124 protein-coding genes, 4 tRNA genes and 1 riboswitch (2 of these 129 cut by a window edge) are annotated in these 110039 nt (G+C 60.8%); of the genes, 48 read left to right on the top strand and 80 right to left on the bottom strand.

Annotated features, from left to right (window positions below; all coding sequences use genetic code 11):
- The 35 genes from ATY75_RS32460 to ATY75_RS32290 form a co-directional block, all read right to left on the bottom strand.
- A protein-coding gene (locus ATY75_RS32460; protein ID WP_143535383.1) for a hypothetical protein crosses the window boundary here: on the bottom strand, positions 1-1400 show its 5' portion. It extends 79 nt beyond the left edge of the window; only the first 1400 of its 1479 coding nucleotides appear in the window; its start codon is at positions 1398-1400; its stop codon lies beyond the left edge, outside the window.
- Entirely contained in the window at positions 1393-2115 is a 723-nt protein-coding gene (locus ATY75_RS32455; protein WP_088940610.1) for a hypothetical protein, read from the bottom strand. Before ATY75_RS32455 ends, ATY75_RS32460 begins: the two co-directional genes overlap by 8 nt.
- Entirely contained in the window at positions 2115-2342 is a 228-nt protein-coding gene (locus ATY75_RS32450) for a hypothetical protein (protein ID WP_088940609.1), read from the bottom strand. Before ATY75_RS32450 ends, ATY75_RS32455 begins: the two co-directional genes overlap by 1 nt.
- Positions 2339-2536: a hypothetical protein gene (locus tag ATY75_RS32445; RefSeq protein WP_088940608.1), complete on the bottom strand. Its 198-nt coding sequence runs from the start codon at positions 2534-2536 to the stop codon at positions 2339-2341. The genes ATY75_RS32450 and ATY75_RS32445 overlap by 4 nt, the downstream gene beginning before the upstream one ends.
- Positions 2536-3189 (bottom strand): hypothetical protein, encoded by a 654-nt coding sequence (locus ATY75_RS32440; protein ID WP_088940607.1) that lies wholly within the window; start codon positions 3187-3189, stop codon positions 2536-2538. The genes ATY75_RS32445 and ATY75_RS32440 overlap by 1 nt, the downstream gene beginning before the upstream one ends.
- A gap of 60 nt (positions 3190-3249) precedes the next feature.
- Positions 3250-4467, bottom strand: a complete 1218-nt coding sequence (locus ATY75_RS32435; protein WP_088940606.1) for a P22 phage major capsid protein family protein — start codon at positions 4465-4467, stop codon at positions 3250-3252.
- A 185-nt stretch (positions 4468-4652) separates the two neighbouring features.
- Positions 4653-5522, bottom strand: a complete 870-nt coding sequence (locus tag ATY75_RS32430) for a hypothetical protein (RefSeq protein ID WP_088940605.1) — start codon at positions 5520-5522, stop codon at positions 4653-4655.
- A gap of 223 nt (positions 5523-5745) precedes the next feature.
- Positions 5746-6066, bottom strand: coding sequence for a hypothetical protein (locus ATY75_RS32425; protein ID WP_088940604.1), 321 nt, complete (start codon positions 6064-6066; stop codon positions 5746-5748).
- The gene (locus ATY75_RS32420; RefSeq protein WP_088940603.1) at positions 6067-6273 is read right to left on the bottom strand and encodes a hypothetical protein; all 207 of its coding nucleotides are present in this window, start codon (positions 6271-6273) and stop codon (positions 6067-6069) included.
- Positions 6270-6575, bottom strand: a complete 306-nt coding sequence (locus ATY75_RS32415; protein ID WP_088940602.1) for a hypothetical protein — start codon at positions 6573-6575, stop codon at positions 6270-6272. Before ATY75_RS32415 ends, ATY75_RS32420 begins: the two co-directional genes overlap by 4 nt.
- Positions 6575-8683: a portal protein gene (locus ATY75_RS32410; protein ID WP_088940601.1), complete on the bottom strand. Its 2109-nt coding sequence runs from the start codon at positions 8681-8683 to the stop codon at positions 6575-6577. Before ATY75_RS32410 ends, ATY75_RS32415 begins: the two co-directional genes overlap by 1 nt.
- Positions 8683-8880: a hypothetical protein gene (locus tag ATY75_RS32405; RefSeq protein ID WP_088940600.1), complete on the bottom strand. Its 198-nt coding sequence runs from the start codon at positions 8878-8880 to the stop codon at positions 8683-8685. Before ATY75_RS32405 ends, ATY75_RS32410 begins: the two co-directional genes overlap by 1 nt.
- Positions 8880-10448: a phage terminase large subunit gene (gene terL, locus ATY75_RS32400; RefSeq protein ID WP_348627424.1), complete on the bottom strand. Its 1569-nt coding sequence runs from the start codon at positions 10446-10448 to the stop codon at positions 8880-8882. The genes ATY75_RS32405 and terL overlap by 1 nt, the downstream gene beginning before the upstream one ends.
- Positions 10414-10881, bottom strand: coding sequence for a hypothetical protein (locus ATY75_RS32395; protein ID WP_143535382.1), 468 nt, complete (start codon positions 10879-10881; stop codon positions 10414-10416). Before ATY75_RS32395 ends, terL begins: the two co-directional genes overlap by 35 nt.
- Before the next feature lie 12 nt (positions 10882-10893).
- Positions 10894-11469 carry a hypothetical protein gene (locus ATY75_RS32390; RefSeq protein WP_088940597.1) on the bottom strand — a complete coding sequence of 192 codons (576 nt, stop codon included), beginning with the start codon at positions 11467-11469 and terminating at the stop codon, positions 10894-10896.
- A 682-nt stretch (positions 11470-12151) separates the two neighbouring features.
- On the bottom strand, positions 12152-12796 hold the full coding sequence (locus ATY75_RS32385) for a DUF6362 family protein (protein ID WP_088940596.1): 645 nt from the start codon (positions 12794-12796) through the stop codon (positions 12152-12154).
- Positions 12793-13188, bottom strand: a complete 396-nt coding sequence (locus ATY75_RS32380) for a hypothetical protein (protein ID WP_245317676.1) — start codon at positions 13186-13188, stop codon at positions 12793-12795. Before ATY75_RS32380 ends, ATY75_RS32385 begins: the two co-directional genes overlap by 4 nt.
- A gap of 481 nt (positions 13189-13669) precedes the next feature.
- The gene (locus ATY75_RS32370; RefSeq protein WP_088940593.1) at positions 13670-13873 is read right to left on the bottom strand and encodes a helix-turn-helix domain-containing protein; all 204 of its coding nucleotides are present in this window, start codon (positions 13871-13873) and stop codon (positions 13670-13672) included.
- On the bottom strand, positions 13870-14457 hold the full coding sequence (locus ATY75_RS32365; protein WP_088940592.1) for a GcrA family cell cycle regulator: 588 nt from the start codon (positions 14455-14457) through the stop codon (positions 13870-13872). Before ATY75_RS32365 ends, ATY75_RS32370 begins: the two co-directional genes overlap by 4 nt.
- On the bottom strand, positions 14415-15032 hold the full coding sequence (locus ATY75_RS34400) for a hypothetical protein (RefSeq protein ID WP_143535381.1): 618 nt from the start codon (positions 15030-15032) through the stop codon (positions 14415-14417). The genes ATY75_RS32365 and ATY75_RS34400 overlap by 43 nt, the downstream gene beginning before the upstream one ends.
- 88 nt (positions 15033-15120) lie before the next feature.
- Positions 15121-15597 carry a helix-turn-helix domain-containing protein gene (locus ATY75_RS32355; RefSeq protein WP_190241467.1) on the bottom strand — a complete coding sequence of 159 codons (477 nt, stop codon included), beginning with the start codon at positions 15595-15597 and terminating at the stop codon, positions 15121-15123.
- A gap of 76 nt (positions 15598-15673) precedes the next feature.
- On the bottom strand, positions 15674-17293 hold the full coding sequence (locus ATY75_RS32350; protein WP_088940589.1) for a DNA cytosine methyltransferase: 1620 nt from the start codon (positions 17291-17293) through the stop codon (positions 15674-15676).
- 61 nt (positions 17294-17354) lie between these two features.
- Entirely contained in the window at positions 17355-18833 is a 1479-nt protein-coding gene (locus ATY75_RS32345) for a DnaB-like helicase N-terminal domain-containing protein (RefSeq protein WP_088940588.1), read from the bottom strand.
- Positions 18830-19672, bottom strand: a complete 843-nt coding sequence (locus ATY75_RS32340) for a methyltransferase (RefSeq protein WP_088940587.1) — start codon at positions 19670-19672, stop codon at positions 18830-18832. Before ATY75_RS32340 ends, ATY75_RS32345 begins: the two co-directional genes overlap by 4 nt.
- On the bottom strand, positions 19672-20193 hold the full coding sequence (locus tag ATY75_RS32335; RefSeq protein WP_088940586.1) for a hypothetical protein: 522 nt from the start codon (positions 20191-20193) through the stop codon (positions 19672-19674). The genes ATY75_RS32340 and ATY75_RS32335 overlap by 1 nt, the downstream gene beginning before the upstream one ends.
- Entirely contained in the window at positions 20193-20891 is a 699-nt protein-coding gene (locus ATY75_RS32330) for a hypothetical protein (protein WP_088940585.1), read from the bottom strand. The genes ATY75_RS32335 and ATY75_RS32330 overlap by 1 nt, the downstream gene beginning before the upstream one ends.
- A gap of 89 nt (positions 20892-20980) precedes the next feature.
- Positions 20981-21499, bottom strand: coding sequence for a hypothetical protein (locus tag ATY75_RS32325; RefSeq protein WP_143535380.1), 519 nt, complete (start codon positions 21497-21499; stop codon positions 20981-20983).
- Positions 21500-21552: 53 nt separating this feature from the next.
- Complete coding sequence (locus ATY75_RS32320) at positions 21553-21981, bottom strand: hypothetical protein (RefSeq protein ID WP_143535379.1); 429 nt, start codon at positions 21979-21981, stop codon at positions 21553-21555.
- A gap of 56 nt (positions 21982-22037) precedes the next feature.
- Entirely contained in the window at positions 22038-22277 is a 240-nt protein-coding gene (locus ATY75_RS32315) for a hypothetical protein (RefSeq protein ID WP_088940582.1), read from the bottom strand.
- Positions 22274-22444 (bottom strand): hypothetical protein, encoded by a 171-nt coding sequence (locus ATY75_RS34860; protein WP_190241466.1) that lies wholly within the window; start codon positions 22442-22444, stop codon positions 22274-22276. The genes ATY75_RS32315 and ATY75_RS34860 overlap by 4 nt, the downstream gene beginning before the upstream one ends.
- Entirely contained in the window at positions 22441-22749 is a 309-nt protein-coding gene (locus ATY75_RS32310) for a hypothetical protein (RefSeq protein WP_088940581.1), read from the bottom strand. Before ATY75_RS32310 ends, ATY75_RS34860 begins: the two co-directional genes overlap by 4 nt.
- A gap of 100 nt (positions 22750-22849) precedes the next feature.
- Entirely contained in the window at positions 22850-23350 is a 501-nt protein-coding gene (locus ATY75_RS32305; RefSeq protein ID WP_088940580.1) for a hypothetical protein, read from the bottom strand.
- Complete coding sequence (locus tag ATY75_RS32300; protein WP_143535378.1) at positions 23347-23868, bottom strand: hypothetical protein; 522 nt, start codon at positions 23866-23868, stop codon at positions 23347-23349. Before ATY75_RS32300 ends, ATY75_RS32305 begins: the two co-directional genes overlap by 4 nt.
- Complete coding sequence (locus tag ATY75_RS32295; RefSeq protein ID WP_088940579.1) at positions 23865-24806, bottom strand: sigma factor-like helix-turn-helix DNA-binding protein; 942 nt, start codon at positions 24804-24806, stop codon at positions 23865-23867. The genes ATY75_RS32300 and ATY75_RS32295 overlap by 4 nt, the downstream gene beginning before the upstream one ends.
- Positions 24803-25009 (bottom strand): YdaS family helix-turn-helix protein, encoded by a 207-nt coding sequence (locus tag ATY75_RS32290; RefSeq protein WP_143535377.1) that lies wholly within the window; start codon positions 25007-25009, stop codon positions 24803-24805. The genes ATY75_RS32295 and ATY75_RS32290 overlap by 4 nt, the downstream gene beginning before the upstream one ends.
- 24 nt (positions 25010-25033) lie before the next feature.
- On the opposite strand from ATY75_RS32290, the gene ATY75_RS32285 reads away from it, so the two are divergent.
- Entirely contained in the window at positions 25034-25783 is a 750-nt protein-coding gene (locus ATY75_RS32285; RefSeq protein ID WP_088940577.1) for a helix-turn-helix domain-containing protein, read from the top strand.
- 8 nt (positions 25784-25791) lie between these two features.
- Here ATY75_RS32285 and ATY75_RS32280 read toward each other — a convergent pair whose 3' ends face one another.
- A complete protein-coding gene (locus ATY75_RS32280) occupies positions 25792-26130 on the bottom strand; it encodes a hypothetical protein (RefSeq protein WP_088940576.1) in 339 nt (112 codons plus the stop codon).
- A gap of 161 nt (positions 26131-26291) precedes the next feature.
- Between ATY75_RS32280 and ATY75_RS32275 the strand changes: the two genes are divergently transcribed.
- The gene (locus tag ATY75_RS32275; RefSeq protein WP_143535376.1) at positions 26292-26558 is read left to right on the top strand and encodes an Arc family DNA-binding protein; all 267 of its coding nucleotides are present in this window, start codon (positions 26292-26294) and stop codon (positions 26556-26558) included.
- On the opposite strand, the gene ATY75_RS34855 is transcribed toward ATY75_RS32275, so the two are convergent.
- Positions 26548-26706: a hypothetical protein gene (locus ATY75_RS34855; protein ID WP_190241465.1), complete on the bottom strand. Its 159-nt coding sequence runs from the start codon at positions 26704-26706 to the stop codon at positions 26548-26550. The genes ATY75_RS32275 and ATY75_RS34855 overlap by 11 nt on opposite strands.
- A 447-nt stretch (positions 26707-27153) precedes the next feature.
- On the opposite strand from ATY75_RS34855, the gene ATY75_RS32270 reads away from it, so the two are divergent.
- From ATY75_RS32270 to ATY75_RS32155, 23 genes are all read left to right on the top strand, one after another.
- Positions 27154-27399 (top strand): hypothetical protein, encoded by a 246-nt coding sequence (locus ATY75_RS32270; protein ID WP_088940574.1) that lies wholly within the window; start codon positions 27154-27156, stop codon positions 27397-27399.
- A gap of 79 nt (positions 27400-27478) precedes the next feature.
- Entirely contained in the window at positions 27479-27895 is a 417-nt protein-coding gene (locus tag ATY75_RS34395) for a hypothetical protein (protein WP_143535375.1), read from the top strand.
- Positions 27896-27962: 67 nt separating this feature from the next.
- Complete coding sequence (locus ATY75_RS34850) at positions 27963-28760, top strand: hypothetical protein (RefSeq protein WP_190241464.1); 798 nt, start codon at positions 27963-27965, stop codon at positions 28758-28760.
- Positions 28761-28821: 61 nt separating this feature from the next.
- A complete protein-coding gene (locus tag ATY75_RS32255; RefSeq protein WP_088940572.1) occupies positions 28822-29097 on the top strand; it encodes a hypothetical protein in 276 nt (91 codons plus the stop codon).
- Between the two features lie 34 nt (positions 29098-29131).
- The gene (locus tag ATY75_RS34845; RefSeq protein ID WP_190241463.1) at positions 29132-29590 is read left to right on the top strand and encodes a hypothetical protein; all 459 of its coding nucleotides are present in this window, start codon (positions 29132-29134) and stop codon (positions 29588-29590) included.
- Positions 29587-29934, top strand: coding sequence for a hypothetical protein (locus ATY75_RS32245; protein ID WP_088940571.1), 348 nt, complete (start codon positions 29587-29589; stop codon positions 29932-29934). The genes ATY75_RS34845 and ATY75_RS32245 overlap by 4 nt, the downstream gene beginning before the upstream one ends.
- On the top strand, positions 29931-30182 hold the full coding sequence (locus tag ATY75_RS32240; protein WP_088940570.1) for a hypothetical protein: 252 nt from the start codon (positions 29931-29933) through the stop codon (positions 30180-30182). The genes ATY75_RS32245 and ATY75_RS32240 overlap by 4 nt, the downstream gene beginning before the upstream one ends.
- Complete coding sequence (locus tag ATY75_RS32235) at positions 30179-30535, top strand: hypothetical protein (RefSeq protein WP_088940569.1); 357 nt, start codon at positions 30179-30181, stop codon at positions 30533-30535. The genes ATY75_RS32240 and ATY75_RS32235 overlap by 4 nt, the downstream gene beginning before the upstream one ends.
- Positions 30536-30926: 391 nt before the next feature.
- The gene (locus ATY75_RS32225; protein ID WP_088940567.1) at positions 30927-31157 is read left to right on the top strand and encodes a hypothetical protein; all 231 of its coding nucleotides are present in this window, start codon (positions 30927-30929) and stop codon (positions 31155-31157) included.
- Positions 31150-32040: an ERF family protein gene (locus ATY75_RS32220; RefSeq protein ID WP_088940566.1), complete on the top strand. Its 891-nt coding sequence runs from the start codon at positions 31150-31152 to the stop codon at positions 32038-32040. The genes ATY75_RS32225 and ATY75_RS32220 overlap by 8 nt, the downstream gene beginning before the upstream one ends.
- The gene (locus tag ATY75_RS32215) at positions 32037-32651 is read left to right on the top strand and encodes a lambda exonuclease family protein (protein ID WP_088940565.1); all 615 of its coding nucleotides are present in this window, start codon (positions 32037-32039) and stop codon (positions 32649-32651) included. The genes ATY75_RS32220 and ATY75_RS32215 overlap by 4 nt, the downstream gene beginning before the upstream one ends.
- Entirely contained in the window at positions 32648-33553 is a 906-nt protein-coding gene (locus ATY75_RS35395; protein WP_245317675.1) for a hypothetical protein, read from the top strand. The genes ATY75_RS32215 and ATY75_RS35395 overlap by 4 nt, the downstream gene beginning before the upstream one ends.
- A gap of 1 nt (position 33554) precedes the next feature.
- Positions 33555-34382 carry a hypothetical protein gene (locus tag ATY75_RS32205; RefSeq protein ID WP_088940564.1) on the top strand — a complete coding sequence of 276 codons (828 nt, stop codon included), beginning with the start codon at positions 33555-33557 and terminating at the stop codon, positions 34380-34382.
- Between the two features lie 2 nt (positions 34383-34384).
- Positions 34385-34705: a hypothetical protein gene (locus ATY75_RS32200; protein WP_088940563.1), complete on the top strand. Its 321-nt coding sequence runs from the start codon at positions 34385-34387 to the stop codon at positions 34703-34705.
- On the top strand, positions 34698-34931 hold the full coding sequence (locus tag ATY75_RS32195; protein ID WP_088940562.1) for a hypothetical protein: 234 nt from the start codon (positions 34698-34700) through the stop codon (positions 34929-34931). Before ATY75_RS32200 ends, ATY75_RS32195 begins: the two co-directional genes overlap by 8 nt.
- Positions 34918-35400 (top strand): HNH endonuclease signature motif containing protein, encoded by a 483-nt coding sequence (locus ATY75_RS34945; protein ID WP_210199566.1) that lies wholly within the window; start codon positions 34918-34920, stop codon positions 35398-35400. The genes ATY75_RS32195 and ATY75_RS34945 overlap by 14 nt, the downstream gene beginning before the upstream one ends.
- On the top strand, positions 35387-35800 hold the full coding sequence (locus tag ATY75_RS32185; RefSeq protein ID WP_088940560.1) for a hypothetical protein: 414 nt from the start codon (positions 35387-35389) through the stop codon (positions 35798-35800). Before ATY75_RS34945 ends, ATY75_RS32185 begins: the two co-directional genes overlap by 14 nt.
- Positions 35801-36450: 650 nt before the next feature.
- Positions 36451-36888: a hypothetical protein gene (locus ATY75_RS32180; RefSeq protein ID WP_088940559.1), complete on the top strand. Its 438-nt coding sequence runs from the start codon at positions 36451-36453 to the stop codon at positions 36886-36888.
- On the top strand, positions 36885-37274 hold the full coding sequence (locus ATY75_RS32175) for a hypothetical protein (protein WP_088940558.1): 390 nt from the start codon (positions 36885-36887) through the stop codon (positions 37272-37274). The genes ATY75_RS32180 and ATY75_RS32175 overlap by 4 nt, the downstream gene beginning before the upstream one ends.
- Positions 37271-37732 (top strand): hypothetical protein, encoded by a 462-nt coding sequence (locus ATY75_RS34385; protein ID WP_143535374.1) that lies wholly within the window; start codon positions 37271-37273, stop codon positions 37730-37732. Before ATY75_RS32175 ends, ATY75_RS34385 begins: the two co-directional genes overlap by 4 nt.
- A 77-nt stretch (positions 37733-37809) precedes the next feature.
- Positions 37810-38058, top strand: coding sequence for a DfrB family trimethoprim-resistant dihydrofolate reductase (locus ATY75_RS32170; protein ID WP_348627425.1), 249 nt, complete (start codon positions 37810-37812; stop codon positions 38056-38058).
- Positions 38045-38326 carry a hypothetical protein gene (locus ATY75_RS32165; protein WP_143535373.1) on the top strand — a complete coding sequence of 94 codons (282 nt, stop codon included), beginning with the start codon at positions 38045-38047 and terminating at the stop codon, positions 38324-38326. The genes ATY75_RS32170 and ATY75_RS32165 overlap by 14 nt, the downstream gene beginning before the upstream one ends.
- A gap of 174 nt (positions 38327-38500) precedes the next feature.
- Positions 38501-39532 carry an integrase gene (locus ATY75_RS32155; RefSeq protein ID WP_088940555.1) on the top strand — a complete coding sequence of 344 codons (1032 nt, stop codon included), beginning with the start codon at positions 38501-38503 and terminating at the stop codon, positions 39530-39532.
- Positions 39533-39614: 82 nt separating this feature from the next.
- Here ATY75_RS32155 and ATY75_RS32150 read toward each other — a convergent pair.
- A tRNA-Thr gene (locus ATY75_RS32150) sits at positions 39615-39690 on the bottom strand.
- Positions 39691-39846: 156 nt separating this feature from the next.
- Here ATY75_RS32150 and ATY75_RS32145 point away from each other — a divergent pair.
- From ATY75_RS32145 to ATY75_RS32135, 3 genes are read left to right on the top strand one after another with little or no spacing between them, the layout of a single operon-like run.
- Complete coding sequence (locus tag ATY75_RS32145; protein WP_064838102.1) at positions 39847-40620, top strand: NAD kinase; 774 nt, start codon at positions 39847-39849, stop codon at positions 40618-40620.
- A gap of 4 nt (positions 40621-40624) precedes the next feature.
- Entirely contained in the window at positions 40625-41134 is a 510-nt protein-coding gene (locus ATY75_RS32140; RefSeq protein WP_088940554.1) for a hypothetical protein, read from the top strand.
- Positions 41135-41168: 34 nt separating this feature from the next.
- Complete coding sequence (locus ATY75_RS32135) at positions 41169-42188, top strand: dienelactone hydrolase (protein WP_088940553.1); 1020 nt, start codon at positions 41169-41171, stop codon at positions 42186-42188.
- A 55-nt stretch (positions 42189-42243) separates the two neighbouring features.
- Here ATY75_RS32135 and prfB read toward each other — a convergent pair.
- The 3 genes from prfB to ATY75_RS32120 form a co-directional block, all read right to left on the bottom strand.
- Positions 42244-43375, bottom strand: a protein-coding gene (prfB, locus tag ATY75_RS32130; RefSeq protein WP_171899759.1) for a peptide chain release factor 2 whose coding sequence is annotated in 2 segments (ribosomal slippage) — positions 42244-43305 and positions 43307-43375 — 1131 coding nt in all. Because the reading frame shifts where the segments join, the coding sequence is not laid out codon by codon here.
- A 100-nt stretch (positions 43376-43475) separates the two neighbouring features.
- Complete coding sequence (locus ATY75_RS32125; protein ID WP_088940552.1) at positions 43476-45935, bottom strand: penicillin-binding protein 1A; 2460 nt, start codon at positions 45933-45935, stop codon at positions 43476-43478.
- Positions 45936-46301: 366 nt separating this feature from the next.
- Positions 46302-47588, bottom strand: a complete 1287-nt coding sequence (locus tag ATY75_RS32120; protein WP_088940551.1) for an N-acetylmuramoyl-L-alanine amidase — start codon at positions 47586-47588, stop codon at positions 46302-46304.
- A 625-nt stretch (positions 47589-48213) separates the two neighbouring features.
- Between ATY75_RS32120 and ATY75_RS32115 the strand changes: the two genes are divergently transcribed.
- Positions 48214-51096 carry a ribonuclease E/G gene (locus tag ATY75_RS32115; RefSeq protein ID WP_088940550.1) on the top strand — a complete coding sequence of 961 codons (2883 nt, stop codon included), beginning with the start codon at positions 48214-48216 and terminating at the stop codon, positions 51094-51096.
- Positions 51097-51235: 139 nt separating this feature from the next.
- Positions 51236-51445: a type II toxin-antitoxin system VapB family antitoxin gene (locus ATY75_RS32110; protein WP_088940549.1), complete on the top strand. Its 210-nt coding sequence runs from the start codon at positions 51236-51238 to the stop codon at positions 51443-51445.
- A gap of 295 nt (positions 51446-51740) precedes the next feature.
- Here ATY75_RS32110 and ATY75_RS32100 read toward each other — a convergent pair whose 3' ends face one another.
- On the bottom strand, positions 51741-53399 hold the full coding sequence (locus ATY75_RS32100; RefSeq protein WP_088940547.1) for an acyl-CoA dehydrogenase family protein: 1659 nt from the start codon (positions 53397-53399) through the stop codon (positions 51741-51743).
- Between the two features lie 179 nt (positions 53400-53578).
- On the opposite strand from ATY75_RS32100, the gene ATY75_RS32095 reads away from it, so the two are divergent.
- The 9 genes from ATY75_RS32095 (at position 53579) to rpmG (ending at position 65018) form a co-directional block, all read left to right on the top strand.
- Entirely contained in the window at positions 53579-54535 is a 957-nt protein-coding gene (locus ATY75_RS32095; protein WP_003587231.1) for an aspartate carbamoyltransferase catalytic subunit, read from the top strand.
- The gene (locus ATY75_RS32090) at positions 54532-55821 is read left to right on the top strand and encodes a dihydroorotase (RefSeq protein ID WP_088940546.1); all 1290 of its coding nucleotides are present in this window, start codon (positions 54532-54534) and stop codon (positions 55819-55821) included. Before ATY75_RS32095 ends, ATY75_RS32090 begins: the two co-directional genes overlap by 4 nt.
- Before the next feature lie 60 nt (positions 55822-55881).
- Entirely contained in the window at positions 55882-56502 is a 621-nt protein-coding gene (gene plsY, locus ATY75_RS32085; protein ID WP_088940545.1) for a glycerol-3-phosphate 1-O-acyltransferase PlsY, read from the top strand.
- On the top strand, positions 56502-57644 hold the full coding sequence (dprA, locus tag ATY75_RS32080) for a DNA-processing protein DprA (protein ID WP_064838090.1): 1143 nt from the start codon (positions 56502-56504) through the stop codon (positions 57642-57644). The genes plsY and dprA overlap by 1 nt, the downstream gene beginning before the upstream one ends.
- A 171-nt stretch (positions 57645-57815) precedes the next feature.
- Positions 57816-60470 carry a type I DNA topoisomerase gene (gene topA / locus ATY75_RS32075; protein ID WP_064838089.1) on the top strand — a complete coding sequence of 885 codons (2655 nt, stop codon included), beginning with the start codon at positions 57816-57818 and terminating at the stop codon, positions 60468-60470.
- A 1-nt stretch (position 60471) separates the two neighbouring features.
- Positions 60472-62844 carry a ribonuclease R gene (gene rnr / locus ATY75_RS32070; protein WP_088940544.1) on the top strand — a complete coding sequence of 791 codons (2373 nt, stop codon included), beginning with the start codon at positions 60472-60474 and terminating at the stop codon, positions 62842-62844.
- Between the two features lie 25 nt (positions 62845-62869).
- Positions 62870-63319, top strand: coding sequence for a DUF983 domain-containing protein (locus ATY75_RS32065; RefSeq protein ID WP_088940543.1), 450 nt, complete (start codon positions 62870-62872; stop codon positions 63317-63319).
- A 254-nt stretch (positions 63320-63573) separates the two neighbouring features.
- On the top strand, positions 63574-64758 hold the full coding sequence (locus tag ATY75_RS32060) for an MFS transporter (RefSeq protein WP_064838086.1): 1185 nt from the start codon (positions 63574-63576) through the stop codon (positions 64756-64758).
- A gap of 92 nt (positions 64759-64850) precedes the next feature.
- Entirely contained in the window at positions 64851-65018 is a 168-nt protein-coding gene (gene rpmG / locus ATY75_RS32055) for a 50S ribosomal protein L33 (protein ID WP_003587245.1), read from the top strand.
- A gap of 746 nt (positions 65019-65764) precedes the next feature.
- Here the strand turns inward: rpmG and ATY75_RS32050 are convergent.
- Positions 65765-67138, bottom strand: coding sequence for a PleD family two-component system response regulator (locus ATY75_RS32050; protein WP_088940542.1), 1374 nt, complete (start codon positions 67136-67138; stop codon positions 65765-65767).
- Between the two features lie 18 nt (positions 67139-67156).
- On the bottom strand, positions 67157-67528 hold the full coding sequence (locus ATY75_RS32045; RefSeq protein ID WP_003547430.1) for a response regulator: 372 nt from the start codon (positions 67526-67528) through the stop codon (positions 67157-67159).
- 132 nt (positions 67529-67660) lie between these two features.
- On the opposite strand from ATY75_RS32045, the gene ATY75_RS32040 reads away from it, so the two are divergent.
- Both ATY75_RS32040 and ATY75_RS32035 read left to right on the top strand, forming a co-directional pair.
- Positions 67661-67969 (top strand): DUF3572 domain-containing protein, encoded by a 309-nt coding sequence (locus tag ATY75_RS32040; RefSeq protein ID WP_088940541.1) that lies wholly within the window; start codon positions 67661-67663, stop codon positions 67967-67969.
- A 2-nt stretch (positions 67970-67971) separates the two neighbouring features.
- Positions 67972-68649 carry a hypothetical protein gene (locus ATY75_RS32035; protein ID WP_088940540.1) on the top strand — a complete coding sequence of 226 codons (678 nt, stop codon included), beginning with the start codon at positions 67972-67974 and terminating at the stop codon, positions 68647-68649.
- Here the strand turns inward: ATY75_RS32035 and ATY75_RS32030 are convergent.
- A complete protein-coding gene (locus tag ATY75_RS32030) occupies positions 68624-69211 on the bottom strand; it encodes a GNAT family N-acetyltransferase (protein ID WP_088940539.1) in 588 nt (195 codons plus the stop codon). The two genes, ATY75_RS32035 and ATY75_RS32030, sit on opposite strands and share 26 nt — an antisense overlap.
- A 75-nt stretch (positions 69212-69286) precedes the next feature.
- On the opposite strand from ATY75_RS32030, the gene ATY75_RS32025 reads away from it, so the two are divergent.
- Positions 69287-70579: a DNA polymerase IV gene (locus ATY75_RS32025; protein WP_088940630.1), complete on the top strand. Its 1293-nt coding sequence runs from the start codon at positions 69287-69289 to the stop codon at positions 70577-70579.
- A gap of 92 nt (positions 70580-70671) precedes the next feature.
- On the top strand, positions 70672-71928 hold the full coding sequence (locus ATY75_RS32020; protein WP_088940538.1) for a L,D-transpeptidase family protein: 1257 nt from the start codon (positions 70672-70674) through the stop codon (positions 71926-71928).
- An 86-nt stretch (positions 71929-72014) separates the two neighbouring features.
- Here ATY75_RS32020 and dnaE read toward each other — a convergent pair whose 3' ends face one another.
- Together dnaE and ATY75_RS34380 are read right to left on the bottom strand one after the other, a co-directional pair.
- Positions 72015-75512 carry a DNA polymerase III subunit alpha gene (dnaE, locus tag ATY75_RS32015; RefSeq protein ID WP_088940537.1) on the bottom strand — a complete coding sequence of 1166 codons (3498 nt, stop codon included), beginning with the start codon at positions 75510-75512 and terminating at the stop codon, positions 72015-72017.
- A 196-nt stretch (positions 75513-75708) separates the two neighbouring features.
- On the bottom strand, positions 75709-75894 hold the full coding sequence (locus ATY75_RS34380; RefSeq protein WP_143535372.1) for a hypothetical protein: 186 nt from the start codon (positions 75892-75894) through the stop codon (positions 75709-75711).
- 121 nt (positions 75895-76015) lie between these two features.
- Here ATY75_RS34380 and ATY75_RS32010 point away from each other — a divergent pair, with 121 nt between their 5' ends.
- On the top strand, positions 76016-76480 hold the full coding sequence (locus tag ATY75_RS32010; protein ID WP_088940536.1) for a DUF5680 domain-containing protein: 465 nt from the start codon (positions 76016-76018) through the stop codon (positions 76478-76480).
- Between the two features lie 184 nt (positions 76481-76664).
- Here the strand turns inward: ATY75_RS32010 and ATY75_RS32005 are convergent, their stop codons facing one another.
- From ATY75_RS32005 to ATY75_RS31880, 26 genes are all read right to left on the bottom strand, one after another.
- Complete coding sequence (locus tag ATY75_RS32005; protein ID WP_064838078.1) at positions 76665-77348, bottom strand: ABC transporter ATP-binding protein; 684 nt, start codon at positions 77346-77348, stop codon at positions 76665-76667.
- A gap of 14 nt (positions 77349-77362) precedes the next feature.
- Complete coding sequence (locus tag ATY75_RS32000; RefSeq protein ID WP_088940535.1) at positions 77363-78667, bottom strand: lipoprotein-releasing ABC transporter permease subunit; 1305 nt, start codon at positions 78665-78667, stop codon at positions 77363-77365.
- 15 nt (positions 78668-78682) lie between these two features.
- A complete protein-coding gene (gene proS / locus ATY75_RS31995; protein WP_088940534.1) occupies positions 78683-80005 on the bottom strand; it encodes a proline--tRNA ligase in 1323 nt (440 codons plus the stop codon).
- Positions 80006-80597: 592 nt separating this feature from the next.
- Positions 80598-80873, bottom strand: a complete 276-nt coding sequence (locus ATY75_RS31990) for a DUF1467 family protein (RefSeq protein WP_064838075.1) — start codon at positions 80871-80873, stop codon at positions 80598-80600.
- A gap of 143 nt (positions 80874-81016) precedes the next feature.
- Entirely contained in the window at positions 81017-81421 is a 405-nt protein-coding gene (mce, locus tag ATY75_RS31985; RefSeq protein WP_064838074.1) for a methylmalonyl-CoA epimerase, read from the bottom strand.
- A 2-nt stretch (positions 81422-81423) separates the two neighbouring features.
- Positions 81424-83094, bottom strand: a complete 1671-nt coding sequence (locus tag ATY75_RS31980; protein ID WP_088940533.1) for a ribonuclease J — start codon at positions 83092-83094, stop codon at positions 81424-81426.
- Positions 83095-83111: 17 nt separating this feature from the next.
- Entirely contained in the window at positions 83112-83876 is a 765-nt protein-coding gene (locus ATY75_RS31975; protein WP_088940532.1) for a biotin--[acetyl-CoA-carboxylase] ligase, read from the bottom strand.
- Positions 83876-85321, bottom strand: a complete 1446-nt coding sequence (gene nuoN / locus ATY75_RS31970) for an NADH-quinone oxidoreductase subunit NuoN (protein ID WP_088940531.1) — start codon at positions 85319-85321, stop codon at positions 83876-83878. The genes ATY75_RS31975 and nuoN overlap by 1 nt, the downstream gene beginning before the upstream one ends.
- Positions 85322-85339: 18 nt before the next feature.
- On the bottom strand, positions 85340-86851 hold the full coding sequence (locus ATY75_RS31965; RefSeq protein WP_088940530.1) for an NADH-quinone oxidoreductase subunit M: 1512 nt from the start codon (positions 86849-86851) through the stop codon (positions 85340-85342).
- Entirely contained in the window at positions 86851-88851 is a 2001-nt protein-coding gene (nuoL, locus tag ATY75_RS31960; RefSeq protein ID WP_088940529.1) for an NADH-quinone oxidoreductase subunit L, read from the bottom strand. The genes ATY75_RS31965 and nuoL overlap by 1 nt, the downstream gene beginning before the upstream one ends.
- 7 nt (positions 88852-88858) lie before the next feature.
- A complete protein-coding gene (gene nuoK, locus ATY75_RS31955; protein ID WP_049734055.1) occupies positions 88859-89167 on the bottom strand; it encodes an NADH-quinone oxidoreductase subunit NuoK in 309 nt (102 codons plus the stop codon).
- Positions 89168-89189: 22 nt separating this feature from the next.
- Positions 89190-89804, bottom strand: coding sequence for an NADH-quinone oxidoreductase subunit J (locus ATY75_RS31950; protein ID WP_088940528.1), 615 nt, complete (start codon positions 89802-89804; stop codon positions 89190-89192).
- A gap of 140 nt (positions 89805-89944) precedes the next feature.
- Positions 89945-90436, bottom strand: coding sequence for an NADH-quinone oxidoreductase subunit NuoI (gene nuoI, locus ATY75_RS31945; protein WP_003547385.1), 492 nt, complete (start codon positions 90434-90436; stop codon positions 89945-89947).
- A gap of 40 nt (positions 90437-90476) precedes the next feature.
- Positions 90477-91520 carry an NADH-quinone oxidoreductase subunit NuoH gene (gene nuoH / locus ATY75_RS31940; RefSeq protein WP_003587271.1) on the bottom strand — a complete coding sequence of 348 codons (1044 nt, stop codon included), beginning with the start codon at positions 91518-91520 and terminating at the stop codon, positions 90477-90479.
- Between the two features lie 12 nt (positions 91521-91532).
- Positions 91533-93614, bottom strand: a complete 2082-nt coding sequence (gene nuoG, locus ATY75_RS31935) for an NADH-quinone oxidoreductase subunit NuoG (protein WP_088940527.1) — start codon at positions 93612-93614, stop codon at positions 91533-91535.
- A 222-nt stretch (positions 93615-93836) separates the two neighbouring features.
- Positions 93837-94541 (bottom strand): 5' DNA nuclease, encoded by a 705-nt coding sequence (locus tag ATY75_RS31930; RefSeq protein WP_088940526.1) that lies wholly within the window; start codon positions 94539-94541, stop codon positions 93837-93839.
- Positions 94542-94543: 2 nt separating this feature from the next.
- Positions 94544-95848 carry an NADH-quinone oxidoreductase subunit NuoF gene (gene nuoF / locus ATY75_RS31925; RefSeq protein ID WP_003547378.1) on the bottom strand — a complete coding sequence of 435 codons (1305 nt, stop codon included), beginning with the start codon at positions 95846-95848 and terminating at the stop codon, positions 94544-94546.
- A gap of 10 nt (positions 95849-95858) precedes the next feature.
- Positions 95859-97025: an NADH-quinone oxidoreductase subunit E gene (locus tag ATY75_RS31920; protein WP_088940525.1), complete on the bottom strand. Its 1167-nt coding sequence runs from the start codon at positions 97023-97025 to the stop codon at positions 95859-95861.
- 16 nt (positions 97026-97041) lie between these two features.
- Positions 97042-97314, bottom strand: coding sequence for a hypothetical protein (locus ATY75_RS31915; RefSeq protein WP_064838065.1), 273 nt, complete (start codon positions 97312-97314; stop codon positions 97042-97044).
- A complete protein-coding gene (locus tag ATY75_RS31910; RefSeq protein WP_071090444.1) occupies positions 97314-98504 on the bottom strand; it encodes an NADH-quinone oxidoreductase subunit D in 1191 nt (396 codons plus the stop codon). The genes ATY75_RS31915 and ATY75_RS31910 overlap by 1 nt, the downstream gene beginning before the upstream one ends.
- Before the next feature lie 60 nt (positions 98505-98564).
- Positions 98565-98948 (bottom strand): four helix bundle protein, encoded by a 384-nt coding sequence (locus ATY75_RS31905; RefSeq protein WP_088940524.1) that lies wholly within the window; start codon positions 98946-98948, stop codon positions 98565-98567.
- A 40-nt stretch (positions 98949-98988) separates the two neighbouring features.
- Positions 98989-99591 (bottom strand): NADH-quinone oxidoreductase subunit C, encoded by a 603-nt coding sequence (locus ATY75_RS31900; RefSeq protein ID WP_088940523.1) that lies wholly within the window; start codon positions 99589-99591, stop codon positions 98989-98991.
- A gap of 18 nt (positions 99592-99609) precedes the next feature.
- Positions 99610-100194 carry an NADH-quinone oxidoreductase subunit B gene (locus ATY75_RS31895; RefSeq protein WP_003573916.1) on the bottom strand — a complete coding sequence of 195 codons (585 nt, stop codon included), beginning with the start codon at positions 100192-100194 and terminating at the stop codon, positions 99610-99612.
- Positions 100185-100550, bottom strand: coding sequence for an NADH-quinone oxidoreductase subunit A (locus ATY75_RS31890; protein WP_007626195.1), 366 nt, complete (start codon positions 100548-100550; stop codon positions 100185-100187). The genes ATY75_RS31895 and ATY75_RS31890 overlap by 10 nt, the downstream gene beginning before the upstream one ends.
- 247 nt (positions 100551-100797) lie before the next feature.
- Positions 100798-100874 (bottom strand) — tRNA-Asp (locus ATY75_RS31885).
- An 83-nt stretch (positions 100875-100957) separates the two neighbouring features.
- A tRNA-Asp gene (locus ATY75_RS31880) sits at positions 100958-101034 on the bottom strand.
- Positions 101035-101437: 403 nt separating this feature from the next.
- On the opposite strand from ATY75_RS31880, the gene ATY75_RS31875 reads away from it, so the two are divergent.
- Both ATY75_RS31875 and ATY75_RS35670 read left to right on the top strand, forming a co-directional pair.
- Positions 101438-101513: transfer RNA gene (locus ATY75_RS31875), tRNA-Val, on the top strand.
- 272 nt (positions 101514-101785) lie between these two features.
- A complete protein-coding gene (locus ATY75_RS35670; RefSeq protein WP_064841314.1) occupies positions 101786-101998 on the top strand; it encodes a hypothetical protein in 213 nt (70 codons plus the stop codon).
- A gap of 406 nt (positions 101999-102404) precedes the next feature.
- Here ATY75_RS35670 and ATY75_RS31860 read toward each other — a convergent pair whose 3' ends face one another.
- Both ATY75_RS31860 and ATY75_RS31855 read right to left on the bottom strand, forming a co-directional pair.
- A complete protein-coding gene (locus ATY75_RS31860; RefSeq protein WP_088940521.1) occupies positions 102405-102953 on the bottom strand; it encodes a glutathione peroxidase in 549 nt (182 codons plus the stop codon).
- Between the two features lie 133 nt (positions 102954-103086).
- The gene (locus ATY75_RS31855; RefSeq protein WP_088940520.1) at positions 103087-103446 is read right to left on the bottom strand and encodes a hypothetical protein; all 360 of its coding nucleotides are present in this window, start codon (positions 103444-103446) and stop codon (positions 103087-103089) included.
- 163 nt (positions 103447-103609) lie between these two features.
- Here ATY75_RS31855 and ATY75_RS31850 point away from each other — a divergent pair, with 163 nt between their 5' ends.
- A complete protein-coding gene (locus ATY75_RS31850; protein ID WP_088940519.1) occupies positions 103610-104215 on the top strand; it encodes a class I SAM-dependent methyltransferase in 606 nt (201 codons plus the stop codon).
- On the opposite strand, the gene ATY75_RS31845 is transcribed toward ATY75_RS31850, so the two are convergent.
- Entirely contained in the window at positions 104216-104617 is a 402-nt protein-coding gene (locus tag ATY75_RS31845; RefSeq protein WP_088940518.1) for a cupin domain-containing protein, read from the bottom strand. It abuts the gene before it with no gap.
- Positions 104618-104769: 152 nt separating this feature from the next.
- Here ATY75_RS31845 and ATY75_RS31840 point away from each other — a divergent pair, with 152 nt between their 5' ends.
- Positions 104770-105756, top strand: a complete 987-nt coding sequence (locus tag ATY75_RS31840; RefSeq protein WP_088940517.1) for an aldo/keto reductase — start codon at positions 104770-104772, stop codon at positions 105754-105756.
- 204 nt (positions 105757-105960) lie between these two features.
- On the opposite strand, the gene ATY75_RS31835 is transcribed toward ATY75_RS31840, so the two are convergent.
- The 4 genes from ATY75_RS31835 to lon all read right to left on the bottom strand — a co-directional run.
- Complete coding sequence (locus tag ATY75_RS31835) at positions 105961-108159, bottom strand: esterase-like activity of phytase family protein (RefSeq protein ID WP_088940629.1); 2199 nt, start codon at positions 108157-108159, stop codon at positions 105961-105963.
- A gap of 82 nt (positions 108160-108241) precedes the next feature.
- A complete protein-coding gene (locus tag ATY75_RS31830; protein WP_088940516.1) occupies positions 108242-109153 on the bottom strand; it encodes a DMT family transporter in 912 nt (303 codons plus the stop codon).
- Positions 109154-109246: 93 nt separating this feature from the next.
- Positions 109247-109399: riboswitch (FMN riboswitch) on the bottom strand.
- Between the two features lie 120 nt (positions 109400-109519).
- Positions 109520-109795, bottom strand: a complete 276-nt coding sequence (hupB, locus tag ATY75_RS31825) for a DNA-binding protein HupB (RefSeq protein ID WP_003573937.1) — start codon at positions 109793-109795, stop codon at positions 109520-109522.
- 206 nt (positions 109796-110001) lie between these two features.
- A protein-coding gene (gene lon, locus ATY75_RS31820) for an endopeptidase La (RefSeq protein ID WP_012557323.1) crosses the window boundary here: on the bottom strand, positions 110002-110039 show its 3' end. It continues 2380 nt past the right edge of the window; only the last 38 of its 2418 coding nucleotides appear in the window; its start codon lies beyond the right edge, outside the window; its stop codon occupies positions 110002-110004.

The following is a 110039-nucleotide window of genomic DNA, read 5'->3' as shown; positions in this document are numbered from 1 at the left end:
ACCCGATCTCGAGCCGTCCCGAGCCCGCGCCATTGCGGCGATATCAGATGCTGACCACCGGAGCCCATAGACTGTATAACCGGGTTGCCGAATGACGCCCCGCGGTTGTCGCTCCAGCGGAGGGAGAGTTTCCACGGATCATCGGTCATGTTGCCGCCGGTCTGACCTACCTCGATATCGGCAACGAACTGGTTGTATTGCATCCGCTTGCCGTTGTTGACGACATGCGGAAAAGTTCGAATGCGCGGGATAGGAACTGTTCCGTCGAGATAATAGGACTGGTCGTAGACGTAGAGCGTCCCATTCTGATAGTCGCCCACAATCCCCTGGTTATAGGCAAAGGCGAAACAGTTGCCGCGATGGCGGCCCAGGTTGCCATTTCCGTCGATCGACGCCCGCTCATGCCATTGGCCGGTGGCAAGCTCATAGGCCCATGTCCGGTTCGCACTGGGGAAGGTCAGGACATAGAAGGCGTGGCCGTCGATCTGGTGGCAATAGCCGATCCCATCGGAGATGGTGTTATAGCTCTGGATATCGGCTTCAATTGCATGGGTTGAGATGCGTTTGACGCCATAGCCATCGGAGCGGACAACAACCGCCTGACCCTGCCGATCCATCGCCAGCCAGAAGAGATAGATATCCTGCTGAGAGAGGGAGTAGGGGGCGGCACATCCATGGTCGCAGAAAGCGCCTTGAACGCGGCCGAAGGTGAAATCCGCTGCTCCGGTGTTGGCCCAGATCTCCGACGTCAGTTCGCCGATCAGCCAGAGTTCGCCATGGATCGCCGCGACAGCCACGATGTCATCCGCCGACCCGGTCTTGGCCGCGATGTCGAGCGGGTCAAACCCTGTCCCGCCGACCAGCATGGCGTAGGTGACATTCGACCCCGAGATATAGAACTGCGCCGTACCGGGTCGGTTGAAGATGAAATAGGTGTCCAGATAGGTCACCCATGTGCCGCCGTAGAAGTTCGTCGCCGAGATCGTGCCGAAGGTCGAAGACGCCATGTCGATGGCATAGCTGGTCGCCGTGCCGTCCACGATGACGATTGCCAGACCATTGTCGGAGAACACCAGCGGGTTGAGCCCGATCGGAACCGTCCCGAGTGCCGTCCACCCGAAGGTGTCGGAGACGGCATAGATAATCGTGCCAGACGGGCCGTTGACGGCGGTATAGAGATTTCCATCGGTCGCCCGATAGGCTGCCCGCACGCGGCCGACTGTAGGCGACTGCGAGACCTTTCGCAAACCTGGCGTCGGGTAATGCGTCACGGGAACCGGCGGCGTACCCTCTGGCGGGTTCACCTCTGGATAGAGGTTGACGCACCGCTGCGCCGCCGCGATCAGACTGCGGGATTGATATGCGCCCCCAAGCAGCGGCAGCCGGGAGTCCTTACCCATCATATCGGTCCGAGAAGATATTGTAGTTGCTGCCGCCCCTCATCAGATCGCGCGGCATCTCGAGCGTGGGGATCTGCGCATTGGAATTGCGGATGACGTTCAGGGCGACTTTGGCCAGACCGATAAGCTGCGGGTCCATCGGCATCTGGTATTTCACCCGCAGCCGGACAGCGAGATTCACGCGTAGCGCTTCCTCGTATTCCGGGGGCAGGTTGATGGTATCGTTGAGACTGGAAAAGCTCTGGAGCGTGGCCTTGAGCGAGAGGTGGATCTCATATTGGTTCGACGGGACAGGCCAGATGTAGATGTATCCCAGGGGATAGCCTGAATCGTAGAACAGGCAGGCAGGGAACGAGTCCATGCTCTTCAGCGCGATCCGATTGTAATCCTCGCGGGAATTGAGGACATCGAGCGGATAATCCACCTGATTACCGGGAACGCCGACCACCTGGCGAAAGAATGCCGCTTCCACGCGATCAGGACGGGGATAGTTGAGATCGCCGCCGGAGCCTATGGAATAATTCAGCGAGCCGTCGGCTACGAACGCCACGTCGATCAGATGATAGACAAGCCAGCGTTGGCGCGACCATTGCGCCATCATGGCGTTCAAGCGCTTCAGGCCGTCGTTGATGTCCTCGGCAAGCGCCGTCTGGCCCACGCCGATCGCGCCGGCATCCTTCAGCGCGTCGTTGATCAGATCGCGGGCCGTGGTCATCAGTTAGCAGCCTTCGGCTTCGGTGCGCGGGTGGTCTTGGGAGCAGCCTTCGGCTTCGGTGCGCCCCCCCCTTCATTGTCGGCGCCGGAGCGCAGTTCCAGTTTCGGAGGCTCCGAGACGCCCCATGCTTCAAGCTGCTCGCTTTCGCGGTCGGCATCCCGCACGATCACCTGCTCGCCCGTCTTCGGGTGGTAGATCATCTTCGGGAATTCCTGGAATTCTGTCATTGGTCGGTTGCCTTCGGATATCTGACGTCGGGCTGCGCCTCACCCCAGTCGGGGCCAAGCGCTTGCTCTTCCTCGATCGTGTCGACGGATCGGGAAACACCGGTCAGGCGGTTGTAGAGGAGTTTTGGGTATTCACGCGAAGGGCGGCCCGAAGACCGCCCCCCTTTGTTGAGCTTGAGATAGATCGTGGACATTATTCGTCCCTTTCGCGTCTGGTGTAGACGCGGCTGGTCTTTCGAGGCGGTCGAACCATTTTGCGTGGGTCCGTCCACCCGTAGCGAATGCGAGAGCGAAGCGTGGGAATGGGAACCCCATACTTCTTTGAGGCTTCGTCAACCTTCATTGGGCCTGCCGGGGTGTTGATCAACCGGCTATCACGCCGATTGTCAGCCTGTTCCTTCGCCGTGGCCCACGTGCAGTTCCCAGGCTCGTAGTTGCCGTTCACGTTCAAACGCTCGATCGAAAGGCCCTTGCGCCAAGTTGCGCCCATGTCTTCCCAGAAGGCTTCAAACGTTCCCCAGCGTTCGCAGACTGTGATACCGCGACCGCCGTACAGAGAGAATCCATCGTCGTTTTCATTTTCACACCGGGAACGCATATAGACCCAACTGCCATAGGCAGGATGACGGCTCATGCCGTGTTTAGTGCTGGCCTCAGATATGAATTTTTTCGTCATGCAGCCGCAGCTTTTGGACACGCCTCTCTTGAGATCGGCCGCCCAAACACTCTTTTCAGTCCCGCAATCGCAGCGGCAAAGCCAATACGGCAGCTTCCCTCTGCTCTCGTGGAAACGGAGAACGCTCCAATTCGCGAAGCGTTCTCCAGTGATGTCAATCTTGAAACCCATGGCAAATTCCTCTATTGCTAGAGTATTGTTATTGCCATTATTTTCTCCGATTTTAAATCACTATATACGGTCGGCCAAAACTACCGCCCACTCGGGACGGACGAACTTGTATCCGTAGATTACATCCAGACGTGTCGCGAGCTGGTCCGTGCCGACCACGTAGGCGGTGATCATGCGCAGCGAAATGCCATCCTGCTGGCGCCGTGCGGCCTCGTGGACGCCCTTCGGCAGCACAAGGTCAGCGGTGGCAAGCGTGACGGCTTCCGGGGCGTAGGCGATGTTTTTGCGGTAGATTTCGCTCGGCTTGCTGACCAGCGCGACGGCTGCAGCGTTGGCCGGGGAATCCACCACGGTCTGGTACTGCACCGCCTGGCCACCCGAGCTCGGCGTGATGGCCGGATAGATCGGGATGGAGGTCGCACCGTTGGCCACATCGGCCGTGACGACGAACTGGCGGAGTTTACCGGTGGTCTGCTTCGTCACGCGGTTGACGGCATAGACGCCGGCAATGGTGATGATATCGCCCTTGGTGAAGGTGCCGGTGATGGCGTTGACCGTGAGGGTCGTGCCGGTCTGGCCAGCGCCGTTGACAGTGCCGCCGGCCGAGAACGTGCCGGTGGTGTGCTTGACGACGGTCTGGTCCATGTACCAATCGAACGACAGAGCGTTCTTCATGGAACCGGTGCGGTACTGCTGGGAGATTTCCTGCGAGGGGTTGAAGAGACCGGAGAGTGTGGAGACGATACGGGCTTCCGTATATTCGTCGACCACGATCTTGCGACCGGGCATCTGTGGTGCGGAGTTGGATTCCAGCGCCGACTTCGCCTGCAGAGCGGTGTCTGCCGTGGGCGAGATGATGTTACTGGAGCCATCGACGTTGGAGACGAAGTTGCAGACGCCGCCTTCCACGCCGGACATGACGTCATAGGCGACGGCGCCGGCGAGGTTGTTGATCATCGGCATGAGGACGCGCTGGGAATAGTCGTCCAACTTCATCGTGCGCTCTGCGGTGCTGAACGACACGTCGACGCCCTTCTGGGTGGACAGATTGAGCGACGTGTACTGCTCTGCGGTGTCCTGCGCCTGGAGCGCCGTGCCGGTACGGACCGTGTAGTCATTCGGCAGGCGGATGCGCAGGCTGTCACCGATCTTCGCGCCGTCGACGGCAAACTGCGCGTCGTACTGCGTGTCGATGTTCTGGATGAACATGTTGGAGTTCTTGAACAGCGACACCGCGGCGCGCGTGATCATGTCGATCGTGAGGATCGAATTTGCCATGTTTCGGGTTCCTTGAAGCTAAGGCCGTGCGGCCGTGCTGGGAGAGGGATCGCAGTCCTTTCGCTGCGAGGTGCTTGCGGAGCCCGAGTGCCGCGGTAGTCATTGCTGGGCGGAATGCCTGGATATCGGACCAGTGACCGAAAGAGCCCCGGATTGCCTGCCGGGTCAGGTCATGCTTGTGATGGTCAGCGCTTGAGTTTTGCCGCCATCATCTTGTGGTATTCAGCCGACCACGCGTCTTGATCTGCATCTGCGTCTTCAAGAGCGGTTGCCGGTTTCGTCTGGCCTCCGATTGGGGTAACCGGGGCCGGAACCTTGGAGATGGGCTTCGGTGTCGGTACGGCCGGCTTTGCGAGCTTGTCGCCCATGCGCGCGATCTCCAGCGCCATCTTCACCGGAGACAGAGACAGGATTCGCTCCGCCTCTGCCGGGTTGCGGCCAAGCTCGGCGAAGACCTGATGACCGTTTTCGAGTTCGGTGATCGCGTCTAGGAATTCCGGCCGGGTATTGATCTCGTGCCCAAAGGCAGAAACCAGAGAGACACGCGCCTCGTCGAAGTCCGGGATGTCCGCCACGCCCTTTTCGAAGGTGGCGTTACAGGCGGCATTGCGCCGCGCCATTTCGCTGTTGGCCGATTCTTCGCGCCGGATGTTCTCGCGTTCCTGCCGGCGAATTTCTTCAATGGATGGCGGAGTGCCATCGGCCGGCGGGTCGGATTGCGAGGACGTGTTGCCACCACGGAGGCGCTGAAGCTCTGCCTCGGCATCTGCGGCGCGTTTCTCGGCTTCCCGACGCTTGTTCGTCTCCTCGTGGATCCGCTTCATTTCCCATGACAGCGGCTTTTTCTGCTGCGGCTTGGGAGTTTCGGGCTGCTGATGTTCTTCGGTGCCGGCCTCGGTTTGGCCTTCACCTTCGCCGCCTTCGGTGCCTTCACCTTGGCCGGCGTCATGATGCTGTTCGTCATTGTTCAGCTCCGGTGCTGTTTCGTTCCCCGGATTGGCCGCAGTTTCGCCGTCTGGCTGGCCCTGCGTGGCCATCAGTTCGTTCGGGTCCATGTGTCACCATGTCGAGAGCCCTGTGTGCCGCACAGGTACGGGGCCACAGATTACCCGCTGTGTCGGGAACTGGTCTTGACGTCCATGCAGTGCGGCCAGCGCTCAGCATCGTAGGCGAGGTCTTGGCGCTTCTGCATTTCGTCGTCGTGTTCGCGCGGGGCGAGACGGGCCGTTGCCCTCGCCTGCCCCGCAGCGCCGATGTGTTGAGCGAAACCGGAGAACATCAGCTTGCGTCGATCACTGCGCACTTCTGACCAGGCTTTGCAGCCCAATCGCGGGTGGCACCCGCCGGCACGAGATAGTGGGTTCCAGCGACCGCCGTTGGGTTGGTCCCGAAAGCCACCCATACATTGCCGAGCGCCGTGATGATCCAATAGTGTTGGCGCCCGTCGTCCGGGCACGTGATCGAAGCCTGTGCCGATGCCGCGCTTGAAGCAACGGTCGTCGAAAGTGTTGGCTCGGCATCAGCAGACGGCATCACCGCATTGAGCCCAGAGCTTGCTTTATTGCTGACCGATGTCAGCGCCACGGCTACAGTTGCCATTTATTTCGCCTTTCCGCAAAGGCCAGAGAGCTTCTGCGCCTGTTCCTTGGCCATAGCCTCGTTGCGCGTCTTCCACTTCTTGTCCTCTTCGGCATAGGAAGGGGCTGGAGACGCTTTCGATCCCGACGATTTAGCGACCGTCTTCGGCGCCGCCTTGGGAGCACCGCCGGCCTTCGCCACCGGCTTCATCGATGCGGGCTTTTTCATTGCAGCGTCCTCATGGAAAGGGATGGAGTGCCGGCGCTTGCCCGCTCGCGGAAGATCGTCAGCGCGTCGTAAATGGCTTCCTTCTCATGCTCCGACGTGCCAGGCAGAGCGAGAACACCCGTCAGGCATTCGATCGCAACCGGGACATGGTCCGTCCAATGGCGGCGAACGAACTGTCGCTGCGATCCCGCCTGAGCCCGGAACTGGTCCGTGCGGTGCATGTCGTAGAAGGCCCCGGCGATTTCCTTGGCCGTGTGCTTGATGAGCTTCGGCACTTCGCCGGCTCGGATCTGGAGGAGCATTACATCATCCCTTGCGGCTGCTGTGGCTGCATGGCAGCGGGTTGCGGCATATCCATCGGCGATGGCTGCTGTTGCTCGCCAGCGGGCTCCGGTGAGCCGACCTGAAGCATTTCAGCCATCAACTGGAGGAAGATCGGCCGCACCTGATCGGGAGTGATCGCCGGCCCCGAGTTGCCGATGGCCGATAGACGCTTGGTGCCGGCGTCATAGGCGCGGATGTTCAGTTCGTCCGTCTTATCGTTCAGCTTCTCGTTCAGCGCGGCGATGGAGTTCTGCATCGCGCTCAACTGCTGCTGCATCTGCTGAACCTCAGGGGGCGGCCCGTCACCCTTGATCGCTGCCGGGATGGTCTTTGACCACCGCTCTGCAAGCTCGTCCGCCATTGGGAAATCGGCAGCCTTAAACATCAGGTCACCGGCGACATTCATGAACTGCTGGTTCTGCGATGCGATCTGCGTCATCGCGTTGAACGCCTCCTGCCGGCGGGTGGCATAGCCTGGGCCGACATCCGACTGGACTTCGTAGCGACCGACTGTCGGGTTGAAGATCACAGATGCTTTCTGCTCTGCCTGTTCCACCTTCTGGTGGGCGTCCGGCTGGCTCGGATCGATCGTGACATCCGACTCCTCACCATCTTTCGCCATGATCTTGATGACGCGCTTGGTGTCATAGATCTTCGGGATGAGATCGATCAGGATCTTGCCGGTGAAGCGGATGGCAATCGCCAGGTTATCGATGAAATGATAGGTGGCCGTGTCGCCCTGGCGCTGGCGTTCATTGATCGCCTTGCCCGACGTCGCATTCTCGTTTTGCCCGAACTGCGACTGATACTGCCCCGAAGACATCATCATCTGCTCTTGGGAGAGCTGCATGCCCTGAATATAGGCGGAGGCCATCTGTGGCGGCTGCTGGCGCTGCGGCGCGGGAATGGTCTCCCCCGTATCCGTCATCGCATTGTATGGCAGCACAGCGGCGTTATCGACGTTCGCCTTACCCCAATAGGTCTCGAGCCCTTCGATCGCTTGGGCGGGGGCGATATAGGGCGTCTTGGACTGAAGTGCGACCTGGGCCGTGCCTTCCGACGCCCAATAGTTATACATCCGCTGCGGGTCTTTCATCGCCCGCGTATGGCCCTTGCGATCGAGCTTGCCCTCGATCACCGTTTCTTTGCCGATGACGCGGACGATCGGGATATACTTCCCCAGCCACGGCCGGCTGTCGATGATCGTGCTGCCAGCGATCTTGTACCAAGTGATCTCATCGGTGAGGATCGGCCGCCGCTGCGTGTCCTCTGCATTATCCACCAGAGCGAAGATGGCCTTCTGGTTATCGTCCATCTTCGACTTGCGGACGATGATCTGCTGGCCAGCCTCCTGATACGGAGGAGGAACGATGAAGGCGAGCAATTCGTCCCTCTTCTGCTCCTTGCGGTAATATTCGCAGATGCGGATCGTGTCTTCTGTCACCCAGCTGTCGCCAGCGTTCAGCGCGACGTCGGCTGCATCCTTGTGCTTGGGATACTCGGCTTCGAACTGCGAGCGCGGCACGTCCTCAAAGACGAAGCCATAGCGGGCGTCGGAGCCGTCTGCCTCGGAGATATCCTTGTCGAGATAGATCGACAGCGGGTTCTTCACCCGGCGGATGAAGATTTCCTGATCGAAGCTGTCATCTGACACATAGTCGGTGACAATGCGCCAATAGCCGATCCCGGCCTCGACCTGATGCTCGGAAGCCGTGTCATAAGCCTGCTCGGCATTGGACTGGTATTCGATATGCCGGACGACGCCTTCAAAGACCTGGGCAGCCTCATAGGTGGCGCCATCGCCTACCGGACGGATATTCACGCCCGGTTTGTTTTGCTTCGCGTCGTTGACGATCTGGAGATTGTGCTGCTGCGTCTTGTTGATGGTGAGGCAGGGCTTGCCATCGCGGGCGCTGACAATCGCATCATCCCATTGCCAGCGGTTGTCGGAATCCCCATTGGCGAACTTGGTGTCCTCGATGCCTCTCTTGCGGGCGTCGGACTCCCATGTCTGGCACAGGTTCGCGCGGTCCTTTGCCTCCTTGACGATCTTCTCGTCTTCGGAAAGCTTTTCACGAGGAGCCATTATGCAGAGATCCAATCAATCCTGACAGCCTCGAAGCTATCGCCGTTGCTTTCTATGGTGACCGTGGAAACGGTCTCCTCGTAAGGGCCACCGCCCCGACGCTCCCATTCACAAAGCAGCGTGGCGCGGGCGATGCTGTATGTCTCTTCAGTCACAGGAGCGCGGATATCGGCACCTATTTGCTTCGGTTCGGCCATCATCTCATCCACGATTGAGCCGCAGCAGCCGGCGGCAGTTTCAGGTTTGTCTTGGCGGCCAGGCTGACCTTGGGAGCCGACGCGATGTTCAGCAGACGTCCGAAGGCACCGGAACTGGCATCGACCTGATCTTTGAGGTCGGCGCCGGGAAAACTGCACAGCTCGTCGAGATAGTCGGCGTTCCATTCACCGCGGAGCAGAAAGACATTCCCCGCTTCGCACTGGGCAGCGTACGGTTCTGCACGTATGATCTTGTCGCCGCTTTCGGGCTCGGCTTTCACCGTGAACCCGGCCAGCATCTTCACGTAATCCTGAGCCTGCACCTTGCCGGCTTGGCCTGGATCTTGCGGCAGGCTGATGTAGACAGCCTTCCCGTCTATTTCCGCTGTGGTCGAGATCAAGAGGCGGACGGCATGGCCATCAGCCCGTTCCTTGGCCGAGTGGCCCACCACAAACGTCCCGTCTGGCTGGCGACCCATTTTGACACCGGCCGTCCGGGGCGAATTGCTCCGCGTGCTGGCTGCAAGGTCCCAATGGCGCACCCAGACGGTTCCGGGCTGCGCTTTGTCTATGACCTTGTCGGCAAACCATTCACGCTTGAACATGCCGCCATCGCGCGGCGACGGGCGCTGCTGATATTGGCCGGCCCACGCATACGACCCCTTGCTCTTCTTGAGCCGCTCCACCTCTTCGCGAGGGAAACGCTCGGGGAAAAGCAACTCCCCTTCCTGCTCGCGCGGATCCTCAAAGAATAGTTGGTTGTCAACATATGTCCGGCATGGGCCGCCAGTTGTCTTGCCGCTTACCGTGCGTTCGGGCTCAAACTCCATCGGCAAGTTGAGATGGACGAAGCCGATATCCAGGTTGATCGCCACGCCAGCCACGTCCTGCGTGTGCAGCCGCTGCATGATGATGACGATCGCCGACTTGGTGACATCGTTCAGACGGTCGGAAATGCCTTCCCGAAAGATGCGGATCGTTGTCCCGCGTTCCGTGTCGCTTTCGGCCGTCTCTGTCGAATGCGGGTCGTCGACCTTCACCCGATCGCCGCGGCCACCGGTCATGGAACTAAACGGGCGAGCCTCGCTGAAGCCGTTGCCGGTGTTCTCGAACTTCCCCTTGGCGTTCTGGTCGTCGCGAAGCTTGAGCGGCCATATCGCCTGGAACTTGTCACTCTCGATGAGGCGCCGAAGCTTCAGGTTATCGCGAAGGACGTTCAATTGGCTGTATGAGGTAGCCAGAACCTGCATCTCGGGGCTTGCGTATGGCCCCCACTCCCAAGCGGTCCAGAAGACCATCAGGAGTGATTTCATCATGCCAGGCGGCACGGTCATGAGCAGGAACTGGATCTTCCCCGAGGTGACCGCCTCAAGGTGCTTGCACATGGCCTGCAGCGCCCACCCGAATTTAAGTTCTCGCTTTGGCTCAAGGATGGGCCAGAACTCGCGAATGAACCCTTCTAGCGTCTGGCACCGTGCCCGGATCAGTTCGGCGTCCTGGGCGATCCTCTTGCGTTCCGCCTCAGCAGCGCGCCTAGCCCTCTCCTCCCGTATCGCCTTCATCATCATCGCCGGCGGCACCGGCAAGCGGACCAAAGATCGCTTCGAGGCGGGAGAGGTCATCTTCACTCAGGTTTGTGAGGTCGACTGTCTGGATTGGGCCACCATTGGCCCCTGTATGCTGGTGCTTGGCCGGGGCATAACTGCCCTGCATCTTGTTGGCCTCTGCAATGGCCGAGATGGCTGTACGGCGGTCATCCTTGGCTGAGGCATCGAATATGCTCTTGAGAGCGAGAAGCCTGTCAGCAGCTGTCCATTCGGCTTTGTGTGATGCTCTAACCTTTATCTCCTCAACGCGGCGGGCGATTTCGTCATTCTTCGTCAGCCGCGTTGAGTTGCGTGGATCTGAATAGCCGGCGATCTCCATTGCCTCAGTCGCCGACTTCCCCTTTGCCAAGGCTTGGGCGTAGGCTTCGTGTTTGGCATTACGGAGAGCCGGCATTCAGGATTGTCCTTAGTACAGCAGCGCAACCGGCCCGCGGGCAGCGGTATAGGTCGTCGGCGGGGTGATCGCAGCGCCGGTGCCGAACGTGCCGGTTGCCGAGCCGGTGAGCAGCGGCGTGGACGGCGCATTGTATTGGGCAAAGCGAGCCGTGGTGCCGTTGAGCTGCAGGGCGATGAAGTAGGTGCCTGGCTGGGCATTGTATGGCGCCGTGAAGGCAATGCGCTGATAAGTGCCGGCAGTGCCAACGAGAGTGCCCGCTGTGGCACTGGTGGCGACGAGAGCGCCGGTGGAGTCGTGAAGCTCGACGATGGCGTTGTCCGTGCCGCCGGTGGCGCCGATGAGGAACTGGACGCCGGTGATCTGCTGGGCGACACCGATCGACGTCGAGACATAGTAGCGGGAGCCCGCGACAGGCGTGGCGCTGAGGTTGTTGGCCAGCATGTTCATCACGGCTGCGAGATGCACCAGGGACGCGGCTGCAGTGATCGGCAGCGAGCCGGTGGCGTTGGTTGTATCAAGCAGGGTTTTTTCCGAGCCGTAGAGCGGGCCGATCGAAGGCACGCCATTGGTGAGAAGACCGGACATTGAAGTTTTCCTTTCGGTTGCAAAGAAAAAGCGCCATCGCGGCGCTCGTGTCATCCGGTCTTGCCGGAATTGGAATTTGTTCCAGCCTGCCTGCTTCCACCGGTAATGAGCTTTCCCGCTACGGCTCCGGTGTTCCTCTTCGATACGAGCATGGCCTTGTGCCGGTCGCTGGTTGGGCCGGTCGGAGTACCGCCGCGCGGTGTTTCAATCTTTGATTGGTATAATCCCCGCGTTGGGGACCATTTTGGCGGACCCGTTACGACCAGAGCCCTAAGTCTCCTCGCCGCCGCTATAAGCACTTCCCGATCTCGTGCCTTTCGGCGAACCGCCCGACCACCCTGCTTATCGATGGCCGGGACCAGAGCTAAAGCGCTCCGGCTTTTTGCTTCGTTGAGGCGACGAGGAATGGAGAGACATCCATAAGCCGATGTAGTCTCTCTGGTGTTCGCCTCGAATAGATGCCCTGGCATTGTCCATACCACCAAGTGCGGGCCACACCCTTGCGCCGTATGCATCCGACGACTTCCCAGGACGGACTAGCCGCGAGGACTGGGCATCCCGCCAACGAGCATTCCCGTCAGCAACTCAAATAAACTGCAGGGCTACCCTCCTTGCTTGTCCGCCGGCGATCGTGCATGCCGATCGTGTCATAAAGGCGGGGCGCGGCGGCTTCCCCTGGTATTCATGCGGCTTCCATCTGGAGCTTTGCCCGTCGTCGCGCTTCACGTTCGCGCCGGCGGTTTGCTTCATCGAGCCGCTTGGTGAGGGAGGCCAACTCTGGACTTTCGAGATCCAGTATCGGCCTTGCATCCGATGCCATCCAATGCGGAGCGCTTCGCTCGCACTTCTTCGACGTTACATCGGATTGATCGCTTTCTCCGTCATTTTCGGACAGACCACAATCCTCACTGTTCAACCGAATTGACATAATGCGGTTGAGATTGTTCGCAATTATTTGACAATAGTGCTGGATTTGCCGCCGCAGCATTCGGTCGTTCATGTCATTTTCCGCTGCGAAAGCATGTATTTTCATGCCTTTCCTCACCTTAACCCATGACCAGGCATAGACAAGCTTGCGGGCTGCTTCATCGAGATACGTGTTGATCCAGTCGAAACACTCTTCCATTCGCCCGAGGCTGGCCGCTGAAGCGCTTTCTCTGTAGCGGGCTGCATCGAACCCGTATGACTCGTCATAGCGCCTCACGACCTCTGGCATGGCGCTGCCGAACTGCTTCGGGCCGCGGTCAGCCGGCAGGACCCGGAGCGTGTCTGCCATCTCGATGATCCTGACCTCGATCGCCTTCCATGTCCATGCCTCGTAATTCATGCCGCTTCTCCAATCATGTCCAGAAGGTCGCCCTGCAGGGGCTGGAAGAATTTGATTCCGATCAACACGCGGAGAACATGGGTTGTCGGGATTCCGCAGTTCATTGCCTTAGCTTTGCGCCGAAGGCTGCCCAGGTCGATCGAGTTGAAGTCTTCGACGAGAGTGGGGGAGCGAAGCAGCGCCGGGTTGCGGGCCAACAGAGACGAGACAGCCTTCAGCATGTCGGCATAAAGCTCGGCCGCGTTCGCCTTGTTGCCGGTCATCAACATGAAGACGAGCTTCATATGATCTTCCCCGTGGTCGGCGCCGATCTCCCGCACCGTCGGCTTGCAGTAGCATTCGAACGGCTTCCGGCTGGTCGGGCTATGCAAATGGCCGTCGAAGAGCTTCACGCCGCATTGGCGCGCTACGCGATAGATGTCACATCTATGCCGTGTCATTTTGCCCACCAGATTGAGCCATGCCGTTTAGCGTCTTGGGCGTTGTCGAATGCCGTTCCCCATCGGAGATGCTTTCTGGTCACACACCCTAGGTGTCCGTTACCGCAGGAGTGCAGCGCCATAAGGTCTTGCGTCGGAGGCGCACCATTCTCGACCTCGCAAAGAATCCGGTGAACGCGTTGCGGCTTTCCGTCCTTTCTGATCTGGGCATAGCCAGCGTCGCATTTGCCATATGGCCAGAGGAGGCAGTCAACACCGGCATACGGGACAACCACAGAATCGAAATAAGCGCTAGGCTCCCCATGGAGTGATTTCTTCTTGTCAAAATGGAGGGGATCGCCATGCACCTCTCGACGGCGGTGATGCATCTGGCAAAAGCCGCGGCAGAAGTGCGGCTTTCCACAATCGGCTATCTCGCAAAGTCTACCTTTTTTCATTCCACGAGCCCTTGTCTCAGCGCCGACGCCACCATGGCCGTCACATTCGGCACGCCCATCTTGTCCATGATGTTTCGCTTGTGGGTTTCCACGGTGAACTTCTTGCAGGCGAGGATTCCGCAGATATCGTCCGTCGTTTTCCCGTAGCTCAGCCAGGTGATGATTTCCTTTTCGCGGGGAGTGATTTTAGGGGCGCTCATCCTTCCCGAGCCTCCTTCGGCAAAGACCGGAGCATATGATGGGCGCAATAGGAGGAACCTTGAAACTGCTTGTGAGCGCAGAATCGAAAGGGCGATATGTTGCTGACCGGCCACCGGCAATCATGCGCGGCGAGATCCATCAGTTCCTTGCCTGTTTCCAGCCTCAGGGCGTCATCAGGAGCGATTTGCAGGTAGGCCGATGTTCCAGCCTGGAATTCTGCCGCTTCGCGTCTGGCGGCCTCTATTCTGGCTTTGTGGACGTTGAAAAGCTTATGGCCGGCGTGACCGCCGTTGGATCTGGTGGGGAGAGATTTCCCCGGCGCCGCTCCGAAGGCGACCTTAGAGACACCGTTGCCATTGCCGGCGGCGCGGTTCTTGGCCATCTTGCCCTTGGTCTTCTGCGGGAACCGCTCACGATCGCGGCCCATGATCCCGGATATCTTGCCCCGGCTAACCCCGAAATGCGCAGCGATATCCCCTATCGAGGCATCATCAGCCCACATTTCAGCGGCCTTGTTGATATCGACTGTCGGTCTGATGTTCATTCTGCTGCCCTCTTCACCTGTTCGGATAGCCAAGCCCATCTGCGACCGCGGTGAATGTCCGCGATAGCTCTACTCGACACGCCGAACCGATCAGCCATCTTGCATCGCGTTTCGGTGCCATTCAGTGCGATTATTATGCGCACGTCGGCTTCGGTCAGTTTGGCTTGGCCGTTGCGTTCGCCTCGATTGCGCGTTCCGTGGACGAGTGTGTCAGCAACATTCTCCGCACGCGTTTTCCAATCCAAGTGCCCAGGCGCGACGCATCCTTCGTGGCCCTTGCCGCAGGAATGGGCGGCATCATGATCAGGAGTTGGAGGAGAGCCATGAACCAGTTCGCATATGTAGCGATGGGTGTACACCATCTTATCGTCAACCCTGAGCATGCCATAGTCTTTGGTTGCCCCCCTACCAAACGGCCATGTCAGGCAGTCGGTGCCCGTGTGATGCAGGGCAACTTCGTGAATCCACGGCAAGAGTTCGCCGTTAGGTGTACGGGTACGGCCTCCGAGGGGATTGCCATGCCTGCGCAGGCGCTTGTAGTGCGCGTTGCAGTAACATTTTGTTTTGCGGGCATTGCCGCAGTCAGGAATCGAACATAAACGTAGATCAGCCATTCTTCGAACCTCCAATGTTCGGGCTTGGTTAGAACCGGTGGAGGGGTGAGAACCCAAAACCGGTTCGACAAATCTACAACAAAATGAACTACTTGTCATGTTTTTGAGCCTCGATTTGACGAATAGCCCATAGACAAGTCGTGTGATCTCTTCCACCGAACATACGACCCAACTCAGGTAGCGTTATTGACGGCTTAACCTGCGTCTTGATCTCCCAAATGATGAGTTGCCGCTGGCGGACTATCGACCGAGTACGCTTCTTGCTGATAAGATCCTCAAAGGTTATGCCGAGTTCCTCGCAGCGCTGGCGCATGTGAGCTTGGCATGGTGAGATACGGTTGAAGTTGTTCGAGACCCACGCCAAGACGTGAGCATCTTTTGGATTCTTGTCCCTGTCATCGATGGGATTGTCAGGCTGTTCAGGACGCTCAAGGGCGCGGTGGGCAACCGTCAGCACAGGAACAGCCTTCACGGCATTCCTCGGCCTCATGAGCCTCTGCCGGATGATATGCGCCTGCCGGATGTTCTCTGCGGCGGAGGAGTATTGTCTGACGGGGGTGATCATGCGGCTTCTCCTGCGCAGTGGAGGCCGCATTCAATGGGCCGTTGGAGTGCTTGAAAGGCATCCTGAAGAGAAGTGATCATTCTGCTGCTTCCTTCTGCTGCAAAAGCCTCTCCATGATGTCTATACGCTGGCCTATCCAACGCATCGCGTTGACCGCCATTGAGTTGCCGAGCGCCTTGTAGCGCGGGCCATCAGCGGCGGGTTTGCCGCGATACGGGACATTGGTGAAATCATCTGGGAAGCCCTGAAGGCGCTCGCACTCGCGGGGCGTCAGGCGACGGACGGCCCACTCGGTCGCAACAGCATTGGGACGCTTGGCCCTAAGGGCGTTGATATGCCCCTCGGTGATCCCGAGCCCAGAGCGTTCGCCTGCGCTCCCGCCTGCCCCTTCGCCGCTTCTGTCCAAGCAATCGCTGTCGATACCGAATGCTACGGCTTGCACTTCGGCCCGAGCTTCCAGAGTGGAGGAGACACCAGATTGGACACCAACACCATCAGGGCCACTGTTTGGGTTTTCACGAAGCGCGCCAGCTTGGATAGCATGAGCAATCGCCCCAACGCCCATACCAGCGCGCCCGCCATTCGGTGTCAGGATGGCATTTGCCGTTCCGTCCTGCCGCCACTCGATATCAGGCTCACCGTCTCTGCCACGGATCGCCAGCGTCATGGGGATAGGAACAATAGGCGTCCCTCTGCCCGTCCCGTCTTCGCTGGCGTCGTAGCCTTCGGCCCGAAGGCTATGAGCAACGAACGTTTCGCTTTCGAAGTCGATGCGACCAGCGGGGCTACCGTGAGCATTTACCGCGGTAGCGACACTGATGGGGCCTTTGGTATTGTTCCCGCCGTATGCCTGGGCGACGAAGTTCTCCGTCTCCCAATCAAGACGCTGGGCATAGCCCGCTGTGACACAGCGGGCTGCCTCATCGACGATCAATCCTCCATCAAGATCGAAGTCGGTCCCGAGTCCGCCACCGCCTGTAGGGCGGCTTGCAATTGTTGGGGCAACTCTTTGCCCCGCTTTCCGGCTCGGCGCAGAATCCCCGCGCATGCCTTCGGGCTCAAGAAGTACTGCGGCGGCAGGTCGCCAGTCTCCAAGATATCCGACAAGGAACACACGCTCCCGTCGCTGTGGGACGGCACGAGCGTGGCCGTCCACCCGCACATGTTGAGCGTCAAGAACTCGGTAGGCGAACCCATACCCGCACTCCCGAACGAAGGAGAGGAACATGGCGAAGTCACGGTCTTCGATACCGTTTCCCTCTCCTCCAATTGGACCTTCCTGAACTTCACGTGCTGTCTGTTCGCTTCCGGAGTAAGAGGAAAGGACGCCGGGGACATTTTCCCAAACGATCCAGCGGGCGCGCAGGCGGCGAGCCAGAGAGAGATATTCGAGGGCGAGGTTGCCGCGCGGGTCATCCAATCCGAGACGCTTTCCAGCGACCGAGAAGGACTGGCAGGGCGTTCCTCCCACAAGAAGGTCGACTGGTCCTGCTTCAGGGCCGATCTGCGTGAAGTCGCCATAGTTGGGTATCCCGTTCTTTGCCAGCGGCTCGCCAGGCATGTTCGATCCATAGTGATGAGCAAGAACCGCAGACGGGAACTTGTCGATTTCGGAGAAGAATGCGGGCGTCCAGCCGAGCGGATGCCATGCCATGGTCGCAGCTTCTATTCCTGAGCAGACGGAGCCATAGCGCATCAGAACAACTCCCTTTCCCGTTCTGGAGCGTTAGGGACGTATCGGGGGATGAGGGTGGTCATTAGAAAAGCTCCGGTTCACGCTGAGGCTGGATAGGGACGTACCGTGTGTACCGAGCTTCGAATCTCTCCCGCTCACGAATGCCGCGGCCACCGAAGCGGCACTTCAGCGCCCCGAATTCTGCAATCTCCTCGACATCACCGCCGAACTCGGCAAAGACCGCGTTGATCTTCCCGCGCTCCCGGTCATCGGCCGCCGTGGCGAGCATTTCCTCGCGCCAGTGCTGCGGCCGATAGAGGTAGGCGATGGCGTCATAATCCTGCTTTGCCCCTTCACCGCCGTAGATGTCCTTGCCGATCGGGCGAGGATTGAGGCGATAGCCGCCCTGCCCGTTGCGCTGATTGAGGATGAGGAAAGATGACTGCGTCTCGTCTGCGAACGCCTTGGCTTCCATGTTGATCTCGCTCGAGCGGACATCTGGCGATGCGCGATCATCCCGCGGCTTGATCTTCAGGATATGGTCAATGACGATGAGCGGGGTTTTACCGTTCTTGTGGCGCTTGATGAAGCGCTTGGCGTAGGCGAGGAGCCGGGATATCCCTTCGCGCCGGCAGCGGATGATTTCGAACGGCTGCTGGTTGAGCCATGCAACGAACATCATGCACTTGTCGCGCTCGCTCTGCGTCATGCGGCGCTCGGGATCGTTCTGCTGCTTTGTGTCGATGCCGTGCACCTGGGCGATCATCTGCCTGACGCATTGCGGCGCCGACTGGTCATAGGAGAGGAAAAGAACCGGGTGACCGGCAGCAACGGCGCCGTAGATCAGTTGCATCGTGGTGGCGGTTTTTCCTTCGCCACTGGCCCCGAGTAGGCCATAGACATTCCCGGCCGCAAAGACATCTTCGCCGATCGCCGCGCGGATGGCCGGGATAGCAATGACCACGCCGACGGCGCCACCGTTCAGAGATGTTGAGCTGAAGAAATCCAGATAAGCATCGCCAGGTCGGCGGTTCTCGATGCCATCGCCGCCCTGAAGCGCTTTAACGACATCCTCGAATTTTGCCTTCAGGGCCTCGAACTCATCCATGATATCGAGTTCTTTCGAGTAGGCCGTCTTCTCCATCTTCTGGCTGAGTTGAAGACAGGCCCGCCGTGCCGATGCCTCGATGATGGCGCGGGCATAGTCGGGTGCATTGATGACTGTGACCGCATTGCTCACCAGACTGGCGAGATATTGCGAGATCGTCTTTTCCCCGATCTGCACGTCATCGACATAATTGCGGACGGTGACCGGGTTCGCATGGCGGCCGGCCTTGCGGAGATCAAGAATTGCCCCGAAGATATCGCGGTGGATTGCCTCGTAGAAATGGCTTGGCTCAAGCGGAACGCGGAGAACGTCCAGAGCCTCATTGTTCATGAGGACGGCCCCGAGAAGGGCTTGCTCCGCCTCAATGTTGCTGGGGGCGACTTGGACTTCCGCCGGTTGTCCGAAGTGATCCGCCATCTGGGCCGGGGTGAAGTCGTGTCTTGCGGCGTTCATGCTGCCTCTCCAAAAAGATCGAGTTGCGTTTTGGGGGCGTCGACGGCGGGCGCCGGTTCATCGGCGATCTCGAGCACCGGAGCGTCCGGTTCGGCCTGGTCCTCTGCGAAGTCACAGCAGACGATCTCGCAGAGAGGCGAGACGCCGCGCCACGAGTCCCGGTAGCATTCGGTGTCGATGCCGCAGGATGGCCCGAGGAAGATGCCGGTGTTCTGCTGGAAGTCGAACGCTTTGCCGTCCGTATCGCGATCATAGCGTTGCGTGCCGCTGTATTTGAAGCCGCTGGACATCTGGGGGAGAATGAAGACCCCATAGTCAGCGAGATGGGCCGCGATATCGACGACATGGAATTCAAACTCCGCGCCGGTATATCGCGGCGCCCTCTTTCCTTCATGCCGCTTGATCCGACCGAATGGCGGGTTGCTGATTGCAACGTCGAAATGCCCGAGATCCATCGCCAGAACGTCGAAGACGCTGGCCTCAATCCAGGTTGCCTCCGGCAGGATCTTTTTCCCCACTGCCACGTAATCCGGATTGACCTCAATGCATGTCAAATCTAGGGGTGCTTTATCCCACTGGTGCTTGCTCTTGACGGCGAACGACAGCATGCCGATCCCAGCGCATAGGTCGATGATCTTGCCGGGATAGACCTCGATCGCGAAGTCTCGTGCTAGATGGAAGGGAGTGAAGAAGGCGCCGGCAACGGTATTGATGTGAGATGCGGATTCCTGCCAATTCTCCAGCACGAATATCTTGTCGTCCTCGGAAAGGACTTCCTTCTTCAGGAGGTCGCATGCCTGCTGGTGAGCCTTTGCTTGGGCTTTGGTGAGCTTTGCCATTACGCAGCCATTGCCTCTCTGGCGAAGAACCGAGGGCCGCCGGTATGCTGTGCATGGAAGCGGTGCCAGGCCGCGTTATCCTTGCCGGTGAACTTGGAATCCTCGATCCACTTCACCCGGCCGACGCTGACGATGTGGCTGCACTGGTCGATGAACGGGACGGCCTGACGGGTATGAATCCAGTCAGCATCGAAAAGCAGCCACGTCGGCGCGATCTGCTGAAACCGCTCGATCATCGGATGGAGGATTTCGCGCGTCCACGGCGGGTTGGTGATGATGGCGTCAAAGGTCGCCTCATCTTCGAAGCGATAGGTCAGCGCATCGTATCCAGCCTCTATATCGCCCTCGTAGGCGCAGATGAGGCCGTGGCGCTGTAGATGGCCGACAAGGTGCCCCTCGCCCGCGCACGGCTCTGCAAATGTCCGTATGCCACGAAGATGAGGGATGAGCGCCGCGACTGGTGCGGCTGGGGTGTGATAGGCGTCGTTCTTGCGGCGATCAAATGACGAGCGCTTTCCCATTATGCCGCGCTCCTGTCATTCCGCTGCTGAGAGCGAAGTTTGCCGGCGCTGAACAAGTTCGCCTCGCGATCGCCGTTGGCGAGCTTCATGGCCTTGAAAGCGGCGTGGAATTCTTCATTGATCGGCGTGGAGTGAACCCAGCTATGGGCGATCCCGACAGCCTCGGCGGCATTGTGAGCGATCGTCTTTTGGGGAGGCAGCGTGACGCCATCCCGTTCGCATTTCTGGATTGCTGCCGTCTTCCAGTCGTTCTTGAATTTCGGCTTGCCCTTCTCGATGACCTGGCGGCGGATTCTCTGTCCTCGCTCCTCTACAGTCTCCATGACAGGCTCTTGTGGGCATACGAACCCAGCCCCATAGAACGGCTTGCGCCAAGAGTCGTGATGAATGGTGGCAATCGGAAATTCGCAGATGCCGGAAAATGCCATGACGGCACCGATGCAGTTCCATGCCCAAATGACGCCGTTGACGCCTGTGCCTTGGGTGCTATGCGATCCTTGTTCAATGACAAGGAGGTCTGGCATTCCGAAACGCTCCACACGAGCGCGAAGAATCCGGCCCATCTGCGCGGCGAACCAATAATGGTTGCTCTCGCCTTTGACCTCGATCACCTCGCAATGCACCGAAGCCAGATCGCGGTCCGTATCCCAGATGGCCAGCCCGCACTTTGACGAAGCGTCGATTCCCCAAACGATCATGATTGTTCCTCAAAGGTTCGAAAAAATCCTCGGCATTCGCGCCGAGTAAGGTTCCAGCCGCCGCTTGGGAGGAGGATGGCGGCCGGCAGTCAGTGTTGGGTGAATGCGAAGGGGTTTTCGCTTTTGGTCGGGGGCTCGACGCCGGTCTTTGCCGTTTCTTCCGCCACGCGGGCCGCTTCCATCGCGGCAAGAACAATCTCCCAGCGGCCCTCGTATTTCGACCGGCCTCGGTCATATCCGGCGTACCAGACGTCATCCTCGGTGCCGCCTCGGGTATGGCGCGGATTGCGCTCAAGGCCGTTCAAGCCGGCCTCGTAGCCGTCACGATCGATCTGCTGCTCACGCGTCACACGGTCGGAGAAAAGGTCTTTGGCCTGCGGTGGGATGACGCCGAGCTTTTCGCGGTTGCGCCGCATCATGCCGAACTTGTCGACGATCTTTTTTGGGTCGTCGGACAGCATCACGTCGAGGTAGTCTTTGATTTCCTTGACGTCGAAGCCGTCGTTCTTGGCATCCGCCAGGTGCTTCGTTTCAAGCGCAGCGGCGGCCTTCTTGGCCTCGCGATCAGCGCAAAGCTTCCGCGTGTGAATTGCGAGGAGAACGTCCATATCCTCCTCACTGATCTTTCCGGCTTTATGTCCTGCCGCTGTTGCCATTGCCATCACCGTCCTTTCGTTTGTTTCTCCGCAATTTCCAACCTCTTAGCCAAAGCTTCAGCCTCAGCTTTAATATCGATAAGATGATCACTCCCGTACCTTTCCTCGTAGTCCGCCACGACCGTCTGAAGCCGCCCAACTTCAGCCTTCCAGAACTTGATCCAGCCGCCCTGTATTCCGCTGAGCAACCGAAAACTCGGGTCTTTCAGATCTCCGGAAAGGAACCTGCGAAGTTGACGACCAGACAGGCTGCAAAGATCAGCGACCTTGTCGTATGCGTTCATCTGGTCTCCGTAGCCCCGGCTTGTCCGCTCAATCATTTCCCGAGCCGCGATATCTGCTTCCGTGGGATTGAAAACATTTACTGCTGACATTGCTTTCGACTTTCCCTGATTTGCTTTGACCGAAATCCGGTCAGAACTTTCCCTGTTCATTTTTTGGCGCCCTACGTAGGTTGATCCTCGTCAGGGCGCGGCAGAAAGGTATTGCGTCAGCCCACGTCAGAAGACGGAGACTGAGGAGTTGCCGGAGCGATAAGCTTGGAACCTGAAGCGTTCCGGCGGAAATGATGAAGATGAATGACGTTTCCCCTTTCGGGGGCGTCGGAGATAAGAACCCGATCCTCCGGTGCGGCGCGCATGTATCGAAATGCAGCGGCCAGCAAAACGAGGATGCAGGAGGCGATCATGGCCGCGAGAATGGCCTGGAGCATGATGAGGAGAACGGTCACGGCTTATCCTCCTTGAAGTGATTTACCCAGCCGTCCGGATGGGCGTTGTCGTAGTCCAGATCATCGAGGACCGGCGAACGCGGATGGCGACGGGCAAGGAAGATGATGATGGCGAAAGCGATGGCGCCGCCGGCTGCGGAGAGAAAGCCCTTCACGAAATCGCTCATGCCGCATCCCCTTTGCTCTCAACCGCCGGAGCCAGCCTGTAGAAATCGTTGGGCGTTCCACCAGTCCGATCGATCTTCCAACCCACTCGATGCGGAAGCCTGGAATTGATGTGGGCAACGGAAATGCAAAGCTGGGTGAACGCCGCCACGCGATCGGCATGGAACTGAAGGCCAGCGCGGACCATCAGGTTCGATGCAGAGATTTCCTTGGGGTATACGGCGCAGAGGATGCCGACCACCCTCGCATGGCGCGTATCGCTGCCAACACGTGCGGACAGAGCCTCGGGAGACAGGGTGGGTTTCATGACCGGCTCCTTGTCGCGATGACCTCGAACCCGACGCGCTGAGACTGGCGAGCGGCTTCGACCTGGGCGGAGATATCGAACTGGTGCTTGGTTTGGATGGTCACTTCGGTGCCCCCTCATCGTATTCGCCGCAGCCGAGACCAACCGTCGCTCCGTTGTCGGCCGGGTTGGTGAAAATTCGCCAACTGCGCCAGCCTTTCGGGCAATGGAACCCCCATTCGCGGATGCGTGGGCCGGTAATGAAAAGCGTCCAGCAAGGACCAGCATGGAGCTCGATGCGATGAGCCTCGGAAGCGTACCGAAACTTCACATCGCCGGCCGTCCTGATCGTCATGACGTGGACGCCGCCGGCGTTGATCGTTTCCTCGGTGTAGGAGCCGCGAAGAAGAACGCTCAGGTTCCACCAAGGATGATCATGCAAGGCCCTGTCGTCATCAGAGCGCTGGAAATGGTGCAGATAGACGTTGAACCACTTGTTGCGCGGTATCAGCCACCAGCGAGCCAGGTACGTGTCTTCGCGGCCGCCTATGTAGATATCCGCATCGCGCCGATCGGCGATCGAGATCAGCCGGGGAGCCAACTTGGAAACAAGCCACCTCATGCAGCCTCCGCCGCGCGTATCGCGCGCTTCATGACATCCCCGAGAGCCGCCTTCGTGTCTTCGAAATTGGAATGGAGGATCGCCACGCCGCCGGCCTTGGACCATGCGGCGGTGTTCCGCTCGAAATCATCGATCAGGATGTCTCCGGCAGCATGCATAAACAGCGGCTTGCTGGAGCCACCCATGACCGGCAGCACGGGAACATGATGCCCGAGGTGTTCCCTCACCCATTCGCGCTTCTGTCGCGCTGCATGGGCGTAATTGGACTTCGGGCAGGCCGTCAGAATGATCGGGTTCAGCGCCTCGATGCTCTTGAAGAAATTCAAGGCGCCGGGGCATTGCGGCATATCGCGGAAATAGCTCGGATGAGCATTGATCTGCGACCACATGTCGTCATCGAGCATGCTGCGGTGGTCCACGCCGAAGAGCGCCGGGAAATGGGCATCGAAATCGGCCATGACGCCGTCGAGATCGAGGTAGACGCGCGGGGCGGATTGGAGGGCGGTGGCGGCGGTCATTGCATAACCCCAGCCACTGGGCTCGTTTCATGAAGTTTTACCAAATAAGCCTTGTGCGCCTCATCAGGGGTATCGAAAAGACCGATATACTTGGATCTTCCGCCGAGGTTGATCTGCGCCATGAAGCGACCCTTATGGTTGGTCACTCCCTTCGGAAGACCGCTGGCCTTCTTAAAAGCGACCAGTTGCCTCATATGTCTGCTGCACCACGATACCAAAGCGCCGCCGGTAATTTTCCGGCCATCGTGTTTGGAGAGCTTTACGGCGCATTCTTCCCAAGAAAGACCGGCGGACTTCCATTCCGCGATAAGTCTCTTCCTTTCGGAAAAATCATCCCATCTGCTACGGCCTCTGGCATTGATGCCGTTTTTTACAAGATGACGCCTAAGCTTTTCCGCCTTTGCGTGATCGCAATTGGATGCCTGCCTGACGCTTTTCCCGGATACCACTTGCAGAGCGAGAGCGTTGAGTTCGGCCCGCTCCTCGGCCGTCACGCTTGCAGGTGTCACCCCATGCATTCGGCAGTGAGTGTAAACGTTGGCTCTCGACAGCCCGAACATATGGGCCGCCTCGGTGAGGGTGAGATTTTTGCGAGATACCGTCCCGGCGACAACCGCTATGAAATCAGCATGGCGCTTTCTCTCCGAGACGAGACCAGAGCGTTCGATAATCTGCCGAACGCGCTCACGCGTAATGCCAAACTCTCTGGCAAGATCAGTCTGCTTTTCGCCTTTGAGATATCGCTGGCAAATTACGGAGTTACGGCTACCTGTTGGGCCGTCATCTTTCTTCCGCTTGAAAGCGATGCCGTTGCTCAAAGCGTATTTAACTACCGTCTGGTAGCTGAGACCAAGCCTTACAGCAGTTTCGTCGCGGGTGAGGCCCTCACCGGCATAGGATTTGATCCTATCAAGAATGGCTCGCGTCTCGTCCCTCATTGCGAGACATCCGACGCTTCTTCGAAGAGATCCGGACGCAGGCGCTCCAACGGGATGCCGGTAACACGGCTCACTGCGCCGAGACGCTCGGCCGGAACCTTATCCCACTGGGCGACCGCCCCGCGAGTGATGCCGATCTCACGGGCCAGGCGTGCCAGCGGCATCCTGTCTCGAACGGCGTCCATTCCTTCCAGCTTCTGCACTTCCGCACTCCCTATTTCGCGAGAATGACCAAGATGTACAGTTTAACTAACGGCGCGTCAAGTGAGACTATCGGAGATTTTGTACAGCCCGATGGCTATGGTCTCGCCATGGAACTAAACCAACGAATCTTCAAAGCGCGATCAGACGCCAAGATGACGCAAGAGCAGCTGGCGACCGCCGTGGGGAAGACCCGCGGGGCCGTTGCGCAGTGGGAATCTGGGGAGGTTCGGCCGCGCCACTCGACGCTGCAGGCTATAGCCCAGGCGACGGATAAGCCGCTCAATTGGCTGGTCAATGGCGTGGGCGAAGATGAGCCTTCGGCCATGAGGGTTGGCCTGGAAGTCGTGGGCGAGGTCGCCGCCGGCATGTGGAAGGAAGCCACGGTTCGCTTCGAGCGGACCTATGAGCCGGTCGCCACACACCCGGATTATCCAGGCTACGGGCAGCGCCTCTATCGCGTCTCGGGGAACAGCATCAACAAGGTTGCGGCCAACGGTGAATATCTGCACGCGATCGAGCTGCATTCTGGCGGCATCGAGCCGGAACATGGTGACTTGGTCATCGTTCGGCGCCTGCAGCACGGGCTTGCCGAATACACAGCCAAGACCCTAATCTGGGAAAGTGGCCGGTGGCTCTTGCGGCCGGAAAGCACCGATCCCGACTGGCAGTCGGATATTGAACTCACTGGCGATAGCGATACGGAAATTACGGTCACTGATATCGTGATCGCAAAGTGGTCACCAATCGAACGACGGCGGAAGATTTCGCGTTGAGGAGGAGCTCAACGGACGGACTCGAAATATGCCAGCGAGGCTTTCACCATCGCGCTGACGACCTCCGAATCGTCGTTCAAATCGGCGTCTTTTGCCATCTTGAGCGCTGATACCGCGCCGACGAAAGTCACGGCCGGCTTGCTCCATGCCACAAGGATGCGCCGTGCTGGTCGATAGGATTTCTCGGCGAATGCATCAGCCAAAGCCAGGTCGTCAGGCGCGTTTGCGGCGAAATCAGACATCCCCTGTCGATATCGCACGATAGCCTCTAGCAGCGGATCTTCCGCGAGGGCGGCATGATCCATCGAGTGCCGTTCGGCAAAACTGCTTGCCTCCATGCCGAGCATGATTCCTTCTCCCGAAAAGTGTTCTTTCCTCACTCGCCCGACGGTGTTTTGTGATTATTACAATTTTAATTTTTCTTTATTATTCCGCCGGTTACGAACTCAAACACTAACCCACCGCCAGCCCCGTGGCTAGCCACCCGCGCTTGTATCGGAACGCGCAAGTGGTAGATAAGTGGTGCATATCAGGCGGTAAACTTTTGTGTCATCTGTTCACCATGTCGAAGGATGACCCCCAGTTCAACTTACGGATTCCGCTGGAACTTCGGGTGAAGATTTCCAGAGCCGCCAGGGACAACGATCGGTCCGTGACCGCTGAGATAATTTCCCGGCTCCATTCGACATTTCTGAACGAAGAGCCTTCCGAGATCGCCGCGGTTCACGAAATCATCGACCGTGCAAATTTCCTGCTGAAGCACCTCAAGCGCTGAACGGCACACCGGTTTTCAGCAAAGCCTCTTTCCAACCTTTCGGTGGCGGCCATGGCACGCCCCATTGTGCGAGCGTCTGTTTGGTCCAACCACCATTTTCGGTCTGTTGAGACTTAATCTCTTCTTCAGAGATACTCTTCCTATCCATCTGTTTTCCCTTGTCTTGAAGGCTGGTGAGGGAGGGTTCCGGCCATAGCTTCCCCCTACCCCATGGAACTAAATCCATGAAGCAGGGGAAACTATAGCCATGTCTTCCTGAAGGCCGGAGCCGGGATGGGACACGTGCCAGAGGGGCCATTCGCTTCGCCCTCGTCCTGATTTTCTGACAGCGCACTTAAGGACTTTCGCTTCCCGCGCCGCTGGGCTTCGTCAGCTCGGGAATTGCACCCGGTCGCCCAATCACTGGCGACAGAGATACGCTCATCCAAAAATTCTGTCTAGTCTGCCTAAACTTTTTTCTCAGCCCCTCTTGCACGCTGTATAGTTTGCCTGTACAACGAATGCCAACGGAGCACGAAGAAGCCACGGCCGATCTGCTCCATCAACCGCAGAGAACCGCCCCGGCCGATCTTCTGCATCAACCCGAGGCGACCCGATGACGAACGAAGAACTCCTCAACACGCTGTACGCCTATGTCCAGGAGAAGCGGGCCGCTCATGGCAAGCACTCCGGGACAGAGCGCGAGCAGGGCAACTGGGACATGGCGTCCTGCATCGAGGGCAAGATCCTGATCATGCGCGGAGTCCTCCGTAATGAGGCTGAGGCCCGGAAGAACCTGACGTTTTCCTTGTCGTCCGACGACGACCGCTGGGGCGATGTCATGGACATTTCCGCACGATAGCCACCGAGAATTTATCGAAAGCAGATCGAAGCCCCCACGGCCTCACTGCTCCACCAAGCGGAAGATGATGAGGAAGACGATGAGCTTGAAAGAATTTGCCAAGGACGAACTGACCCGCGCCGGCTTCTTCGACGAAGACAGCATGTACGGCGGGATGCTGGGTGAAGCGGTCATGAGGATGATCGACGTCTTCGCTGACGAAGGACATAGCGGCATGTCGGCATCGATCGCCATACAGGCATTCGAACGCGTTGCCCGCTTCGAACCCCTCACGCCTCTCACCGGGGAAGATGACGAGTGGCATGAAGTATGCCCAGGCGAGTTCCAGAACAAGCGCTGCTCGCATGTCTTCAAAACGAATGGCGAGGCTTACGACAGCCAAGGGCGAGTATTTCGTGAGCCTTCAGGCGCTTGCTTCACCAGTTTCGAAAGCCGCGTCCCGGTGACGTTCCCGTACGTCCCCAAGGTCGAGTACGTCGACCGCCCCGCTTCCTGATCCCCTTCGGCATCCTCCCTTCACTGCGGAGGATATCGAAGACGATCTCGAACAGAGGAAGACGGAAATGGAAATCACCAGAGAAATTGCAGCGAAGGTTTTGAAGACGGTAGACGCCGGTCTCGTCTCTGGGATGGGCAATCCGATCCCCGGCCATATGTGTGTCGAGGCAGCCGTGTGCTACGCCCTCGGTCTCCCGCACAGCGATGACCCGAAGTGCGTTGCGCCGATCCTGCGCAGCCTCAAGATCCGGCTGAACGACAGCCAGTGGTCGAGCAATGAAGCCCGAGCCGCCGGCCTTCGTCGCCTTGCGCTCATCCAGCTCGGCAGCCGCGACAATCTGGACGACAAGGAATTCGCGCGCCGCCTCGTCGATCTTGCCATTCGCAAGCAAGTGCCGATCGCGCTCCGTGCCGCGGCATCCATCCACAAGGACAGCAACCACAAAGCCGCGCTCCTGGCGGCGGCCGACCGCTGCGAAAAGGAAGCGAACAAGGAAGCCGCGTTGAACGCGAAAAAAGTGGCGAATGACGCCTCCGCCGACGCCTCCGCCTCCGCCTACGCCTCCGCCTCCGCCTACGCCTCCGCCTACGCCGACGCCTCCGCCGACGCCTCCGCCTCCGCCTACGCCTACGCCTCCGCCTCCGCCTCCGCCTACGCCTCCGCCTCCGCCTACGCCTCCGCCTCCGCCTACGCCTCCGCCTACGCCTCCGCCTCCGCCGACGCCTCCGCCTACGCCTGGTCCAAAGCCAGAGACAAGGTGCTGAGCGCTTTCGCGGAAGATGTTGTGCAGATCCTGATCGAGATGGGCGTTCCCGGCGCGCAGTGGCTTGATCTGGCGCCGATTGAAGCAGTCGCCGCCTGAACCACCCACCCCGCAGATCCGGCCTCCGCCGATGTTCTGGGACAGATGAAGGATAGAGACGATGACGGACTTTTCGAACGAAGCTTACATGATCCAGCTTTCCGTCTGCGAGATGGCAGGCGTCATCCAGCACGCCGTTACCGCGCCGCACGTTCTCTTGCGCCCTCGTGTCTTCGCAGACGGAGACATGTGGTGCGCCCTGCTCGGCGATGATCTTCAAATCGGGGTGAGCGGATTTGGCAAGACGCCTCAGGAAGCTTGCTCTGCCTTTGATGAGGCTTGGCGCAACGGGCAGACGCCTGCTGCGATGATCGCCGCCCGCAAGGCATCCGCTTAATCCCTTCCGCGCCAACTGAACCGAGGATGATGCAATGACGAAGGACCAGATAAAACACATGGTTGACCGCTTCCTCAGTTGGAAGCTTCCTGAGAACTTTCGTCCCGACGCTGGCATCAGCTTCAGGGCGGAATACAACGAAAACACCCCGCACCCGATGAAGCATGAGCCGTCTGGCACCAACCTGCTCGACGCCGTTCAGGCCGAGGCGATGGTCCGCCATATGATCGAAGGGCTCACGACTGCCGCGCCTGAGGTTCTTGAAGCCCTGCTTCAGTGCGAGGACTACTTCGACAACAAGGCAGACGCCGACTGCGACCAAGACGGCTTCATCCCGAACAAGGAAATGGTGCTTCTTAGCAAGGTCCGCGAGGCCATCTCAAGCGTCGAAGGACATACGGCGCCGACCGGCAACAGCCACGTTCATCCGGTGTTCCAATCGGTCTTGGCGACTATCGCGCCGCCAGCCAAACCGGAGTCTGGCAAGCTATGACCTCCATAACAGATCGTGAAGCCTGGGACGAACTCCACGCCGAGCAGTTCGAAAAGATTGCCGCCGATTGCGACAGGATGGCCAAGGAATGGGCGGCGAAGCACTGCATCGAAGGATACCAGATGGCCGCGCAGATCCTCACCCAGAAAGAGGTCTACCGGCGCATGTCCTATTCGATGCGGCAGCCTCGATACGTCCGCGAAGAACGAGAGCGCTTTGAGGCTGAGACTGCGCCTTCGGAACCATCCGCCATTCACGACCCGCTGTTCGGTGAAGTCTCTGAGGAGACGATCCGCATTGTGGACGCTCACTTCAGTCAGGGCAGATCCGAGGGCCGGTCATGATATTCGCCAAGCGCTATCTCATCGAACGTCTGATCGCCGGTTCGCCCGAATATTACGACGGATGCGAGACCCCCAGGTACGACGGCTTTTCTCCTGATCGAGAAGACGCAGAGCTGTTTCGGACCCAAGCTAGGGCGCAGCGCAGAGCAGATCGTGTCGGTGGCGAGGTCTACGCGACTTCGGTCATGGCGAGCCTCGCAGACGGGTTCAAGGCTCCGGTTATTCAGGTTTCAGCGAGGGCGGCATGAGCAAGCTCACAGACGCAGCCGATAAGCTCATCGCGCTGCTTGACCCATACACAGGGCTCCCGAGCGAGATCCGCCTGGCATTGATCGATCTGGTGTCGGCGAACGAGCAGGAGAAGCATGCAGATGCGAAGCTCGAAACGTGGGCCAAGCAGATCACCACGGCAATATCTGACGCTATCGGCGGCGGCTCGGAGATGTTCCTTCGGCACGGCGATATTTACCGGATCGATCCTGTCTTCGTCGCTGAATACATCCGTGAGCGGCGGAAAGACCACCACGAAGCGATGCACCGACACATCCGCCACATTCGAGAACTTGAGGCGCAAATCGCCGTCCTTGGAGCAAATCCATGACCAACCGCCGCACCATAAACGAGGCCATAGGCTACCTGCAGCACTTCAAAGCCGACGCTCTATCCGGCCTCCCCTGCGACCCTGACACGGTACAGATGGCGATCGACCGTCTGCAGGCTGCGATTGCCGAGCCGGCGCCGGCTCGGCCGTTCCAGCATGTCGCTTCGATTTGCGCTGGAGACGTCGCCCTAACAGGGGCTGATTTCCGCGGCGAAACTCCGGTGTTTGCTGTGGGCGTCCGCCAAGACCCGACCAAACACGCCTCAACGTCTCCCGGTCCTGTGAACTGCTCGACTCGGTTGCGTTTCCAAAATCAGCGTTATCCACGCACATGTGCCCGCTGTGGGTTAGGGCCGTGCCCATTTTTCCTAGACGATGGGAGTGCGAAGCCATGACCGACTGCATCATCAAAGCCTTCGGCGGCTGTGCCTGCCCTACCGGTGAATGCGCCGAGAAGCCCCTCACCCCTCCCCCTGTCGTCTTCATCTCTTGGAGAACACAGCTTGCCGTCTGCCTATTTATCGGGGCGATCGGCGGGATACTCGCCTTCACCGTCATGGCGAGGATGGAGACGCATTTCAAAACTCGCGACCTCATTGCACAGGAGACTCGCCGTGGCTGACCTCCTCGATATCCCCGGAACTGAAGAACATATCGGCGGCCTCGCTACTGGCGTTGTCGCGAAGGCAAAGCAAGCCATGGAGGCGAAGAAAATGGGAAATGCAGTCGAAGTCCACACCCCGGCGCAGATCGCAGCCAGCGAGCAATCTCGCGCCGTTATGACGCCGATGGAGATGCTTGACCGTGCAGTGTCGTCCGGCGCCAGCGTGGAGACGCTTACGCAGCTCATGAACCTGCAAGAGCGTTGGGAAGCCAACCAGGCGCGCAAGGCTTTCGACGCGGCGATGGCTGCGGCAAAGGCCAATATGCCGGCGATCGTCAAAAACCGGAAGGTAGATTTCACCACCGGGAAAGGGCGCACGAATTATCAATACGAAGATCTGGCGTCGATCATGAATCAGATCGGTCCCGTTCTGTCCGCCAACGGCCTGTCGGTGCGTTATCGCACGTCGGCCGACCCGAACCTGCCGATCTCTGTCACCTGCATCATTTCCCACCAGATGGGCCACAGCGAGGAAAACACGCTCATGGCCGGCCGTGACGACAGCGGCAACAAGAACAGTATTCAACAGATCGGATCGACGGTCACCTATTTGCAGCGGTACACGCTCAAGGCGGCCCTTGGCCTGGCTGCGGCGGTTGATGACGACGGCAGCAAAGCAGACCAGACGAACGACGACGCCAAGCTTATCACCGAAGCACAAGCGTCTGTCATCCGCGATCTTATCGAGAAGGGCGAAGTTGACACGGCGGTATTCTGTGAACGGTGGAAGGTCGATGCCGTCACCGACATCCCCTTGAAGCAGTTCAACGAGGTCGTCGGCTCGCTTCGCCAGCGCGTGGCCTACCTCGCCACCCAGCGCAGCCAAGGGAGCGCAGCATGACGCTCCAGATTTTCGATTGCGACCAGAACTCGCCGGAATGGCTTGCTGCCCGTATGGGCATCCCGACCGCCAGCAAGTTCGCGACGGTCATGGCGAAGGGGGAAGGCAAGATCCGCAGCAAATACATGCGCGAGCTTGCCGCCGAGATCTATACCGGCGAGCCGAACGTCTCCTTCTCCAACGGCCATATGGAGCGCGGCCATGAGATGGAGGATATCGCCCGGAAGGAATACGCATTCATCACCGACCAAGAGCCTATCCAGGTCGGATTCATCCGCAACGGCTTGAAGGGCTCTAGCCCTGATAGCCTGATCGGTGACAACGGCGGCTTGGAGATCAAGACTGCCCTGCCCGAAATCCAGATCGATAGGCTGGAACGGAATCGTCTGCCACCCGAGCACGTCGCTCAGGTTCAGGGTAATCTCTGGGTTTCCGGGCGGGAATGGTGGGATTTCGTCTCGTACTGGCCGAAGCTTCCCATGCTGACCGTCCGCGTCTACCGAGACGAGGCATACATCAAGACTATGTCCGACGAGATCGACCGCTTCAATGACGAGCTTGCCGAGCTTGTCGAGCGCGTGCGCCGCTATGGGCAGAAGGATGCGGCATGACCACGATCAACCGCACAATCGAAACCGAGCATGACCGAACTATGGCGGCACGCCTCATCGAAAACCGGCCTGTACCGTTCACCCTGTCGCTCACGGATGGCAAGCACCGCACCACGGCGCAGAATAAGCTGCAGCGCCTGTGGATGAATGAAATATCCCAGCAGCGCGGCGACATGACACCAGAGGAAGCTCGCTCCTATTGCAAGCTCACCATCGGCGTTCCGATCTTGCGGGCCGAAAACGAGGCTTTCCGAATCCGCTATGACGAAGTGGTGAAGCCTCTGCCCTATGAGCAGAAGCTTGCCATCATGGCCGAACCGCTCGACTTGCCGGTTACGCGGCTGATGACCACTAAGCAGAAAACCGACTATCTCGACGGCATCGTGCGGCATTTCGCCGAACAGGGAATCGTCCTCACCATGCCGGAAGACATGAAACACGAATCCGGCGGCGCCTCCCTCCCGCTGGACGCAGACGAGCAATCCCCCTCTCCCTCGTCTGCCGGCGCTACAGAGTCCCCCTCCTCTGTAGCGCCCTCCCTTGCCGATGCATCTACCAGTGAGGCACGACATGGTGATGCAGAAGCCGAAGCCGCCGACGCTACCGCCCCCAATGCGTCGGCGGCTTCCAATCTTTCAGCCGATCAACGGGCAAAGCTCATCGAAGCTGCCGCCAAGTTCATGAAGCTTGCCCAGGAGCAGATCTCATTCGAGAGCCGACTGCAGTTCCTCGAATCCAGAGAGATGGACTGGAAAGACGCAATTGAGCCGGCGAACTGGCCCAAGCTCGAATCCCTCGCTGCTGCGGCACGGGCAGTCATCAACTCAAAGCGGACGGCGGCACAGGCTTTTGGCTTCATGGCTGAAGTGCTGTCGTGTGGCGTCTCGGATATCGGAGGCTGACATGGCTATCAATCCAGATTTCGAAATCGGCATGGAATTGTTCACCAAGGACGGCCGGCGTGTTGAGCTTTTGGCCGTCACGGTCGACGGCGTGTATGTCGTCAGCCAAGTCCTTCGGTTCGAAGATTACGATGGCGGCTACGGATATAGCCGAGGCGAAACCACATTCGAGGAGGAGCTTTGGTCAAAGGCCCCTGTTGCCGTCGTAGACGAGGAAATAGCCGTTGCGGAGAAGAAACTGGCCGAAGCGGAGCGGTTGCGCTCGGTGCGTCTCAGTGAGGCGCTTAACGCCGAGCGCGAGGTCAAGGATCGGCTCGCTAAACTGTCCAAATACAAGGGTCTTGAGCATCTCGAAGCCTTCATCGACGGCAAGATCACACATTTCGTGGATCTCTACAGTTACGACATTTTGACGGCTGCGCAGGCGATCGAGCGGCGCGAGTACGGTCCTAAGCTCCTCTCGCTCTTTGGTGATGCCAAAGGCAACCTGGAATGGCGCGTCAACGAATACAAAGATGGTTCTGGTAGTTGGCGAGAAATGCTTCCAGCTACCAGCGAGGAGGATGCTGCCTCTATCCGCTCCGAGCGCCTGTCATCCGATCTGGCGGACGCCTACTTCGAGGAATTCAAGAAGAAAGGCAGGCCATACCATTTCCAGACGAAATTCAAGGCCGCGACCAAACACGGAATACCGGTGACCGACCAGATGCGGTCAGACTATGCCGATCTGGCGAAGATCGACCTCAAGAAGGCTGAGGAGGAAGCGCTGCGTTCGTGCAACCAGGCCAATGAACGGCTTGCTCGCATTCGAAGCGAATTGGGGGTGTGACCATGGGATATTTTTCCAACGGCACCGAAGGCATCGATTACGAAGAGACGTTCTGCGAACGCTGCCTTCATCAGGATGAATGCCCGGTGTGGCTTGCTCACCTGCTCTATAGCTACCGGGATTGCAACGACGAGGACAGCATCCTTCACATGCTTATCCCGAAGCTTGGCGTCACGAATGGTCAATGCCGGATGTTCGTCGACAAGGGGCTGCTGAGCAATCTCGCAATCCAGAAATTCAAATCTGACGCGGCGGACGCCCGCAGGACCGAGGAGGCATATGCAGCCTCTCTCGCAAAAAGGGAGGAACAGGCCAATGGCTGACAATCACGCCCACGCATGCGTTCACCAAGAACTCGTCACCGCCATTGCGGCTGTCTGCGAAGGCCATAAATCCGCTGACGTGCTCATGGCCGTCTCGATGTTCATCGGAGCTTTCGAGGCGCAGGCCCAGCGTCCCGATTTGGACAACCTCATGCGCCTCATCCACAACTCGGCGCGGCATACCTTCGATATGATCATGGAGGAGCGGGCCAATGCTTCACTCTGAGGAAAATGTAGAAAAATGTTGGGATCTCATCTGTGCCGGCGTTAAGCAGCACGAGATCGCGAAGACGCTTCGCCTCAGTCGTTCCACCACGTCCAGGCTATGCAGAGCGGCGGCAAAAAAGAATGGGAATGTAGATCATAGACGGTTTTTAAGAGAGCATGGTGCATATGAAAATCTCATGCAGTTCCTATTCCCTCGTATCGAATTTGGTACGAAAGATGATTGCTGGGGGTGGAAATCAGGAAAGAAACCGAACGGCTACGGGTCCGTGAACTTTAACGGCACTGGATATCAAGCCCACAGAGCAGTGTACGAGTGCCTTGTTGGACCGATACCTGATGGCCTCGTGATCGATCATCTTTGCGGCAATCCAGGCTGTGTCAATCCATATCACCTGAAGCCTTCTCTTCAGGCAGAAAATCTCCTCCGGCGCGCATCAAAGATGGATTATCCACATGGCGCGCCGTGAATTCACCCGAAACCAACGTGAGCAGATCGTCGAGCGCTCCAAGAATGACTTGGGCCAAATCTGCTGTGAGCGCTGCAAGCTCGTCCTCGCCGGCAAGCCCTATGAGATCGACCACATCCTGGCGGAAGCCCTACGCCCCGAAGCCGACAAGCAGCGCAAGATCACCATCGCCGAAGGCCAGTTGCTCGGGAAGGACTGCTGCCACCGCGGCAAAGACGGCAAGACCAACCAGGACGTGAAGGCGATCGCCAAGGCCAAGCGTGTCTATAACGGCGCGAACGGGCTCAAGGCCTCGAAGCAGAAGATCCGCAGCCCCGGCTTCCCGAAAGCTTTGAAGTCGCTCTCACGAGAGCCAAAACCGACTTTGGCGCCAAGACCTCTTTATACGGAGTCTAAGTGAATGGCTGTTTTTTGCTCGATTGAAGGATGCGGAAATAATCTGCACGTCCGCGGGATGTGTCGATCGCACTATAGGCGATGGTATAAATATGGCGACCCAAATTCCGGCAGCACCGGAAGGGGCGTAATCAAAAATTGGATCTTCAACGTCGCTCTCCTACACGAAGGTGACGAATGTTTAACATGGCCATTCGCAACGACTGGAAGTGGGTACACATGCCTACACCATAATGGAAAAAATATAGTTGCTACTAGATACGTTTGTGAACTGGTGAACGGTCCTCCACCGACACCAGAGCATGAAGCCGCGCACTCCTGCGGCAAAGGCCATGAAGCCTGCATTGCGCCAAAACATTTGAGGTGGGCGACTTCATCCGAAAATCAGCTAGAACGCGCCATCCACGGAACCGACAGCCGAGGCACTCGCAGTGCGACTGCAAAACTAACGGAACAAGATGTCCTGGATATCAGATCATTGCGAGGAAAAGTTCAGAATAAGGTTCTAGCAGAAAAGTATGCCGTGTCCGATTCTCACATTGCCTCCATTCAACTCGGTCGTGCATGGGCTTGGCTTAAGGTCGACGCCCCATTGCCACCGCGCCAGCTTTTCGCGCCGGCCGCCATCATTAACCAGCATACTGAGGGGAAGCCATGAGCATAGCCGAAATCATCGAAAGCCTTGAGAAGGCGTCCGGCCCGTCTCGATATCTGGATAAGGACATACACATCATCGTTGGCTTGGCTGAACCGGGCGCTGAAAACTACGGCCCATACCTCTACAGGAAGATGGCCTGCCCGAGATACACGGAATCAGTGGATGCGGCCATAGCACTCTGCGAGGCTGCTCTTCCTGGGGCAAAGATCAGCCTTTTCGTGAACCACCTGACGTCGGCGAAGGACGAGAGCGGAGCCCGCGCGACCGTTCACCGCAAGAAGGGGCCGAAATGTCCATACACGGGCATTCGCTGGCCAGCATGCCAGGGCGAGTGCTTCCACTCAAAAACGGCTCCTCTCGCAATCTGCATAGCCCTCCTCAAAGCGAAGGAAGCTGAAGACGAGCGGATAAAGGAACGGAGGATCGCAGCATGACCATGACCGATCACGAACGCGGCGTAGAGGCTGCGATACGCAAAGCAGGTCAGGTTGCCATTGACCACCTGATCGACACTTGCGTGACCTACGAAGCCACCAATGACGATCTAGCGGACTATCTCACGCGCATAGTTGACGCCTGTGTCCGTGCCGCCCTCTCCGCCCTCGCCCCGCAGGCCGGCGATAATGTGGAGGAGCCGGTGGCGTGGCGGTATCGAGGCAAGAATTGGGGCGAAAACTACTGGCACTACTTCACCAAGGAACCCAGCCACAAAGAGGATGGCGAGATTTGGCAGGGTCTTTACACCCACCCATGCACCTCAACCCCAGTTGTCTCTCAGAATGCACCGGATTTGGAAGATAAGGGAGGGGATGGTGCATGACCCGCTCTGGTATCTCACAAAAGACGGTGATCGGACCTGTATTGCCTTGTTCCGGCGGCACTACTCATGCCGGAACAAAAACCCTAAACAGGATCAGTTCGTTGGTCCCGGAGAGCATATCGTCCTGCGAACCGATGATGGGGACGCTGTCTTTGTTTGGCGAGCTGCCGAGTACAGGGCGGACGGCGAAGAGGGCATTGAATGTTCGCTCTTCCGAAACGAAAGCAGACACCTCTCATCAGAGCTTGTCCGTCAGGCTGACGCGGTCGCTGATCACTGCTGGCCTGGTGAAAGGCATTACACCTTTGTCAGTCCGGACGACGTACGGTCTAGCAATCCGGGATTTTGCTTTCTTGCCGCTGGATGGCGGCGATGCGGGCGCACCGCAAAAGGTCTACTCATCTTTGAGAGATTGCCGTGACGCCGCCCAGCCCAACGCATCGGAGGCAACACCATGACCGACATCACCACCCGCCTCCTCTCCATGTCCGAAGCCATGTGGATGGACCGCAGCCAAGAGGAAATCGATGCGCTGTTGCTGGAAGCAAAGGGGGATATAGAGAAGCTTAGGGCTGACAACACTGATCGCAAATTCAAACTTGGCGACCGAGTCAGCAAGAAGTCTGGATCGTCGTGGAACGGTCGAGTAGTTGGCTTCTACAGCACCGAACTTACGCCTGTCGGCTACTGCGTCGAAAGCGAGCGCGAGACCGGCTCCGTGCAGATATACCCGGAAGCCGCCCTCCTTCCACAGCAGAAGGGGAATGCCGATGCCAAGCAATGAAGCCGATATCCGGAACGCTGCGCTGGAAGCGGCAGCGAAGCTGATCGAGGAAGGCATTGCAGATTCGAGCGTCCGGCTGGACCCACGCAAGCACAAAAATCTTTCGGACTGGATCAGAGATCAGCAGGCGGCCGCGATCCGCGCGCTGAAGTCCGACGCCGCACCCGTCCCCGCGGACAAGCCCTTCACCTTCGCAGATCCCGTCCGCCAGCGAGAGCATGAAAAGCATAAGGCGGCCTGTGGAAACAATGTGGATAGCGCGCCATGAGCCGAGCCCGCACTTACACAAAGTCCGAAATCTCCGATGCTGCGTCTGCCGCAGCCATGCACAACGTCCGGGTGGTCATGCACCCGGGCGGCGAAATCGAATTCGCTCCCAAGAACTTCACTGCGGTCGATCGTGAAGAAGACACCGCTGAGAAGGCTTTGAGGGACTGGCAGAATGGAAGGCAAGCTCGTGGGCGTGCATAAGGTCAAGGTCAAACTGGCCGGCGGCGGCGAGGCGACCTATTACTACGCCTGGCGCGGCAAGGGAGCGCCGCGGATAAAGGCGAAGCCGGGAACGAAAGCCTTTACCCAGGAATATGTGCGCCTCACGCGCGACCGGCCGGTAAACGCGGTTTCGGGCACCATCGGCTCTCTGATCGACGAATTCCGCTCAACGGCGAAATACAAGGCTTTGGCACCAAACACTCGCAAGGATTATGAGCGGATGTTTGGGGCGATCCGGGCCGAATACGAGACATTCCCTATTTCGGCCATAGAAGCCCGAGGAAGCCGAAAGCTCTTCCTGGCATGGCGAGACACCATGAAGGATGCCCCTCGCTCCGCTGACATGCATCTTGGGCTTTTGGGGAGGGTCTTCGCGTGGGCGAAGGACAATGAGACAATCCTTCGGAACCCGCTGGAGCGCGTCGAGCATCTGCATGAAGGGACCAGGCGCGATGAGATCTGGTCGATGGAGCAGATCAACACCCTGCTGACCAAGGGCGCGCCGCACATCAGAAACGTGGCCCAGGTCGCGCTATGGACAATGCAGCGGCAAAAGGATCTGCTGACCATGCCGATGATCGCCTTCGATGGCGAGCGGGTGTCTATCAAGCAGGGGAAAACGGGAGCGAGGGTGCGCGTGCGCGCCGCGCCAGATATCGTGCCGATCCTGCGGGATGCGAAGGAAAACGGCCGGCAGCGCGTGCTGGTGAACTCGTTCGGCCAGAACTGGACCTCGAGCGGGTTCAAGTCTTCATGGCGGAAGGAGATGGCCCGTCTGAAGATAACGGGCGTGACGTTCCACGATCTGCGCGGCACGGCGATCACCTATGCCTATGCGCACCTTGACCGATCGCACGATGAGAAAATCAAGCTGATCGCGGAGATTTCCGGGCATTCTGCGGAGGAAGCGGACGCGATTATCAGGCGTCATTATCTGGCTGGCGAGGAAGTAATCGACGCCATCAGCCGTGGAACGAAATGAGCATGAATCGTAAAATGCTGGAAAGACTGTAAAGTGCGTTTTATGAGTTAGTGCTTGGAAGCCTTGGAATATAAGGCTTTTATGGTGCCCCCGCCAGGGTTCGAACCCGGGACCCCCTGATTACAAATCAGGTGCTCTACCAACTGAGCTACAAGGGCAATAGGTGCCCAACTAGCAGATTCTATGGTTCTGTAAAGGAAAATTCGTGTCTGTGCGGACAGGTCGGCCGCCGCTCAAACGCCTGGTAATAGAAAACGTCCTTGTCGCGCCAGCCTTTTATCCGTTAGCTAGGGCAGCTTCACAAAGGGCATTGCATGGGCCGTTCATTTCAGACGCTTTCCTTTATCGCCTCGCCAACGACGGAGGCGCTCGCCGCGCGCGAGGAGTTGATTCGCATCTATGGCGACGTGCCGGCCGACGATGCCGATGTCATCGTTGCGCTCGGTGGCGACGGTTTCATGCTGCAGACGCTGCACAACACCATGAACTCCGGCAAGCTGGTCTACGGCATGAATCGCGGCTCGGTCGGTTTCCTGATGAACGACTATCGCACCGACCAGCTTCAGCAGCGCATCTGCGACGCCGTTGAAAACGTCTTCCGGCCGTTGCAGATGACGACGGCCAATGCCGACGGCACCAATTCGACGGCGCTCGCCATCAACGAGGTCTATCTTTTCCGCCAGTCCTATCAGGCGGCGAATCTGAGGGTGACGGTGGACGGGCGCGTCCGCCTGGAGGAACTGATCTGCGACGGGCTGATGGTCGCGACCCCCGCCGGCTCGACGGCCTATAATCTCTCCGCCCATGGCCCGATCCTGCCGCTCGAGGCGCCGCTGCTGGCCATGACGCCGGTCAGCGCCTTCAGGCCGCGCCGCTGGCGAGGCGCACTGCTGCCGAACAAGGTGACCGTCGATATCGACGTGCTCGAGCCGGTGAAGCGGCCGGTGAATGCGGTGGCCGACAATACCGAGGTCAAATCGGTGCTGCATGTCCGCATCGCCCAGTCGGAGCATATGACGGCACGCATCCTGTCCGATCCCGACCGCTCCTGGTCCGACCGTATTCTCGCCGAGCAGTTCAAGGATTGAGACGATGGCATTGCGACGGATATTGATGACCACCGTTTTCCTCATCGGATGGTCGGCCGCAGCCTTGCCGGCGCAGGACGCCATCCTGCCGGCATCGGTGATTTTTGCGACCAGCACCGGCTATTGGGAGGATGACGGCAACGCACCTGATGTCGAGCGGGCGCCGACAGCCGCCGAGAGCGTTGCCAACCCGCAGGCAAAGGCCACGCAACGCCACGGCTACTACAAGCTCTTTGCCGTGCGCCAGGCAGACAGGACCTCGAAGGTCTATTTGCAGCAGATTGCCCAGACCGAGACCGGCCCGACGATCGCTTCTACCGTCGAGCTGCAGGAAATCAGCGAACTCAAGCCTTATATTACCGATATCCGCCCCGAAAATTCGAACGGCATTATCAAGGAACCCGGGTTGTTCGCCACGATTTATCTGAAGACCGATCCCAATGCCGAGCCGGATGGCTGGACCGTGCTGATCGACGAATTCGGCGACATCACCGTCCAGAAGGCGACGAATTGAACCGCGAGGATCCGTTCGGGAAGGTGCTGAAGAAATGAAACTCGGCTTCCGCGACGGCGTCCTTTACGACGACAACAGATCGAACTGGGACGCAGACGGCCCCAGACCCATCAGCTGGTCGCTGTGGTATCCGGCAGCCGACGCGGCGCTGGAAAACGATACGGCGGAAAGAAGCTGGTTCAAGAAGGCGGTCGTCGCCCGCGACGCAGCCATCCGGCCTGAGGCCGGGCCCTATCCCCTCGTCCTGTTGTCGCATGGCACCGGCGGATCCGCGGCGGGATTGGAGTGGCTGGCGCGACGGCTCGCCGAGCGCGGATTTGCAGCGCTCGGCGTCAACCATCACGGCAATACCGGCAACGAGCCCTATCGCGCCGAAGGCTTTGCCTGCCTTTGGGAGCGGGCGCCGGATCTGAGCTTCATGCTCGACCGCCGCGATGACTGGCTCGGCGATCTCTCCTCTCATATCGATACCACCCGCGTGTTCGCATCCGGATTTTCGGCCGGAGCCTATAGCGTGATGCTGCTTCTCGGCGCTGTCGCCCAGTTTTCGCAGTTCGACCCATCCAGGATGAAGCCGGGCGGGGCGCGCGGACCAAGGGAATTTCCCGACCTTGCCGATCACGTCCCGACCTTGCTTCGCACCAGCGATGTCTTTCGCCATTCATGGTCGCGCATGTCGAAGTCTTACCGGGACGACAGAATCAAGGCCGCACTCCTGTGCGCGCCGGGCCGCTCCATTTTCGGTTTCAGCGAGGAAAGCCTGAAAGCCGTCGACGCGTCCGCCCTCATTCTGGTCGGCGATGCCGACAAGGCGGCACCGGCCGAAGAATGTTCTGCATGGCTGCATGCGCGGCTCCGGCGCAGTTCTCTTAAAATCTTCGGCGGCGGGCTTGGGCATTATGTCTTCGTGCCTGAAGGTACCGCCCTCGGCCTGGCCTTTGCGGCAGAGCTCTTTACCGATCCTCCTGATATCGAGCGCGCCGCCATCCACGACGAGATTGCCGATCTGTCGGCAGCGCTGTTCCAGGACAGCACCGTCAAAGCGATGGCCTGAGCATCAAAAAAGCCCCGTCTCCGGGGCTTTCTCGTCTTAATCTTGCTTTTGTCTGTCAATCCACGTCGTCGACGACCGCGTCGGCAGCGCCGCTGATGCGGTGGGCAAGGGCCGCTTCCATGAACTCGTTGAGTTCGCCGTCGAGCACGTCGTCCGGCGCGGTGCTGGCGACGCCGGTGCGCATATCCTTGACCAACTGATAGGGCTGCAGCACGTAGGAGCGGATCTGGTGGCCCCAACCGATATCCGTCTTGGAGGCGGCTTCGGCGTTTGCGGCGTCCTCACGCTTCTTCAGCTCGGCTTCGTACATGCGGGCGCGCAGCATGTCCCAGGCCTTGGCCCGGTTCTTGTGCTGCGAACGCTCCTGCTGGCACTGCACGACGATGCCGGTCGGCATATGCGTGATACGCACGGCCGAGTCGGTGGTGTTGACGTGCTGGCCGCCGGCGCCCGACGAACGATAGGTGTCGATGCGGCAATCGCCTTCGTTGATCTCGATCTGGATCGAGTCGTCGACCACGGGATAGACCCAGATCGACGAGAAGGAGGTGTGGCGACGCGCGTTGCTGTCGTAGGGCGAGATGCGCACCAGCCGGTGCACGCCCGATTCCGTCTTCAGCCAGCCATAGGCATTGTGTCCCTTGACGAGCAGGGTCGCGGATTTGATGCCCGCCTCTTCGCCGTCATGGACTTCGAGAAGCTCGACCTTGAAACGCTGGCGTTCGGCCCAGCGGGTGTACATGCGCAGCAGCATGTTCGCCCAGTCCTGGCTCTCGGTGCCGCCGGCGCCGGAATGGACTTCGAGATAGGTGTCGTTGCTATCGGCTTCGCCGGAGAGCATGGCTTCCACCTGGCGGCGGGCGGCCTCGGCCTTCAAGGCCTTCAGCGTATCCTCGGCTTCCTTGACGACCCCTTCGTCGCCCTCTTCCTCGCCGAGTTCGATCAGCTCTATATTGTCATTCAGCTGCTGTTCCAGCTGCTTGACGCCATTGATGCCGTCATCGAGCTGCTGGCGCTCGCGCATCAGCTTCTGGGCTTCCTGCGCATCGTTCCAGAGGGTCGGATCCTCTGCCTTGTTGTTCAACCAGTCCAGCCGTCTTATCGCCTGGTCCCAGTCAAAGATGCCTCCTCAGCAGGGTGATAGCCTGCTTGGTTTCATCGACCACGTTTTCGATTTCCGCTCGCATTTTCCTGCTTCTCTGTCTCGGTTCTTCCGGTGCTGGTGGACATAGAGACGCCCGCCGCGGATGTAAAGAGCCGCGACGGGCGTTCAAAATTCGGCGATGGTCAGAACAGGCCGGGCGTGCCGGTCTGGACGGCCTGGTTTGCCTGCGGCGAGGTCTTCAGGATCTCTTCCGGCGCCATGGTGCTGTCCATGCCGATGACGTTGAAGCTGTCGGCCGGGCCGGTGCCTGGTTTGAAGGCCTCGATGATGGTGTTCGGATCGCCGTCCATGGCGGCCATGCCGGTCTTGCGGTCGATCGAAATCAGGTTCATGCCCGGCGGAATGACGAATTTCGATTCCGGCGCGTCCTTGACGGCGGCCTGCATGAACTCGTTGAAGATCGGCGCGGAGAGACCGCCGCCGGTGCCGCCGCGGCCGAGTGGGGCCGGCGTATCGAAGCCCATATAGAGGCCGGCGACCAGATCCGGGGTGAAGCCGACGAACCAGGCGTCCTTCTCGTCGTTGGTGGTGCCGGTCTTGCCGGCCACGTCGCGGCCGCCGAGATCGATCTTGCCGGCGGCGGTGCCGCGCTGGATGACGCCCTGCATCATCGAGGTGATCTGGTAGGCGGTCATCGGGTCGAGAACGGTTTCGCGGTTGTCGACGACATTGGGCTCTTCCTGGTTCTGCCAGTCGCCGGCATTGCAGCCTTCGCAGAGACGCTCCTCATGCTTGAAGATCGTCTTGCCGTAGCGGTCCTGGATGCGGTCGATCAACGTCGGCTTGATCTGCTTGCCGCCATTGGCGATGACCGAATAGGCCGAGACCATGCGCAGTACCGTGGTGTCGCCGGCGCCGAGCGACATGGAGAGAACCGGCAGCATGTGATCGTAGATGCCGAAGCGCTCGGCATATTCGGCGACGATGTTCATGCCGAGATCGTTGGCGAGACGCACCGTCATCAGGTTGCGCGAATGCTCGATGCCCGAGCGCAGCGTCGACGGGCCGCCGACTTCGCCGCCGTAGTTTTCCGGCTTCCAGACCTGGCCGCCGGACACGATCTCGATCGGCGCATCCATGATGACGGAGGCCGGCGTATAGCCGTTATCCATCGCGGCGGCGTAGACGAAGGGCTTGAACGAGGAGCCCGGCTGGCGCATCGCCTGGGTGGCGCGGTTGAATTCGGACTGCGAATAGGAGAAGCCGCCGACCATGGCGAGCACGCGGCCGGTCTTCGGATCCATGGCGACCAGGCCGCCCTGCACCTTCGGCGGCTGCTGCAGGCGATAGGAGGTCGAGGCGTCGCCGCCGAGCTTTGCGACATAGACGACGTCACCGGGGGCTACGGCGCCGACCGGTGATTTCGTGCTTTTGCGGGCGGCGTCGGCCGAACGGAAGGCCCACTGCATGTTCTTGGCATCGATAGTGCCGCGTTGACGGTCGGCCGAAACCTTGCCGCTTCCATCCTTGGCCGGCTGCAGGCCGATATCGACATTGCTGTCGGAAACGGCAAGCACGACGGCAAGCCGCCATTCCGGCACGTCGGCGAGTGCCGGAATATCGGCAAGCGCCTTGCCCCAGTCGCCGCTTGCATCGATCTGCTTGATCGGCCCGTGGAAACCGCGACGCTCGTCATAGGTCACCAGACCGTCCTGCAGCGCCTTGCGGGCGGCGAGCTGCATCTGCGGATCGAGCGAGGTGCGTACAGAAAGGCCGCCCTCATAGAGAACCTTCTCGCCATATTGGTCGATCAGCTGGCGGCGCACGGCTTCGGCGAAATAGTCCGAAGCAAAAAGCGAGGGGCCGGTCGTGCGAGCGGTGACGCCGAGCGGCTGCTTCTTGGCTTCCACGCCGTCGCTCTGGCTGACATAGCCGTTCTCGACCATGCGGTCGATCACCCAGTTGCGGCGCTCGAGCGCAGCTTCCGGATGGCGGAAAGGATGATAATTGGCCGGGCCTTTCGGCAAGGATGCCAGATAGGCGGCTTCGGCGACAGTCAGTTCGGTGACGGATTTGTTGAAATAGGTGAGTGCTGCGCCGGCGATGCCATAGGAATTCAGGCCGAAGAAGATCTCGTTCAGGTAGAGCTCAAGGATCTTGTCCTTGCTGTAGGCCTGCTCGATGCGGAAGGACAGGATCGCTTCCTTGATCTTGCGGTCGATCGTCTGGTCAGAGCTCAGAAGGAAGTTCTTGGCCACCTGCTGGGTGATCGTGGAAGCGCCGACCGGCCGGCGGCCGGAACCGAAATTCTGCAGGTTGACGAGGATGGCGCGGCCGAGACCGGTGAGATCGACGCCCGGATGATTGTAGAAATTCTTGTCTTCGGCCGACAGGAAAGCCGCCTTGACGCGGTCGGGGATGGCCTGGATCGGCAGGAAGAGACGCTTTTCCTTGGCGTATTCGGCCATCAGCGCGCCGTTGCCGGCGTGGACACGGGTGGTCACCGGCGGCGCGTAGCTGTTCAGAACGGCATAGTCCGGGAGATCCTTCGCGACGTTGGCGAGATAGATGGCAACACCCGCCGCCGCGACCAGAAACAGGACGCAGGCCATTCCGAAGAAATATCCAAAAAGTCTAACCATATTTTCAGCTACCGGTCTCTTCGATCTTCAATCGGCGCAGAACGCAACGATTGCACCGATCAAGGCAATTTGCACGTTGCGCGGCTTACTCCATGAGCGCTACCGCCACAAGCCGATTCCGCGCTCAAGGCTTACGAAACATAAGCCGGAGTAACGGCGCGATTGTGAGGAAAATAGGGCCCTGCCCGCCGCATTCACCGCCGCGGGCGCGTTTCATCGGGACTGTCACATCCAAGCAACGCCCGTCCCCGCCGCCCATCCGAGCCATGCTGCTCAGAGTTTGAATCAGGCGATGCACATTAAGTCTTTGTTTTTATCGATTTCATCGACCCGCAACCCCTATCGATTTATGGGGCGCGGCAGGCATCAGCCGCCATTGGCGATGACGGCGGCGCGGTAGCGCTTCACTGCGTCGGTCAATAGACCGACGATCTTGCCGCGCCAGGTCTCGTCGAGCAGCAGTTTCTCGTCCTCGGCGTTCGAGAGGAAGCCGAGCTCGAGAAGGATCGACGGCACATCTGGGGCCTGCAGCACGCGGAAACCGGCATGACGGTGCGGATTGTTGATGGTGCCGACCTGGTCCTTGAACGAATTCAGCACGCTTTCGGCCAGCGAAATCGAAAAGGCCTGAGTCTCGCGCCGGGTCAGATCGAGCAGGATATCGGCGACCTCGGGCGGCTCGGCGACCGTCTCCTTGCCGGCGATCTGGTCGGAGAGGTTTTCGCGTTCGGCAAGGTCGGCGGCGAGCTTGTCGGATGCCTTGTCGGAGATGGTGTAGACGGTGGCGCCGCGGATATCCTTCTGCTTCAGCGTGTCGGCGTGCAGCGAAATGAACAGCCCGGCATGGTTCTGGCGGGCGATCAGCACCCGCTGCGACAGCGACAGGAACTCGTCATCCTTGCGCGTCAGGAAAGCCTTGATGCCCGGCTCCTTGTTCAGCCGCTCGGTCAAGGCTTTGGCGAAGGCGAGCGTCACCTGCTTTTCCTCGGTCTTGGTGTCGACGCCGATCGCGCCGGTATCGATGCCGCCATGGCCGGCGTCGACCGCGATGACGAAATCCCCGGGAGCGGATTTCTCAGGTGCCGGAATGGCGCTCGTCGTCTGGGCTGCGCCGGTCTCATCGTTCGAGGTCCGATCGCTCCAGGCCCGATCGCCCCAGGATTGCGTCTTGACCAGTTCGGCAAAGGCCTGCTTGTCGATCATCTCCGCATCGAGCACGAGGCGATGGCCCTTGCCGGCCTCGTCGGCCTGTACCTTGGCGAGCGCCAGCTTCACTGGCCCTGCCGTCGTCAGCACGATGCGGGCACTCTCCTCGTCCATCTTGCCGTAGCGAATATCCTTGAACAGGCCGCGGGCAGCGAGATCCTTTGCCGGAAAACCGAAGGCGGTCGCCGGCAGGTCGACGACGATACGTTCGGGATTGGCGATATAGTGGACGGAAAAACGCGGTTCCCGATCGAAATCGATGACGATGCGGGTTCTTGCATCGTCGCCGATGATGCGCGCGCCATAAGCAAGCAGCGGATCTTTGGCCTCGACGGAACCAACAACAGCCGACAACAGACCAACGGCCAGAAACGCCGTCAGAACCCGCCTTGCGCATGTCGATCGCCGCATTGCGGATTTCACCGCGGTCCGAGCCCTCTTAAACAATAAACCGCCACACCCTATCTGTTACTGCGATGGAGCCGGCGCGGCCGCGTCGAACGTCGTTGGGACGAAACACCCGTTGCGGCCTGCCGAATCGCAATCGCTTTATCCCCAGCTTCTATGCGTTACGAAATCCATCAATATTATGGCACATTTGGCTTTTCCCTTGCTATTGTGACACGGAAAACATACAACGAATTTTAGGGTAAAGTGTTGACGGGATAGAGTCGCCGCAAAGGCTGCCAGCCAGATCTGGACCTGGCGCCACACCGGTCATCGTCCGCCGTCTCATGCGCTTCACCCGTAGAACTGGATCCTGATTTTCCGGCTCATTGTCGGAATTCATTGGTGGATCAGCCACCACGCTCTCAGGGAGCAAACTCATCGGACCCGAATGGGTCTTCGTATTTGTCGATCACGCTTGGTTGTTGATGGTTTCGCAGCAGGTTTTATCTGAAGTGTACAGGCCCCGGACCGAAATGGTTCCGGCTGCGGTCTGGCTGCTGCCCTCCCCCTCGCATCAGGCGCGACTTTCATTATCCGGCGCGGCCACTGCGGACCGCATTCTTTCTGTTTCAACAGCAGTCGGGAATGCGCTCTCGCGGCCACGCCGAGGAGCACAGCTTACATGGCAGACAAAATGCTTATCGATGCGTCTCACGAGGAAGAGACGCGCGTCGTTGTCGTTCGCGGGAACCGCATAGAAGAATTTGACTTCGAGTCCCAGCACAAGAAGCAGATCCGCGGCAACATCTATCTGGCAAAGGTAACGAGGGTCGAGCCCTCGCTGCAGGCCGCCTTCGTCGATTACGGCGGCAACCGGCACGGCTTCCTGGCCTTCGCCGAAATTCATCCCGACTATTATCAGATACCGCTTGCCGACCGTCAGGCGCTGCTTCGGGCCGAAGCCGAGGAGCATCGCCGCGACGAAGACGTCGAGCATGTCGAAACCGCGCCGATGGTCGATCTTTCCAAGCAGGATCAGCCGGATGTCGGCATCGTGCCGGCAGAGGCGCCGGAAACGGCTGCCGTAACGGAAGAGCCGGCGGTAGAAGCAGCGGCAGCGCCCGAGGCCGCCGAAGAAGCGCCGGCCAAGAAGGCAAGACCGCGCCGCAGCCGCAAGAAGGCCGCCGAACCGGTTGCCGAGACGACCGCGACCGAGGACGCCGTTCCCACTGATGTCGAGGCCGAAGGCGCTGCGAGCGTCGACAACGAGGATGACGGTTCGACCGGCGGCGCGATGGCCGCCATGGTGGAAACCGACTCGATCTCCGAAGATGTGGATACCAGCAAGCGTCGCCACGATGATGACGACGATGATGACGATCACGGCGAAGAGGAAGTCATCGAATCCGTCGGCGCCGAAGACGCGATGGAAGAAGTACCGGACCGCGTGCAGCGCAAGCCGCGCAAGCAGTACCGTATCCAGGAAGTCATCAAGCGCCGCCAGATCCTGCTGGTGCAGGTCGCCAAGGAAGAGCGCGGCAACAAGGGTGCAGCTCTTACCACCTATCTGTCGCTTGCCGGCCGCTATTCCGTGCTGATGCCGAACACGGCGCGCGGCGGCGGCATTTCCCGCAAGATCACCAACCCTGCCGACCGCAAGCGCCTGAAGGAAATCGCGCGCATGCTCGAGGTGCCGCAGGGCATGGGCGTCATCCTGCGCACAGCCGGCGCCAACCGCACCAAGGTCGAGGTCAAGCGCGACTTCGAATATCTGATGCGCCTCTGGGAAAACGTCCGCACGCTGACGCTGGCATCCACCGCGCCCTGCCTGGTCTACGAGGAAGGCTCGCTGATCAAGCGCTCGATCCGCGACCTCTACAACAAGGATATCGGCGAGATCATCGTCTCCGGCGAAGAAGGCTATCGTGAAGCGAAAGACTTCATGAAGATGCTGATGCCGAGCCATGCCAAGGTGGTTCAGCCCTACCGCGACATCCATCCGATCTTCTCGCGTTCCGGCATCGAAGCCCAGCTCGACCGCATGCTGCAGCCGCAGGTGACGCTGAAGTCCGGCGGCTACCTGATCATGAACCAGACCGAAGCGCTGGTTTCGATCGACGTCAACTCCGGCCGCTCGACCCGAGAACACTCGATCGAAGACACCGCGCTGCAGACCAACCTCGAGGCTGCCGACGAAGTCGCCCGCCAGCTTCGCCTGCGCGACCTTGCCGGCCTGATCGTCATCGACTTCATCGACATGGAAGAAAAGCGCAACAACCGCGCCGTCGAGAAGAAACTGAAGGAATGCCTGAAGAACGATCGCGCCCGCATCCAGGTCGGCCGGATCTCGCATTTCGGCCTGCTGGAAATGTCGCGCCAGCGCATCCGCGCCTCGGTTCTCGAATCGACGACGCAGGTCTGCTCGCATTGCGGCGGCAGCGGCCATGTGCGTTCGCAGTCCTCCGTCGCGCTGCATGTCCTGCGCGGTATCGAGGAATATCTGCTCAAGAATACCACGCACAACATCAGCGTACGCACCACGCCTGACATTGCGCTCTACCTGCTCAACCACAAGCGCCAGACGATCATCGACTACGAAAATCGTTTCGGCGTCGCTATCGTCATCGATGCGGACGGTTCGGTCGGCGCGCAGCATTTCGCCATCGATCGCGGCGAGGCTGTGGAGAACCCGGTCAAGATCGAGACGCTCTTCAACTTCGCAGCCATTCCCGAGGATGACGACGACGACATCGTCATCGAAATGGATGAGGACGAAGACGAGGAAATCGAGGAAAAGCCGGCCGCTGCCGAGCGACCCGTTGCGGCGCGCTCGGAAGGCGAAGGTGACGGCAACCGCAAGCGCAAGCGCCGCCGGCGCCGGCGCGGCCGCAACGGCAATGCCGAGCAGCCGGCATCGGCGACTGGCGAAGCCGGCGACGAGGATGAAGACGGCGACGACGAGGGCGGCGAAGGTGATGAAAACACCGAATCCACGTCCGAGACGCTGGCTGAGAGCGAAGAATCGCAGCGCCGCAAGCGCCGCCGCCGCGGCAAACGCGGCGGCCGCCGCAACCGCGCCGAGGACGGTTCCGAACTGACGGCCGGCGAAGCCGGTGAAGACAATGGCACTGACGAGAGCGAAGGCGACGACGTTTCGAACGAAGGCGTTCCTGGGGAAGCAGAAGCTGTCGAAGCGGTTGCCGATCAGGCTGGCGAAAGCCAGGCCGCAGCTGCCGCCGTCGAGGCTGCGGCTGTTGTCACCGAGGATGTGAAGCCCGCCCGTGGCCGCGGCCGTCGCAAAGCCGCTGCAGCGCCGGTCGAGGAGCCGGTGGTAGAAGCGGCTCCTGTCGCCGAAGCCGCGCCGGAGCTGGTCGAGGCCTCCGCCGATCTTGAAACGTCCGCCCAGGAAGAAGCCCCGGAAGAGGCAAAGCCGGTTCGCGCCAACCGCGAATCCAACATCACCTCCTCCGAGCCGACGGTGAAATCCACCCGCAGCGAAAATGCCGAAAGCGATGACGGCAAGCCGAAGAAAGCCGGCTGGTGGCAGCGCCGTGGCTTCTTTTGAACGCTGATTTTTGGACGTAAATAATCAATCCGGCCGTGGCGACGCGGCCGGATTTTTGTTTGTGGCGAGCTTCTTTAGCAAAGTTGAACCCTGAGGGCCGGGCGTCTACCTTCACGATATTGGTACATTTGAGGTGGTCATGCGGACAACGATCGATATCGATGATGGCTTGCTTGACGCAGCAATGATCGTCACGGGGTTGGCGACAAAAGAGGTCGCCGTCGAACAGGCTTTGCGAATCCTCATCGAGAGGCACCGCCGGAAAAATGCGATCGCAGATCTCGCAGGGATAGGCTGGGAAGGCAACCTGGAAGAGAGACGTTGCGACCAGCCTGACGACAGACGGTGATCGTCGTCCACAGTTCGGATTTGGATCCGTGCATCTGCGCGGGATAGGTGCGGCCAGCCCGGTCCGGGAGATCCCGATGCCAGCCCCTCATCCGCCTGCCGGCACCTTCTCCCCGTAAACGGGGCGAAGGAGGATAGCCGCGACTTCTCCGTTCCCCACCAACCTCTCGCAGGGCACGTCCCCTCTCCCCGTCAGAACGGGGAGAGGGTTAGGGTGAGGGGCAACCATCGGCGCGACGCGCGCGTCGATATCGCTGAGATCGATGCCAGCGAAGAGCAATCATTGTCCGCTGCGGTCAGGCCGCCGGGGGATAGAGCAGATCGACGATGTAGCTGGCGTCGAAGCGGGAATCGAGCATGCCGTAGGTGGAACGCCAGCCGCCGGCAAGGCGCGTCTCGATGAAGGCATCGGCAATGCGCCCTGCCCCCAGCCGATAGAGTTCGGCGGCACCGGCGGCAAGCGCCAGCTGCTCGACGAGCAGGCGCGCGGCCCCCTCGTCCTGTTCGCAGAGTGCGATTGCAGCGCGCAGCACGTCGATCGTCTTCTTGCCGGCCGGGCCGAGATCGCGGGCAAGGCCTGAAAAAACGGTTTCGAACAGATCCTTGCCGCGGTTCAATACACGCAGCACGTCGAGCGCCATGACGTTGCCGGAGCCTTCCCAGATGGCGTTGACGGGGGCTTCGCGGTAATGGCGGGCGATCGGGCGCTCTTCGATATAGCCGTTGCCGCCGATGCATTCCATCGCCTCGTAGATCAGCGCCGGGGCGATCTTGCAGCACCAGTATTTGGCGACCGGCGTCATGACGCGGGCATAGGCCGCCTGCTCGGCATTGCCGCGCGCCTTGTCGAAGGCGTCGGCAAGGCGGAAGGAGAGAGCGGTGGCTGCGGCGACATCGAGCGCCATGTCGGCCAGCACGCGCGTCATGATCGGCTGATTGACGAGCATCTTGCCGAAGACACTGCGGCCGCGGGTGTGGTGCACGGCCTCGGCCAGCGAGGCACGCATCATGCCTGATGAAGCCAGCGCACAATCGAGCCGCGTCAGCGTCACCATGTCAAGGATGGTGCGGATGCCGGCATCCGGGCCGCCAAGCAGGAAGCCGAAGGTGTCTGAAAATTCCACTTCCGAAGAGGCGTTGGAGCGGTTGCCGACCTTGTCCTTCAGCCGCTGAAACTGCAGGCCGTTGGCCGAACCATCCTCCAGCAGGCGCGGTACCAGGAAGCAGCCCATGCCCTCCTTCGTCTGCGCCAGCATGATGAAGGCATCGCTCATCGGCGCGGACATGAACCATTTGTGGCCGGACAGCCGATAGATGCCTTCGCTGACTTTTTCGCCAGCGGTCCGGTTGGCCCTTACATCCGTGCCGCCCTGCTTTTCCGTCATGCCCATGCCGATGGTGACGGCGGACTTCTGCATGGCGGGCTTGTTGGACGAATCATATTTGCGCGAGAGGATCTTTGGCGCCCAGTCCTTCTGCACCGCGGGTGACGCCGAAAGCGCGGCAACCGAGGCGCTGGTCATCGTCAGCGGGCAGAGATGGCCGGATTCCAGCTGCGCCGTCAGATAGAAGCGGGCGGCGCGAACCTTGTGAGCCTCATCCTTGGCATCGGCATCGGCCTGCGGATCCCAGACGGAGGAATGCAGGCCCACAGACATGGAGCGGCGCATCAGCGCGTGCCAGGCGGGGTGGAACTCGACGACGTCGAGGCGCTCGCCGCGCGGACCGTGGGTGCGCAGCTGCGGCGCGCCCTGGTTCGCCATGCGCGCCAGCTCCTGCGCCTCTGGCGAAGTGACGTAGCGGCCCATGTTTTCCAGGTCCTCGCGGATGCCGCGCGGCAGGGCCGCCGTCAGATCGACGATCAGCGGATCGGACCGATAGGCGTTGATGCCGGACCACAGGCTCGGCTGGTTGAGTTCTGCGACTTTTTCGTCAGTCCGGTTGGCGGAGGTCATAATTCGCTTCTAGTGTAAGAACCCGGCAAAGGGAAACCGGAAGTTATGATTCGGTTCATTCTGCTCTATCGGAATTCCGGCGAAAATGCATGGGGACATAAGCCTTTGCCCACAGCGCATGCTTGCCCCGGCGGGCCGCACTCTTTATAGACCCGCCAGAGACAGCAAGAGGCAGGGTCATGGTCTTTTTCCCCCACCGCCACCTCATCGGCATCAAGGGCCTCACCGAGCAGGATATCACCTATCTGCTCGATAAGGCCGACGAAGCCGTCAAGATCAGCCGCCAGCGAGAGAAGAAGACATCGACGCTGCGCGGACTGACGCAGATCAACCTCTTCTTCGAGGCATCGACCCGCACGCAGGCCTCCTTCGAGCTTGCCGGCAAGCGGCTCGGCGCCGACGTGATGAACATGTCGGTCGGAAACTCCTCGGTGAAGAAGGGCGAAACGCTGATCGACACGGCGATGACGCTGAATGCGATGCGCCCCGACGTGCTGGTGATCCGCCATTCGAGCGCCGGAGCGGCCGCCCTGCTCGCCCAAAAGGTCTCCTGCTCGGTCGTCAATGCCGGTGACGGCCAGCACGAACATCCGACCCAGGCGCTGCTCGACGCGCTGACGATCCGCCGCGCCAAGGGCAAGCTCTCGCGCATCATCGTGGCGATCTGCGGCGACGTGCTGCATTCACGCGTGGCGCGCTCCAATATCCTGCTGCTCAACGCCATGGGTGCCCGCGTGCGGGTCGTCGCGCCCGCCACCCTGCTGCCCGCCGGCATCGCCGATATGGGCGTCGAGGTCTTCCATTCGATGAAGGAAGGGCTGAAGGACGCCGACGTGGTGATGATGCTGCGGCTGCAGCGCGAGCGCATGTCCGGCGCCTTCGTGCCTTCGGTGCGCGAATACTATCACTTCTATGGGCTCGACGCCGAAACGCTGAAAGCGGCGAAGGAGGATGCGCTGGTCATGCATCCCGGCCCGATGAACCGCGGCGTCGAGATCGCCTCCGAGGTGGCTGACGGTCCGCAGAGCGTGATCGCCGAACAGGTGGAAATGGGGGTCGCGGTGCGCATGGCCGTCATGGAGACGCTGCTCGTCTCCCAGAACCAGGGTCCCCGAACCGATGGATTGAAGGCATGAGCAACGCGATCGTCCTCCAGAACGTCCGCATCGTCGATCCCTCGCGCCATCTCGACGAGGTGGGCACGATCATCGCCGAAGGTGGCGTGATCCTTGCTGCCGGCAGCGGGGCGCAGAACCAGGGCGCACCTGAAGGTGCCGATATCCGCGACTGCACGGGTCTTGTCGCCACGCCCGGCCTCGTCGATGCGCGCGTCCATATCGGCGAACCCGGCGGCGAGCACCGCGAGACGATCGCCTCGGCAAGCCGGGCGGCCGCAGCCGGCGGTGTCACCTCGATCATCATGATGCCGGACACCGATCCCGTGATCGACGACATCGCCCTTGTCGAATTCGTCAAGAAGACGGCGCGCGATACCGCTGCCGTCAACGTCTATCCGGCCGCCGCCCTCACAAAGGGTCTTGCCGGCGAGGAGATGACGGAGATCGGCCTGTTGATGCAGGCAGGCGCCGTCGCTTTCACCGATGCCCATTCCAGCGTCCACGACACGCAGGTGCTGCGGCGGATCATGACCTATGCGCGCGAATTCGGTGCCGTCATTTGCTGCGAAACGCGTGACAAATATCTCGGCGCCAACGGTGTCATGCATGAGGGGCTTTTCGCCAGCTGGCTCGGGCTCTCCGGCATTCCAAGAGAAGCAGAGCTCATCCCGCTCGAGCGCGATCTCAGGATCGCAGAGCTGACGCGCGGCCGGTATCATGCCGCGATGATCTCCGTGCCTCAATCGGTCGAGGCGATCGAACGCGCCCGCAGCCGCGGCGCCAAGGTCACCTCCGGCATCTCGATCAACAATCTGGCGCTCAACGAAAACGACATCGGCGAATACCGCACCTTCTTCAAGCTCTATCCGCCGCTGCGCCCGGAAGACGACCGGGTGGCCATGGTCGAGGCGCTGGCAAGCGGCGCGATCGACATCATCGTCTCCTCGCACGACCCGCAGGACGTCGATACGAAGCGCCTGCCCTTCGGCGAAGCTGAAGACGGCGCGGTCGGCCTTGAAACCATGCTGGCGGCGGCTCTCAGGCTTCACCATGGCGGCCAAGTGAGCCTGATGCGCCTGATCGACGCCATGTCCACCCGCCCGGCTGAAATTTTCGGCCTCCCTGCCGGCACGCTGAAGCCGGGGGCTGCGGCCGATATCGCGCTGATCGATCTCGATGAGCCTTGGCTTGTCGCCAAAGACATGCTTCTCTCTCGCTCGAAGAACACGCCGTTCGAAGATGCACGCTTCAGCGGGCGAGCGGTCGCGACATATGTCTCGGGAAAGCTTGTCCACGCACTCTAGGAAACGGCGTCCTTAAAGAACGGCATATTGGGATAGGCCACGGAGGGGCTGAGGCGGCATATGTTATCCAATCTCATGTCATGGCAGATCACGCTGCCGGTCGCGCTTGTCGCCGCCGTCATCGGCTATCTCTTCGGTTCCATTCCTTTCGGCCTGATCCTGACGCGCGCCGCTGGCCTCGGCGACGTGCGTAGCATCGGCTCCGGCAATATCGGCGCGACCAATGTGCTGAGAACCGGGAACCGCAAGCTTGCGGCGGCGACGCTGCTGCTCGATGCGCTGAAGGCATCGGCCGCCGCCTGGGTCGTCGGTTACTTTCTCGGTGACGAGGCTGCGATCATAGCCGGCTTCTTCGCCTTCATCGGCCACCTCTTCCCGGTCTGGATCGGCTTCAAGGGCGGCAAGGGCGTCGCCACCTATATCGGCACCCTGCTCGGCGTCGCACCGATCATGGTCGTGCTCTTCGCCGCCATCTGGCTGGCGATCGCTTTCACGACCCGCTACTCCTCGCTGTCGGCGCTGGTTGCCATGCTTGTCATGCCGGTTGCGCTGTGGATACTCGGCAATGAAAAAGTTGCAGCCGTCATGGCGATCATGACGCTGATCTCCTACTGGAAGCACAGGGCGAATATTTCCCGTCTGATGGGCGGGACGGAAAGCAAAATCGGGGCGAAGGGATAATGGATGCGCTGAGCGCGGGACCAAAAGGCACTGTGCTGAGCGAACGGCAGAAAATTGCCTGGCTGCGCCTCATCCGTTCCGACAATATCGGCCCGGCGACCTTTCGCGACCTCATCAATCATTTCGGATCGGCCGAGGCGGCGCTCGCGGCGTTGCCGGAGCTTTCGGCGCGCGGCGGCGCGACGCGGGCGATCCGTATCGCCAGCGAGGCCGAGGCGCATCGGGAGCTGGAAGCGGCGCATCGTTTCGGCGCCCGCTTCGTCGGCATCGGCGAGCCGGACTATCCGCAAGCGCTGAAGCAGATCGACGGCGCGCCGCCGCTTCTCGCCGTCAAGGGCGCGCTGGCCGCCGCCAAACGGCCGGCGGTCGGCATCGTCGGTTCGCGCAACGCTTCGATCGCCGGCGCCAAATTCGCGGCGATGGTGGCGCGTGACTGCGGTCGCGCCGGTTATACCGTGGTCTCGGGGCTGGCGCGCGGCATCGACACATCGGCGCACCGGGCAAGCCTCGATACGGGCACGATCGCGGCGCTTGCCGGCGGCCTCGACCAGCCCTACCCGCCGGAGAATATCGGCCTGCTCGCGGAGATCACCGGCGGCAACGGCCTGGCGGTCAGCGAGATGCCCTTCGGCTGGGAACCGCGGGCCCGCGATTTCCCGCGCCGGAACCGGCTGATCGCCGGCATCGCACTCGGTCTCGTGGTCGTCGAAGCGGCGACGCGCTCGGGATCGCTGATCACCGCACGGCTTGCCGGCGAATTCGGCCGGCTGGTGTTTGCCGTGCCCGGCTCACCGCTCGATCCGCGCTGCCATGGCACCAACGGCCTGCTGAAGGACGGGGCTTCTATCGTCACCGCACCCGCCGATGTCATCGAAGCCTTGGCGCCGCTGGCGCAATTCGAGCTGTTCCCGTCGTCGATGGCCGAAGAGCCGCCACGTGACGGCGGGGCAATGACGATGCCGCCCGGCGATACGGACCGCAACCGCATCATCGATGCGCTCGGGCCGACGCCGGTCGAGATCGACGATATTATCCGCCACACCGGGCTCTCGGCATCGGCGGTCTATCTCATCCTGCTGGAGCTCGACATAGCAGGCAGGCTGCACCGGCATCAGGGCGGTCTCATCTCGCTTTCCGAGTGAGGCCTGCACGATACGAGCGATCCGCTTTGCAGCGGCTGCAAGAGGTAAAATTGTAGCAAACCCCTTGACCGCAGCGATTTCCCTGTCCATGTCGGAGGGCCGGTATCCAAGTTTCGGTGTGTGTTGCGCTGGCTTCAACGCTGGCGTCGTTTCCTTTTTTAGAGAATCATCATGAATGTTGTAGTGGTGGAATCGCCTGCCAAGGCCAAGACGATCAACAAGTATCTGGGTTCGGGATACAAAGTGCTCGCCTCCTTCGGCCATGTGCGCGATCTGCCTGCCAAGGATGGCTCTGTCCTCCCCGATCAGGATTTCGAAATGCTTTGGGAGGTCGATGGGGCCTCGGCCAAGCGGATGAAGGACATCGCCGACGCGGTGAAATCCTCCGACGGCCTGTTTCTCGCGACCGACCCGGATCGCGAAGGCGAAGCGATTTCCTGGCACGTCCTCGACATGCTCAACAAGAAGCGTGTGCTGAACGGCAAGCCGGTCAAGCGCGTCGTCTTCAACGCGATCACCAAGAAGGCGGTGCTCGACGCGATGGCCGATCCGCGCGACATCGACGTGCCGCTGGTCGACGCCTATCTCGCCCGCCGCGCCCTCGACTATCTCGTCGGCTTCAATCTTTCGCCGGTCCTGTGGCGCAAGCTGCCCGGCGCACGTTCGGCCGGCCGCGTCCAGTCGGTGGCGCTTCGCCTGGTCTGCGACCGCGAATCCGAAATCGAGCGCTTCATTTCCGAAGAATACTGGAACATCTCGGCGCTCCTGAAGACGCCGCGCGGCGACGAGTTCGAGGCCAGGCTGGTTTCGGCGAACGGCAAGCGGCTGCAGCCGCGCGCGATCGGCAACGGCGAGGATGCGGGCCGGCTCAAGGCGCTGCTCGAAGGCGCGAGCTACGTCGTCGACACGGTCGAAGCAAAGCCGGTCAAACGCAACCCGGGACCGCCCTTTACGACCTCGACCCTGCAACAGGCCGCCTCCTCCAATCTCGGCTTCTCCGCATCGCGCACCATGCAGATCGCCCAGAAGCTTTACGAAGGCGTCGACATCGGCGGCGAGACCGTCGGTCTCATCACCTATATGCGAACCGACGGCGTGCAGATGGCCCCCGAGGCGATCGACGCGGCGCGCCGCGCCATCGTCGACCAGTTCGGCGAACGTTACATGCCTGAAAAGGCGCGCTTCTATTCCACCAAGGCCAAAAACGCCCAGGAAGCGCACGAGGCGATCCGCCCGACCGATTTCTACCGCTCGCCCGACCGCGTGCGCCAATTTCTCGATGCCGACCAGATCCGGCTCTACGACCTGATCTGGAAGCGCGGCATCGCCAGCCAGATGGCCTCGGCCGAAATCGAGCGCACGACGGCGGAGATCACCGCCGACAACAAGGGCGAGAAGGCCGGCCTGCGCGCCGTCGGCTCGGTCATCCGCTTCGACGGCTTCATCGCCGCCTATACCGACCAGAAGGAAGACGGCGAGCAGAGCGACGACGGCGACGAGGATGGCCGCCTCCCGGAGATCAATGCGCGCGAGACGCTCGCCAAGCAGAAAATCAATTCGACCCAGCATTTCACCGAGCCGCCGCCGCGCTACTCGGAAGCCTCGCTGATCAAGAAGATGGAAGAACTGGGCATCGGCCGCCCCTCCACCTATGCCGCGACGCTGGCGACGCTGCGCGACCGCGACTATGTGACGATCGACAAGCGCAAGCTGATCCCGCAGGCCAAGGGCCGGCTGGTGACGGCTTTCCTCGAAAGCTTCTTCACCAAATATGTCGAATACGACTTCACCGCCGATCTCGAGGAGAAGCTCGACCGGATTTCGGCCGGCGAGTTGAACTGGAAGCAGGTGCTGCGCGATTTCTGGAAGGATTTCTTCGCCCAGATCGAAGACACCAAGGAACTGCGCGTCACCAATGTGCTCGATTCACTGAACGAAGCGCTGGCGCCATTGGTCTTCCCGAAGCGGGAGGACGGCAGCGATCCGAGGATCTGTCAGGTATGCGGCACCGGCAACCTGTCGCTGAAGCTCGGCAAATACGGCGCCTTCGTCGGCTGCTCGAACTATCCGGAATGCAATTACACCCGCCAGCTCTCCTCCGAAAACGGCGGAGAAGCGGATGGTGCGGCCCTCAACGAACCGAAGAACCTCGGCACCGATCCGACGACCGGCGAGGAGCTGACGCTGCGTTCCGGCCGCTTCGGCCCCTATATCCAGCGCGGCGACGGCAAGGAGGCCAAGCGCGCTTCGCTGCCGAAGGGCTGGAAGCCCGAAGATATCGACTACGAAAAGGCGATGGCTTTGATCTCGCTGCCGCGCGATATCGGCAAACATCCGGAATCGGGCAAGATGATCTCGTCGGGCATCGGCCGCTATGGGCCGTTCCTCCTGCATGACGGTTCCTATGCCAATCTGGAAACGATCGAGGACGTGTTCTCGGTCGGCCTGAACCGCGCGGTGACCGTCATTGCCGAAAAGGCGAACCAGGCACCGGGCCGCGGTTCGCGCGGCACGCCGGCGGCACTGAAGACACTCGGCGATCATCCCGATGGCGGCGCCATCACCGTTCGCGACGGCAAGTACGGTCCTTACGTCAACTGGGGCAAGGTCAATGCCACCCTGCCGAAGGGCAAGGATCCGCAGGCCATCACCGTTGAAGAAGCGCTTGCGCTGATCACGGAAAAAGCCGGCAAGGCGCCTGCAGGCAAGACGAGCAAGGCGAAAGCCAAGCCGAAGGCGGCGGCGGCCGAAGCCAAGACCACCAAGACGGCGGCCAAGCCGAAGACAACGAAGGCGAAAGCGCCCGCGAAATCGAAAAAGAGCTGACGTGAGCAGAATACCGCGCGACAGAACGAACCCTGCGGGCAAGCGCCCGGGCAAGATCGGCCGTGCCGGCAAGGATGCTCCGGCCGTCGAGCCGCTGAACATCGTCCACGGCGCGCTGCCGTCGCGCGAGGTGATCCTGCGCTTCATCGCCGATCATCCGCAGAAAGCGTCCAAGCGGGAACTCGCCAAGGCCTTCGGCCTCAAGGGCGACAATCGCGTCGAACTCAAGCACATGCTGCAGGAGCTCGAGCAGGAAGGCATGCTGCAGAAGAACCGCAAGTCGCTGATCCGTCCCGGTGCACTGCCGCCGGTCACCGTTCTCGATATCACCACGCGCGACAAGGACGGCGATCTGATCGGCCGGCCGGCGGAATGGCCCGAGGATCAGGGCGTGGCGCCCGCCGTCGCCATCCGCCAGCAATCGCCTGCCGGCCGCCAGGGCAAGGGCAAGGCGCCGGTCGCCGGCCTCGGCGACCGCATTCTGGCGAAGATTTTCCCGGCCGTCGATCGCGGCGGGCCGGCCTATACGGCGCGGATCATCAAGGTGATCGACAAGCGCCGCGGCGCCGCGATGGGCGTTTTCCGCGCCGCACCCGGCGGTGGCGGCCGGCTGCTGCCGATCGAGCGGCGTGGCGAGGAGATGGTGATCGACCCCGATTTCACCGGCGGCGCTGCGGACGGCGACCTGGTCGAGATCGAAGTCGCCCGCCTCGGCCGCTTCGGCCTGCCGCGCGCCAAGGTGCTTTCCGTCGTCGGTTCGGTCGGCTCGGAGAAGGCGATCTCGATGATCGCCATCCATGCGCACGGCATTCCGCATGTCTTCCCGCCCGCCGTCATCGCCGAGGCGGAGGACGCAAAGCCCGCCACCATGTCGCATCGCGAGGACTGGCGCGACGTGCCGCTGATCACCATCGATCCGGCCGATGCCAAGGACCATGACGACGCCGTCTATGCCGAACTCGACCCCTCGCCCGACAATCCCGGCGGCGTCATCGTCACCGTGGCGATTGCCGACGTCTCCTGGTATGTCCGCCCCAAGTCGCCGCTCGACCGCGAGGCGCTGAAGCGCGGCAACTCGGTCTATTTCCCGGATCGCGTCGTGCCGATGCTGCCGGAGCGCATCTCCAACGATCTCTGCTCGCTGAAGGAAGGCGTCGACCGCCCGGCGCTTGCCGTGCGCATGAGCTTCTCCGGCGAAGGCCGCAAGATCGGCCACACGTTTCATCGCGTCATGATGAAGAGTGCGGCCAAGCTCTCCTATCAGCAGGCGCAGGCAGCGATCGACGGCAAGCCGGACGATGAGACCGGGCCGATGCTCGAGCCGATCCTGAAGCCGCTCTGGCACGCCTATGAGGTGATGAAGCGCGGCCGCGACCGGCGCCAGCCGCTGGAACTCGACATGCCGGAGCGCAAGATCCTGCTGAAGCCCGACGGCACCGTCGATCGGGTCCACGTACCGCCGCGACTCGACGCGCATAAGCTGATCGAGGAGATGATGATCCAGGCGAACGTCGCCGCCGCCGAGACCCTGGAAAAGAAACGCCAGCCGCTGATCTACCGCATCCATGACGGGCCGACGCTTGCCAAGCAGGAAATCCTGCGGGAGTTCCTGGCGACGCTCGGCATCCCGCTTGCCAAGGGCGGCAACATGCGCGCCAACAATTTCAACGGCATTCTGGCCAAGGCGGACGGCACGCCCCACCAGACCATGGTCAATGAGATGGTGCTGCGGTCGCAGAGCCAGGCGATCTATGGCCCGGAGAACATTGGCCATTTCGGTCTCAACCTGATGAAATATGCGCATTTCACCTCGCCGATCCGCCGCTACGCCGACCTCATCGTCCATCGGGCCCTCGTCGGCTCGCTCGGCTTCGGCGAAGGCGGCATCACGACGGAGGAAGAGGCTGCTCTCGACGATATCGCCGCCGAAATCTCGACCTTCGAGCGCCGGGCGATGGCGGCCGAGCGCGAGACGGTCGACCGGCTGATCGCGCATCATCTCAGCGGCCGCGTCGGCGAGGAATTTGCCGGGCGGGTTTCGGGCGTTACGAAATCCGGCCTTTTTATCGCCCTGCCGGAGTATGGCGCCGACGGTTTCGTTCCCATATCGACGCTCGGTACCGATTATTTCATCTATGACGAGGCGCATCAGGCGCTCTCGGGTGAAAGGACCGGGCTCGGCTATCGCCTTGGCGACAACGTCACGGTGAAGCTTGCCGAAGCGATCCCGCTTGCCGGCGCGCTGCGCTTCGAGATGATCAGCGAGGGCCGCGAGATGCCGACGGCGGTGCGCAGCTTCCATAAAGCGGGCCGCCGCGACAAGGGCCAGGTCCGCAAGAAGCCCGGAACGAGGCCGCCACGCGGGCGGCGTTAGGGTATTCTGCGAAGAGGAGCTTACGATGGGCACGACCGATCCGACCGTGCACTACGGCGACAAGCCGGAGACCGAGCGGCCGCTGGGGCGTTCCATCATGCGCGGGCTGATGAACCGCTGTCCGGCCTGCGGCAGCGGCAAACTTTTCCGCGCCTTCCTGAAGCCGGTCGATCATTGCGCGGCCTGCGGCGAGGCGATGCATCATCAACGCGCCGACGACCTGCCGCCCTATATCGTCATCCTCGTTCTCGGCCATGTGGTGGTCGGTGGTTATATGCTGACGGACCTGACTTTCGTGCTGCCGGTATGGGCGCATATTGCCATCTGGGCGCCGATCACCGTCATCACCGCGCTTGCCTCGATCCAGCCGATCAAGGGCGGCGTCATCGGCCTGCAATGGGCGCTGCGCATGCACGGTTTCGGCGGCGAGAGCGACGGGCCTGACGATTGCGACATTGCCGGACGCCGGGATTGAGCGCCTTCACCTTCCAGACATATTTACCGTGTAGTGCCAGCGCTCCACCGACCACCACCCGAATGCGGCAGCCGACGATCCTCAACCCGACATGGTAAGCATTTCTTGGCCGAACGGGCTTTACATTCCGCAGATGGTCACTCACATCGGAAATACTGCGAAGCGGCATCCGTCACCCGGATTTGGCACGTCTGTGCCTATCTATCCGACGGGAACCGGCCGATTCGCTCGCGCAGCTTTCTAAGGATGGATAAATGTCTCAGCCGAGAAACGGCACACCGGGCGATGTCGAGGAAATCCATTGGCCTTCTCTGGTGGCAGCCGTCTCGTCCATATCGGCCGTCGGCATAGCAATCGGCCTCGGACTTCCGCTGCTCAGCATCATCCTGGAAAAACGCGGCATCTCGTCTACCCTGATCGGGCTCAACACGGCGATGGCAGGCGTCGCGGCGATGGCCGCCGCGCCCATCACCACCAAGCTCGCCCATAAATACGGCGTTGCGCCGACCATGCTCTGGGCGGTGCTGATTTCGGCGCTGAGCGCTCTCGGCTTTTATTATGCCGAGGATTTCTGGATGTGGTTTCCGCTGCGTTTCGCCTTCCATGGGGCAACGACGACGCTGTTCATCCTTTCCGAATTCTGGATCAACGCCGCCTCGCCGCCGTCCAAACGCGGCTTCGTGCTCGGCATCTATGCGACCGTGCTTTCACTCGGCTTCGCAGCCGGGCCGCTGCTCTTTTCGATCCTCGGCAGCGACGGCATCTTCCCCTTCCTGATCGGCGCCGGCGCCATTCTGCTTGCAGCCATTCCGATCTTCATCGCCCGCGACGAAAGCCCTGTGCTCGAGGAAAAACCGGAGCTGCATTTCATGCGCTACGTTTTCCTGGTGCCGACGGCGACGGCGGCGGTTTTCATCTTCGGCGCGGTCGAAGCGGGCGGCCTGTCGCTCTTCCCGATCTTTGCGGTGCGCGCCCATTTCACCGAATCACAGGCAGCGCTTCTGCTCACCATGATGGGCGTCGGCAACATCATCTTCCAGATCCCGCTCGGCCTGCTCTCCGACCGCATCGCCGACAAGCGGCCGCTTCTGGCCGGCATGGCGCTGATGGGCTTCATCGGCTCGATGCTGCTGCCCCTGCTGCTCGACAACTGGCTGCTGATGGCCGGGCTCCTGCTTTTCTGGGGCGGCTGCGTCTCCGGCCTCTATACGGTCGGCCTCAGCCATCTCGGCTCGCGGCTGACGGGTTCCGATCTTGCCGCGGCCAATGCCGCCTTCGTCTTCTGTTATGCGATGGGAACCGTAGCCGGGCCGCAGGCGATCGGCGCAGCGATCGATGTCGCCGGAAATAACGGTTTTGCTTGGGCGATTGCCGCTTTCTTCGGCTTTTACGCCCTACTTTCCGGCATCAGGCTGATGTTCATTCGAAAACGGACTTGACTTTTCGGGCGGGATTCGTAGTTTCGCGCCAGAATTTGCCGTGGAGCCCATCCGGCTTCCACGGCTTTCATTTTCTTAAAGGCAGGACGACCATGGCCAAGGCTACAACAATCAAGATCAAGCTGCTGTCGACAGCCGACACCGGTTTCTTCTACGTCACGACGAAGAACAGCCGTACGATGACGGACAAGATGACGAAGACGAAGTACGACCCGATTGCTAAGAAGCATGTCGAGTTCAAGGAAACCAAGATCAAGTAATCACTTGATCTGCGGATTTCGCAAAAAACGCGCGCCCTCGGGTCGCGCGTTTTTTATTGTCCGAAATTCCCGCTTTGAAAATGACAGCGCAAACAGAAAAACGCCGCCCTTCCATCTTCGGGAAGTAGCGGCGTTTTCTTGAAAGGGGGTCGGCCAGCATGCAAAACGGCACGAGGAACCGCTATAACTTGCCTACTAGCCGACCGACCCCACGACCCAGGAGATGCGGCGGACCTGAGCATCATGGGGTATCGACAACTCCTCAGCGGGAGCGCTTCTCTTATGAGCCGATAATTTGCGCAAAAATGAAAGAAAATCAACAAATTCTTAATGATGATTTTTGTGGACTTGATTCTATGGTTAAAAGTCCAGTTTTGGTACATACAAAGATTTATCGACTCTGCTTAGGGATGAAGCCTAGACGCTGACCCACCGAAGAAATTCGACAATATAGCGTAATAACTTACACCTCCCCTCCCCCTGGGTGAGGTGGGGCTGCGGCACTCTATTTTCCCCAATCGGCAGCAGGCGCTTTTTATAGTCGCCATTTCATTTTTAGCTATGGCCGGACGCGTTCAAAACTATCGGTCAGCGGCACATCCGCAGCAAAGCCGAAAATCCTTTTTTTGGCTATTCGATTGCAAGTTTTTCACGCCACGCTGTGCGGGCGAGCATTAAAATTGTGTAACAATCCGCTTACCACGGTGGAAAACCCATAAACGGCACATAAGGCGGCAGATGATTCGTCAGGCGGCCGCAGCGACGACGCGATTGCGGCCGGTGTTCTTGGCTTCGTAAAGCGCAAGATCCGCCTGCTTCATCAGCTGATCGGGGGTCAGCACCGCGCCGATACGCGAGGCGATGCCGAAGGACGCGGTGACATTCAGCGCCTCTGCCGAATGCTTCAGCTGGAAGGGCGCGCTTTCGACGGCGGCGCGCAGGCGCTCGGCGACAGTGGCGGCAATTTCCGGCGAGGTATCCGGCATGACGACGACGAACTCCTCCCCGCCGTAGCGGCAAGCGAGGTCGGCGCCGCGAATGGTCGAGCGGACGCGATTGGCAAATTCCCGCAGCACTTCGTCGCCGCCGTCGTGGCCATAGGTGTCGTTCACCTGCTTGAAGCGGTCGATGTCGGTGATCAGCACCGAAAGCGGCCGGCCGCGCGCCATCGATCGGTTGAAGAGCACGTTCAGATGATTGTCGAGATAGCGCCGGTTATAAAGGCCGGTCAGCGGATCGGTGACGGCGAGCTCGATCGTCTGCTTGACGCTGGCGCGCAGGCGGTCGTTGCAGCGCTTGCGACGGATCTGCGTCAGACTGCGGGCAACCAGCTCGTTGGGATCGACCGGGCGGATGATGTAGTCGTTGACGCCGAGATCGAGCGCGCGCACGACCATCTCGTCGGCACCCTGCTCGGTGATGATCAGGATCGGCAGGAAGCGCGTGCGCTCCAGCGAGCGCAGCTGCGAGCAGAGGCGCAGCGGATCGTAATCATCGAAATTGGCGTTGACGATGACGAGATCAAACGGGCTTTCGGCCGCTTCGAAGAGGGCTGCCTGCGGATCGGAAAGGGCAAGCACGTCGGCAACGGGCTTCAGCGCCTTGATGATGCGCTCCTGCGAATTGGCGCGGCCGTCGACGAGCAGGATCTGACCCGTCTCGTCGGCGCGGCCCTCGCCTGCCCGCATGAGATCGTCGATGCCCATCGTATGGGCGGTATCGGCGCGGATGCGCAGCTCGTCGCTCAACGTCTTCAACCGCAGCAGGCTTTTCACCCGCGAGATCAGCTGCAGATCATTGACCGGCTTGGTGAGGAAATCGTCGGCGCCGGCCTTCAGGCCGCGGACGCGATCGGCCGGCTGATCCAGTGCCGTGACCATGACGACGGGAATATGGGCGGTCTTGCGGCTGGCCTTCAGCCGCTCGCAGACCTCGAAACCGTCTATGCCGGGCATCATGATGTCGAGCAGGATGAGATCGACCTGGTTGCGCTCGCAGATCGCCAGCGCCGTGTAGCCGTCGGCTGCGGTCATCACGTCGAAATACTCCGCAAGCAGCCGCGCTTCGAGCAGCTTCACATTGGCCGGAATATCGTCAACCACCAGTATTCGCGCAGTCATAGCTGTCTTTCCGATGCGTCAGGCATCGCCCAGATAGGTCTTGATCGTCTCGATGAATTTCGGAACCGAGATCGGCTTGGAAACATAGGCCTCGCAGCCGCCCTGACGGATCCGCTCCTCGTCGCCCTTCATCGCAAAAGCCGTGACGGCGATGACGGGAATCACGTGCAGCTCGTCGTCTTCCTTGAGCCATTTCGTGACTTCGAGGCCCGAGACCTCGGGAAGCTGAATATCCATCAGAATGAGATCGGGGCGATGCTTGCGCGCCAGATCCAGCGCTTCCATGCCGTTTCTGGTCTGGATCGTGGTATAGCCGGACGCCTCGATGAGGTCGCGAAAGAGCTTCATGTTGAGCTCGTTATCTTCTACAATCATCACCTGTTTGGGCATGACAAGCTGTCCCTACGTCCGTTCGCGCAGCGGTTCGTCCCATGAGAAAGGCACATGTGGACAATAGCTCCGTGAAACCGATAGCGCACGCTAGCGGCATTTGGTTGAAGAAAAGGTAACTTACCCCTCGAAATGCAAAGCAACTTCAAGACTTCGAAACAACAGGCCGCCGACCCGCACGCAACCGCAATCGCCGTGCTCGGCTGGCTTGCCGACGATCCCGACATGTTCGGCCGCTTCCTTGCGCTGACGGGTGTGGCACCCGGCCAGGTGCGCAGCGCCGTCAACGATCCCGGCTTCCTCGCCGGCATGATGGATTTCCTCATGAACCACGAACCGACGGCGATGGCTTTCTGCGCGGCGAGCGGCATCAGCCCGGAGACAGTGACCGCCGCCTGGCAGCATTTCTCCTCGCCCGGCCTCGATTCCGGGGAATACTGACGGTGACCGGCGTGAGGGAACTCGATATCTCGCATATCCGCCTCGGCGAGAGGCCACTGATCGTCTGCGACGTCGACGATGTGGTGCTGCAATTCATCGGCCCGTTCCAGCTTTTCCTTGAAAGCCAGGGGCATGCCTTCCTGCCGCGCTCGTTCCGGCTCCACGGCAACATCGTCTCGCAGGCGGATGGCGCGGAGATCGAGGACCATGAGGTCAGCCGGCTGATCGAGGAATTTTTCGAGACGCAGGAGCAGTGGCAGACGCCGCTCGACCGCGTCGTCGAAACGCTCGGCCGGCTTTCCGAGGCCGCCGATGTACTTTTCCTGACGGCCATGCAGCCGCGCTTCCAGGATCAGCGCCGCCGCCTGCTCGACCGGATCGGCCTCATTTTTCCGCTGCTTGCCAGCGAAGAGCCCAAGGGGCCGATCGTTCACGCATTGCATGCCAGCCGCTCCCTTCCCGTCGTCTTCATCGATGATATGGCGCGCAATCTGCATTCCGTCAGGGACCATGTCGCCGATTGCCTGCTGATCCACCTGATGCCGGATTCGCCCGTCCATCGTTTTGCGCCGGCGGCGGCCGACGACATTACCCGGGCCAGCGACTGGACGCATGCGGCCGCGCTGATCGAGGCGCATTTCCTTGCCGGCGCGTTCAACCCCGCAGCTCCAGCCGCATGAGCGGACGGCCGTCCTTGCGCCGCGCCACCGTCTCGAAACCGGCCGCATCGAAGATCGCCGTCGAGCCGATGCAGAGGGTCACCGATTTCGACTGCTTCACATGATCGATCGGACAGGCTTCGAGCAGGCGCGCGCCCTGGCGCCGGGCGTGATCGATGGCGCCGGCGAGCAGGCGATGGCTCATCCCCTTGCCGCGCAGCCTCGGCAGCAGGAAGAAGCAGCTGACGGCCCAGATCGACGGATCGTACGCATCGCCCTCCTCCAGCGGCCGCGAGACGGTGCGCGGCGAATTGAACTGCGGCACGTCATGGCGCGGCCCGACCTGTACCCAGGCAACCGGCGCGCCGTCGGCGTAACAGAGAACGCCCGGCGGCGGCCCAGCCTTGATCCGCTCGCGCATATGCACCTTGCGCTCGTCGGCCGCCATCTTCGTTCTTACCGCATGCGGCAGGCGCAGCGCGACGCACCAGCAATTGTAGAAGGCGCCCTGCTGCCCGAACAGGGTTTCGAAATCGTCCCAGCGTTCTGCCGTTACCGGCTCGAAACGAAGATCGTTATCCAAGGCAAAGCTCCCGGCCTCTCTTGAGACTCGGAAGCTTAGGGCGTAATGTCGCGGCGTTCAATCTTTGTTCTCATCATGACGCCCGCGCCCGACAAGACACCCGGCTTCTGTCGCGACTGCCTTGCCGAGCAGAAGGGCGAGGCGCGCCGCTGCGTGGCCTGCGGCAGCCCGCGGCTGGTGCGCCACCGCGAGCTCTACGCGTTGACGCTCGCGCATATCGATTGCGACGCCTTCTATGCGGCCGTCGAGAAACGCGACAATCCCGACCTTGCCGACAAGCCCGTGATCATCGGCGGCGGCAAACGCGGCGTCGTCTCCACCGCCTGCTATATCGCCCGCATCCACGGCGTGCGTTCGGCGATGCCAATGTTCAAGGCGCTGGAAGCATGCCCCGAGGCGATCGTCATCCGGCCCGACATGGAGAAATATGTCCGGGTCGGGCGCCAGGTGCGCGCCATGATGCAGGATCTGACGCCGCTGGTGCAGCCGCTGTCGATCGACGAGGCCTTCCTGGAGCTTGGCGGCACCGAGCGGCTGCATCACGACCCGCCGGCGCGCACGCTCGCCAAATTCGCCCGCCGGGTCGAAAAGGAAATCGGCATCAGCGTTTCGGTCGGGCTTTCCTATTGCAAATTCCTCGCCAAGGTCGCCTCCGACCTGCAGAAACCGCGCGGCTTCTCCGTCATCGGCCGCCAAGAGGCCATCGAGTTCCTGGCGCCGCGTCCCGTCACCACCATCTGGGGCGTCGGCAAGGCCTTTGCGGCGACGCTGGAGGCGGATGGCATCCGCACCATCGGCCAGTTGCAGCAGATGGAGGAGAACGATCTGATGCGCCGCTACGGCAGCATCGGCCAGCGGCTCGCCCGGCTGTCGCGCGGGATCGACGACCGTGAAGTGCATCTCAACGATGCGGCCAAGAGCGTTTCGTCCGAGACCACCTTCTTCGAAGATATCTGGCGTTATGACGATCTGGTGCCGATCCTGCGCAATCTTTCGGAAAAAGTCTCCTGGCGGCTGAAGAAAAGCGACATCGCCGGCCAGACCGTGGTCCTGAAGATGAAGACCGCCGACTTCAAGCTGCGCACGCGCAACCGCAAGCTCGAAGACCCGACCCAGCTTGCCGACCGGATCTTTCGCATCGGGCTCGAGCTTCTCGAAAAAGAGACCGACGGCACGAAGTTCCGGCTGCTCGGCATCGGCGTCACCGATCTCGGCGATGCCGCCCGCGCCGATCCGCCCGATCTCATCGACCGGCAGTCGGGCCGGCGGGCGGCGGCCGAAGCGGCGATGGACAAGCTGCGCGACAAGTTCGGCAAGAACACGGTCGAAACCGGCTACACCTTCGGCAGCGGCAAGCGCGATCACTAAAGCGTGAGCCGTGAGTGCCGCGCGGCCTATAAAATCTTCCTTAAACTTCGTCCCATAATGTGCCGGGCAAGTATTGCGTATGGTTGGCTATCATGTTCTCGCGTCTTGTCTTCGGCCTCGGCTTGCTGTCGGCCACCGCACTCGTGCACCCTGCTCTGGCCGCGGATGCGCGCACGCTGCAGATCATCGTTTCGAAGGACAAGCAGTCGCTTGCGGTCTATGACGGCACCGAGGTCGTCGCGACTTCGAAAGTCTCGACCGGCAAGGACGGGCACACGACGCCGAGCGGCATCTTCTCGGTGCTGGAAAAGCAGAAGTACCACGAATCCAATCTCTATTCGAACGCGCCGATGCCTTTCATGCAAAGGCTGACATGGTCGGGAATTGCGCTGCACGAATCCAATTCCGTGCCGCGTTATCCGGCCTCGCATGGCTGCGTGCGCATGCCCGGTACTTTTGCAAAAAAGCTTTACGGGATGACCGAGCCCGGTATTCCCGTCATCATCAGCAACGGCGAAGTGGTGCCGCAGCCGATCGACCATCCAACCCTTTTCCATCCGCAGGCGCCGGCGCCGATGCTGTTGCTTTCGGATGTCGAACTGCGACCATCGATGCCCGACAGCGCAGGGACACCGGTGCAGGTGGCGATGAACGACACGGCTGCGATGCCGATGCCGGCAGCGCCGCTGGTTGCAGCGCCCGAAGCCGAACCGCCGTCCGAGCCGATCAGCATGCTGATCACCCGCCGCACGCTGCGCGAGACGGTGATCGACATCCAGACACTGCTCAACCAGCTCGGCTTTTCCGCCGGCGATCCGGACGGCTTGCTCGGGCCGGCGACTGTGCAGGCGATCAAGACTTTCAAGACACTGCGGCCGGCCGAGTTTGCCGGCGACAGGAGCCTCATCTCCGACACGCTGCTCAAATCCGTTTATGCCGCCACCGGCAAGGGCGAACCGCCGAACGGCGTCATCATGGTGCGCCAGGCGTTCAAGCCTATCTTCGAAGCCCCGGTGACGATTGCCGATCCGGGACTGGCGCTCGGCACGCATTTCTTCACGCTGCATGCACTCGATGAAAATGCCGGTACGGCGGATTGGCTCGGCATCACGCTCGAAAACAATCTCTCGCGCGAGACGATGAAGCGGCTCGGCGTCACCAATCAGGAAAGCTCGATCGTCAGCGGCAGGCCGATCGCCCGGTCGCTCAGCCGCATCACGATCCCCGACGAGACCCGCCGCAGGATCGAGGCGCTGATCGCACCCGGCTCGACGCTGACGATCTCCGATACCGGCCTCGGCCGGGAGACCGGCGAAGGCACGGATTTCATCACCATTACAAGGGGTTGATGATTCCCGGGGCGATAAACCATCACCCTGGGATGACAACCATCACCCAGGGTGAAGTGCATAACCTAAGGTGACGTGTATCGCCCCTAGACAAGCTCGACATCGACGACGCCGGGGGCGGCGCGAAGCGCGGCGGCGATCTCCGGGGTGATGCGGTATTTCTCCGCCAGCGCCACTTCCACCTCGCGTTTGCCATCCTCCTTGATGACAATGAAGGAAACCAGGCCGTCGCCCTTGGCGTTGAGATGGCCGGCGACCATTTTCAGCGGCCCGGAGTCGCGGACATAGACGCGCAGCGCCTTCTGCATCTGCAGGGATTTTTCCTCCAGCGACTGGATCGTCTGGATGCGCAGGCCGATGCCCTCCGGCCGCTCCTCGCCGGTCGCGGTCAGCACGAAGGATTTTCCCGATTCCAGCACGTCGCGGTACTGGTTGAGCATTTCAGAAAACAGCACCGCCTCGAACTGGCCCGAGGAATCGGAAAAGACGATGATGCCCATCTTGTTGCCGGTGCGGGTCTTGCGCTCCTGCTTCGAAATAACGGTGCCGGCGAGGCGCGCATTGAAGGCGCCCTGTTTGATCGCCTGGGAAAATTCGGCAAAGGTCTGCACCCGCATCTTCTGCAGGATGTTGTTGTAGGAATCGAGCGGGTGGGCGGTGAGATAGAAGCCCAGCACCTGGAATTCCTTGAGCAATCTCTCGGAGGCAAGCCAGGGCGAAAACGGCGGCAGGGAAATTTTTTCAGGCCCCGAGGCCAGAGTGCTGCCGAAAATGTCCGACTGGCCGCTCAGCTTGTTCTCCTGGGCGCGCTGGGCATAACCGAGGATACGGTCGAGGCCGGCTGAAAGCTGGGCGCGGTCGGTGCCGAAACAATCGAAGGCGCCGGCAAAGATCAGGCTTTCCAAGACACGGCGATTGACCTGGCGCGGATCGATGCGCAGGCAGAAATCCTCGATGCCGGCAAAGGGCTTGTCGCCACGCACCTCGACGATATGGTCGACGGCGGATTCGCCGACCCCCTTGAGGGCGGCGAGCGCATAATAGATGCGGTTGTCGCCGGTCTGGAAATGGCGGAAGGAGGTCTGCACCGAGGGCGCGATCACCTCGATGCCGAGGCGCTTGGCATCCTGGCGGAAATCGTTGACCTTTTCGGTGTTGGACATGTCGAGCGTCATCGAGGCGGCGAGGAATTCGACCGGATAATGCGCCTTCATATAGGCCGTCTGGTAGGAGACGATGGCGTAGGCAGCGGCATGCGACTTGTTGAAGCCGTAATTGGCGAACTTCGCCAGCAGTTCGAAGATATTGTCGGCCTGCGGCTTCGATACGCCGTTCTTGACGGCGCCGACCACGAAGCGTTCGCGCTGCTGGTCCATCTCCGCCTTGATCTTCTTGCCCATGGCGCGGCGCAGAAGATCGGCTTCTCCAAGCGAGTAGCCGGACAGGACCTGGGCGATCTGCATCACCTGTTCCTGGTAGACGATGACGCCTTGGGTTTCCTTGAGCAGGTGGTCGATCATCGGATGGATCGATTCCAGCTCCTCATCCCCGTGCTTGCGGGCATTGTAGGTCGGGATGTTTTCCATCGGGCCCGGGCGGTAGAGTGCCACCAGCGCGATGATGTCCTCGATGCAGTCCGGCTTCATGCCGATCAGCGCCTTGCGCATGCCGGCACTTTCCACCTGGAACACGCCGACCGTCTCGCCACGCGACAGCATCTCGTAAGTCTTCTTGTCGTCGAGAGGGATGGCCGCGAGATCGACCTTGATGCCGAGCTTGGCGACGAAATCGACCGCAACCTTCAGCACCGTCAGCGTCTTCAGGCCGAGGAAGTCGAATTTGACGAGGCCTGCCTGCTCCACCCACTTCATGTTGAACTGGGTGACCGGCATGTCCGAGCGCGGGTCTCGATACATCGGCACCAGCTTGGACAGCGGCCGGTCGCCGATGACGATGCCGGCGGCATGTGTCGAGGCATGGCGGTAAAGCCCCTCGATCTTCTGGGCGATGTCGAGCAGGCGCGCGACGACCGGCTCCTTCGCCGCCTCCTCCTGCAGCTTCGGCTCCTCCTCGATCGCCTTGGAGAGCGGCGTCGGATTGGCCGGATTGTTCGGCACCAGTTTGCAGATCTTGTCGACCTGGCCGTAGGGCATCTCCAGCACACGGCCGACGTCGCGAAGGGCGGCGCGCGCCTGGAGCGAACCGAAGGTGATGATCTGCGCCACCTGCTCGCGGCCATACTTGGCCTGGACGTAGCGGATCACCTCTTCGCGGCGATCCTGGCAGAAGTCGATGTCGAAGTCCGGCATCGAGACGCGTTCCGGATTGAGGAAGCGTTCGAACAGCAGCGAAAACCGCAGCGGATCGACGTCGGTGATCGTCAAAGCGTAGGCGACCAGGGAACCTGCGCCCGAACCGCGGCCGGGACCGACCGGAATGTCGTGCTGCTTGGCCCATTTGATGAAGTCGGCAACGATCAGGAAGTAACCGGGAAAACGCATGCGTTCGATGACGCTGAGTTCGAAATCCAGCCGCTCGCGATATTCCTTCTCCTCGTAACCCGGCGACATGCCGAGCGTTGCAAGCCGCATGTCCAGCCCTTCCACAGCCTGGCGGCGCAGTTCGCTCGCCTCGGCGCGTTCGGCCTCCTCGGCATCGTCGGTCGCACCGGTGAAGCGCGGCAGGATCGGCTTTCGCGTCTTCAGCACGAAGGAACAGCGCCTGGCGATCTCGATCGTATTCTCTAGCGCTTCCGGCAGATCGGCAAAGAGCTTGGCCATCTCCGACCGGCTCTTCAGATAATGGTCCGGGGTCAGGCGAAAGCGGCTGTCGTCGGAGACGATGGCATTGTGGGCGACCGCCATCAGCGCATCATGGGCGTCGTAATCGTCGCGTGTGGGAAAGAAGGCCTCGTTGGTCGCGACCAGCGGCAGGTCATGGGTGTAGGCGAGCCCGACGATCTTCTGCTCGTGGCGTTTGTCATAGGTGCCATGCCGCTGCAATTCGACATAGAGCCTGTCGCCGAAGAGACGTTTCAGCGCAAGCAGCCGGGCCTCCCCCTGCGCGGTATGGCCCTCCCGGATCGCCGCGTCGACAGGCCCGGTCAGGGCGCCGGTCAGCGCGATCAGCCCTTCGGTGCCGGCCTCCTCCAGCCAGGAGGCACGGATATGGATCGTCTGATTGCTTTCACCGCCGAGATAGGCGCGGCTGACGAGATCGACCAGCCGTTCGTAACCGGCATCCGTGGCGGCGAGAAGAACGATCGACGGGAGCTTGACCAGCGCCTGCTGGCCGCCGCGTTTTTCCGTTTCCAGCCCGTCTTCCATGTCGATCGAGACCTGGCAGCCGATGATCGGCTGCAGGCCTTCGTCCATCGCCTTCTGAGAGAATTCCAGCGCGATGAACAGATTGTTGGTGTCGGTGATGGCGATCGCCGGCTGGCTGTCGCCGGTCGCCTTGTAAAGGATCTTCTTCAGCGGCAAAGCGCCTTCGAGAAGCGAATAGGCGGAGTGGACCCTCAGGTGGATGAAGCCCGGCGTGCCGCCGGTCGCCTCACCCGTTGAACCCTTTGCCGTATCCGCCATGTCATGCCTTCCCAATCACCCGAATGAATCGGACGCATTGTCGGCATAGAGGGCGATGATGTCCAGAAGAAGTCCCGCGTCCGGACCGCATGTTTGCCATGCGGTCCCCTGAAAACTTTAGATCGCCATGACGATCAGCGAGAAGCTGGCAACGAACATTGCGATGGAGGTGAATGCTGCGATATCACGGATCATGTCAGTCATTTGGCTCTCCTTTACTCGTTATGTTTTCAATTTGTTCGATGTATGTTCCATTGTCAACAGGAATCTTTTCCTTCGTTTTTGTGCTTGAAACCCCGGCAAGCACATGCGGATCGGGGGGGCGGCACCAAGCGACGATGGAGCGCTCCTCGCCTTTCTCGATCGGTGACAGCTTGGACATGCTGCGCGAACGCCAGACCACCTCTCGCAGCGGCGCCTTTTGTTATCGGCCTATGTTCTGCTTTTGTTCTTTACATGCCACAGCATATTTGCCAGCATCCGGCCGAGAGGAGAACGGCATCATGCTCGACATTGTTATGCTCAATGAATTCGTCTTGGAGGCCAAGGCTGCCACCTATGTCGGCGGCGGCGTGCCGCGCGCGCCCTGCCGACCGGGGGCCCACGATATCGGCTATGAGCGCGGCGACTGGCGCTATCTCGACAGTTACTTCGGCGGCACCGATTTCGCCGGACAGGAGGTTGTCTGGTTTGCCGGCGAGCCCGTCTGGGTGATGAATTATCTCGGCTGGATCGTCGCGCCGGAGCTCATCGACGGCGCTGCCGCCGGTACGGTGATCAAGGCAGCACTTTCAACCATGTATCGGCAGGGTCGCTTTCTCGGCGGAATGGAATTCGACCACCCGCTCGGCCGCTATCTCGATCGCAGCGAAGGGAACTGCGAGCGGTTCAGCGGCAATGAATGCATCATGGTCGAGGGCCGGAAGGCCTATATGCTCGATTATCGCGGCGGGCTGGTCATTCCCTGATTGCAAGCCGACATATTGGAGCATGATGTTATCCGAAAACCGCACACTTTTCGGCATCATGCTCTAACTTGTTGTTTTTATACATGTCGTTATCCCGGAACCGCTGCACACTTCCGGGCGACATGAAGTTGTTTTTATACATGTCGTTATCCCGGAACCGCTGCACACTTCCGGGCGACATGCATTAGAAATCGACGACCTTGCCATCCGAGATCGTCACGCGCCGGTCCATGCGGCGGGCGAGCTCGTGATTGTGGGTGGCAATGAGGGCCGCGAGGCCGGACTGGCGCACCAGCGCCTCCAGCGCATCGAAGACGTAGCTTGCCGTTTCCGGGTCGAGATTGCCGGTCGGCTCATCGGCAAGAAGCAAGCTCGGCGCATTGGCGACGGCGCGGGCAATGGCCACGCGCTGCTGCTCGCCACCGGAAAGCTCGCCGGGGCGATGGGCGCCACGATGGCCGATGCGCATATAATCGAGAAGCTGGCCGGCCCGTTCGCCGGCTTCCTTCCAGGCCAGCCCGGCGATCAGCTGCGGCATCATGATATTTTCTAATGCGGAAAATTCCGGCAGCAGGTGGTGGAATTGGTAGACGAAGCCGATTTCGCTGCGGCGGATGGCGGTGCGTTTCTCATCGCTCAGGCCGTTGCAGGCATGGCCGTTGATCGTGACTTCACCGCCATCGGGATGTTCCAAGAGGCCTGCAAGATGCAGCAGGGTCGACTTGCCGGTGCCGGAAGGAGCGACGAGAGCGACGATCTCGCCCTTCGACAGCGAGAAATCCACGCTCTTCAGGATCGGGAGCAGCGTATCACCCTGCCCGTAATGGCGCTCGACGCCGGTAAGCTTGAGAACGACGTTGCGTTTCATGAAGGCGGCATTCCTTATTCGTAGCGCAGGGCCTGCACCGGATCGAGCCTGGAGGCGCGCCAGGCCGGGAAGATCGTCGCGATGAAGGAGAGCGTCAGCGCCATGACGACGATCGAGATGGTTTCGCTGAGCTGCATCTCGGCCGGCAACTGACTGAGGAAATAGACCTGCGGATTGAAGATCACCGTGCCTGAAATCCAGGAGAAGAACTGGCGGATGGATTCGATGTTGACGCAGACGAGCACACCGAGCAGCACGCCGGCCATGGTGCCGACGATGCCGATCGCAGCGCCGGTCATGAAGAAGATGCGCATGATCGCGCCGGCACTGGCGCCCATGGTGCGCAGGATGGCGATATCGCTGCTCTTGTCCTTCACCAGCATTATCAGGCCGGAGATGATGTTCAGCGCCGCGACAAGCACGATCAGCGTCAGGATCATGAACATGACGTTGCGCTCGACCTGCAGCGCCGAGAAGAAGGTCTGGTTGCGTTGGCGCCAGTCGGTGAGGTTGATCTGGCGGCCAGCCGCCTCTTCCACCTTCGGTCTCAGAGCGTCGATGTCGTCGGGGTGATCGACGAAAAGCTCGATCGACTGCACCAGTCCCTCGGCATTGAAAAAGAGCTGCGATTCCTCGAGCGGCATGAAGATGATCGAGGAATCATATTCCGACATGCCGATCTCGAAGAGGCCGGAGATCTTGTAGGACTTGACGCGCGGACTGACGCCCATCGGCGTAATGTCGCCATCCGGCGACGTCAGCGTGATAAGGTCGCCGACGTTCAGGCCGAGCTGGTTGGCCATGCCGGTACCGATCAGCACGCCCTGCCCGGAGGCAAAACCCACCATATCGCCGGATTTAATGTTTCCGGAGATCGTCTTGAGCTTGGTCAGGTCCTCGGCGCGGGTGCCGCGCACCAGAGCGCCGGTGCTACCGCCGGCCTGGGCGGAGGCGAGCACCTGGCCTTCCACCAAAGGCAGCGCCATCTTCACCCCCGGTACGGCAGCGAGCCGGCTGGAAAGGTCGGCATAATCGGTGAAGGGGCCATCGGACGGCTGAACGATCATATGGCCGTTGATGCCGAGGATGCGCGAGACGAGCTCGGTGCGGAAGCCGTTCATGACGGCCATGACGATGATCAGCGTCGCAACGCCGAGCATGATGCCGACGAAGGAGAAGCCGGCAATGACCGAGATGAAGGCTTCCTTGCGCCGGGCGCGCAGATAGCGCCAGGCGACAAGACGTTCGAAGGTGGAAAATGGCTTGCCAGCCGGACCCAAGCCGGATGTTGAACTCCGGTCCACTGCTGTCTCTGCCATTTCGCCTCCGTTTCCTTAAGCCACGAACCTGTTGATCGCCGCTTCGATGGTCATCGTTTCGCGGGCGCCGGTCCTGCGGTCCTTCACTTCGACCTCGCCGTTGGCGACCGCGCGCGGGCCGGCGATGATCTGGACGGGCACGCCGATCAGGTCGGCGGTCGCGAATTTCGTGCCGGCCCGGTCGTCGGTATCGTCGTAGAGCACATCCTTGCCGGCCTTGGTGAGCGCCGCATAGATCAGCTCGCAGGTATCGTCGCAGGCCTGATCGCCCGCCTTCATGTTGATCACCACGATATCGAAAGGCGCGACCGACGCCGGCCAGATGATTCCATTGTCGTCATGCGATGCTTCGATGATGGCGGGAACAAGGCGTGTCGGACCGATACCGTAAGAACCCATGTGAACGAAGTGTTCCTTGCCGTCGGGCCCCTGCACTTTCGCGCCCATCGCCTCGGAATATTTCGTGCCGAAATAGAAGATATGGCCGACCTCGATGCCGCGCGCCGACAGGCGCTCGCCTTCGGGAACGGCGTTGAAGGCCGCCTCGTCATGCATTTCCGAAGTTGCCGCATAGAGCGAGGTCCACTTGTCGAAGATCGACTTCAGGCCCTCGACGCTGTCGAAATCAGTGCGGTCGTCGGGAATATCGAAGCCGACGAAATCCTTGTGGCAGAAGACCTCGGATTCGCCGGTATCGGCGAGGATGATGAATTCGTGGCTGAGATTGCCGCCGATCGGGCCGGTATCGGCGCGCATCGGGATAGCGCGCAGGCCGAGCCGATCGAAGGTTCTGAGATAGGCGGCGAACATCTTGTTATAGGAATGCTCCGCCCCTTCGCGCGTCAGATCGAAGGAATAGGCATCCTTCATCATGAATTCGCGCGAGCGCATGGTGCCGAAGCGCGGACGGATCTCGTCGCGGAACTTCAGCTGGATGTGATAGAGATTGAGCGGCAGATCCTTGTAGGACTTGACGGAGGAGCGGAAAATATCCGTCACCATCTCCTCATTGGTGGGGCCATAGAGCATCGGCCGATCCTGCCGGTCCTTGATGCGCAGCATCTCTTTGCCATAGGCGTCGTAGCGGCCGCTTTCCTGCCAGAGTTCGGCCGATTGCAGCGTCGGCATCGACAACTCGATGGCGCCGGCCCGGTTCTGCTCGTCGCGGATAATGGCGTTGACCTTATCGAGCACGCGTTTGCCGAGCGGCAGCCAGGAATAGATGCCCTGCGACTGCTGGCGGATCATGCCGGCGCGCAGCATCAGCCGATGGGAGACGATTTCCGCCTCCTTGGGGTTTTCCTTGAGGATGGGCATGAAATAGCGGGACAGACGCATGGCGGATTCCGAAGCAGTTGAGATCCCGCAGCAGGCGGAATCGAAAGACAATGGTTAATGTCGGGAGCGTTCATAGCCGCTTCGCGGCAGGAAGGAAACCCGCAACTGATGTCGGCAACCTCCCGCATGCGCATGTTCGCAGCCGCAAAATGAAAGGGCGTGAAAAAGCGCGTGTTTATAAGGACTTGAACGAAAATCTTGTCAACAGAAAAATTTTGCTAGAGTGTAGCAAAAATGCAAAAAAAGCTGATGACAAAGCCCAATGTTTGAGCTAGCTTTAGCTCACAAAACAGGCAAGAGAGATAAATTCTTGCCAAATTCGCGGTCAAGTCTTGGGAGGATCAGATCTTAGGCGCGCTCGTCGCTGCCCCGGCAACGGTTACAGATCACGCGATACTTAAAACAAGGCTTTTAGCCTTGTTTTTTTTTGGCTTTTAGACTTCGCTCTACCCTGGAAATCCGGCCAACTTCCGTAAGGGAATGATCCTCATTCCCTTACGCCAGCTCTTTGCCGCAATAGCATGACGCTGGCATGACGGAGTTCGCGTTTTTATAATATACATATGCCCAAAGTTTGGGCAAAAGCTGATCTTTAATAGAAGCTCGGCCCGAGTTGTGGAAGAGCATCGAAGCCCCAGCCGAAATAGGTGTCGCAGACATACCAGGTGCCGTAGACCAGAGCCGAAATCAGTGTCGTCAGCGAAAAGGTGAAGACGGCGCGAAAGCGGCTCGGCGCGCTCGGAACGGTGCCGAGCACGACGTCATTGTCCTCGGCCTGGGTGCGCAGGCCGATCGGCAGGACGGCAAACAGGGTCATCCACCAGACGATGAAGTAGACGGCAAATCCCTGAAGAAATGTCTGGAGCATTTTGGTTCCCGGTGGTGCCGCGCCGACAGAACGGGCGACAGACGTTCATTCACTTTGAGTTAGGCGCCCTTATACGGCGGAATGGCGACCAACTCAAAGCGAATGAAACCCGTAGCCGCCTTGCGGGCATTCTGCCGCAGGCCTCACGCCTGTTCGAGTTCGATCAGCGTGCCGCAGAAATCCTTGGGGTGCAGAAACAGCACCGGCTTGCCATGCGCGCCGGTCTTCGGCCGGCCGTCGCCAAGCACCCTCGCCCCGGCTTCGACAAGCCGGTCACGGGCGAGGATGATATCGTCCACCTCGTAGCAGATGTGGTGCATGCCGCCGGACGGGTTCTTTTCGAGGAAGGCCGCGATCGGCGAAGCGTCCCCCAGCGGCTGCAGCAATTCGACCTTGGTGTTCGGCAATTCGACGAAGACCACGGTGACGCCGTGCTCCGGCAGAGCCTGCGGCTGCGATACGGCCGCACCCAGCGTGTCGCGATAGGCGGCCGTCGCCGCTGCCAGATCGGGAACGGCAATGGCGATATGGTTTACCCTGCCGAGCATGATCAGACCTTGGTGACGAAGGCGGTGACGACAGGCTTCTTGCCCCAGGCATGGTTGGCGGCGGCGCGGATGGCGCGGCGCACGGCTTCCTGCACCATGTCGATATCCTTGCGGCGGGCGCGCGGAATGCTTTCGATGGCGCTGATCGCCGCTTCGAAAAGCGTATCCTCCATCTCCTCACCCTCGTCGTCATAAACCGGCAGGCCGATCGACACGAGATCGGGGTCGCCGACGATGTCATAGCGGGCGTCGAGCACGACGCTGACGGCGACATGGCCGACATAGGAGAGCTTCTTGCGCTCGCCGATCCCCATCTCGTCGAAATCGCCGATCAGCGACCCGTCCTTGTAGATGCGGCCATGCGGCGCCTCGCCGATCACCTCGACCGGGCCCGGGGCCAGCCGCAGGATATCGCCGTTGCGCACGCGCGGCACGATCGCGATGCCGGATTGCTCGGCAAGTTCCTTGTGTGCCGTCAGATGCGTGGCCTCGCCATGCACCGGCACGACGATCTTCGGCCGCGTCCACTCGTACATCCGCTGCAACTCGTTGCGGCGGGGATGGCCGGAGACGTGAACCAGCGCCTCGGTATCGGTGATGATGTGCACGCCCTGCTCGACAAGGCCGTTCTTGATGTCCTGGATCGCCTTCTCGTTGCCGGGAATGGCGCGGGAGGAAAAGACGACGATATCGCCTGCCGCAAAGGCGACATTGCGCATCTCGTCGCGGGAGAGCTTGGCAAGCGCTGCCCGCGCCTCGCCCTGGCTGCCGGTCAGAATGACGACGACCTTGTCGCGCGGGATGTAGCCGTATTCCTCCTCGGAGATGAAGGGCTTCACGCCCTCCATCAAGCCGATATCCTGGGCGACGTCAACGACCCGCTTCAGCGAGCTGCCGAGCAGCAGCACTTCGCGGCCGGCCGCCTCGGCAGCCTCGGCGACGGTGCGGATGCGCCCGACATTCGACGAGAAGGTGGTGATCGCAACCCGGCCTTCGGCATCTTCGATGATCTTGCGCAGGCTTTCCGAGACATCCTTTTCGGAGGGCGAAACACCATCGCGCAGCGCGTTGGTGGAATCGCACATCAGCGCCAGCACGCCCTCGTCGCCAAGCTGGCGGAACCGCGTCTCATCAGTCAGGGGCCCGAGCGAGGGCTCGTGGTCGATCTTCCAGTCGCCGGTGTGGATGACGTTGCCTGCCGGCGTGCGGATCATCAGCGACATCGGCTCGGGGATCGAATGGTTGACGGCCACACCTTCGATGCTGAAGGGGCCGACATTGATCGTGTCGCCTGCCTTGAACGGCGTCACCGGCACTTCGCCGATCCTCGCCTTCTCGAAATTGCGCTTGGCTTCGAGCAGGCCTGATGTAAAGCCCGACGCATAGACCGGCACGTTCAGGCCCGGCCAGAGATCGGCGAGCGCGCCATAGTGATCTTCATGCGCATGGGTGATGATGATCGCCTTGAGGTTCTTGCGCTCACTGGCGAGGAAGCGGATATCGGGCAGCACGAGGTCGACGCCCGGCAGGTCGGGGCCGGGAAAGGTGACGCCGCAATCGACCATGATCCATTGGCGATGCTCGGGCGGGCCGTAGCCGTAAAGAGCGAGATTCATGCCGATCTCGCCAACGCCGCCCAGAGGCAGGAATACCAACTCGTCCTGTTTCGCCATAATTTTCGTTTTTTCCGCTATCCAAAAAACACATCACCGGCAGCAATGGGCATTATCCTGCCAGTGCCGGTATCGAGCATCAACAAGCCATTATCATCAATTCCGGCGAATTGTCCGGAAATCGATCGGTCCGGCAAATTCACCGTGATCTTTTCACCGATGCCGCAGGCGATCGCGCGCCAGCGGGCCGTGATCTCGGCGATGCCGCGGCCCTGGTCCCATTGATCGAGCACATCCGCCATCGAAGCGAAGAGATGCGCGAACAACTCCTCCGGCGACGCCGCGCTTGCGTGCTGACGCAGGCAAGTGACGGGATAGAGGGGGTTGTCCGGCATCACCGAGACATTGATGCCGATGCCGACGATCAGCGCGTAGCGGCCATCCGGCAGTCGCTCGCCTTCGACGAGGATGCCGCAGGTCTTCTTGCGGCCGATGAGAATATCGTTCGGCCATTTGACCTCGAGCGGCTCGGCGCCTGGCGGCAGCACCTGGCGGATCGCCTGGTGCACGGCAACGGCGACGGCCAGCGGCAGAGAGCTGAGGCGTTCCATCGGCGCCGGGTCGATCAGCAGAAGGGAGGCGTAGAGATTGCCGCGTTCGGAAACCCAGAGCCTGCCGCGGCGGCCGCGGCCGCCGGTCTGCCGTTCGGCCGTCACCCAGAGATTGCCGTCATCGCCCGCCCGCGCCCGGGCGAGGCATTCGCTGTTGGTGGATGATGTTTCCGACAGAGCCTCGTGCCTGAAATCGCCGAGCGATATCCGGCGCCGTCCGTCGGAAGCCATCAAAAGAGCGTCGCGGCGGCAAGCTCTGCCGCACCGCCGATCGGGCCGCCGATGAGGACATAGGCGGTGACGAAAAGACCGGAGAGACCGAAGACCAGACGCAACGAACCGGAGACGCGGGCGAATTCGCCGGTCGCCTCATCGAACCACATCAGCTTGATGACGCGCAGGTAATAATAGGCGCCGACGACCGAGGCGAGAACGCCGATGATCGCAAGCGCATAAAGCTTGGCTTCGATGGCGGCGACGAAGACGAAATACTTCGCGAAGAAGCCGGCGAGCGGCGGAATGCCGGCAAGCGAGAACATCAGCGCCGTCAGCACCACGGCCATGAACGGGTTGGTCGTGGAAAGGCCGGCGAGATCGTTGACCTCCTCGACTACGGTGCCATCCTTGCGGCGCATCGACATGATGATCGCAAAGGTGCCGAGGGTCATGACCATATAGATGACCATGTAGAGCATGACACCGGAAACACCGGTCTGATTGCCGGCGGCAAGGCCGACCAGCGCATAACCCATGTGGCCGATCGAGGAATAGGCCATCAGCCGCTTGATGTTCTTCTGGCCGATTGCGGCAAAGGCGCCGAGCAGCATCGAGGCGATCGAGATGAAGACGACGACCTGCTGCCAGTCGGCCAGAACCGGCTGGAAGGCGGTGATGACGATGCGGGTCATCATCGCCATGGCGGCAACCTTGGGGGCTGCGGCCAGGAAGGCGGTGACCGGCGTCGGCGCGCCTTCATAAACATCCGGCGTCCACATATGGAAGGGAACGGCGGAGATCTTGAAAGCGATGCCGGCGAGGATGAAGACCAGGCCGAAAATCAGGCCGAGCGACCGTGCGCCCTCGACCGAAAGCGCCTGGGCGATTTCGGAGAAGTGGGTGTGGCCGGTGAAGCCATAGACCAGCGACATGCCGTAGAGCAGCATGCCGGAGGAAAGCGCGCCGAGGACGAAATATTTCAGGCCGGCTTCGGTCGACTTCAGACTGTCGCGGTTGATCGCGGCGACGACATAAAGCGCCAGCGACTGCAGTTCCAGCGCCAGATAGAGCGAGATCAGGTCGTTGGCCGAGATCATCAGCAGGATGCCGAGGGTCGCAAGCACCAGCAGAACCGGGAACTCGAACTTGTCGAGCTGATTTTCCCTGGCATGGCCGATCGTCATGAACAGGGCGACCAGCGAACCGATGAGCGCCACCAGCTTCATGAAGCGGGAGAAGCCGTCGGCCATGTAGACGCCGCCATAGGCAAGGCCTTCCGCGGGCACGAAGAGCAGCCACAGGCCGGCGGCCAGCAGCAGGACGATGGCGAGGCCGGTGACGACGAGGCCCGAGCGCTCGCCCGAGAAGACGCCGACCATCAGCAGCACCAGGGCGCCGACCGCGAGGATGAGCTCCGGCGCGGAAAGATGCAGACTGAGGAGAATTGTTTCAGCGGTCATGTCCGATAAGTCCCGTCATCAATTCATAGACAGCGCAACATTCTGCGCTGCGTGCACGGCGGCCGTGTAGTTGTTGACCAGCAGATCCACCGAGGCAGCCGTCGCATCGAAGACCGGAGCCGGGTAAACGCCGAAGAGGATGGTCAGTGCGACCAGCGGGTAGAGGATCAACTGCTCCCGGGGAGACAGGTCGAGCAGCGCCTTCAGCTTTTCCTTCTCCAGCGCGCCGAAGATCACCCGGCGGTAAAGCCAGAGCGCATAGGCGGCCGAGAGGATGACGCCGGTGGCGGCAAAGAGCGCGACCCAGGTGTTGACCCGGAAGACGCCCATCAGCGTCAGGAATTCGCCGATGAAGCCCGATGTGCCGGGAAGCCCGACATTGGCCATGGTGAAGACCATCATCGCCACGGCATATTTCGGCATGTTGTTGACGAGGCCGCCATAGGCGTTGATCTCGCGGGTGTGGGTACGATCGTAGACGACGCCGACGCAGAGGAAGAGCGCGCCGGAGACGATGCCGTGCGACAGCATCTGGAAGATCGAGCCCTGAACACCCTGCATGTTGGCGGCGAAAATGCCCATGGTGACATAGCCCATGTGCGCCACCGAGGAATAGGCGATCAGTTTCTTGATATCGTCCTGCATCATCGCCACCAGCGAGGTGTAAATGATCGCGATGACCGACAGCGCGAAGACGAACGGCGCGAAATAATCGGATGCCACCGGGAACATGCCGAGCGAGAAGCGGATCAGACCGTAGCCGCCGAGTTTCAGCAGCACGCCGGCCAGAATCACCGAGCCTGCCGTCGGTGCCTGAACATGGGCATCGGGAAGCCAGGTATGAACCGGCCACATCGGCATCTTCACCGCAAAGGAGGCGAAGAAGGCAAGCCATAGCCAGGTCTGCAGCGCCGGCGGGAACTTATAGGCGAGCAGCGCGGTGATATCGGTCGTGCCGGCCTGCCAGTACATCGCCATGATGGCGAGAAGCATCAGCACCGAGCCGAGCAGCGTATAGAGGAAGAACTTGTAGCTCGCATAGACACGGTCCTTGCCGCCCCAGACGCCGATGATCAGGAACATCGGAATGAGGCCCGCCTCGAAGAAGACGTAGAACAGCACGATATCGAGCGAGACGAAGACGCCGACCATCATCGTTTCCAGGATGAGGAAAGCGATCATGTATTCCTTCAGGCGCTTCTCGATCGAGAGCCAGCTCGCCAGCACGCAGAAGGGCATGAGGAAGGTCGACAGAATGATGAACAGCATGGAGATGCCGTCCGTGCCGACATGATAGCCGATGCCGGTGCCGAGCCAGTCATGCTTTTCGACCATCTGGAAGCCCGGATTGGCATTGTCGAAGCCGATCCAGATGAAGAGCGAGACGACGAAGGTGAAGACGGTGGTGATCAGCGAGATTCCCAGCACGTTCTTGCGGCCGGCTTGGCTGTCGCCGTTCATCAGGAGCAGGAACACCACGCCGACGAGCGGCAGGAAGGTGACCGTTGAAAGAATAGGCCAATCGGTCATCAGAAGGAACTCCCGAGCATCATCCAGGTAACAAGCGCCGCAATGCCGATCAGCATGGCGAAGGCATAGTGATAGAGGTAACCGGTCTGCAGGCGGACGACGCGGTCGGTGACGGCGACGACGCGGGCGGCCACGCCGTTCGGGCCGTAGGTGTCGATGACGCCGACATCACCTTTCTTCCACAGGAAGCGGCCGAGCGCCTTGGCGGTGCGGACGAAGAGGAAGTCGTAAAGCTCGTCGAAATACCACTTGTTCAGCAGGAACTGGTAGAGAACGCGGTGCTGCCTGGCGAGGGTGCGCGGCGTCTGCGGCGCACGGATATACATGTACCAGGCGGTGACGAAGCCGAGCAGCATGGCGATGAAGGGGCTCAGGCCCACGAGCGCCGGCACGTGGTGGAACTCTTCGACGAGTTCGTTCTCGGCGCCGGTGAAGAGCGCGCCCTTCCAGAACTCGGCATATTCCTCGCCGTAGAACCGTCCTTCGAAGATCACGCCGGCAAGCACGGCGCCGACCGCCAGGAGATAGAGCGGCACCAGCATGACCTGCGGCGACTCGTGGACATGGTGCATGACCTCGTGCGAAGCGCGCGGCTTGCCGAAGAAGGTCATGAAGATCAGACGCCAGGAATAGAAGCTGGTAAACAGCGCCGCGATGACCAGCAGCGAGAAGGCAAAGCCTGCGACCGGCGAATGCGAAGCATAGGTCGCCTCGATGATCACGTCCTTGGAGAAGAAGCCGGCAAAGCCGATCGGCGTGAAGGGAATGCCGACGCCGGTGATCGCCAGCGTGCCGATGATCATCATCCAGAACGTCACCTTGATGTGCGGCCGCAGGCCACCCATGTAGCGCATGTCCTGCTCGCCATCGACGGCATGGATGACCGAGCCGGCGCAGAGGAAGAGCAGCGCCTTGAAGAAGGCATGCGTGAACAGGTGGAAGATCGCCGCGCCATAAGCCCCTACCCCGAGCGCCACGAACATGTAGCCGAGCTGCGAGCAGGTGGAATAGGCGATGACGCGCTTGATGTCGTTCTGCACGAGGCCGACGGTGGCCGCGAAGAAGGCGGTGATCGCACCGATCACGGTAACGACGGTCAGCGCATCGTGGGACAGTTCGAAGAGCGGCGACATGCGGGCGACAAGGAAGACGCCGGCGGTGACCATGGTGGCGGCATGGATGAGGGCCGAAACCGGGGTCGGGCCTTCCATGGCATCAGGCAGCCAGGTGTGCAGCAGGAACTGCGCCGACTTGCCCATGGCGCCCATGAAGAGCAGCAGGCAGATGCCGGTCAGCGCATGCGCCTTGTCGAGCTGCATGCCGAAGAGGTTGAGGATCACTTCACCAGCCTCGCCGCCGCCTTCATGCGGGGCGAAGTTCGAGGCATTGGCGAAGATCGTGTCGAAATTGATCGAGCCGAACAGCACAAAGACACCGGCAATACCGAGCACGAAGCCGAAGTCGCCGACGCGGTTGACGATGAAGGCCTTCATCGCCGCAGCCGTTGCCGAGGGCTTCTTGAACCAGAAGCCGATCAACAGATAGGAGGCGAGACCGACGCCTTCCCAGCCGAAGAACATCTGCGCCAGATTGTCGGCCGTCACCAGCATCAGCATGGCGAAGGTGAAGAGCGAGAGATAGGCGAAGAAGCGCGGACGGTGCGGATCGGTATGCATGTAACCGACCGAATAGATGTGAACCAGCGTCGAGACCGTGTTGACGACGATCAGCATGACGGAGGTGAGCGTATCCACGCGCAGCGACCAGGACACGTCGATGCCGCCGGACTGGATCCAGCGCAATACCTCGACCTTGATCGGGCCGCCTTCGCCGTGGCCCATGCCGACGGTGAAGAAGACGTACCAGGAGAGGATGGCGGCGATGATCATCAGGCCGCTGGTGACATATTCCGAAGCCTTGGCACCGATGGCGCGGCCGAACAGGCCGGCAACGATCGCACCGATCAAGGGAAGAAAGACGATAGCCTTATAGAGGAACATGAGCCACTCAGCCCTTCATCATATTGACGTCTTCGACCGCGATCGAGCCGCGGTTGCGGTAGAAGACAACGAGAATTGCAAGACCGATCGCCGCTTCGGCAGCCGCCACCGTCAGGATGAACAGCGCGAAGACCTGTCCGACGATGTCGTTCAGGAAGGAGGAGAAGGCGACCATGTTGATGTTGACGGAAAGGAGGATCAGCTCGACCGACATCAGGATGACGATGACGTTCTTCCGGTTCAGGAAGATGCCGAAGACGCCGAGCGTGAAGAGGATGGCGCTGACCGTCAGGTAGTGGGAAAGTCCGATGACCATGTTCTTTGTTCCTTGACCTGCCTTAGACGCCCTGCCCGGGCTTGACCGACACCACCTCGACGGCGGTGGCGGGCGTGCGGGCAACCTGCCGCGGGATATTCTGGCGCTTGATGTTGGTGCGGTGCCTCAGCGTCAGGACGATGGCGCCGATCATCGCGACCAGCAGGATCAGACCGGCGATCTCGAAGAAATAGACGTAGTTGGTGTAGAGCACCTCGCCGAGAGCGGCGGTGTTGGTGCGCTCGCTGAGCGCCGGGATCGGCATGGCGACGGATTTGGCGATCTCGGGCGAGATGACGCTGCCGCCGATGACGACGATCAGCTCGGCTGCGAGAATGATCCCGATCAGCCCGCCGATCGGCGCATATTCGAGAACCCCTGCCCTGAGCTCGGTGAAGTCGATATCGAGCATCATCACCACGAAGAGGAAGAGCACGGCAACGGCGCCGACATAGACCACCAGCAGGATCATCGCCAGGAATTCGGCACCGAGCAGCAGGAAGAGGCCGGCCGCGTTGAAGAACACCAGGATCAGGAACAGAACCGAGTGAACCGGGTTCTTCGCCCAGATGACCATGAACGCCGACGCCACCGCGACAAAGGCGAAAAGATAGAAAAATAGAGCCTGCAGACCCATGTTGGTGCCTTTTTCATCTTCCCCCGGGCAGCCGGGAGTTTTTCTGCCCGATAGAGCTTGCGCGGCTGACCGGCAAAGCTCCTGTGCATATTGACCGCGACAGGAACAGCAGAGCTCCATCGCGGCATTTCAAAACCCAATCAGCGGTACGGCGAATCGATCGCGATGTTGCGGGCGATTTCGCGCTCCCACCGGTCGCCGTTATCGAGAAGGCGCGCCTTGTCGAAATAGAGCTCTTCGCGGGTTTCCGTCGCAAATTCGAAATTCGGGCCTTCGACGATCGCGTCGACCGGGCAGGCTTCCTGGCAGAAGCCGCAATAGATGCACTTCACCATGTCGATGTCGTAGCGCACCGTGCGGCGGGTGCCGTCGTTGCGACGCGGACCGGCCTCGATGGTGATGGCCTGGGCAGGACAGATCGCCTCGCAAAGTTTGCAGGCGATGCAGCGTTCCTCACCGTTCGGATAACGGCGCAGCGCATGCTCACCGCGGAAACGCGGGGAAACCGGGCCCTTTTCGAAGGGGTAGTTGATCGTCGCCTTCTGGCGGAAAAAATAGCGCATCGACAGAAAGAACGCGCCGACGAATTCCTTGAGAAACAGCGAGCTGATGGAGCCGGACAAGCTTGCCATCTTCAACCTCCAATTTTGCCGGAAACGAGAGAGGGCGTCATCAAGCCCATCCCATCAGCTTCAGCACGAATGCAACGATAATGACCATGGCGAGCGACAGCGGCAGGAAGACCTTCCAGCCGAGGCGCATGAGCTGGTCGTAGCGGTAGCGCGGGACGAAAGCCTTGACCATCGCGAACATGAAGAACACGAAGCAGGCCTTCAGCATGAACCAGATGATGCCGGGAACCCAGTTGAGGATCCAGATGTCGACCGGAGGCAGCCAGCCGCCCAAAAAGAGGATCGTCGTCAGCGAGCACATCAGGCAGACGGCCGCATATTCGCCGAGCATGAACATCATGTATGGCGAGGAGCCGTATTCGACCATGAAGCCGGCAACCAGTTCCGATTCGGCTTCCGGAAGGTCGAAGGGCGGGCGGTTCGTTTCGGCCAGCGCCGAAATGAAGAAGATGATGAACATCGGGAAGAGCGACAGCCAGTGCCAGTCGAGGAACGACGCCGGCAGGCCGAGCATGGTGCCGAGGCCGGTATGCTGCGCATTGACGATATCGGTCAGGTTCAGCGAGCCGACGCAGAGAAGCACGGTGACGATGACGAAGCCGATCGAGACTTCATAGGACACCATCTGCGCGGCCGAGCGCAGCGCGCCGAGGAAGGGATACTTCGAGTTCGAAGCCCAGCCGCCCATGATGATGCCGTAAACCTCGAGCGAGGAAATGGCGAAAATGTAGAGGATGCCGACATTGATGTTGGCGATCACCCATCCGTCGGCGAGCGGCACCACCGCCCAGGTGGACAGCGCCAGAAGCACCGTCACCAGCGGGGCCAGCAGGAACACCGCCTTGTTGGCGCCGGCCGGAATGATCGGCTCCTTGAAGACGAACTTCAGAAGGTCGGCGAAGGACTGGAACAGGCCGAAGGGGCCGACGACGTTCGGGCCGCGGCGCAACTGCACGGCCGCCCAGATCTTGCGGTCGGCGAGCAGCACATAGGCGATGAAGACGAGCAGGCAAACCAGAAGCAGCAGCGACTGACCGATCATGATGATCGCCGGCAAGACATAGGTCGAAAAGAAAGAATCCATAGTCCCCTGCCCTTACTCTGCCGCGACTTTGAAGTTGTTGCGGGCCAATGCCGAGCACTCCGCCATCACTGCCGAGGCCCGCGCTATCGGGTTCGTCAAATAGAAGTCTTTCACCGGCGACGCAAACCCTGACTTGTTCATCTTGCCGGCTTTTTTCGCAACTGCGGCAATTTGGGCGCTATCGGTTTCGGCGATCTCGTCGATGGCGGCGAAATGCGGGAAAGCGGCATAGAGCGCGATGCGCAACTCGCTGAGCGAATCGAAGGGAAGCTTCTTGCCGAGCACGTCTGAAAGGGCGCGGATGATCGCCCAGTCTTCGCGGGCGTCACCCGGCGCAAAGCCTGCGCGATTGCCCATCTGGACGCGGCCTTCGGTGTTGACCCAGGTGCCGGACTTTTCGGTATAGGCCGCGGCCGGCAGGATGACGTCGGCATGATGGGCGCCGTTATCGCCATGCGAGCCGATATAGACGGTGAGCTTGGCCTTCTTGGCGGTGAAAGCGAGTTCGTCGGCGCCGAGCAGGAAGAGCACATCCATCGCCGTCAGCATTTCGGCGGCGTTGACGCCCTTGGCACCCGGCACGAAGCCGAGGTCGAGGCCGCCGACGCGCGATGCGGCGGTATGGAGAACGGCAAAGCCGTTCCAGCCTTCGACGACCGCGCCGACAGAACCGGCAAGCTTGGCGGCACTGGCGAGAACGCCGGCGCCGTCGGTGCGCGACAGCGCGCCCTGGCCGATGATGATCATCGGCTTGGCGGCGTTCTTCAGAACGTCGGCGAAGGCGTGGGTGCCGTCGACCAGATCCTTCAGCGTGTCGGGACCGCCGCCGAGATAGTCATAGCTGTAGCGCAGTTCGCCCGGCTCGCCGATCACGCCGATCGGGAACTTGCCGCGGCGCCAGCGCTTGCGGATGCGGGCATTGAGGATCGCCGCCTCGAAGCGCGGGTTGGCGCCGATGATCAGCAGCGCGTCGGCCTGATCGATGCCCGAGATGGTCGGGTTGAAGAGGTAGCTTGCACGGCCGAGCGACGGATCGAGCGCCGCCCCATCCTGGCGACAGTCGAGGTTCTCGGAACCCAGCGACTTCACCAGTTCGGAAAGCGCATACATTTCCTCGACGGAGGCAAGGTCGCCTGCGATCGCGCCGATCTTGTCGCCCGAAGTGGCGCCGACAGCGGCCTTGATGGCGCCGAAAGCCTCGGCCCAGGTGGCGGGCTGCAGGCGGCCGTCGCGGCGGACGTAAGGCCGGTCGAGGCGCTGGGTCTTCAAGCCGTCCCAGATGAAGCGGCTCTTGTCGGAGATCCACTCCTCGTTGATCGCCTCGTTGACGCGCGGCAGGACGCGCATGACTTCACGACCGCGGGTATCGACGCGGATCGCCGAACCGACGGCATCCATGACGTCGATCGATTCGGTCTTGTTCAATTCCCACGGGCGCGCGGTGAAGGCGAAGGGCTTGGAGGTCAGCGCACCCACAGGGCAAAGGTCAACGACATTGCCCTGCAGCTCGGAGGTCATTGCCTGTTCGAGATAGGTGGTGATCTCGGCATCCTCGCCGCGGCCGATCAGGCCGAGTTCGGAAATGCCGGCGACCTCGGTGGTGAAGCGGACGCAGCGCGTGCAGTGGATGCAGCGGTTCATCACCGTCTTGACCAGCGGGCCGATATACTTGTCCTCGACTGCGCGCTTGTCTTCCTGGTAGCGCGAGGTGTCGATGCCAAAGGCCATCGCCTGGTCCTGCAGGTCGCATTCGCCGCCCTGGTCGCAGATCGGGCAATCGAGCGGATGGTTGATCAGCAGGAATTCCATCACGCCTTCGCGGGCCTTCTTGACCATCGGCGTGTTGGTGAAGACTTCGGGCAGTTCGCCGTTCGGGCCGCCGCGGATATCGCGCACGCTCATGGCGCAGGAAGCCTGCGGCTTCGGCGGGCCGCCCTTCACCTCGACAAGGCACATGCGGCAATTGCCGGCAACCGACAGGCGCTCATGAAAGCAGAAGCGCGGAACCTCGGCACCGGCATCCTCGCACGCCTGCAACAGCGTGAAATGATCCGGAACTTCGATCTCGTTGCCGTCAATCTTCAGTTTTGCCATCGTCGCTCAGTCCTGTTTCCCGTTTGCCTGATGACGGCAAACAAACCTATTTTTGCAACAGTCTCATTGCCAAGCCGGATCTTTCATCCTGCCGACATCTGATGCCGCCCAAATTCTCTATCGCGTGTTCCAGGTCCGGAACCCGCACCGGCTTCTGCAGCGTGAGGCCCCCGCCCGTCCGCCGATCTGCCCATTTTCCGGCCGATTGCACGGCCGGACAGTTCATTTCTTTCGGCGCGCCCGCCCGGCCAGAACTTTCGCCTGACCGGTCCAGTCGTCGCGGCCGATGCGGCCGTTGAAGCCAAGCTCGGCGTCGAGCCGGGCAATGTCCTCGGCGCTCCAGCCGGCAATCTCGGCGAAGCGGCGAATGCCCTTGGCGTTCAGCACCTGCTCCAGCTTCGGGCCGATGCCGGCGATCAGCTTCAGATCGTCGGCCTTCGCAGCCCGCGCTGCCGGTTTTGCTTTGACGGCGGGCTTCGGCTGGCTTGCCGGTACTGGTGCGCTGACCAGTGTTACAACGGTCAGTTTCGGCCTTGCCTTCGTCTCGACGTCAGGCTTGGCCTCCGCCGCCGGCTTTTTCGCGGTCGCCGGTTTGGCGACAATCTTGACGGCAGGACGAATATTCTCCGGCCGGATCTCGACGTCGCGCGTCAGCGCATCCGGCGGCGTGTCATCGAGGGCGGCAGCGACCTTGCCGGTCGTTTCCAGCGCGCTCTGGAAGGCGCCGAAGAAGGCGCCCGCCATCTGCGTCGAGAAACCGAAGCCGATCGCCGTTGCGGCGGCAAAGGCTGCGGCCGGATGCGCCATCAGCGGATGCACCGGCATCGCCCGTGCATTTTCCAGCATCTCGGCGGCAAGACGGCCGAAGCCGGCCGCGAAATCGGCGGCGTCTTCCTTCTGTCCACTCTTCGATGCCTTGTCCGCCATGATTATTCAGCCGCCTCCAGAACCGCGCCGTGATCGAGCGCGCTTGCCGTATACTGGTCGATGCGCTTTTCGATCTCGGGACGGAAGTTACGGATCAGACCCTGCACCGGCCACGCGGCGGCGTCGCCGAGCGCGCAGATGGTGTGGCCTTCGATCTGCTTGGTCACCTGGAACAGCATGTCGATTTCGCGCTTCTGGGCATTGCCCTTGGCCATGCGCTCCATCACCCGCCACATCCAGCCGGTGCCTTCGCGGCAGGGCGTGCACTGGCCGCAGCTCTCATGCTTGAAGAAGGCGGAGATGCGGGCGATCGCCTTGATGACGTCGGTGGACTTGTCCATGACGATCGCAGCCGCGGTGCCGAAGGAGGAACCGACGCCGCGCAGGCCGTCGAAATCCATCGGGCAGTCGATGATGTCCTTGGCCGGAACGATCGGGCAGGATGCGCCGCCCGGAATGACGGCGAGCAGGTTGTCCCAGCCGCCGCGGATGCCGCCGGCATGGCGGTCGACCAGTTCGCGGAAGGTGATGCCCATTTCTTCTTCGACCGTGCACGGCTTGTTGACGTGGCCGGAGAGCATGAACAGCTTGGTGCCGACATTGTTCGGCCGGCCGATGGCCGAGAACCAGCCGGCGCCGCGGCGCAGGATGGTCGGCGCGACCGCGATCGATTCGACGTTATTAACCGTCGTCGGGCAGCCGTAGAGACCCATATTGGCCGGGAACGGCGGCTTCAGGCGCGGCTGACCCTTCTTGCCTTCGAGGCTCTCGAGCAGCGCGGTTTCTTCGCCGCAAATATAGGCGCCGGCGCCGTGATGGACGAAGATGTCCATGTCCCAGCCGAGCTTGTTGTTCTTGCCGAGCAGGCCGTAATCATAACATTCGTCGATCGCTGCCTGCAGCGCTTCGCGCTCGCGGATATATTCGCCGCGCACATAGATATAGGCGGCATTGGCGCCCATGGCGAAGCTCGCGATAACGCAGCCTTCGATCAGCGTATGCGGATCGTGGCGCATGATGTCGCGGTCCTTGCAGGTGCCGGGCTCCGATTCGTCGGCATTGACGACGAGATAATGCGGGCGGCCGTCGCTTTCCTTCGGCATGAAGGACCATTTGAGGCCGGTGGGGAAGCCGGCGCCGCCGCGGCCGCGAAGGCCTGACGCCTTCATCTCGTTGATGATCCAGTCGCGGCCCTTTTCGAGGATCTGCTTGGTGCCGTCCCAGTGGCCGCGGCTCATCGCGCCCTTCAGGGACTTGTCCTTGAGGCCGTAGATGTTGGTAAAGATGCGGTCTTTATCTTGTAACATGCTTCACCTCTTACCGCGGCTTCTTGCCGAAGACCTTGATATATTCCGCTTCGCCGCCCTTGGCGAGCGCCTTGGCCTGCTTGACCCAGTCGTCGCGCTCGATGCGGCCGCGGAAATTCAGGTAGCCGTCGACCCATTCGCGTTCGGCCTTCTTCCAGCCCGCGACCTGCGAGAAGGTGAAGATGCCGATTTCGTTCAACGTCGCCTCGATCTTCGGGCCGACGCCCGAGATCATCTTCAGATCATCCGGTGCGGCGGGCTTTTCGATGCCGGCCGGACGGTTCTTGTCGCTGAGCGCAGGCTTTGCCGCCGGGGCGGCTTCGGCCTTGCCGGCGGGTGCCGGCGCCGGCTCGGCGGCCGCGGTGCCGGATACCGGCTGCTGTTCGGCAGCCTTGGCATTCTTTGCCGCGGCCTTCGGCGCCGTAGCCGGCGTCTTCAGCGCCGCGTTGGTCTCGGCATCGGTGCTCTTCGGGTGGGCAGCCTCGGAGGGCGGAACCGGAGCGGCGTCGACCGGAGCCGAAATGGTTTCGGCATCGGCTTTTTTGGCGCGCGTCCTTGCCTTCGGCTCTTCCGTCGTCAGCGAGGTCGGGCCGCCTTCGGGTGCTGAGAAAATCCGGTCGATCTGGGTACCGGGCTTGATGCTCGCGCCATTGCCGGCGGCGAAGGTATCGATGATCTCTTCGAGACGGGCCGGCGTCAGGTCCTCATAGGTGTCCTTGCCGATCATCACCATCGGGGCGTTGACGCAGGCGCCAAGACATTCGACCTCTTCCCAGGACAGCGTTCCCTCCGCATTGCGCTCGAAAGCATGAGCATGGATCTTGCTCTTGCAGACCGACATCAGCGCTTCCGAGCCGCGCAGCATGCAGGGCGTGGTGCCGCAAACCTGCACATGGGCGCGGGTGCCGACGGGATGCAGCTGGAACTGGGTATAGAAGGTCGCGACCTCGAGCACCCGTATATAGGCCATGTCGAGCATGTCGGCGATTTTTTCGATCGCCGCGCGCGTGACCCAGCCATGCTGCTCCTGCGCCCGCATCAACAGCGGAATGACCGCCGATTGCTGGCGGCCGGCAGGGTATTTCTGGATCGTCTTGTCCGCCCAGACCGCATTTTCGTCGCTGAAAGCGAATGCGGCAGGCTGAAATTGATCTTCGGCTAATCGACGAACGGACATTCTTCCTCACGCCTTGTCAGTTTAGGGTTCCACACCGCGAAGCGGTCAAAGACTGCATTTCGCAGGCATAGGCCGACTGGTCTTTCTGCATAAATACGACGAATTTGCTGCCATTCGGAATGGCGGCCTTGATCTGATAGCCCTTGGACAAAAGCTCGCCCATGGACGTTTTCGCCGCCGGCGGCGTCACTTCCTTATGACCCAGCGGCGTGCCGAGCGTGTCGGTCTCCTGGGCCGAAACCCCGGATGCCGCAAGAAGGAGTGCGACGGCAAGCGGCAGAGGCTGCATCAGCGGTCCACCTCGCCGAAGACGATGTCGAGCGAGCCGAGCACGGCTGCGACGTCGGCAAGCTGGTGGCCGCGGCACATGAAATCCATCGCCTGCAGATGCGCATAACCGGGCGCGCGGATCTTGCAGCGATACGGCTTGTTGGAGCCGTCGGAGACCAGATAGACGCCGAACTCGCCCTTCGGTGCTTCGACGGCGGCGTAAACCTCGCCGGCCGGAACGTGGTAGCCTTCGGTATAGAGCTTGAAGTGGTGGATCAGCGCTTCCATCGAGCGCTTCATCTCGCCGCGCTTCGGCGGCACGACCTTGCCGTCGATCGACGAGAAGGGACCGGTCTTGGCATCCGACAGCAGCCGGTTGACGCATTGCTTCATGATGCGGACCGATTCGCGCATCTCGATCATGCGGATCAGGTAGCGGTCGTAATTGTCGCCGTTCTTGCCAATCGGAATGTCGAATTCGAGATCGGAATAACATTCGTAAGGCTGGGAGCGGCGCAGATCCCAGGCAGCGCCCGAACCGCGCACCATGACGCCGGAGAAGCCCCAGGCCCAGCAATCCTCCAGCGAGACGACGCCGATATCGACGTTGCGCTGCTTGAAGATGCGGTTACCGGTCAACAGATTGTCGATGTCGTCGAGCGCCTTCAGGAACGGATCGCACCAGTCGCCGATATCCTGGACGAGCTGTTCCGGCAGGTCCTGATGGACGCCGCCGGGACGCACGTAAGCGGCGTGCATGCGCGAACCACTGGCGCGCTCATAGAACACCATCAGCTTTTCGCGCTCTTCGAAGCCCCAGAGCGGCGGCGTCAGCGCGCCGACGTCCATCGCCTGCGTCGTGACGTTCAGGAGATGCGAGAGGATACGGCCGATTTCCGAGTAGAGAACGCGGATCAGCTGACCGCGAATCGGGATGTCGATGCCGAGCAGCTTTTCCACCGCCAGTGCATAGGCATGCTCCTGGTTCATCGGCGCGACGTAATCGAGGCGATCGAAATAGGGCACGGCCTGAAGATAGGTCTTGGTCTCGATCAGCTTCTCGGTGCCGCGGTGTAAGAGGCCGATATGCGGATCAACCCGCTCCACAATTTCGCCGTCAAGCTCCAGGACAAGACGAAGAACGCCATGCGCCGCCGGATGCTGCGGTCCGAAATTGATGTTGAAGTTGCGGACGTTATGTTCGGTCATGGCGATCAACTCGCTTAGAGTGAGTAGTGAGTAGTGAGTAGTGGTTAGTTTTTCCGCTCACTATTCGTCAGCTTTCCTATGCTGAACGCTTCGGATAAGCGATCCCAGCATCTTTCCAATTTCGTCGCATCGGTCGAGCATTTCGTCCAAGGCCGAGGCTTGAAGAAAGCCAATTCGTCCGGCGATGATCAAATGCGTCTCCAACTCTTTCAACGAGCCCTGAGCGATCTTGAGAAATTGGGCGAACGAACCTCGATTTTCTCGTCCATATCCCTCCGCGATGTTCGCGGCCACGGAAGTGGAAGATCGTCTAATCTGGCTCGTCATTCCATAGATCTCTTCCCGCGGGAAGGTTCTCGTCACCTCATAACAAACAACAGACAACTCGATAGCAAATTGCCAGACCTTCAAATCACGATAGGAACTGATTTTCCCGTTCGCCACCCAAATATCTGCCCACTGCTCACTACCGACTAATCACTACTCACTGTTTCGCTTTTTCATCCCCCGGCAACACATACTCCGTCCCCTCCCAGGGCGACATGAAGTCGAAGTTGCGGAACTCCTGTTTGAGTTCGACCGGCTCGTAGACGACGCGTTTTGCGGCGTCGTCGTAGCGGACTTCGACGAAACCTGTCGTCGGGAAGTCCTTGCGCAGCGGGTGGCCTTCGAAGCCGTAGTCGGTCAGGATGCGGCGCAGGTCCGGATGGCCGGTGAAAAGCACGCCGTACATGTCCCAGGTTTCGCGCTCGAACCAGTCGGCGCCGGGATGGACGGCGCAGGCCGAGGGAACCGGCGTATCTTCGTCGGTTGCGACCTTGACGCGGACGCGCACATTCTGCTTCGGCGACAACAGGTGATAGACGACGTCGAAACGCAGCTCGCGCTGCGGCCAGTCGACGCCGCAAATATCGATCAGGTTGACGAAACCGCATTTGGCGTCGTCACGCAGGAAGGTCAGAAGCGCGATCAGGTTTTCACCCGTCGTCGTCAGCGTCAACTCGCCATACTTCATCTGCGATGCGGCGATCAGATTGCCGCGCGCTTCGTCAAGGTAAGACGCAAGCTCAGTCAGGGCTTCACTCATATGCCTTGTCCTTAACCCTTAGCGTTCGATCGTGCCGGTGCGCCGGATCTTCTTCTGCAGCAGAAGCACGCCGTAGAGCAGCGCCTCTGCCGTGGGGGGACAGCCCGGCACGTAGATATCGATCGGCACGATGCGGTCGCAGCCGCGCACCACAGAATAGGAATAGTGGTAGTAACCGCCGCCATTGGCGCAGGAGCCCATCGAGATGACGTAGCGCGGCTCAGGCATCTGGTCGTAGACCTTGCGCAGAGCCGGCGCCATCTTGTTGGTCAGCGTGCCGGCGACGATCATCACGTCGGACTGGCGCGGCGAAGCGCGCGGCGCAAAACCGAAGCGCTCGACGTCGTAACGCGGCATTGACAGCTGCATCATTTCGACAGCGCAGCAGGCGAGACCGAAGGTCATCCACATCAGCGAGCCGGTACGGGCCCAGTTGATCAGCTCGTCGGTCGAGGTGACGAGGAACCCCTTGTCGGCCAGTTCATTGTTGATCTCGCCGAAAAAGGCGTCGTTGCTGCCGATCGGCTTGCCTGTGGAGGGATCGATGATCCCCTTCGGCTGCTGGGCGACGAGCGGCTGATTGCTCACAGGGGTCACTCCCATTCCAGGGCTCCCTTTTTCCATTCATAGATAAAGCCGATGGTCAGCACGAAGAGGAAGACCATCATGGACCAGAAGCCGAACCAGCCGATGGCGCCGAAGGAAACGGCCCAGGGGAAGAGGAAGGCGACTTCCAGATCGAAGATGATGAAGAGGATCGACACGAGGTAGAAGCGGATGTCGAACTTCATGCGGGCGTCATCGAAAGCGTTGAAGCCGCATTCGTAAGCCGAGAGCTTTTCCGAATCGGGCGCCTTGAAAGCGACGGCGAACGGCGCAATGAGCAGCGCCAGGCCGATAACGAGCGCGATAGCGATGAAGATAGCAATCGGAATATAGGAACTGAGCAGTTCAGTCATCATGTTCATCCCTGCTTGCCGGAGGCGCCAGGCGGCACATTTGGGCAAATGCCCGGCAAGCGAACGTGCGTTGCAACAAAGCCGTGGTTAGCGCAGCCGAAGCCCCGGCGCAAGAGATTTACAGAGGCAATTCGACGCGTCGCGCGCGGACATTATCAAGCAGATGCAACGATGTCGCGACAAATCCGCGCAAGCTGCCTGAAGCTGCATGTCTGACCAACGGAAACTGCATGGCTTTGAGAAGAAATGGCGCGAGTGACGGGGCTCGAACCCGCGACCTCCGGCGTGACAGGCCGGCACTCTAACCGACTGAGCTACACCCGCGCATTGATTGGCCATTTGCGGCCGCAGGGATGAAGAAAACCGGACGAACGACAAATCACATTTGCGTTCTACAAGACTTGAAATGGCGCGAGTGACGGGGCTCGAACCCGCGACCTCCGGCGTGACAGGCCGGCACTCTAACCAACTGAGCTACACCCGCAATTCATTTCAAGCAGTCCGGATGCCTTCGCACCCTCACCAAAACGGCTGCCCGTTTCGATGAGCGGCTAACTACGGGGTTCGCCATTTAGTGTCAAGCAGGTTTGGAGACAAAACCATGACAGTCGCTGAATTGTTTCGGCAAGGCCCATGCGGGGAGAATGAAAAGCCGGCAATTCCTTTGTCCGCACCGGTGCCGACGCCCGATCGAAGCCGCCGGCGCAGTCGGAGCCGACATGCCCCTCCCCTTTATCCACAGCCTGGCTGCGCCCGACCGGCATCGGCAGGAGCGAGACCGCCGCGAAAAAAATCAAAAAATCTTCACAAACACTCTTGCGGTTTTGCCGCGATCCGCATAGATCACGGCCACCAACGCGGCAGGCCGATCCGGCTTCGCTCGCGATGGGCGATTAGCTCAGTTGGTAGAGCGCCTCGTTTACACCGAGGATGTCGGGAGTTCGAGTCTCTCATCGCCCACCATTTCCCTAGAATCAGAAATCTTGGCAGCATATACGGCCCACAGGCCCGCCGACGCTGCTTGCCACTATGTACGATCCCAAATGACCCATTGATCCCAGTGGAACGCCCGCCAGATGCGGCGCACTGCCTGACATCTGATTCCATCAAACGGACTACTCCCGACCGCCGCGGCCACCTCCTATTGGGCGAATGGATGGGGGCCGGCAAAAATGGGAATATTCGCGGCCCGGAAAGTCTCCGCTCTGACGGCTTACGACACCTGGAGGTGCTCCATGAGGACTCTCTGTTCCGCCTTGACGCTGTGCATCGCAATCGCCCTTTGCACGCCAAACGCCATCTATGTCAGCCTGCCCGGATACGCATTCAAGACCAATCCGCAATGCCAGCGCCACGAACCAAAGACGAAGTTTGACAGGAGGTGCGACTGGCCGAGAGTGGGCTTCAAGGACTTTACGCCCCCGCTGGTGACCGTGCTTGGGATCTGACGACCGTCTCAGCGTCTTTGCGAATCATCGTGATCCAGTCCGGCTTGCCAGCCCGACGGGATCCATCGCTTTTTGACTGCGACGGAGTTTCTGATCGTGGCCAAGGGCCTTCGCCCTGAACTCCCCACCAGACTCTATATAGCCCTTCGGAATCCCGAAATTGGTTGCGGCATTGAAATCATTGCGTGATTTTTTCTGTCGACCGCTCGCAAAACGCTGCGGATTTCGGAATCCCGAAGCGGGGAATTTCGGGATTCCGAAGTGGCGTTCTAAAGCGCGTCGCGATCTTTCAGATTCGCTCCTCGCGCTTTAGCTCTTTGTTTTACGCATGTCGTTGCCGCAAACCGCTGCACACTTTTGCGCGACATGCTTTAGAATCGTAACAGCCGGGCTCATCGCCGACCATTCACGCCTTCGCCAGTTCTTTATCCACCGCCGAGACCAGCCGCGAATCATCGGCCGTCACGTCAGGCGCGAATCGGGCGGCGATTTTGCCGTCGCGGCCGATCAGGAATTTTTCGAAGTTCCAGAGGATATCGTCCTCGTCGCCACCCGATATGCCATGCGATTTCAGGCGTTCGCGCATCGGACCCTCGCCTGTGGTCTTCACGCCGGATTTGGTCAGTTGCCGGTAGAGCGGGTGCTGGGTCTCGCCCTTGACCGAAATCTTCGAGAAAATCGGGAAGGTGACGTCGTAGGTGCTGGTGCAGAAGTCGAGGATCTCGGCGTCGGTGCCGGGTTCCTGGCCCTTGAAATCATTGGCGGGGAAAGCGGCGACGACGAAGCCGCGCTCGCGCTTTTCCCCATAGAGCTTTTCCAGCCCTTCGTATTGCGGCGTGAGTCCGCATTTCGAGGCGACGTTGACGATCAACAGCACCCTGCCCTTGTATTCGTTGAGCGTGGTCTCACGACCGTCCACTGACTTGACAGGGATATCCAGCACGTTGCCCGTCACGGGAGCCTCCAATTTTGGTCGGAACATATCCGCCAAACTTAGCGATATCGCCACCGTTGTCATCAGCGTCTGGATCAACTCGGCGTCAACAAGAGCCGGCGCAGGCTTGCGGCCGGCGCCGGACTAAAGCAGTTCAGGCGGGGGATGTTTCCTTCACGTCGTCGAGCAGGAAGTGCACGACGAGATAATCGGTCTTGTAGTGGCGGCCGCTGTCGGACACGGATTCGACGCTGCCGCCGTCCTTCGGGTGCCAGGCGTGGTAATGGGGGTTGGTGGTGATCAGGGTGATGGCCTTGCCTTCCAGGGCTTCCTCGCCAAGCCGGAAGCGCATCTCGGCCAGCGGCCAGATCCGCTCATAATCCGCCATGCTGATGCGCGCCTTCAGTGCCTTGCGGTGCAGCGGCGCTTCGCCGGACTCGGCGGGTGCTTCCAACATCACCTCCTCGGCTCCGTTGATGATGGCGTTGAACTCTTCAGGCCACATGCGTCTCATGAAATCGCTCCTCCCGAGGCTCTCGTCAGTCCACAGGTGAAACTTAGCGATTTGTTCGAAAGAAGCAAATTCCCGTCATGTGGTTGTCATTGAGGGCCGCTGCTCCTACGTTCCCCGCAGACCGCATCAGGGCCGTCAGACGCCCGCAATCCCGAGATCAGAGATGAAGACACGTGAAGACAGGCAGGCGCTCCGGGCGAGCATGCCGCGCACTCCCCTCAGCGCCCATCATATGGAAAACGCCCGCCTGCTGCCCGATCGCGGCGAACTGCTCTACCGCATCCCGAACGGCGGCATCGGCGTCGAAGTGGGTGCGGCCTTCGGCGAATATACGGCCGAGATCCTGGAAAAGAATCGTCCGGCGCATCTCTACCTCATCGATCCCTGGTCGATGGATCGCTACAGCTCCGGCCTCGATTCGATCCATACGACGTTCGCGGCCGAGATCGAGGCAGGCCGGCTGCATCTGATGCAAGGCACGTCGCTGGAGAAGCTCGCCGAATTCGCGGACGATTTCCTCGACTGGGCCTATATCGATACCGATCATTCCTTCGAGCTCACCTGGCAGGAACTGCTGCTCTGCGAAAAGAAGGTGAAGCGGACGGGGCGCATCGCCGGGCACGATTTCTGCACCGGCAACACGGTCAAGCCGATCGTCTATGGCGTCGTCGAGGCGGTCACCAAATTCTGCAAGGATTACGGCTGGCAATTCGAGTTCCTGACGGTCGAATCACATGCGCATTTTTCCTATTGCCTGAAGCGGCTCTGATCAGCTTTTGCCGGAATATTGCGCGTCGCTGACCTGCTCCATCCAATCGACATGCCTGCCGTCCAGTGCTTCGTGGATGGCGATGTGCGTCATCGCCGTATCCGCGGCGGCGCCGTGCCAATGTTTTTCGCCCGGCGAAAACCACACCGTGTCGCCGGCGCGGATCTCGCTGATCTCACCGCCCCAGCTCTGGACGAGCCCCCTGCCAGAGGTGACGATCAGCGTCTGGCCGAGCGGATGCGTGTGCCAGGCGGTGCGGGCGCCGGGTTCGAAGGTGACGGAGGTTGCCCGCATCCGGGCCGGTTCGGGCGTCTCCATCAGCGGGTCCTGGCGAACGGCGCCGGTGAAATAGTCGGCCGGCGGCGTCATCGAGGGGCGAGAGCCGGCGGGTTTGATCTCCATGATCTTTTCCTTTTCTATTCCGTTGCGGTTGAAGCCTTACCGCGCTCCACGATATTTCAACGGGATGACCGATCAAGGCCGGATCGGCAATTGTCGCACAGTTCCCCGCCTGCTAGGCCAGTGTCTTTCATTACTTACGAAGGATTTTTCTCATGAGACACCATGCTTTCGGACGCATGCCCTTTACCGTCACCAGTGTCGGCTTCGGCGCCTGGCAGATCGGCGGCTCCTGGGGCGATATCAGCGAGGCGGACGGCCGCGCGGCGCTGAATGCCGCGCTCGATGCCGGCATGACCTTCATCGATACGGCTGACGTTTATGGCGACGGCCGCTCGGAAAAGATCATCGCCGACGTGCTGAAGGCGCGCGGCGGCGAACGGCCGATGGTCGCCACCAAGGCGGGCCGCCGGCTCAACCCGCATGTTGCCGAAGGTTATACCAAGGCGAACCTCGAAGGCTTCATCGACCGCAGCCTTGCGAATCTTGCCGTCGACAGCCTCGACCTCGTGCAGCTTCACTGCCCGCCGCGCGAGGTGTTTTATCAGCCGGAGGTCTTCGAAAGTCTGGATGCGCTGCAGAAGGCCGGCAAGATCAAGGGTTACGGCGTCAGCGTCGAAAAGGTCGAGGACGGGCTGAAGGCGATCGAATATCCAGGCGTCGTCAGCATCCAGATCATCTACAACATCTTCCGCCAGCGCCCGGACCACCTGTTCTTCCAGGAAGCGCGCCGCAGGAACGTGGCGATCATCGCCCGCGTGCCGCTGGCCAGCGGCCTTCTCTCCGGCAAGATTACCCGGGAGACCCACTTTGCCAGCGACGACCACCGCAACTTCAACCGCCACGGCGAAGCCTTCGATGTCGGCGAGACCTTTGCCGGCGTGCCCTTCGAGGTCGGCCTGCAGGCGGTGGAAGAGGTGCGCAGGCTGGTGCCCGCAGGCGCCACCATGGCGGCCTTCGCGCTGCGCTGGATCCTGATGACCGACGCCGTCACCGTCGTCATCCCCGGTGCCCGCAATGGCGAGCAGGCCAGAGCCAACGCGGCCGCCGCCGATCTGGCGCCGCTTGCGGCCGATGTCATGGCGGCGACGCGCGAGATCTACGAGCGGCTGATCGCGCCGCATGTGCATCAACGTTGGTAGGGTGCGGCTGCTTGTTTTTGAGGGCTGCGGCACGACGGAGAGCCGCCCCTCATCCGCCTGCCGGCACCTTCTCCCTGTAAACGGGGCGAAGGGGATATGCCGCGACCTCTCGGTTCCCCTCCTACCTCTCGCAAGGCACGTCCCCTCTCCCCGTTTTTCACGGGAGAGGGTTAGGGTGAGGGGCTTTTCCCCCTCTGTCGCGTCTCAGTTCGTGGCGCTCAGCTCCACCGGGAAGAACAGCGTCTCGCCTGAGGAGTCGCTGACGCCGTCATTGTCGGTGACGGCGTAGGGCTTGCCTGAGGCGTCGAAGGTGAAGCCTTCGAGCTTGTCGAGCACGTAACCGTTGGTCGCGCTCTTGAGTTCGCCGAGGAAGTCGTGGGCTTCGGTCTTCTTGACCACCGGCAGTTCGCCGCCGAGCTTGGCGGGCTTCAGCTCCGAGATCGCCACCTTGTAGAGCTTTTTCAGCTTCGCGGCATCGCCGACGAGGCTGTCGCGCTCGATGATGTAGACGCTGTCGCCCTGCGCCGAAATCTCCGACAGGCCGACCCAGCCGCTTTCCGTCTTGTTGAGCGGATAGCGCACGGCGCCCCATTCCTTCTTCTTCGGATTGTAGGAGACGAGCTTGACGAAGCCCTTCTCGTCGTCAGCCCACTCACGCTGCAACGCCATCCAGAGCGTGGTGTCGTCGCCGGTGCCGACAATGGTCACGCCTTCGAAGCCGAAGCGGATTTCGTTGGCGGCGAGTTCCTTCGGCAAAGCGATCTCGGCCTTGATGTCGCCCTTGGCGTTGACGTTGTAGAGGGCGTGCGGGACGAGGCGCTCGCTGTAGCCTTCCGAGGCCAGCCAGAACGAGCCGTCGGCAGCCACTGCGATGCCTTCGATGTCGAGCTTCTGGGCCGGGGCGCCGTCACGCTTGACGATCAGAGCGTCGGTGATGACGGCCGGCTTCTTGCTGGCGTCGATCGTGTAGATCGTCGGCTGCGCGCCGAGAACGCTGTCGCTGACGGCATAGAGCATGCCCGGCTTGCCCGGCACGGCGGCGAGGCCCGAAAGGGCTGCAAAGCCGATCGGATTGCCGTCCTTTTCGGCGGAGACGATCTGCGGATAGGCTTTTTCACCTTCCGAGCGCTGGTAGATCATCACATGCGAGCGCGCGCCGCCGTCCTTGCCGAGGTCGAGTTCGTTGGCGGTCGCCAGCAGATTGCGCTGGGGAATAGCGACCGCGCCTTCCGGCGAAATGCCCGACGGCAGCAGTTGCACGAGTTCGGGATCGGTGCCGGTATCCTTATAGACGCCGACGACCGAGGCACGCTCGGCAAGCAGGAAGAAATACTGCTCATCGCCGAATTTTGCCGCTTCGAGGCCTTCCGGCTCGACGCCCTTCGATCCCGAACGGCTTTCCGGATAGTGGCCGATATGAGCGACGGCGCGTTCGAAGGATGCACCCGATTCGTAGAGAAGCTTGCCCGTCTTGTCGAAGATGGTGAAACCGCGCGAGCCACCCTGGTAATCACCTTCATTGGCGACGACGAGGCGGTTGTCGTCCAGCCATTTCACGGCGTCGGGCTCGCGCGGCACGTCCTTCAATTCGCCGGTGAATTTCAGGGCGCCGTCCCGCTTGGTGTCGATGCCGGCGAGATCGACGCTGCCGGCAGAGAAATGCGTTTTCACCTGAGCGGTGTTGGCGTCGATGATGACGATCTCGTTGTTTTCCTGCAGCGTCAGGGCGATCTCGTTCTGGCCGTTGAAGGCGACGAATTCCGGCTCCGGATCTTCAGGGGCAACGCCCGCGAGACCGGTCAGCGTCACGTGCTTGATGGTGCCGCAATCGACCGTGCCGTTCTGGACCTGGAAGACAACCAGATCGCCGGCCGGCATCTGCGGGATCTTGCCGTCGTTGACCTCTTCGTCACGCTCGTTTTCGATCGCGATGGCGCCGAGCGTCTTGTCCTTGTTCAGCGCGATCGAATCCGGCTGGCCGCCGAGATCGCAGCTGTTTTCGATCTTCTTCGTCGCCACGTCGACGATCGCCAGACGGCCCGAGGGCTTGGCCTTGCTTTCGGAGGTGTTGACGGCGACCAGGGCCTTGCCGGCGCTCGAGGTGACCGATGTCGGCTCGCCGTCCATCATCAGCGCGCCGCCTGATTTCGGGGCCTTGGCATCGGTGATGTCGATGAAGCCGATCGCGCCGAGCGGGCTGTCGCTATAGATCAGCGTGTTGCCGTCATCGGTCGCGGTGATGATTTCGGCAGAGGTCGGCGAAAGCTTGTCCTTGTCACCAGGCAGGTTCTGCGCGACCGGGAAGGACGCCATGCGGTTGAAGACCGGCTCGGCGGCGGCCGGAAAGGCAACGGAAGCGAGAAGCACGGCAGCAAGTGCTGCCTTGCGCGATGAAATTGTCATGAAAATCCCCCATGTGTCGAATAGTCGAAACATGGGTTTTCTGCGGGATTGCCATGACAGCGACATGACAACCCGCGACATTTCACGTGGTTTGCGTCACGCCGCCCTTTTCCCGGCGCATCTCGTTGCGCATGATGAAAAGCGACGCGGCAAGAATGAGGGCGGCTCCGAGCCAAAGGTAACCGGCCGGCGCATAACCGAAGAACAGCCAGCCTGCCAGCACATTCAGCGGCAGCTTCAGATCGTCGAAGGGCTGCACATAGGCGGCGTCGGCACTGGCATAGGCGAGCGTCAGCAGATATTGCGCCACGACCGTCAGCAGGCCGGCCAGCAGGAAGAGAGCAAGTGCGGTGCCTGTCGGCACGGCAAAGCCCGCCGCCAGCGCCAGGCCGCCGTTGATCGGCGTCAGCAGCACCAACAGCCAGACGGTGATCGTCTCGGGCTTTTCAATGCCGGTCAGGCTCTTGGTGATCAGCGAGGAGGCGCCCCAGAGCAGCGCCGAGAGCACCGGCAGCAGGGCTGCCCAGGTGAAGCTGTCGGACCATGGCTGCAGGATGATCATCGCGCCGGCAAAGCCGACACCGGTCGCCGCCCACCGGGCTGGACCGACACGTTCACCGAGGAACAGGCGGGCGCCGAGAATGATGAAGAAGGGCGAGGTCATGACGAGGGCGATCGCCTGCCAGATCGGCACCGACGCAAGGCCGGAAATCCAGGCCTCGACGCCGAGCGCGGCAAAGATCACGCGCACGAGATGCCGCCAGGGATATTCGGTGCGCATTGCCGAAAGGCCTGATTTGCGCAGGAAGGGCAAGGAGAACAGAAAGGCGAAGGCATATTGCCAGAAGGCCGCGGAGGCCGGGGGAAAGGCGAGCTTCATCGTCAGCCACTGGGTGACGACGTTGAGGAGCGAGAAGACCACGCCTCCAAGCACCATGAAAGCTGCGCCGGCAAAGGCGCGCGACTGCGAGACTGCAAGGGATTTCTGATTCATGTCTTTCATCCGAAATCAGGGACCAACATAAATCAGGACGCAACGAGCGACAGCACGCTGACGCTGGCAGTCCCCTGCCCCGCACGCGGCCATGCTCATCCTCTTCCATCCGGACTTTGACCGTCGGCTCCGGAACCGCACCGGATCTGCTGACCCCTCCCAAGCGTCGGCTTGGGAAAGCGCTCGCGGGCTCGGGCCGCAGCCCTTACCGCCGGTGGGGAGTTTCACCCCGCCCTGAGAACAGCTCTGTCGTAGAACAAAGGGCCGCATGCGGCAAGCGGCGAAAGCAAAAGGGGTCCGGCAAAGCCGAACCCCTTCCAAATCCTGCGCAGCCGGTCTCGTTTACGGCTGGCGGATAATCTCAGATCAGCCGTTGACGGCGTCCTTCAGGCCCTTGCCGGGCGTGAACTTCGGCACGTTGCGAGCCGGAATGTCGACTTCAGCGCCCGTCGACGGGTTGCGGCCCTTCGATGCGGCACGATGAGAAACGGTGAAGCTGCCGAACCCAGCGAGGCGGATGTCGCCCTTGTTCTTGAGTTCACCCTGGACAACGTCAAAAACCGCGTCAACAGCGGAAGCCGCGTCAGACTTCGTCAGTCCTGCCTTTTCGGCGACTGCGGACACGAGTTCATTCTTGTTCATGTTTCCACCCCTTTCTAAATGGTACGAAACGACTCAAAAGTAAGCTAGGCGCAGAATAGGTTTCATCAGGCCCGCCGGGAACCCAAAAGCCCTGCAAATCAAGGAAAAGCAAGCGTCTCCATGACGTTTTCACAAAAAAGGCTGGCGTTTTCGCCAGCCTTTTTCCGTCTTTTCAGCCAATGGGGCCTAAATGTGGCCAAGGCCACTCAATGCGCTATGGTCGCGCCCGTCTCATCAAGGCCTT

The organism is Rhizobium sp. N122, assembly GCF_002211295.1.
Classification (GTDB): Bacteria; Pseudomonadota; Alphaproteobacteria; order Rhizobiales; family Rhizobiaceae; genus Rhizobium.
Note: the sequence above shows the minus strand (reverse complement) of the source record. Positions and strands in the feature narration are given on the sequence as shown.

Excerpts from the sequence above, each read along its gene's own strand:
- ATY75_RS32455 (WP_088940610.1), bottom strand. The coding sequence starts at position 2,115 with ATGACCACGGCCCGCGATCTGATCAACGACGCGCTGAAGGATGCCGGC.
- ATY75_RS32450 (WP_088940609.1), bottom strand. The coding sequence starts at position 2,342 with ATGACAGAATTCCAGGAATTCCCGAAGATGATCTACCACCCGAAGACG.
- ATY75_RS32445 (WP_088940608.1), bottom strand. The coding sequence starts at position 2,536 with ATGTCCACGATCTATCTCAAGCTCAACAAAGGGGGGCGGTCTTCGGGC.
- ATY75_RS32440 (WP_088940607.1), bottom strand. The coding sequence starts at position 3,189 with ATGGGTTTCAAGATTGACATCACTGGAGAACGCTTCGCGAATTGGAGC.
- ATY75_RS32435 (WP_088940606.1), bottom strand. The coding sequence starts at position 4,467 with ATGGCAAATTCGATCCTCACGATCGACATGATCACGCGCGCCGCGGTG.
- ATY75_RS32430 (WP_088940605.1), bottom strand. The coding sequence starts at position 5,522 with ATGGACCCGAACGAACTGATGGCCACGCAGGGCCAGCCAGACGGCGAA.
- ATY75_RS32425 (WP_088940604.1), bottom strand. The coding sequence starts at position 6,066 with ATGGCAACTGTAGCCGTGGCGCTGACATCGGTCAGCAATAAAGCAAGC.
- ATY75_RS32420 (WP_088940603.1), bottom strand. The coding sequence starts at position 6,273 with ATGAAAAAGCCCGCATCGATGAAGCCGGTGGCGAAGGCCGGCGGTGCT.
- ATY75_RS32415 (WP_088940602.1), bottom strand. The coding sequence starts at position 6,575 with ATGCTCCTCCAGATCCGAGCCGGCGAAGTGCCGAAGCTCATCAAGCAC.
- ATY75_RS32410 (WP_088940601.1), bottom strand. The coding sequence starts at position 8,683 with ATGGCTCCTCGTGAAAAGCTTTCCGAAGACGAGAAGATCGTCAAGGAG.
- ATY75_RS32405 (WP_088940600.1), bottom strand. The coding sequence starts at position 8,880 with ATGGCCGAACCGAAGCAAATAGGTGCCGATATCCGCGCTCCTGTGACT.
- terL (WP_348627424.1), bottom strand. The coding sequence starts at position 10,448 with ATGATGATGAAGGCGATACGGGAGGAGAGGGCTAGGCGCGCTGCTGAG.
- ATY75_RS32395 (WP_143535382.1), bottom strand. The coding sequence starts at position 10,881 with ATGCCGGCTCTCCGTAATGCCAAACACGAAGCCTACGCCCAAGCCTTG.
- ATY75_RS32390 (WP_088940597.1), bottom strand. The coding sequence starts at position 11,469 with ATGTCCGGTCTTCTCACCAATGGCGTGCCTTCGATCGGCCCGCTCTAC.
- ATY75_RS32385 (WP_088940596.1), bottom strand. The coding sequence starts at position 12,796 with ATGAATTACGAGGCATGGACATGGAAGGCGATCGAGGTCAGGATCATC.
- ATY75_RS32370 (WP_088940593.1), bottom strand. The coding sequence starts at position 13,873 with ATGAGCGCCCCTAAAATCACTCCCCGCGAAAAGGAAATCATCACCTGG.
- ATY75_RS32365 (WP_088940592.1), bottom strand. The coding sequence starts at position 14,457 with ATGGGCTTGGCTATCCGAACAGGTGAAGAGGGCAGCAGAATGAACATC.
- ATY75_RS34400 (WP_143535381.1), bottom strand. The coding sequence starts at position 15,032 with ATGGCTGATCTACGTTTATGTTCGATTCCTGACTGCGGCAATGCCCGC.
- ATY75_RS32355 (WP_190241467.1), bottom strand. The coding sequence starts at position 15,597 with ATGATCACCCCCGTCAGACAATACTCCTCCGCCGCAGAGAACATCCGG.
- ATY75_RS32350 (WP_088940589.1), bottom strand. The coding sequence starts at position 17,293 with ATGCGCTATGGCTCCGTCTGCTCAGGAATAGAAGCTGCGACCATGGCA.
- ATY75_RS32345 (WP_088940588.1), bottom strand. The coding sequence starts at position 18,833 with ATGAACGCCGCAAGACACGACTTCACCCCGGCCCAGATGGCGGATCAC.
- ATY75_RS32340 (WP_088940587.1), bottom strand. The coding sequence starts at position 19,672 with ATGGCAAAGCTCACCAAAGCCCAAGCAAAGGCTCACCAGCAGGCATGC.
- ATY75_RS32335 (WP_088940586.1), bottom strand. The coding sequence starts at position 20,193 with ATGGGAAAGCGCTCGTCATTTGATCGCCGCAAGAACGACGCCTATCAC.
- ATY75_RS32330 (WP_088940585.1), bottom strand. The coding sequence starts at position 20,891 with ATGATCGTTTGGGGAATCGACGCTTCGTCAAAGTGCGGGCTGGCCATC.
- ATY75_RS32325 (WP_143535380.1), bottom strand. The coding sequence starts at position 21,499 with ATGGACGTTCTCCTCGCAATTCACACGCGGAAGCTTTGCGCTGATCGC.
- ATY75_RS32320 (WP_143535379.1), bottom strand. The coding sequence starts at position 21,981 with ATGAACAGGGAAAGTTCTGACCGGATTTCGGTCAAAGCAAATCAGGGA.
- ATY75_RS34860 (WP_190241466.1), bottom strand. The coding sequence starts at position 22,444 with ATGAGCGATTTCGTGAAGGGCTTTCTCTCCGCAGCCGGCGGCGCCATC.
- ATY75_RS32310 (WP_088940581.1), bottom strand. The coding sequence starts at position 22,749 with ATGAAACCCACCCTGTCTCCCGAGGCTCTGTCCGCACGTGTTGGCAGC.
- ATY75_RS32305 (WP_088940580.1), bottom strand. The coding sequence starts at position 23,350 with ATGAGGTGGCTTGTTTCCAAGTTGGCTCCCCGGCTGATCTCGATCGCC.
- ATY75_RS32300 (WP_143535378.1), bottom strand. The coding sequence starts at position 23,868 with ATGACCGCCGCCACCGCCCTCCAATCCGCCCCGCGCGTCTACCTCGAT.
- ATY75_RS32295 (WP_088940579.1), bottom strand. The coding sequence starts at position 24,806 with ATGAGGGACGAGACGCGAGCCATTCTTGATAGGATCAAATCCTATGCC.
- ATY75_RS32285 (WP_088940577.1), top strand. The coding sequence starts at position 25,034 with ATGACCAAGATGTACAGTTTAACTAACGGCGCGTCAAGTGAGACTATC.
- ATY75_RS32280 (WP_088940576.1), bottom strand. The coding sequence starts at position 26,130 with ATGCTCGGCATGGAGGCAAGCAGTTTTGCCGAACGGCACTCGATGGAT.
- ATY75_RS34855 (WP_190241465.1), bottom strand. The coding sequence starts at position 26,706 with ATGGATAGGAAGAGTATCTCTGAAGAAGAGATTAAGTCTCAACAGACC.
- ATY75_RS32270 (WP_088940574.1), top strand. The coding sequence starts at position 27,154 with ATGACGAACGAAGAACTCCTCAACACGCTGTACGCCTATGTCCAGGAG.
- ATY75_RS34395 (WP_143535375.1), top strand. The coding sequence starts at position 27,479 with ATGAGCTTGAAAGAATTTGCCAAGGACGAACTGACCCGCGCCGGCTTC.
- ATY75_RS34850 (WP_190241464.1), top strand. The coding sequence starts at position 27,963 with ATGGAAATCACCAGAGAAATTGCAGCGAAGGTTTTGAAGACGGTAGAC.
- ATY75_RS32255 (WP_088940572.1), top strand. The coding sequence starts at position 28,822 with ATGACGGACTTTTCGAACGAAGCTTACATGATCCAGCTTTCCGTCTGC.
- ATY75_RS34845 (WP_190241463.1), top strand. The coding sequence starts at position 29,132 with ATGACGAAGGACCAGATAAAACACATGGTTGACCGCTTCCTCAGTTGG.
- ATY75_RS32245 (WP_088940571.1), top strand. The coding sequence starts at position 29,587 with ATGACCTCCATAACAGATCGTGAAGCCTGGGACGAACTCCACGCCGAG.
- ATY75_RS32240 (WP_088940570.1), top strand. The coding sequence starts at position 29,931 with ATGATATTCGCCAAGCGCTATCTCATCGAACGTCTGATCGCCGGTTCG.
- ATY75_RS32235 (WP_088940569.1), top strand. The coding sequence starts at position 30,179 with ATGAGCAAGCTCACAGACGCAGCCGATAAGCTCATCGCGCTGCTTGAC.
- ATY75_RS32225 (WP_088940567.1), top strand. The coding sequence starts at position 30,927 with ATGACCGACTGCATCATCAAAGCCTTCGGCGGCTGTGCCTGCCCTACC.
- ATY75_RS32215 (WP_088940565.1), top strand. The coding sequence starts at position 32,037 with ATGACGCTCCAGATTTTCGATTGCGACCAGAACTCGCCGGAATGGCTT.
- ATY75_RS35395 (WP_245317675.1), top strand. The coding sequence starts at position 32,648 with ATGACCACGATCAACCGCACAATCGAAACCGAGCATGACCGAACTATG.
- ATY75_RS32205 (WP_088940564.1), top strand. The coding sequence starts at position 33,555 with ATGGCTATCAATCCAGATTTCGAAATCGGCATGGAATTGTTCACCAAG.
- ATY75_RS32200 (WP_088940563.1), top strand. The coding sequence starts at position 34,385 with ATGGGATATTTTTCCAACGGCACCGAAGGCATCGATTACGAAGAGACG.
- ATY75_RS32195 (WP_088940562.1), top strand. The coding sequence starts at position 34,698 with ATGGCTGACAATCACGCCCACGCATGCGTTCACCAAGAACTCGTCACC.
- ATY75_RS34945 (WP_210199566.1), top strand. The coding sequence starts at position 34,918 with ATGCTTCACTCTGAGGAAAATGTAGAAAAATGTTGGGATCTCATCTGT.
- ATY75_RS32185 (WP_088940560.1), top strand. The coding sequence starts at position 35,387 with ATGGCGCGCCGTGAATTCACCCGAAACCAACGTGAGCAGATCGTCGAG.
- ATY75_RS32180 (WP_088940559.1), top strand. The coding sequence starts at position 36,451 with ATGAGCATAGCCGAAATCATCGAAAGCCTTGAGAAGGCGTCCGGCCCG.
- ATY75_RS32175 (WP_088940558.1), top strand. The coding sequence starts at position 36,885 with ATGACCATGACCGATCACGAACGCGGCGTAGAGGCTGCGATACGCAAA.
- ATY75_RS34385 (WP_143535374.1), top strand. The coding sequence starts at position 37,271 with ATGACCCGCTCTGGTATCTCACAAAAGACGGTGATCGGACCTGTATTG.
- ATY75_RS32165 (WP_143535373.1), top strand. The coding sequence starts at position 38,045 with ATGCCAAGCAATGAAGCCGATATCCGGAACGCTGCGCTGGAAGCGGCA.
- ATY75_RS32155 (WP_088940555.1), top strand. The coding sequence starts at position 38,501 with ATGGAAGGCAAGCTCGTGGGCGTGCATAAGGTCAAGGTCAAACTGGCC.
- ATY75_RS32145 (WP_064838102.1), top strand. The coding sequence starts at position 39,847 with ATGGGCCGTTCATTTCAGACGCTTTCCTTTATCGCCTCGCCAACGACG.
- ATY75_RS32140 (WP_088940554.1), top strand. The coding sequence starts at position 40,625 with ATGGCATTGCGACGGATATTGATGACCACCGTTTTCCTCATCGGATGG.
- ATY75_RS32135 (WP_088940553.1), top strand. The coding sequence starts at position 41,169 with ATGAAACTCGGCTTCCGCGACGGCGTCCTTTACGACGACAACAGATCG.
- ATY75_RS32125 (WP_088940552.1), bottom strand. The coding sequence starts at position 45,935 with ATGGTTAGACTTTTTGGATATTTCTTCGGAATGGCCTGCGTCCTGTTT.
- ATY75_RS32115 (WP_088940550.1), top strand. The coding sequence starts at position 48,214 with ATGGCAGACAAAATGCTTATCGATGCGTCTCACGAGGAAGAGACGCGC.
- ATY75_RS32110 (WP_088940549.1), top strand. The coding sequence starts at position 51,236 with ATGCGGACAACGATCGATATCGATGATGGCTTGCTTGACGCAGCAATG.
- ATY75_RS32100 (WP_088940547.1), bottom strand. The coding sequence starts at position 53,399 with ATGACCTCCGCCAACCGGACTGACGAAAAAGTCGCAGAACTCAACCAG.
- ATY75_RS32095 (WP_003587231.1), top strand. The coding sequence starts at position 53,579 with ATGGTCTTTTTCCCCCACCGCCACCTCATCGGCATCAAGGGCCTCACC.
- ATY75_RS32090 (WP_088940546.1), top strand. The coding sequence starts at position 54,532 with ATGAGCAACGCGATCGTCCTCCAGAACGTCCGCATCGTCGATCCCTCG.
- plsY (WP_088940545.1), top strand. The coding sequence starts at position 55,882 with ATGTTATCCAATCTCATGTCATGGCAGATCACGCTGCCGGTCGCGCTT.
- dprA (WP_064838090.1), top strand. The coding sequence starts at position 56,502 with ATGGATGCGCTGAGCGCGGGACCAAAAGGCACTGTGCTGAGCGAACGG.
- topA (WP_064838089.1), top strand. The coding sequence starts at position 57,816 with ATGAATGTTGTAGTGGTGGAATCGCCTGCCAAGGCCAAGACGATCAAC.
- ATY75_RS32065 (WP_088940543.1), top strand. The coding sequence starts at position 62,870 with ATGGGCACGACCGATCCGACCGTGCACTACGGCGACAAGCCGGAGACC.
- ATY75_RS32060 (WP_064838086.1), top strand. The coding sequence starts at position 63,574 with ATGTCTCAGCCGAGAAACGGCACACCGGGCGATGTCGAGGAAATCCAT.
- rpmG (WP_003587245.1), top strand. The coding sequence starts at position 64,851 with ATGGCCAAGGCTACAACAATCAAGATCAAGCTGCTGTCGACAGCCGAC.
- ATY75_RS32050 (WP_088940542.1), bottom strand. The coding sequence starts at position 67,138 with ATGACTGCGCGAATACTGGTGGTTGACGATATTCCGGCCAATGTGAAG.
- ATY75_RS32045 (WP_003547430.1), bottom strand. The coding sequence starts at position 67,528 with ATGCCCAAACAGGTGATGATTGTAGAAGATAACGAGCTCAACATGAAG.
- ATY75_RS32040 (WP_088940541.1), top strand. The coding sequence starts at position 67,661 with ATGCAAAGCAACTTCAAGACTTCGAAACAACAGGCCGCCGACCCGCAC.
- ATY75_RS32025 (WP_088940630.1), top strand. The coding sequence starts at position 69,287 with ATGACGCCCGCGCCCGACAAGACACCCGGCTTCTGTCGCGACTGCCTT.
- ATY75_RS32020 (WP_088940538.1), top strand. The coding sequence starts at position 70,672 with ATGTTCTCGCGTCTTGTCTTCGGCCTCGGCTTGCTGTCGGCCACCGCA.
- dnaE (WP_088940537.1), bottom strand. The coding sequence starts at position 75,512 with ATGGCGGATACGGCAAAGGGTTCAACGGGTGAGGCGACCGGCGGCACG.
- ATY75_RS34380 (WP_143535372.1), bottom strand. The coding sequence starts at position 75,894 with ATGTCCAAGCTGTCACCGATCGAGAAAGGCGAGGAGCGCTCCATCGTC.
- ATY75_RS32010 (WP_088940536.1), top strand. The coding sequence starts at position 76,016 with ATGCTCGACATTGTTATGCTCAATGAATTCGTCTTGGAGGCCAAGGCT.
- ATY75_RS32005 (WP_064838078.1), bottom strand. The coding sequence starts at position 77,348 with ATGAAACGCAACGTCGTTCTCAAGCTTACCGGCGTCGAGCGCCATTAC.
- ATY75_RS32000 (WP_088940535.1), bottom strand. The coding sequence starts at position 78,667 with ATGGCAGAGACAGCAGTGGACCGGAGTTCAACATCCGGCTTGGGTCCG.
- proS (WP_088940534.1), bottom strand. The coding sequence starts at position 80,005 with ATGCGTCTGTCCCGCTATTTCATGCCCATCCTCAAGGAAAACCCCAAG.
- ATY75_RS31990 (WP_064838075.1), bottom strand. The coding sequence starts at position 80,873 with ATGCTCCAGACATTTCTTCAGGGATTTGCCGTCTACTTCATCGTCTGG.
- mce (WP_064838074.1), bottom strand. The coding sequence starts at position 81,421 with ATGCTCGGCAGGGTAAACCATATCGCCATTGCCGTTCCCGATCTGGCA.
- ATY75_RS31980 (WP_088940533.1), bottom strand. The coding sequence starts at position 83,094 with ATGGCGAAACAGGACGAGTTGGTATTCCTGCCTCTGGGCGGCGTTGGC.
- ATY75_RS31975 (WP_088940532.1), bottom strand. The coding sequence starts at position 83,876 with ATGGCTTCCGACGGACGGCGCCGGATATCGCTCGGCGATTTCAGGCAC.
- nuoN (WP_088940531.1), bottom strand. The coding sequence starts at position 85,321 with ATGACCGCTGAAACAATTCTCCTCAGTCTGCATCTTTCCGCGCCGGAG.
- ATY75_RS31965 (WP_088940530.1), bottom strand. The coding sequence starts at position 86,851 with ATGACCGATTGGCCTATTCTTTCAACGGTCACCTTCCTGCCGCTCGTC.
- nuoL (WP_088940529.1), bottom strand. The coding sequence starts at position 88,851 with ATGTTCCTCTATAAGGCTATCGTCTTTCTTCCCTTGATCGGTGCGATC.
- nuoK (WP_049734055.1), bottom strand. The coding sequence starts at position 89,167 with ATGGTCATCGGACTTTCCCACTACCTGACGGTCAGCGCCATCCTCTTC.
- ATY75_RS31950 (WP_088940528.1), bottom strand. The coding sequence starts at position 89,804 with ATGGGTCTGCAGGCTCTATTTTTCTATCTTTTCGCCTTTGTCGCGGTG.
- nuoI (WP_003547385.1), bottom strand. The coding sequence starts at position 90,436 with ATGGCAAGCTTGTCCGGCTCCATCAGCTCGCTGTTTCTCAAGGAATTC.
- nuoH (WP_003587271.1), bottom strand. The coding sequence starts at position 91,520 with ATGGATTCTTTCTTTTCGACCTATGTCTTGCCGGCGATCATCATGATC.
- nuoG (WP_088940527.1), bottom strand. The coding sequence starts at position 93,614 with ATGGCAAAACTGAAGATTGACGGCAACGAGATCGAAGTTCCGGATCAT.
- ATY75_RS31930 (WP_088940526.1), bottom strand. The coding sequence starts at position 94,541 with ATGGCGGACAAGGCATCGAAGAGTGGACAGAAGGAAGACGCCGCCGAT.
- nuoF (WP_003547378.1), bottom strand. The coding sequence starts at position 95,848 with ATGTTACAAGATAAAGACCGCATCTTTACCAACATCTACGGCCTCAAG.
- ATY75_RS31920 (WP_088940525.1), bottom strand. The coding sequence starts at position 97,025 with ATGTCCGTTCGTCGATTAGCCGAAGATCAATTTCAGCCTGCCGCATTC.
- ATY75_RS31915 (WP_064838065.1), bottom strand. The coding sequence starts at position 97,314 with ATGCAGCCTCTGCCGCTTGCCGTCGCACTCCTTCTTGCGGCATCCGGG.
- ATY75_RS31910 (WP_071090444.1), bottom strand. The coding sequence starts at position 98,504 with ATGACCGAACATAACGTCCGCAACTTCAACATCAATTTCGGACCGCAG.
- ATY75_RS31900 (WP_088940523.1), bottom strand. The coding sequence starts at position 99,591 with ATGAGTGAAGCCCTGACTGAGCTTGCGTCTTACCTTGACGAAGCGCGC.
- ATY75_RS31895 (WP_003573916.1), bottom strand. The coding sequence starts at position 100,194 with ATGGGAGTGACCCCTGTGAGCAATCAGCCGCTCGTCGCCCAGCAGCCG.
- ATY75_RS31890 (WP_007626195.1), bottom strand. The coding sequence starts at position 100,550 with ATGACTGAACTGCTCAGTTCCTATATTCCGATTGCTATCTTCATCGCT.
- ATY75_RS35670 (WP_064841314.1), top strand. The coding sequence starts at position 101,786 with ATGAGGACTCTCTGTTCCGCCTTGACGCTGTGCATCGCAATCGCCCTT.
- ATY75_RS31855 (WP_088940520.1), bottom strand. The coding sequence starts at position 103,446 with ATGAGACGCATGTGGCCTGAAGAGTTCAACGCCATCATCAACGGAGCC.
- ATY75_RS31850 (WP_088940519.1), top strand. The coding sequence starts at position 103,610 with ATGAAGACACGTGAAGACAGGCAGGCGCTCCGGGCGAGCATGCCGCGC.
- ATY75_RS31845 (WP_088940518.1), bottom strand. The coding sequence starts at position 104,617 with ATGGAGATCAAACCCGCCGGCTCTCGCCCCTCGATGACGCCGCCGGCC.
- ATY75_RS31840 (WP_088940517.1), top strand. The coding sequence starts at position 104,770 with ATGAGACACCATGCTTTCGGACGCATGCCCTTTACCGTCACCAGTGTC.
- ATY75_RS31835 (WP_088940629.1), bottom strand. The coding sequence starts at position 108,159 with ATGACAATTTCATCGCGCAAGGCAGCACTTGCTGCCGTGCTTCTCGCT.
- ATY75_RS31830 (WP_088940516.1), bottom strand. The coding sequence starts at position 109,153 with ATGAATCAGAAATCCCTTGCAGTCTCGCAGTCGCGCGCCTTTGCCGGC.
- hupB (WP_003573937.1), bottom strand. The coding sequence starts at position 109,795 with ATGAACAAGAATGAACTCGTGTCCGCAGTCGCCGAAAAGGCAGGACTG.